Origin of the sequence: Amycolatopsis sp. NPDC051372 (assembly GCF_040682095.1) — a bacterium.
In the GTDB taxonomy this organism is placed as follows: Bacteria; Actinomycetota; Actinomycetes; order Mycobacteriales; family Pseudonocardiaceae; genus Amycolatopsis.
In genome coordinates this window covers 167,265-260,518 of record NZ_JBFBAF010000010.1, presented here as the reverse complement: position 1 = coordinate 260,518, position 93,254 = coordinate 167,265, and the positions used below count along the sequence as shown (strand labels likewise).

Annotated in this window: 80 protein-coding genes, 4 pseudogenes and 1 riboswitch (1 of these 85 only partly in view); of the genes and pseudogenes, 31 read left to right on the top strand and 53 right to left on the bottom strand. The window is 69.7% G+C overall.

Going from position 1 to position 93,254, the window contains the following annotated elements; genetic code table 11:
• Positions 1–132: 132 nt before the first annotated feature.
• Complete coding sequence (locus tag AB0M56_RS18095; RefSeq protein WP_364177051.1) at positions 133–1,191, bottom strand: transposase; 1,059 nt, start codon at positions 1,189–1,191, stop codon at positions 133–135.
• A 273-nt stretch (positions 1,192–1,464) separates the two neighbouring features.
• On the opposite strand from AB0M56_RS18095, the pseudogene AB0M56_RS18090 reads away from it, so the two are divergent.
• Positions 1,465–1,842 (top strand): annotated as a pseudogene (locus AB0M56_RS18090) (hypothetical protein); the annotation flags it as partial.
• A complete protein-coding gene (locus tag AB0M56_RS18085) occupies positions 1,832–4,015 on the top strand; it encodes an FtsK/SpoIIIE domain-containing protein (protein ID WP_364177049.1) in 2,184 nt (727 codons plus the stop codon). The pseudogene AB0M56_RS18090 and the gene AB0M56_RS18085, both read left to right, overlap by 11 nt.
• A gap of 237 nt (positions 4,016–4,252) precedes the next feature.
• On the opposite strand, the gene AB0M56_RS18080 is transcribed toward AB0M56_RS18085, so the two are convergent.
• Complete coding sequence (locus tag AB0M56_RS18080) at positions 4,253–5,407, bottom strand: hypothetical protein (protein ID WP_364177047.1); 1,155 nt, start codon at positions 5,405–5,407, stop codon at positions 4,253–4,255.
• Positions 5,404–7,149 (bottom strand): translation initiation factor IF-2 N-terminal domain-containing protein, encoded by a 1,746-nt coding sequence (locus tag AB0M56_RS18075; RefSeq protein WP_364177045.1) that lies wholly within the window; start codon positions 7,147–7,149, stop codon positions 5,404–5,406. The genes AB0M56_RS18080 and AB0M56_RS18075 overlap by 4 nt, the downstream gene beginning before the upstream one ends.
• 491 nt (positions 7,150–7,640) lie before the next feature.
• Between AB0M56_RS18075 and AB0M56_RS18070 the strand changes: the two genes are divergently transcribed.
• Positions 7,641–8,228, top strand: coding sequence for a hypothetical protein (locus AB0M56_RS18070; protein WP_364177042.1), 588 nt, complete (start codon positions 7,641–7,643; stop codon positions 8,226–8,228).
• A gap of 26 nt (positions 8,229–8,254) precedes the next feature.
• On the opposite strand, the gene AB0M56_RS18065 is transcribed toward AB0M56_RS18070, so the two are convergent.
• The 4 genes from AB0M56_RS18065 to AB0M56_RS18050 form a co-directional block, all read right to left on the bottom strand.
• Positions 8,255–9,781, bottom strand: a complete 1,527-nt coding sequence (locus AB0M56_RS18065) for a recombinase family protein (RefSeq protein ID WP_364177039.1) — start codon at positions 9,779–9,781, stop codon at positions 8,255–8,257.
• 83 nt (positions 9,782–9,864) lie between these two features.
• Positions 9,865–10,635 (bottom strand): SDR family oxidoreductase, encoded by a 771-nt coding sequence (locus AB0M56_RS18060; RefSeq protein WP_364177036.1) that lies wholly within the window; start codon positions 10,633–10,635, stop codon positions 9,865–9,867.
• A complete protein-coding gene (locus AB0M56_RS18055) occupies positions 10,632–11,384 on the bottom strand; it encodes an SDR family oxidoreductase (protein WP_364177033.1) in 753 nt (250 codons plus the stop codon). Before AB0M56_RS18055 ends, AB0M56_RS18060 begins: the two co-directional genes overlap by 4 nt.
• A gap of 87 nt (positions 11,385–11,471) precedes the next feature.
• Positions 11,472–12,014, bottom strand: coding sequence for a TetR/AcrR family transcriptional regulator (locus AB0M56_RS18050; RefSeq protein WP_364177030.1), 543 nt, complete (start codon positions 12,012–12,014; stop codon positions 11,472–11,474).
• 77 nt (positions 12,015–12,091) lie between these two features.
• Here AB0M56_RS18050 and AB0M56_RS18045 point away from each other — a divergent pair, with 77 nt between their 5' ends.
• The 4 genes from AB0M56_RS18045 to AB0M56_RS18030 all read left to right on the top strand — a co-directional run bounded on the left by AB0M56_RS18045 (position 12,092) and on the right by AB0M56_RS18030 (position 13,982).
• A complete protein-coding gene (locus tag AB0M56_RS18045; RefSeq protein ID WP_364177027.1) occupies positions 12,092–12,577 on the top strand; it encodes an NAD(P)-binding domain-containing protein in 486 nt (161 codons plus the stop codon).
• Positions 12,578–12,670: 93 nt separating this feature from the next.
• Positions 12,671–12,859, top strand: coding sequence for a hypothetical protein (locus tag AB0M56_RS18040; RefSeq protein WP_364177025.1), 189 nt, complete (start codon positions 12,671–12,673; stop codon positions 12,857–12,859).
• 38 nt (positions 12,860–12,897) lie between these two features.
• Complete coding sequence (locus AB0M56_RS18035) at positions 12,898–13,365, top strand: nuclear transport factor 2 family protein (protein WP_364177023.1); 468 nt, start codon at positions 12,898–12,900, stop codon at positions 13,363–13,365.
• Complete coding sequence (locus tag AB0M56_RS18030) at positions 13,362–13,982, top strand: helix-turn-helix domain-containing protein (protein ID WP_364177021.1); 621 nt, start codon at positions 13,362–13,364, stop codon at positions 13,980–13,982. Before AB0M56_RS18035 ends, AB0M56_RS18030 begins: the two co-directional genes overlap by 4 nt.
• A gap of 4 nt (positions 13,983–13,986) precedes the next feature.
• On the opposite strand, the gene AB0M56_RS18025 is transcribed toward AB0M56_RS18030, so the two are convergent.
• From AB0M56_RS18025 to AB0M56_RS17985, 9 genes are all read right to left on the bottom strand, one after another.
• Complete coding sequence (locus tag AB0M56_RS18025) at positions 13,987–14,439, bottom strand: universal stress protein (protein WP_364177018.1); 453 nt, start codon at positions 14,437–14,439, stop codon at positions 13,987–13,989.
• 20 nt (positions 14,440–14,459) lie between these two features.
• Positions 14,460–14,636, bottom strand: a complete 177-nt coding sequence (locus tag AB0M56_RS18020; protein WP_364177015.1) for a hypothetical protein — start codon at positions 14,634–14,636, stop codon at positions 14,460–14,462.
• 212 nt (positions 14,637–14,848) lie between these two features.
• Entirely contained in the window at positions 14,849–15,262 is a 414-nt protein-coding gene (locus AB0M56_RS18015; protein ID WP_220238802.1) for a DUF126 domain-containing protein, read from the bottom strand.
• Positions 15,259–16,563, bottom strand: a complete 1,305-nt coding sequence (locus tag AB0M56_RS18010) for an aconitase X catalytic domain-containing protein (RefSeq protein ID WP_364177012.1) — start codon at positions 16,561–16,563, stop codon at positions 15,259–15,261. The genes AB0M56_RS18015 and AB0M56_RS18010 overlap by 4 nt, the downstream gene beginning before the upstream one ends.
• A gap of 3 nt (positions 16,564–16,566) precedes the next feature.
• The gene (locus tag AB0M56_RS18005) at positions 16,567–17,856 is read right to left on the bottom strand and encodes an FAD-dependent oxidoreductase (RefSeq protein ID WP_364177009.1); all 1,290 of its coding nucleotides are present in this window, start codon (positions 17,854–17,856) and stop codon (positions 16,567–16,569) included.
• A gap of 9 nt (positions 17,857–17,865) precedes the next feature.
• On the bottom strand, positions 17,866–19,485 hold the full coding sequence (locus AB0M56_RS18000) for a dihydroxy-acid dehydratase (protein WP_364177006.1): 1,620 nt from the start codon (positions 19,483–19,485) through the stop codon (positions 17,866–17,868).
• Positions 19,486–19,583: 98 nt separating this feature from the next.
• On the bottom strand, positions 19,584–20,939 hold the full coding sequence (locus AB0M56_RS17995) for an MFS transporter (protein WP_364177003.1): 1,356 nt from the start codon (positions 20,937–20,939) through the stop codon (positions 19,584–19,586).
• A gap of 138 nt (positions 20,940–21,077) precedes the next feature.
• A complete protein-coding gene (locus AB0M56_RS17990; protein ID WP_364177000.1) occupies positions 21,078–22,016 on the bottom strand; it encodes a LysR family transcriptional regulator in 939 nt (312 codons plus the stop codon).
• 94 nt (positions 22,017–22,110) lie between these two features.
• Entirely contained in the window at positions 22,111–22,554 is a 444-nt protein-coding gene (locus tag AB0M56_RS17985) for a YdeI/OmpD-associated family protein (RefSeq protein ID WP_364176998.1), read from the bottom strand.
• A 150-nt stretch (positions 22,555–22,704) separates the two neighbouring features.
• On the opposite strand from AB0M56_RS17985, the gene AB0M56_RS17980 reads away from it, so the two are divergent.
• Complete coding sequence (locus AB0M56_RS17980) at positions 22,705–23,319, top strand: TetR/AcrR family transcriptional regulator (protein WP_364176996.1); 615 nt, start codon at positions 22,705–22,707, stop codon at positions 23,317–23,319.
• A 13-nt stretch (positions 23,320–23,332) separates the two neighbouring features.
• On the opposite strand, the gene AB0M56_RS17975 is transcribed toward AB0M56_RS17980, so the two are convergent.
• On the bottom strand, positions 23,333–24,295 hold the full coding sequence (locus tag AB0M56_RS17975; protein ID WP_364176993.1) for a YafY family protein: 963 nt from the start codon (positions 24,293–24,295) through the stop codon (positions 23,333–23,335).
• A 90-nt stretch (positions 24,296–24,385) separates the two neighbouring features.
• Between AB0M56_RS17975 and AB0M56_RS17970 the strand changes: the two genes are divergently transcribed.
• Positions 24,386–24,847, top strand: coding sequence for a nucleoside deaminase (locus AB0M56_RS17970; RefSeq protein WP_220238773.1), 462 nt, complete (start codon positions 24,386–24,388; stop codon positions 24,845–24,847).
• A gap of 1 nt (position 24,848) precedes the next feature.
• On the opposite strand, the gene AB0M56_RS17965 is transcribed toward AB0M56_RS17970, so the two are convergent.
• Positions 24,849–26,036 carry a GGDEF domain-containing protein gene (locus AB0M56_RS17965; protein ID WP_364176990.1) on the bottom strand — a complete coding sequence of 396 codons (1,188 nt, stop codon included), beginning with the start codon at positions 26,034–26,036 and terminating at the stop codon, positions 24,849–24,851.
• A gap of 273 nt (positions 26,037–26,309) precedes the next feature.
• Here AB0M56_RS17965 and AB0M56_RS17960 point away from each other — a divergent pair, with 273 nt between their 5' ends.
• The 4 genes from AB0M56_RS17960 to AB0M56_RS17945 all read left to right on the top strand — a co-directional run bounded on the left by AB0M56_RS17960 (position 26,310) and on the right by AB0M56_RS17945 (position 30,497).
• Complete coding sequence (locus AB0M56_RS17960) at positions 26,310–26,711, top strand: hypothetical protein (protein ID WP_364176988.1); 402 nt, start codon at positions 26,310–26,312, stop codon at positions 26,709–26,711.
• A 209-nt stretch (positions 26,712–26,920) separates the two neighbouring features.
• Positions 26,921–28,258: a histidine-type phosphatase gene (locus AB0M56_RS17955; RefSeq protein ID WP_364176985.1), complete on the top strand. Its 1,338-nt coding sequence runs from the start codon at positions 26,921–26,923 to the stop codon at positions 28,256–28,258.
• A gap of 301 nt (positions 28,259–28,559) precedes the next feature.
• Positions 28,560–29,519 (top strand): chitinase, encoded by a 960-nt coding sequence (locus AB0M56_RS17950; protein WP_364176982.1) that lies wholly within the window; start codon positions 28,560–28,562, stop codon positions 29,517–29,519.
• A 93-nt stretch (positions 29,520–29,612) separates the two neighbouring features.
• Entirely contained in the window at positions 29,613–30,497 is an 885-nt protein-coding gene (locus tag AB0M56_RS17945) for a winged helix DNA-binding protein (protein WP_364176980.1), read from the top strand.
• A 401-nt stretch (positions 30,498–30,898) separates the two neighbouring features.
• Here AB0M56_RS17945 and AB0M56_RS17940 read toward each other — a convergent pair whose 3' ends face one another.
• The 3 genes from AB0M56_RS17940 to AB0M56_RS17930 all read right to left on the bottom strand — a co-directional run bounded on the left by AB0M56_RS17940 (position 30,899) and on the right by AB0M56_RS17930 (position 32,880).
• Positions 30,899–31,165, bottom strand: coding sequence for a hypothetical protein (locus tag AB0M56_RS17940; protein WP_364176977.1), 267 nt, complete (start codon positions 31,163–31,165; stop codon positions 30,899–30,901).
• A 173-nt stretch (positions 31,166–31,338) separates the two neighbouring features.
• On the bottom strand, positions 31,339–32,082 hold the full coding sequence (locus tag AB0M56_RS17935; protein WP_364176974.1) for an SDR family oxidoreductase: 744 nt from the start codon (positions 32,080–32,082) through the stop codon (positions 31,339–31,341).
• Between the two features lie 30 nt (positions 32,083–32,112).
• A complete protein-coding gene (locus AB0M56_RS17930; RefSeq protein ID WP_364176971.1) occupies positions 32,113–32,880 on the bottom strand; it encodes an oxidoreductase in 768 nt (255 codons plus the stop codon).
• 108 nt (positions 32,881–32,988) lie between these two features.
• Here AB0M56_RS17930 and AB0M56_RS17925 point away from each other — a divergent pair, with 108 nt between their 5' ends.
• On the top strand, positions 32,989–33,888 hold the full coding sequence (locus AB0M56_RS17925) for a LysR family transcriptional regulator (RefSeq protein ID WP_364176968.1): 900 nt from the start codon (positions 32,989–32,991) through the stop codon (positions 33,886–33,888).
• On the opposite strand, the gene AB0M56_RS17920 is transcribed toward AB0M56_RS17925, so the two are convergent.
• Genes AB0M56_RS17920 through AB0M56_RS17885 form a run of 8 tightly spaced genes read right to left on the bottom strand, consistent with a single transcriptional unit; the run spans position 33,889 to position 43,744 of the window.
• Complete coding sequence (locus tag AB0M56_RS17920; RefSeq protein WP_364176966.1) at positions 33,889–34,491, bottom strand: TetR/AcrR family transcriptional regulator; 603 nt, start codon at positions 34,489–34,491, stop codon at positions 33,889–33,891.
• Positions 34,491–35,294, bottom strand: coding sequence for an NAD(P)-dependent oxidoreductase (locus AB0M56_RS17915; protein WP_364177089.1), 804 nt, complete (start codon positions 35,292–35,294; stop codon positions 34,491–34,493). Before AB0M56_RS17915 ends, AB0M56_RS17920 begins: the two co-directional genes overlap by 1 nt.
• Before the next feature lie 53 nt (positions 35,295–35,347).
• Positions 35,348–36,514 (bottom strand): acyl-CoA dehydrogenase family protein, encoded by a 1,167-nt coding sequence (locus AB0M56_RS17910; RefSeq protein ID WP_364176963.1) that lies wholly within the window; start codon positions 36,512–36,514, stop codon positions 35,348–35,350.
• Positions 36,511–38,493, bottom strand: a complete 1,983-nt coding sequence (locus AB0M56_RS17905; protein WP_364176960.1) for a biotin carboxylase N-terminal domain-containing protein — start codon at positions 38,491–38,493, stop codon at positions 36,511–36,513. The genes AB0M56_RS17910 and AB0M56_RS17905 overlap by 4 nt, the downstream gene beginning before the upstream one ends.
• Before the next feature lie 10 nt (positions 38,494–38,503).
• Positions 38,504–40,105, bottom strand: a complete 1,602-nt coding sequence (locus AB0M56_RS17900; protein WP_364176957.1) for a carboxyl transferase domain-containing protein — start codon at positions 40,103–40,105, stop codon at positions 38,504–38,506.
• Entirely contained in the window at positions 40,102–41,295 is a 1,194-nt protein-coding gene (locus AB0M56_RS17895; RefSeq protein WP_364176954.1) for an acyl-CoA dehydrogenase family protein, read from the bottom strand. Before AB0M56_RS17895 ends, AB0M56_RS17900 begins: the two co-directional genes overlap by 4 nt.
• Positions 41,250–42,956: an acyclic terpene utilization AtuA family protein gene (locus AB0M56_RS17890; RefSeq protein WP_364176951.1), complete on the bottom strand. Its 1,707-nt coding sequence runs from the start codon at positions 42,954–42,956 to the stop codon at positions 41,250–41,252. The genes AB0M56_RS17895 and AB0M56_RS17890 overlap by 46 nt, the downstream gene beginning before the upstream one ends.
• Positions 42,953–43,744, bottom strand: coding sequence for a TIGR03084 family metal-binding protein (locus AB0M56_RS17885; RefSeq protein ID WP_364176948.1), 792 nt, complete (start codon positions 43,742–43,744; stop codon positions 42,953–42,955). Before AB0M56_RS17885 ends, AB0M56_RS17890 begins: the two co-directional genes overlap by 4 nt.
• Before the next feature lie 163 nt (positions 43,745–43,907).
• On the opposite strand from AB0M56_RS17885, the gene AB0M56_RS17880 reads away from it, so the two are divergent.
• The 8 genes and pseudogenes from AB0M56_RS17880 to AB0M56_RS17845 all read left to right on the top strand — a co-directional run bounded on the left by AB0M56_RS17880 (position 43,908) and on the right by AB0M56_RS17845 (position 56,576).
• Positions 43,908–44,747 carry an enoyl-CoA hydratase-related protein gene (locus AB0M56_RS17880; protein ID WP_364176945.1) on the top strand — a complete coding sequence of 280 codons (840 nt, stop codon included), beginning with the start codon at positions 43,908–43,910 and terminating at the stop codon, positions 44,745–44,747.
• Positions 44,744–45,343, top strand: coding sequence for an acetoacetate decarboxylase family protein (locus AB0M56_RS17875; RefSeq protein WP_364176942.1), 600 nt, complete (start codon positions 44,744–44,746; stop codon positions 45,341–45,343). Before AB0M56_RS17880 ends, AB0M56_RS17875 begins: the two co-directional genes overlap by 4 nt.
• Positions 45,344–45,586: 243 nt before the next feature.
• On the top strand, positions 45,587–48,568 hold the full coding sequence (locus tag AB0M56_RS17870; RefSeq protein ID WP_364176939.1) for a ribonucleoside-diphosphate reductase subunit alpha: 2,982 nt from the start codon (positions 45,587–45,589) through the stop codon (positions 48,566–48,568).
• A gap of 70 nt (positions 48,569–48,638) precedes the next feature.
• Positions 48,639–49,712 carry a ribonucleotide-diphosphate reductase subunit beta gene (locus AB0M56_RS17865; protein ID WP_364176937.1) on the top strand — a complete coding sequence of 358 codons (1,074 nt, stop codon included), beginning with the start codon at positions 48,639–48,641 and terminating at the stop codon, positions 49,710–49,712.
• Positions 49,713–49,800: 88 nt separating this feature from the next.
• Positions 49,801–50,016, top strand: a riboswitch (cobalamin riboswitch).
• 94 nt (positions 50,017–50,110) lie between these two features.
• Positions 50,111–52,367, top strand: a pseudogene (metE, locus tag AB0M56_RS17860) (5-methyltetrahydropteroyltriglutamate--homocysteine S-methyltransferase).
• Positions 52,368–52,526: 159 nt separating this feature from the next.
• Positions 52,527–54,017, top strand: a complete 1,491-nt coding sequence (locus AB0M56_RS17855) for a cytochrome P450 (protein WP_364176934.1) — start codon at positions 52,527–52,529, stop codon at positions 54,015–54,017.
• Between the two features lie 167 nt (positions 54,018–54,184).
• Positions 54,185–56,041: a diguanylate cyclase gene (locus AB0M56_RS17850; protein ID WP_364176931.1), complete on the top strand. Its 1,857-nt coding sequence runs from the start codon at positions 54,185–54,187 to the stop codon at positions 56,039–56,041.
• A 73-nt stretch (positions 56,042–56,114) separates the two neighbouring features.
• The gene (locus AB0M56_RS17845; RefSeq protein ID WP_364176928.1) at positions 56,115–56,576 is read left to right on the top strand and encodes a peroxiredoxin; all 462 of its coding nucleotides are present in this window, start codon (positions 56,115–56,117) and stop codon (positions 56,574–56,576) included.
• 29 nt (positions 56,577–56,605) lie between these two features.
• Here AB0M56_RS17845 and AB0M56_RS17840 read toward each other — a convergent pair whose 3' ends face one another.
• From AB0M56_RS17840 to AB0M56_RS17825, 4 genes are all read right to left on the bottom strand, one after another.
• Positions 56,606–57,130: a GNAT family N-acetyltransferase gene (locus tag AB0M56_RS17840; RefSeq protein ID WP_364176926.1), complete on the bottom strand. Its 525-nt coding sequence runs from the start codon at positions 57,128–57,130 to the stop codon at positions 56,606–56,608.
• Between the two features lie 98 nt (positions 57,131–57,228).
• On the bottom strand, positions 57,229–58,431 hold the full coding sequence (locus AB0M56_RS17835; protein ID WP_364176924.1) for an LCP family protein: 1,203 nt from the start codon (positions 58,429–58,431) through the stop codon (positions 57,229–57,231).
• Between the two features lie 116 nt (positions 58,432–58,547).
• Positions 58,548–59,807: a cyclopropane-fatty-acyl-phospholipid synthase family protein gene (locus tag AB0M56_RS17830; RefSeq protein ID WP_364176922.1), complete on the bottom strand. Its 1,260-nt coding sequence runs from the start codon at positions 59,805–59,807 to the stop codon at positions 58,548–58,550.
• A gap of 90 nt (positions 59,808–59,897) precedes the next feature.
• Positions 59,898–60,590 carry an alpha/beta fold hydrolase gene (locus AB0M56_RS17825; RefSeq protein WP_364176919.1) on the bottom strand — a complete coding sequence of 231 codons (693 nt, stop codon included), beginning with the start codon at positions 60,588–60,590 and terminating at the stop codon, positions 59,898–59,900.
• 111 nt (positions 60,591–60,701) lie between these two features.
• Here AB0M56_RS17825 and AB0M56_RS17820 point away from each other — a divergent pair, with 111 nt between their 5' ends.
• Both AB0M56_RS17820 and AB0M56_RS17815 read left to right on the top strand, forming a co-directional pair.
• Positions 60,702–61,430, top strand: a complete 729-nt coding sequence (locus AB0M56_RS17820; RefSeq protein ID WP_364176916.1) for an SIS domain-containing protein — start codon at positions 60,702–60,704, stop codon at positions 61,428–61,430.
• A gap of 123 nt (positions 61,431–61,553) precedes the next feature.
• Positions 61,554–62,717 carry a serine hydrolase domain-containing protein gene (locus AB0M56_RS17815; protein WP_364176913.1) on the top strand — a complete coding sequence of 388 codons (1,164 nt, stop codon included), beginning with the start codon at positions 61,554–61,556 and terminating at the stop codon, positions 62,715–62,717.
• A gap of 52 nt (positions 62,718–62,769) precedes the next feature.
• On the opposite strand, the gene AB0M56_RS17810 is transcribed toward AB0M56_RS17815, so the two are convergent.
• Together AB0M56_RS17810 and AB0M56_RS17805 are read right to left on the bottom strand one after the other, a co-directional pair.
• The gene (locus AB0M56_RS17810; RefSeq protein WP_364176910.1) at positions 62,770–64,635 is read right to left on the bottom strand and encodes an ABC transporter ATP-binding protein; all 1,866 of its coding nucleotides are present in this window, start codon (positions 64,633–64,635) and stop codon (positions 62,770–62,772) included.
• Between the two features lie 115 nt (positions 64,636–64,750).
• The gene (locus AB0M56_RS17805) at positions 64,751–65,191 is read right to left on the bottom strand and encodes a MarR family transcriptional regulator (protein WP_364176907.1); all 441 of its coding nucleotides are present in this window, start codon (positions 65,189–65,191) and stop codon (positions 64,751–64,753) included.
• A 72-nt stretch (positions 65,192–65,263) separates the two neighbouring features.
• Between AB0M56_RS17805 and AB0M56_RS17800 the strand changes: the two genes are divergently transcribed.
• Both AB0M56_RS17800 and AB0M56_RS17795 read left to right on the top strand, forming a co-directional pair.
• A complete protein-coding gene (locus tag AB0M56_RS17800; RefSeq protein WP_364176904.1) occupies positions 65,264–66,136 on the top strand; it encodes an LLM class flavin-dependent oxidoreductase in 873 nt (290 codons plus the stop codon).
• Positions 66,137–66,207: 71 nt separating this feature from the next.
• A complete protein-coding gene (locus AB0M56_RS17795) occupies positions 66,208–67,524 on the top strand; it encodes a glycosyltransferase 87 family protein (RefSeq protein ID WP_364177086.1) in 1,317 nt (438 codons plus the stop codon).
• On the opposite strand, the gene AB0M56_RS17790 is transcribed toward AB0M56_RS17795, so the two are convergent.
• From AB0M56_RS17790 to AB0M56_RS17780, 3 genes are all read right to left on the bottom strand, one after another.
• Positions 67,511–67,720 (bottom strand): helix-turn-helix domain-containing protein, encoded by a 210-nt coding sequence (locus AB0M56_RS17790; protein WP_003071237.1) that lies wholly within the window; start codon positions 67,718–67,720, stop codon positions 67,511–67,513. The genes AB0M56_RS17795 and AB0M56_RS17790 overlap by 14 nt on opposite strands.
• A gap of 178 nt (positions 67,721–67,898) precedes the next feature.
• Complete coding sequence (locus AB0M56_RS17785) at positions 67,899–69,527, bottom strand: ABC-F family ATP-binding cassette domain-containing protein (protein WP_364176901.1); 1,629 nt, start codon at positions 69,525–69,527, stop codon at positions 67,899–67,901.
• Between the two features lie 282 nt (positions 69,528–69,809).
• Positions 69,810–70,232: a carboxymuconolactone decarboxylase family protein gene (locus tag AB0M56_RS17780; protein ID WP_364176899.1), complete on the bottom strand. Its 423-nt coding sequence runs from the start codon at positions 70,230–70,232 to the stop codon at positions 69,810–69,812.
• Between the two features lie 102 nt (positions 70,233–70,334).
• Between AB0M56_RS17780 and AB0M56_RS17775 the strand changes: the two genes are divergently transcribed.
• Positions 70,335–70,925 carry an ABATE domain-containing protein gene (locus AB0M56_RS17775; protein ID WP_364176896.1) on the top strand — a complete coding sequence of 197 codons (591 nt, stop codon included), beginning with the start codon at positions 70,335–70,337 and terminating at the stop codon, positions 70,923–70,925.
• Between the two features lie 78 nt (positions 70,926–71,003).
• Here the strand turns inward: AB0M56_RS17775 and AB0M56_RS17770 are convergent, their stop codons facing one another.
• Positions 71,004–73,859 carry a S8 family serine peptidase gene (locus AB0M56_RS17770; RefSeq protein WP_364177083.1) on the bottom strand — a complete coding sequence of 952 codons (2,856 nt, stop codon included), beginning with the start codon at positions 73,857–73,859 and terminating at the stop codon, positions 71,004–71,006.
• A 303-nt stretch (positions 73,860–74,162) separates the two neighbouring features.
• Positions 74,163–75,725: a dGTP triphosphohydrolase gene (gene dgt / locus AB0M56_RS17765; RefSeq protein WP_364176893.1), complete on the bottom strand. Its 1,563-nt coding sequence runs from the start codon at positions 75,723–75,725 to the stop codon at positions 74,163–74,165.
• Positions 75,726–75,785: 60 nt separating this feature from the next.
• On the opposite strand from dgt, the gene AB0M56_RS17760 reads away from it, so the two are divergent.
• Positions 75,786–76,937, top strand: coding sequence for a lycopene cyclase family protein (locus AB0M56_RS17760; protein ID WP_364176890.1), 1,152 nt, complete (start codon positions 75,786–75,788; stop codon positions 76,935–76,937).
• Between the two features lie 374 nt (positions 76,938–77,311).
• Positions 77,312–78,991: a GGDEF domain-containing protein gene (locus AB0M56_RS17755; RefSeq protein ID WP_360591957.1), complete on the top strand. Its 1,680-nt coding sequence runs from the start codon at positions 77,312–77,314 to the stop codon at positions 78,989–78,991.
• Between the two features lie 486 nt (positions 78,992–79,477).
• On the opposite strand, the gene AB0M56_RS17750 is transcribed toward AB0M56_RS17755, so the two are convergent.
• The 3 genes and pseudogenes from AB0M56_RS17750 to AB0M56_RS17740 form a co-directional block, all read right to left on the bottom strand.
• Positions 79,478–80,131, bottom strand: coding sequence for a response regulator transcription factor (locus tag AB0M56_RS17750; RefSeq protein ID WP_364177080.1), 654 nt, complete (start codon positions 80,129–80,131; stop codon positions 79,478–79,480).
• Positions 80,128–81,341, bottom strand: a pseudogene (locus AB0M56_RS17745) (histidine kinase). The gene AB0M56_RS17750 and the pseudogene AB0M56_RS17745 overlap by 4 nt, the downstream one beginning before the upstream one ends.
• A 371-nt stretch (positions 81,342–81,712) precedes the next feature.
• Positions 81,713–82,264, bottom strand: a complete 552-nt coding sequence (locus tag AB0M56_RS17740; protein WP_364176887.1) for a snapalysin family zinc-dependent metalloprotease — start codon at positions 82,262–82,264, stop codon at positions 81,713–81,715.
• 222 nt (positions 82,265–82,486) lie between these two features.
• Between AB0M56_RS17740 and AB0M56_RS17735 the strand changes: the two are divergent.
• Positions 82,487–84,296: pseudogene (locus AB0M56_RS17735) on the top strand (AarF/ABC1/UbiB kinase family protein).
• On the opposite strand, the gene lepB (AB0M56_RS17730) reads toward AB0M56_RS17735, so the two are convergent.
• From lepB (AB0M56_RS17730) to AB0M56_RS17715, 4 genes are all read right to left on the bottom strand, one after another.
• A complete protein-coding gene (gene lepB / locus AB0M56_RS17730; RefSeq protein ID WP_364176884.1) occupies positions 84,220–85,008 on the bottom strand; it encodes a signal peptidase I in 789 nt (262 codons plus the stop codon). The pseudogene AB0M56_RS17735 and the gene lepB (AB0M56_RS17730) sit on opposite strands and share 77 nt — an antisense overlap.
• A 73-nt stretch (positions 85,009–85,081) precedes the next feature.
• Positions 85,082–85,870, bottom strand: coding sequence for a signal peptidase I (lepB, locus tag AB0M56_RS17725; RefSeq protein ID WP_364176882.1), 789 nt, complete (start codon positions 85,868–85,870; stop codon positions 85,082–85,084).
• A 29-nt stretch (positions 85,871–85,899) separates the two neighbouring features.
• Positions 85,900–86,235, bottom strand: coding sequence for a YnfA family protein (locus AB0M56_RS17720; protein ID WP_364176879.1), 336 nt, complete (start codon positions 86,233–86,235; stop codon positions 85,900–85,902).
• Positions 86,232–86,642 (bottom strand): hypothetical protein, encoded by a 411-nt coding sequence (locus AB0M56_RS17715; RefSeq protein WP_364176877.1) that lies wholly within the window; start codon positions 86,640–86,642, stop codon positions 86,232–86,234. Before AB0M56_RS17715 ends, AB0M56_RS17720 begins: the two co-directional genes overlap by 4 nt.
• A gap of 59 nt (positions 86,643–86,701) precedes the next feature.
• Between AB0M56_RS17715 and AB0M56_RS17710 the strand changes: the two genes are divergently transcribed.
• A complete protein-coding gene (locus tag AB0M56_RS17710) occupies positions 86,702–88,243 on the top strand; it encodes an SMI1/KNR4 family protein (protein ID WP_364176874.1) in 1,542 nt (513 codons plus the stop codon).
• A gap of 73 nt (positions 88,244–88,316) precedes the next feature.
• On the opposite strand, the gene AB0M56_RS17705 is transcribed toward AB0M56_RS17710, so the two are convergent.
• The 6 genes in view from AB0M56_RS17705 to sufB are tightly spaced (at most 50 nt apart) and all read right to left on the bottom strand, a layout consistent with a single transcriptional unit that may run on beyond the window.
• Positions 88,317–88,727 carry a metal-sulfur cluster assembly factor gene (locus tag AB0M56_RS17705; protein ID WP_220238731.1) on the bottom strand — a complete coding sequence of 137 codons (411 nt, stop codon included), beginning with the start codon at positions 88,725–88,727 and terminating at the stop codon, positions 88,317–88,319.
• Positions 88,724–89,173, bottom strand: a complete 450-nt coding sequence (sufU, locus tag AB0M56_RS17700; RefSeq protein WP_364176871.1) for a Fe-S cluster assembly sulfur transfer protein SufU — start codon at positions 89,171–89,173, stop codon at positions 88,724–88,726. The genes AB0M56_RS17705 and sufU overlap by 4 nt, the downstream gene beginning before the upstream one ends.
• Entirely contained in the window at positions 89,170–90,486 is a 1,317-nt protein-coding gene (locus AB0M56_RS17695) for a cysteine desulfurase (protein WP_364176868.1), read from the bottom strand. The genes sufU and AB0M56_RS17695 overlap by 4 nt, the downstream gene beginning before the upstream one ends.
• Before the next feature lie 50 nt (positions 90,487–90,536).
• A complete protein-coding gene (gene sufC / locus AB0M56_RS17690; RefSeq protein ID WP_364176865.1) occupies positions 90,537–91,307 on the bottom strand; it encodes a Fe-S cluster assembly ATPase SufC in 771 nt (256 codons plus the stop codon).
• 32 nt (positions 91,308–91,339) lie between these two features.
• A complete protein-coding gene (gene sufD, locus AB0M56_RS17685; RefSeq protein WP_364176863.1) occupies positions 91,340–92,512 on the bottom strand; it encodes a Fe-S cluster assembly protein SufD in 1,173 nt (390 codons plus the stop codon).
• A gap of 2 nt (positions 92,513–92,514) precedes the next feature.
• On the bottom strand, positions 92,515–93,254 hold the 3' portion of the coding sequence (sufB, locus tag AB0M56_RS17680) for a Fe-S cluster assembly protein SufB (RefSeq protein WP_364047737.1). It continues 709 nt past the right edge of the window; 740 of the gene's 1,449 nt are visible here — the last part of the coding sequence; its start codon lies beyond the right edge, outside the window; the stop codon is at positions 92,515–92,517.

Here is a 93,254-nt window from a genome sequence, read left to right as displayed (position 1 = left end):
AGGCACGCCCGAAAACGGCCAAGTTGTCAACGAGTCATCCCGCACCGCCGGACCATCCTGACAGCGACCACCAGGCCGCCCGCGCAGTCTCACAGTTTGTCAAGGCGTTCGTGTGCTGGTGGTGTGGGTGGTTCAGGCGAGTGTGGGTGTGGTGTTGAGCGTGCGGAAGAGTTCGCGGGCGACGTAGCGCTTGAGCATGCGTCGGATTTCGCGGTCGCTGTTGCCCTGGGCGCGGCGTCGAGCGATGTAGTCGTGGGTTCGGGTGCAGGCGCGCCAGCGAGTGAGAACGATCGCGTGCAGGGCGCAGTTGAGTGCTCGATCGCCGCCGCGGTTGAGGCGATGCCGGGCGGTGCGTCCGCTGCTGGCCTCCAGTGGGCTGGCGCCGGCGAGGGCGGCGAACGCGGCCTCGTTGCGGCAGCGTCCTCGATGCGACCAGGACACGATGGCCTGGGCCGCGGTGACGGGGCCGACGCCGAGCTTGGCGACCAGCGCGGGGGCCATCTCGGTGACGATGGTGGTCAGCTCCCTGGTGTTCGCGGCCAGGTCGGCGGTGGTGTCGTGGATGCGGGTGGCCAGGCGTGCAGCCTCGCTCCGGCGGACGGTCTGCTCACGGGTCTCGCCGGGAGCAGGGGCACGGTTGATGATCGCGTCGAGGTGCTTGCCGGCGAATTGTTTGGGCCGGTTGAGGGCGCGGTCGGTGTCGTCGCCGGTGATCAGCAGAGCGCGGAGTTGATTGATGCTCCGTCGGCGGGTGTCGGCCAGCCCCTGGCGGGCGGTGAGCAGGATGCGCAGCGCTTCGCGGTCCCCGTCGGCGCGCGGGGTGGGCAGCTTGTGCGTGTCCAGGCGCAGAGCGTGGATCGCGGCCAGGTGCGCGTCGATCGCGTCGGACTTGCCCCGGCGCCGCTCACGGCCGCGGGGTTGCTCGATCTCCAGCACCAGGACACCAGCGGCGTTCAGGGCGCGGGCAAGGCCGACACCGTAGCTGCGGCTGCCCTCGACCGCGGCGGCGATCCGGGGACCGGGCGCGTTCTGCTTGATCCAGGCCAAGGCCTGGGCAGCGCCTGCCTCGGTGTTGGCCACGGTCAACGTCGAAAGAGTCACCCCGGTCGCCGTGGTGATCTCCAGCGTGTGGGTATCGCGGTGGGTGTCCGCGCCCACCACCGTGTCCATCACATCGGCCAGCTTCGTCATCGAACAGTCGGCTCCCTTCCACAACGGTCGGACTCGGGAAAGGCGCCGGCCTGGGTAACGACCACCGAGCGGCACTTCTGTGAGGAGTCACGCGGCCACAGCCGCGGACAAGCTTCTGATCAAGCCAACAGGTGGCACAGGACAGCGCCGGTGAGCGGGAGGACATGTCATGACCAAGACACGCGTCCTGCCGGACGCGGTCACAACACATGCGAGTCACTCCTGAACACCGGCACCGATCCTGCTAGCGGACCAGACCGGAACCGCCTAACGACACACTCACAGAACACCTGGTCGTCGTGGGCAGCTGAGTCTCCGGCAGGGGTTGTGCTGCACTCGGTGCCGCCGCTGGTCGTCTTCGTGGCCGCCGAGGCGGTGACCGACCTGCGCGACAAGCTCACCGACGCCGTGCACGTCGCGTTCACGGAAACCATGAACCAGGCGAGTGTTCATGAACCAGGCGCCGTCCACCGTGAGCAGCCAGTCAAACGAAGGTTGTTCGCAGAGTATCTCGCTGACGCTCGGGAAGCCCGGACACCCGACGTCATCGTGACCCCGGCGTGGGTCCGTGAAGTCACCGGCTGCTCGCGCGGTCTGTCCTCCCGACTCGCGGCCGCCCTCGTCTCCGAGGAGGTCCGCCATGAACAGTGAACCCAACCCGGAGTTGAACGACGCCGCCGCGCTGACCCGGACGGGCTCGCGGGAGGTCGAGCACATCGGACCGGTGCTCGACGGTGAACTGATCGATGACACGTTGCCGCAGCCGCGCCACCGGACCATGCGCCGCCGGTTCGCGCGGTGGTGGCAGCACTCGCCCCGCGTGCCGCTGTGGCTCAAGAGCCGGCCGCAAGCGATTCAGGCAGCCAAGGACGCGGTGGTTCGGGTGCTCAGGTCGCCGTGGCGGTTCCTCGGTGCCGTGGTCCGCGGTGCCGTGGTCGGTGCTCGGTGGTGGCGCAGTTGGGTCAAGGTGCGGGACTACCGCACGGCGGCTGAGGAGTCGGACAAGCTCGCCGACAAGTTCACGGAGATCCGTGAACTCACCCTGTTTCGCTGGAAGGTCACGGGCGCAGTGGTGGCCGTGGTGGCGCTAGCGGTCTCGGTGGTGGATCTTCTGTACGGAAGCGAGCCGCTGTGGATCGCAGGCGGCACCGTGTCTGTTGCGCTCGCGATTCTGGGCCGGCGGAAGGACGGTAGCCCTGGCCGGAAACCGGCTCTCGCAGGGCCGCGCACGCTTACCTGGACGATGGACCCGCAAGTCCTGGTAGACGCGTTCCGGGACGCAAAGCTGATCGGCAAGGACGAAACGCTCCGCCTGGTGGAGCGGGCGACGCACGTCGGTAACGGATGGGCCATCACGGTCGACTTGCCTGCCACTCGCAAAGCGGCCGACGTCGTGAAGAACAGGGACGCGCTCGCCTCAGCCCTCGCTGTGGATGAGGTTCAGCTCATCGTGGAACGCGTCCGTGGCAACGGCGGGCACGCCGGGCGGGTATCAATGTGGGTCGCCGATCAGGACCCGTACGCCCGGCCACCGCTGCGGACACCGCTGCTCGGCGTGTCGACGTGGGACGCGTGGCGCCCGATTCCGTTCGGCCGGGACGCACGAGACCGGCGGATTGACCTTCCATTGGTGTGGACGTCTCTGTTGGTCGGGGCGATTCCCCGGCAAGGCAAGACGTTCGCCGCTCGGCTCGCGGCCGCCGGCCTCATCTTGGATGCGTGGGTGCGGCTGTACGTCGCGGACTTCAAAGCGGGCAAGGACTGGGACGCTGCCGCGCAAGTGGCACACCGGTTCATGTCCGGCGACGAACCCGAACACGTCCTGACGCTCGTCGATTGGCTGGTTGAACTGGTCGCCGAGGTCCAGGGACGGTTCCGGCGAATGCGGGATCTCGACGACCTGACGTGCCCGGAGTCGAAGGTGACGCCGGAGATGTCCCGCGACACCGCGTTGAACATGCCGATCACGGCGATCTTTATCGATGAGGTCCAAGTGCCATTGGAGGACCGGACACCCGTAGAGGTGCAGGGAAAGAAGCTCACAGCGGGCGAGTACATCGGCGAGTTGCTGACCTGGTTGGCCAAGAAGGGACCGGCAGCCGGGATCGTGCTGGTACTGGCCACGCAGCGGCCGGACTCGAAGACGATCCCGTCCGGGCTGCGGGCCGTCCTCGGTTCACGGTTCGCGCTGCGGGTCATGGACTGGCGCGACTCCAACATTGTGCTCGGCGAACAGATGAACACGCGAGGATTCGACTCCAGCCGGCTACTGCCGTCGCACAAGGGCGTCGGCATCCTGCGCCCAGACGGCGACACCGCTGCCGGAGCCGACGTGCTCGCAATGACCGTCCGGACCTACTACATGCCGAACGAGGATTGGCAGACCATCTGTCAACAGGGTCGGGCGCTGCGCGAGTCGGCCGGGACGCTGAGCGGCCACGCCGCCGGGCAGGACACCACACCGACGCTCGACCGTGCAGCCGTCGCACGGGCTCTCGCCACGAGCGTTCCCGCGCCACAACGGGATGAGCTGGACACTCTGCGTGACCCGCTCGCGCTGGTGGTCGATTATCTCGGCGACGACATCGACGAACGGGAGTTCATTCCCAGCGCTGAACTTGTCGACGCGCTTGACCTCGAGCCGACCGTGTTCGGGCGGCAGATGGGCGAGCTGGGATGTCGTCCGACCCGCGACTACGTCCCGGCGGGGAACGGCCAGACCAGGCGCGTGCGCGGTTACCTCACCGCTGACATCCACGCTGCTGTCGACCGCGCCCTTTCGGGAGCATCCACAGACGGTGAGGCGGGTGTGAATGGCGGCTAACCGGGCGACGGACGCGACCGGACACCCAACAGCTGAACCTGCAAAGGAAGTCTGTGCCGAACTCGCCGAATCAATCGACGCGGAAGGACTGGCGTACTGGCAACGAACGTGCGCCGCCTGGCCACCGATGACGGCGGAGGAGATCGAAATCCTTGCCATTGTGCTTCGCAGGATCGACCAGCGCACCCACCCATGATGAGACGATGAGGGGGGCTGCCATGCCCATGGCAGCCCCCCTCATCCGAAGTGTCGCCGCACCAGCGCAAACCACATTTCGACTATTTCCTTATCACCCTTGCGAACCAAACGCATATGCGAGACGCGATTTCTAATTGGAACTAGCGCTTCCCGAAATTTTCCCCAGGCAATCTTGTCGAAGTGTAGACCATCGAAGTCTTTTGAATTTGCAACTTCCATCAATTCACCAAGAGACAGCCATTCGGATGGGTCGCGCAATTCTGCGATTGTACGAGCGGAAACATTCACATCTGCACGCGCATGCTCCAACACTTTGGCCGCGAGATCACCGTGGAGAACTTGAGACCGCCACCGGTTGCCATATTTCGATATCGCTGCCTCCCGGAGGCAGCGTCGGATCGTTCGCTCAATCGACCAAAGGCGCTCAGATATTGCACTAAAATCCGACTGTGGCTCCGTTATGTCAGACAAGACGTCTGACAACGCCTCCTTGAACTCACTGATGCGGTTGGGTACAGCAAACTGTCGGACGCCATCGCCGTCCAGGGCAACCAGCCCAGCGCCTTGGAGGGCGTCAATCTCTCGAACGTCTAGCCGTTCGAGAAACTTCACACCGGGGGGCGCCTCAAAGATGGCACTATCGAGTGCCGCCAAAACAGCTAGACCCAACTCAGTCAAGGCCACGCGGAACAATTCAACAAAATCCTGACGGCCCACGATTCCACATGACGGCAGATTGAGCCCCGGAGACCCACTCATTTCCTTGTTCCACTCTGAACTCTCCAGTAATGGTAGGAAATAAACGGAAGCGTCTTCTATTACTGAGCTTCCAGGGACATTTCCGAACCCAACTCTTGGAGTCCTCGACAGTAGACACACGTTTACGTCGGAGTCAAGTACGCGGTCTACTTCTTGTCGGAGCTTGCCTAAGGTCATGGAGGACTGGTCTTGATCTTGCGCGAGCAGCTCCACACTATCCAGAACCAAGGTCCCAGATTCGATGGACTGAATATCTATGCGTTCGTACAAAAACTGCCGAACGTCCAGACGTACTGCTGACAAACTCTCGACGATTGCATCGCGAAGGACATCATGGATGATGCCGCATTGCACAAACACGAGCTTGTGGCGCCTCAGTCTCTTGCGCAGCTGCTCCGCGCGGGACCGAGCAGCCGTGTTCACAAGTTCGTTCACAGTAGCTCCAGGACGGGCGTAAGCTCGTACTTGTAATCGATCTTATTTATCAACCCGAGGCTTATCAGATGCCCAAGCGCTTGCGGTTCGTCGTTGGCAATGTCCGAGAAGACATCTGGGTCTTCGCGTAGAATCTGAATAAGATAGGCTTCGTCGGGATAGTAACGCTTTATATGATCCAACATTTCGCGCATATTTCCGGCAGCAAAACCGCGCCACTCCTCAATGGAGCGAAGAACATCTGGCCTAGTAAGTCGTCGATGAAACACGTCGACTGGGAGCTTCTTCACTACACTCGATGCGAGGTGGCGATAAAGGAAAGCGTGACCACCAGAAGCGTCGTAGAGCGCTTCCAAAGCGGCTTCGTCTATCGAAATTCCCATTTTGCTGCCCACGGACTTGGCCAAGTCGTCAGCTTCATGTCGATCAAAGGGAGCCAGAAAGTTCGATTTCGCCCAGGAAAATAAGGGATTTGGTCGACCATACAGTCGACCACTCTCTACTATGGCACTGGTCAAGCCGGAAAGTAAGAAGGTGAAGTTCTCGTTCTCTTGCACGAGGCTTCGCAAGGCGCCCAATAGCTGGGCCACCGAGGACATGTTCCCTTCGGCGATGTCAATCCTATCGGAAGGCGTAAGGTATTCAATCTCATCAAGCATAATTACCAGGAAGATCCCAGCGGAATCAAGCCTCCTCAGAACTTTCTGAAGCGCCCTCTTGAACTCAGAAACTGAGGTAGAATTTGCGATTCGAGTCAATTCTATGGCGCTTTGCTCGCGGATCTTCAACTCGGCGGAGATGTCATCAATTAAGTCTCGGAGCAAATCGGGAACAGGGTCGTCCGGCGGAGAAGGGAGGTGTTCGAGATCTCGAAGAACAAAGATTCGATTATCCGAAGAAAGGTTCTCAATCAATTCGGATAAAACGCTAGTCTTGCCAGCCTTGCGCAACCCGAATATACCGCTAACACGCTTCCGTTCGATGTCGTCTCGAAGGCTCTGCAAGAGTCGCTTGCGACCAAAGAAGCGATCCCCTCGGACTGGCGTTGTTTCGTAGAAAAGATCGCGCGCGAATATGAAGTCTCGCAAAAGCGAGACCAGTGCAATAGAGTTTTCTTCGGGATCCAAGTCGAGAGGGATAGCCAAGAAATCTCCGGCAGTCCAATCCTCAAGTTTGACGCGCATCCTCTCATCTGAACTCCAAAAGAATAGTATGTCTGGGCTAACTTCTCGACGAATGCGGCGAAGTGCATCTTTGGCGGCGCGAAAAGTTCGATTTTGGAAATCTCTGTGCGGCGAATAGAAGAACATGACTTCACGAGTCAACCCGAACGCGGACTCTATTGCGCCACTGAATCGAACGAGTGCCACCCAGCACTCCTCGAAGCCGGATATTCGACAGGGCGAGGCATAAAAGAATGACGAACCAACCGCGCGGAGAAGCCTGTCGTGTTCCGCTGCTACAGGAAATACCTGTTTGAGTTCTTCAATCTTCCTCAAGACCTCGGGATTCGTTGGAGGGCGAATCTCTCCCGCCATCCAACTCGATTGACGTGCGGTCGCAGCGCCCACCCGCAAGGCCTCGTCTGAGTAACCAAATGAGTCCCTCAGGCGTCGCGCCGCCGCTGGATCGACTGTGCTTGATGCACTCCGCGTATAAACACCCAGGTCAGCCAACCGCGCTAGCACGGTCTGGGCACTCACGCCAAGTTCCTTGGCGAGCTCGTGAACACGGGCCTTCAACCGAGCTCCTTCCGTTACAGTCAGATCAACTGACCATGTCGGTCGACCGAGCGAGTTCGTTACACGTGTCGCGACGGCCACGACAGTCGATGCAGGACAGGCTGCCTGTGCTGTGCAGTGTTACACCTCCTGCGACTGAACCAGCCATGGGTAGGCACACGGTCTGCAGGTCGCTCGGGGTGAGCGAGGGGCCCAACCTGAAGGCCGGCTCGCTACCCTGAGCAGCCATCAGTCAGACGTGCAGCGTCCGGGCCCGCGCTTGGCGGAGCACGTTGGTAGCCCGCGCCGAAGCACACTTGATCATTCGATCTTCGCCATCGGAGAGGCACAAGCGTCCGGTTAGCCCGTAAGTCCATCGGACATACGCAGCATTCACGCTGCGGGAGGCTCTCACGCAGACGAGCTCTCTCCGCTGCCTTGCTGGAAGATTGACACGCAGGTCACGGTGCAGTGGGACCGGCTATGGCGCCTTCATCTTGTATTCTAAATGTATGACTTGGTGGGCAGCACTTCTGGGTTTTCTTGGAGCCGTAGCTGGAAGCTGGGGCGGGCAAATAATCGCGTCACGGCGGCAGCGAAAGACAGAGGATGCGCGGTGGGACCGCGAGCGTCTCGCAGACAAGATCGACAAGGACCATCAATTCGCGAAACTTCTATACGACCGCAAGGAAGCTTTCTATCTAGACTTGCTTCCTTATCTCTATGAATGGGCCGCAGAGATTGATCCGATGTTGGACTACTGGGGCAATGACCGAGCTGAACCTCCAGAGAATATTGATTCAATTAAGAAATTTCCGGTGGAGGTGGGCAGGTATCAGGTTCGTTGCTACTTGCACACGGAGGGAAAAGTGGAGGACAAAATAACTGACGTCCTAACTGATTTTATACAGACCTCAGGAGACCTAGATAATCGTCAGCTCGTCCGACAGCGATTCACATTATACGACGGCCCGGAAGGTGTTCGAAGGAAGCTCTACGATGGAATTGCCGACGTCATTGATCTCGCACAAAAAGACCTTCGACGAGGTGCATTGATTAACGAAAATCAGGAATATGGTCATGATGGTTATGTGGCTTGACTTCGTGGATGCCTTGGCTGTGGCCCCTAACCCTGCAGCTCGACGGGTCGAAGTCGTTTCCGATCGAACGTCCGCGCACCGGCTCGTGTGGCCGGGTCCAGGTAGAGCAGGGTCTTCCCCAGCGCGGACAGCAACATGGTGCGACGCTCGCTGACATCCCCGCTGTCCCACTGCTTGGCAACCTCGGCCGGGTCCTGAGCTTTCACCGGACCGTCAGGGTTCCCGCCGGACAACTCGTCACGCTCGGCTCGCAGCTTCGCCAGACGTGCACTGATCGGCTTGTTGCCACGGTCGAACGCCTCGACGTCGATCTCCAGCAACCCGAATCGCTCGGACAATGCGGTCTGGACGTCCTCGCACTTGGTGATCTCCTCGTGCAACTCGGCCAGCCGATTTGCCACCCGTGCACGCGCTGCCGCTACCGCCGATGCGTGACGCGAGTCGGACTGACGCGCGATCACCAACAACCGCAACTCGTAATCAACCGCGCGCCGGTCGCCGTACACCTTGCCGCACCCGCGCCGCTGCTTGTTGCAGAAGTACACCGCACGTCGCTCCCCGGTGTCCTTATGCACCGTGTTCTTGCGGCTCGCCGACAGCTTGACGCCACAGTCGGGCGCTCCACACCGCAGGATGCCCGTGCCGACGTAGCTTTCACCGACGGTCCGGCCGCGCCGCCGGGCCGCGAACGTCGCCCGCAACCGTGCGAACTTCTCCGGGTTGACAATCGGCTCGCCTTCGATCCGCCCCACCAGCTTGCCGTCATGCTCGATCAACCCGGCATTGGTCGGACGCTGGAGAACTGACTTCACCGTCACAGCGATCCACTCGCGGCCCGCTGCGGTCCGGATACCTTGCTTGTTCCACTCGGCTGCGATCGTGCCCTGACCGATGCCCGCCAAGTGAGCGTCGGTCGCTTCGCGCAGCGCGGTCCGCTCCTGTTCGACGAGATCCGCAGACGCGTCCGGCCGGTCCTTGTCCGTCTCATCGGGTCCCGGCATCCACGTCATGTCCTTGCCCGGCCAGCCGAACCGGCGGGGACCCCCGAGGTGGCCCACGCCCTGCTCGCGCTTGGTAGTGAACCTGCGCTTGATGCGGCGTGACGTGTCGTCCGACGACCGCGCCGCGTGAGCGACCTCGATCCGCAGAATGAACCGGTCGTCAGGATCGGCCAAGTCCCGTTCGCCGTGCGCGGAGTAGACCTTGAACCCTCGCTCACCGAGTTCGATCAGCTTTTCCAAGTCACGCGGCTGCCGGAACAGCCGGTCGGTGTGCCAGACAACGATCCCGTCCGATTCGCCCGACTCGACCCTCTCCAGCAGCCGCTGCCACCCGGGACGACGGACGCTGCGCTTCCACGCCGAGAGGCCGTCCTTCAACTCCTCGCCCAGCGTTGCGCCTACCCGGTCGATCACCTTGCGGTTGTCGGCCCACTGCGTTTCGATCTTCTCCAGTTCGCCGGTCTCGGGTACCCGCGACAATCGCCCGTACGAGTCCAGCACGACCGGCCGGTCACCGCTCTGACCTGCACTGACATCCCGTGTTGCGTTCATGCCATCCAGGCTATGTCAGCAAATGAGACATCGCCAACGCCACATTGGGTGCGTTCAACGCAACCAACGCCGCATTGGGTGGCTCAGTCCTCCGGCAGCGCCTCGATCTTGCGCTGCAGCTTGTTCATGCCGCCGAGCCAGCGGTCGGTCTGCGTGGCGCGCAGCGCGTAGTACTCGGCGACCTCGGGGTGCGGCAGCACGAGGAACCGGCCCTCGTCGATGGCGGTGAACAACGCGTCGGCCACCTGCTCGGGGCCGATCGCCGACGCGCCCATCAGCAGCTGGCCGCGCGGGCCGCTGCTCTCCAGCATCGCCGTGCGCACGCCCTGCGGGCAGATGGCCTGCACGGTGATGCCACGGTGGCGGTAGGTCGCCGAAAGCCACTCGGCGAAGGCCAGCGCGCCGTGCTTCGTCACCGAGTACGGCGCGGAGCCCAGCGTCGTGAGCAGGCCCGCGGCCGACGCGGTGGCGATGAAGTGGCCCTTGCCGCGTTCGAGCCACGCGGGCAGCAGCTGCTTGGCCGCGCGGACGTGGGCCATCACGTTGACGTCCCAGGTGCGGGCCCAGTCGTCCTCGGTGGCCTGCTCGTCGCCGAAGGGCGCGACGCCCGCGTTGGCGCAGAAGACGTCGATCTCGCCCAGCGTCTCGCGGGCGGCCGCAAGGAGCTTCGCGACGCCGTCTTCGCTGGCGACGTCGCCGGTGAACGAGGTGCCACCGACCTCGGCGGCCACCTCCGCCGCGGCTTCGCCGTTGACGTCGGCCACGACCACGCGCGCACCGTCGGCCGCGAAGCGCCGCGCCAGCGCCCGGCCGATCCCGCCGCCGCCACCCGTGATGACGACCCCGGCGCTCACAGGCCACCGCCCAGGGTCACGCCGCCGTCGAGGACCACGGTCTGGCCGGTCATCCAGCCCGCGTCCTCGGAGAGCAGGAACACCACCGCGCCCGCGATGTCCTCGGGCATACCGAGGCGCTTCATCGGGTAGGCCGCCGCGACTTCCTCCTCCTTGCCCTCGTACAGGGCGGTCGCGAACTTGGTCTTGACCACGGCCGGGGCCACCGCGTTCACGCGGATCTTCGGCCCGAGCTCGGCGCCGAGCTCCTGCGTGAGGCGGATCAGCGCGGCCTTGCTCACGCCGTACATGCCGATGCCGGGCGACGCGCGCAGGCCGGCGATCGAGGCGACGTTGACGACCGAGCCGCCGTGCTCGCCCATCCACGCATCGCGGGCGCGCTTGGTCCAGGCGATCGGCGCCAGCACGTTCACGGCGAAGATCTTCGCCGCGGCGGCCGGGTCGATGTCGAGCGTGGGCCCGTAGACCGGGTTGATGCCGGTGTTGTTCACGAGCATGTCGAGCCTGCCGAACCGCTCGATCGTCTTGGCGACCGCCTCGTCCTGGTGCCCGGTGTCGTCGGCCTTGCCGGGCACGGCGATCGCGAAGTCCTCGCCCCCGAGCTCGGCGACGGCCTCGGCCAGCGGCTCGGGCTTCCGCGCGGTGATGCACACCTTCGCGCCCCGCTCGACCAGGCCCTTCGCGATGGCGAGGCCGATCCCGCGGCTGGCGCCGGTCACGATCGCCACGCGGTCCTTGAACGAGTTCACAGCACTGGTCTCCTGTTCTGCAGCGGACGGCAGACTAAGCGGTCGCTCATGGAGAGTACCGAACGATCCAGGGTTGTCACCCGGCCATCAGGAGGCACGCAGGCCCGCGAAGACGAAGTCGACGTAGCGCTGCCCCACGTCCGGCTCGACGGCCGCCAGCGGCGCCGCGGCGTGGTGGGCGCCGCACGTCAGCTGCACGACGTCGAGCCCGCGGACGTCCGCGCGGATCACGCCCGCGTCCCGTGCGGGCGCAACGACGCGCTCGGCCACGGCGGCGAGCCGGTCGACCTGCGCCCGCACCTGTGGACGGTGGTCGGCGCCGACGCGGTCGAGGGCGTCGAAGAGCACGCGGTTGCCCGCGAGCAGCGCAGCGGTGAGCTGCATGAATTCCCGCAGTGCGTCCTCGTGGCCCACCAAGTGCTCAGCCTTGGCCACGAGCTCGTCGACGGCGTCGCCGACGATGGCCGCGAGCAGGTCGTCCTTGGTCGGGAAGTGCCGGAACACCGTGCCCTTGCCGATGCCGGCACGCGCGGCGATTTCGGCGACCGTCGCGTCGGCGCCGCTGCGCGCGAACACCTCCGCCGCCGCCGCGACAAGGGCCTTGCGCGTGCGCACCGCATCCGCGCGCATCCGATTACCACCTCTCGACTCACGCCCAGTAGCAAACCTGACCAACCGGTCAGGTCAAGGACAGCAAGTGGAGACCCGTGCACACTCTCGGTTTCATCGGCAGCGGCCTGGTCGGCGGCACTCTCGCCCGCCTGGCGACCACCGCCGGCCTCGACGTCGTCCTCGGCAACTCACGCGGCCCCGAATTCCTCGCCGGCCTCGTCGCGGAGCTCGGCGACCACGCTCGCGCGGCGACCGCGGAGGACGTGGCCCGAGAGGCCGAACTGGTCGTGGTTTCCGTGCCGCTCACGGCGTTCCCGCACCTGCCGACCGCCGCGCTGGCCGGCCGGACCGTGATCGACACCACGAACTACTACCCCGAACGCGACGGGCGCCTCCCGGAACTGGACTTCGACGAGCTCACCTCAAGCGAACTGCTGCAGCGGATCCTGCCGCGCTCAACGGTGGTGAAGGCGTTCAACAACCTCTTCCACCACCACCTCGCCACTCTCGCCCGCCCGTCGGCCTCCCTGGACCGGTCCGCGCTGCCCATCGCGGGCGAGGATGAACCTGCCAAGGGGTAGGTCGCCGGCCTGGCGGACACCCTCGGCTACGACGCCGCGGACACCGGCACCCTGGCCACGAGCTGGCGCAATGAACCAAACACGCCGGTTTACGTGTGGCCCTACGCCGGCCGGATCCCGGCCGATCTGGCGGCCGCGGACCTCATGGCGTGGCTGGAGAAGTCGGACGGCATGCCGGTCTCACGATCCCAGGTGGCCAGTCTCGTCGCCGAGGCCGTGCGCGGCCCGCCGTCGGCGCGTACTAAGCGGAAACGCGTCTCCGGTTGTGCTACGTTGGCCTAAGCGGAAAATGTTATCCGCATAGCTCACGAGGAGTACGCATGAACGCGGTCGACATCGCCGAGGCCATCCAAGTCGTGACCCGCGGCTTCACCACCGCCGACGAGAAGGACTGGGACGCCTACGAAGCACTGCGGGCGCCGGTCGTGACGCAGGATTTCGGCGGGGTGGACAACTCCGGCAGCAGTTCGCTCACAGCTCACGAAGCGCGCGTGAAAGCCGAGCGCAAGATCGGTCCCGTCGCCCTCACGCAGCACCAGCTGTCGAGTTTCGTGGTGGACGTCGAGGGCGACGAAGCCACCGTCCGGTTCTACGAGGAGGCGCTGCACGTCCACCCCGCCCTCGGCGCGGACCCGGCCGTGAACACGTGGGTGGTGTTCGGGAAGGGCACGCAGAAACTGACCCGCACCCGCGCGGGCTGGAAGATCAGCCACGCGGCACTCGTGCCGACGCACTCCACCGGCAACCCGACGTTCCTCGCCGACGTCGCGGCGGCCCTCTCGGCGTGAGCAGGCCGTTGCGCGCGGACGCCGCCGCCAACCTGGAGAAGATCCTCGACGCCGCGGAGGCCGTGTTCGACGAGCACGGCCCGGCGGTGAGCATCGAGCTCGTCGCGAAACGGGCCGGCGTCGGCCTCGGCACCGTCTACCGGCGGTTCGCGGACAAGCAGGCACTGCTGTCCGCCCTCGTCGAACGCCTGCTGGTGCAGGCGGTCGAGGTGGCCGACCGCCACGCCGGCACTCCGGACGGCCTCGTCACGTACCTCTTCGAAGTCGGCGCCCTGCTGGCCCGGCACTCGGGCAGCGTCGCTCGCATGTGGAGTGACGAGCAGGTCGCCGACCTGGTGGAACGCTCGCGCACCACCCAGGCGGCGCTGGTCGCGCAGGCCCGGCAGCACGGCGTTGTGCGCTCGGACCTCACGCCGGAGGACGTCGCCGTCGCGCTGTGGTCGCTCGGCGGCGTCCTCGACATCACGCGAGGGACCACAGTGGACGCCTGGCGCCGCCACCTGGAGCTCGTCGTCGCGGGCTGGACCAACACCGCGGCACACCTCGGCCACCCGCCGCTTACGGACGCGCAGATGCGTGAAGTCATCCGGCACAGCCCGTCGGCGGCGCAGCGCTGACGGGTCATTCAGGCAGCGGCGTGTCCCCGTGGATGATCAGGACCGGGCACTTCGCGTGGGCCGCGCAGACCGCGCTCACGGACCCCAGCAGCAGGCCGGTGAACCCGCCGCGGCCGCGGCTGCCGACCACGAGCATGCGAGCGCCCTCGCTCTGCTCGAGGAGGGACTTCGCCGCTCCGCCCTCGACGACGCGTTCCGTGACGGGCACGGCCGGGGTATCGCCGAGGACCTTGCGGACCGTGGTGGCCAGGATCTGCTGGGTGTCGGCCTCCGGGTTCCAGCCTTCGGCGCCCACCAGGGCGACCTCGCCACCCGGGAGCACCGGCGACCACGACATCACGGCACGCAGCTCGGATCCGGTCTGGCGGGCGAAGAACTCGGCCCAGCGCAGCGCGTGCTCGGAGGCCTCAGAACCGTCGACGCCGACAACGACGAACGAGGGGGCAGGAGCAGACATGGAGCGTCCTTTCAGGAGGGTCAGCGGGTGCGGGGGTTCGTGGCGACCACGGTGATCGTCGCCGCGAAGCACGCGATCGCCATGAACAGGAAACCCCGGTGGTACCCCACCAGACTGCCGGACGGCGCGCTCGCGAGAACGGTGACAAGGATCGCAACGACCGCCGCGCTGCCGACCTGGCGCGCCTTGGTGAGCACCCCGGACCCTGTGGTCGCGCGGTAAGCCGGCAGCGTGCCCGCCGCGCGAACAGCGGCGCCTGCACCAGGCCCGCGCCGGCGCCGGCCACGATGAGGCCGGGCAGGGAGCCGTCGACGTAGTTCGGCTCGGGCTCGGCGAACAAGCGGTCAGGCCACGGGGGCGACGGCAACCCGCCGGACCGAGGTCATCGGCCCTGGGCCGACCTCACCGCTCAGCGCGGGAGCACCCGCACCAGCCCGCGATCGGCGTCGACCTCCACGAGGTCGCCGGTGGTGATGCGGGCGACCGGGTCGTCGTCGAGGTCGGTGATCGCCGGGACCCGGGTCACGATCGCGCCCAGCGCGGCCTTCGTCGTGAGGCGGGTGAAGACCATCGCGAGCGGCGCGGTGCCCAGCAGCCGGGTGGACTGGAAGAAGCCCGACCACCCCGAGGAACCCTTGGCGCCCGGGAACACCAGGACCTTCCCGGTGAAGCAGACGCCGAACAGCTCGTGCCGGCGTTCGATGATCGTGCCCGTCGCCGGGTCGATGCCGCCCCAGCCCGAGATCGTCTCGCGGGAGACCAGTGCCTCGCCGACGACCCGGCCGGGAACGATGCCCCGGCCGCGCAGCTGCACGCCGGTCATCGGAGAGCCTTCCCGGCGGGGGCGAGCGAGCCGCGCCACCGGCCGGTGACAGCGGCGTCGACGCATTCCTCGAGCGTGCCGAACCACGCCTCGATCCCGAGGATCGCGGGCAGGTAGTGGGCCTGCTTCGCGGAGTCGGTCGCGAACACCTTCGTGCCTTCGGGAGCGACGCGCGACATCGCCGGACAGGAGTCGGTGAGGATCCGCCCGCCGGCGCGCCGGATGGTTTCGGTCCAACCGTTGCGATCGGCGACCGTCCGCAGCGCGCGGGGGGTCATCAGCCACAGTTCGCAGCCGGCCGAGATCGTGCGGCCCTCGAGCGCGCGGGCGACCCGGCCGACCTGCTCCAGCGAAGCGTGCGGACAGCCCAGCAGCACGAAATCGACGTCCTCGCTGTCCCCGATCGAGTTGAGCGACTCATAGACGGCACGACGCTCGGCTTCGCCGTACCGGATCGACGCGGGGATCGAGCGGCCTCCGAAGGCGGCCTCGAGCGTCGGCGCGTCGGGCGTCCGGCCCGGCAGGTGGTACATCTCCACGCCGCCGGACGACCCGGCGGCGGCGCCGAAGTGCTTGAGGTCCGCCAGATCCGGGCTGCCCAGCTCGCCGACGACGACCGGCCGCTCCTCCTGGACGACGTCGCCGGCGAAGTAGCCGAGCATCCCCCAGTCCTGAAATCCGTTGAGGGCCAGCGTCGTCTCGATGAGGTGCGTGCCGTAGCGGTTTTCCCGGTGGTGGTTGCCCCAGCACGGGATCCGCCCGGTCAGGCTCGCGGCGCCGGTCGAGGCACCACCCTCGCAGTTGGTGCGCGCGCCCAGGACGGAGTTGGCGTAGACGACCGCCGACGACTCCATCCAGGCGACGTGCTCGCCGTAGGTCGGGATGTTGCCGACCTGGTAGGGCGTGCAGGTGGCGAGGACGTTGACACCGCGGCTGCTGGCGAACGACTCGGCCTCGGCCTGCAGGTCGATCTTGTGCTCGGGGTACGGCATGATGCCGCGCGCGTCTTCGCCGAACCCGTGCTGCAGCTGGCAGGTCGGGACCCGCATCGGCGGGATTTCTAGGTCGTCGTCGCAGTCGAGGCTGATCACCGAGAACGCCTTGGCCCAGCCACCCTCGGCGACCAGCTTTTCCTTGGCCGGCGAAGGTTGTGTGGTCGTGCCCGCGACGTTGCGGGTCTCGCACAGCCGCTCGGCGCCCAGCGCGTCGGCGTAGCGGATCAGCAGATCCATCGCCGCCGCGACCGCGCCGCCTTCCACGCCGTCGCGCATGCCCTTCTCTTCGTCCGTGAGCCCCACCATCGTTCAGCCCTCCACGTTGTCGCGGATGCGGTCACGCAACACGGTCAGATCGACGTCGTGGACATCGCCGCCCAGCGTCAGGTCCAGCGCGTGCGCGGCGGCGCTGCCCATCGCCGAGCACGGGCCCATCACCCGCACGCTCGACAGAGCCGCCGCGTCGCCGTCGACGCACCGCCCGGCCGCGACCAGGTTCCGGGCTTGCGGTGAGGTCAGACTTCGCAGCGGGACGTAGTGCACGTGATCCGGCCCGAAGGTCTCCCACGCGTAGCCCGACGCCCGGTCGTGCAGCTCCACCGGCCACGCCGTCCGCGCCACCGCGTCCTCGAAACCGGTGCCGCGGCGGACCTCGTCGAGGGTGAGCTGGTGATCGGCGGCCAGCCACCGCGTCTGCCGGCGCCCGGGAAAACCGTAGGCCAGCACGGAAGCGTCCTTGAAGGCCGCGGGGAACTCGGTGCGCAGGAACTCGACCACCCGGTCGGCCTGCGCCCGCCCCCGCAACTGCGCCTCGGTCGCCTCGACCGCGGTCAGGGGCGCCTCCACGTGGGTCATGTTCATCACGGCGGTGTTTCGTCCCGGGAAGAAGAAGGCGAGCCCGTCGCGCCGGAGGAGGCCGTACTCGTCGGCCTTCTCGTCGATGCGGGCCACCAGCTCGGCCGGGTCGGGTTTGGCCGACTCGACCAGGCCGGTGAGCCGGATCTGCTGCGAGCCCCACACCGTCCGCTCCGGCACCCGGCACGGCAGCCCGGCTTCCCACGCCAGCGCGGCGTCGCCGGTCGCGTCCACGAATCCCTTGGCGCGCACCGAAACCGGACCGTAGCGGGTCGCGAAGTCGACCTGCTCGATCACCCCGCCCGCCATGGCGACCCCGTTGATCGACGCGCCCAGCACAACCCTGATCCCGAGCTCGGAAACGAGGTTCTCGAACCACCGGCCCAACGCGACCTCGTCGTAGGGGACGGTCTGGGTGTGGGTGCGGTTGAACGCGATGTCCCCGGAACGTTCCAGCGCCGGGAACATCTCGTCGAAGATCCCGTGCGTGAGCTGGTGGTATTCGGGAGCGTTTCCGTAGATCCCGCAGAACAGCCCGATCATGGAGTTCACGCACTGTCCACCCAGGACAGGAAGCGCGTCGGCGAGCACGACGTCGCGGCCGCGTCGTTTCGCGTCGATCGCCGCGGTCAGTCCGGCGATTCCCGCACCCACGACGAGGATATCGGCTTCGAGCGATTCCACGGAGCGGTCAGCGGGCCGGGTGACGGTGTTCACCCGTAGATCGGTCAGCGCGTGAGGCAACAAAACTCCTTAGGACGAAGAAGAACGGCGCAGGGTCGCGCCCCGGTCGAGCGGTTCCACGGCGTCGGCGTACACACCGAGCCACGAACCCGGGCGAGCCGGCCAGGTCTGCGGCGGCCGCGTGCGGGGGTAGTCCGCGAGCCGGTGCTCGAGCTCGGCCGGTGCCACGAGCAGGTCGGCGGTGCGCGCCGGGACGTCGATCGCGATCTCGTCCCCGGTGCGCACCACACCGAGCGGGCCGGGGACGCCGCCTTCGGGGGTGACCTCCCCGACGACGATGCCCTTGTTCACGAGACCGGAGAGCTGCCCGTCGGTGACGAAGGCGACCTGCTCGCTCAGCCCGGCGCCGTTGAGCGCGAAGACCACAGCCGATGCCATGCCCATCCCCGGGGTTCCGGTGACGCCGAGCCCGCGGAGCACGAGTACCTCGCCGGGCCGCACCTCACCGCGCTCGATCGCCGCGGTGGCCTCGGGCGCCGACTCGTAAACCCGTGCCGGGCCACGGAAAGCGCGCGCTCGCGTCTCGGTGACCGACAGCTTCACGATCGCGCTACCGGGGCACAGGCTGCCCCGCATCAGCACGATCGTCGACTCCGGCCGGATCGGTTCGGCTCTGATCACGGCGGCGTCCACCGTCACACCGGCGAGGTTCTCGGCCATCGTCCAGCCGCTCATCGTCGCGACCGAGCCGTCGACGACGTCGCCGAGCTGGGCCAGCACGGCGCGAGCACCACCGGCGTCGTCGAACTCCTCGATCGACGACGGCCCGTTGGGGCGCACCGCCGTGAGCGGGCCGACGTGGCGGCCGAGCTCCTCGAACAGGCCGTGCACGTCGAGGTCGCCGGGGAGCTCGGCGGCGATCGCCTCGAGGTGCTTGACCGCGTTGATCGACCCACTGACGGCGATGACCGCGGCCACCGCGTTGCGGACCGCACCCGGCGTCATCACCGTGCTGGGCCGCCGGTCGGCCTCGACCGCGGCCAGAATCGCGGCGCCCGAAGCCCGGACCGCCGCCCACATGGTGTCGCTGTTGGCGCGGGTCGGCGCTGTGCCGGGCAGTGCCATGCCGAGAGCCTCGGCGACGACGTGCATCGTGTTGGCCGTGCCCATGCCCGTGCAGACACCGGGGCCGGTGATCGCCCGGTCCGACATGGCACAGAGGTCGTCGAAGCTGATCGCGCCCGACGCCAGCTTGCCGGCGTCGACGAACACGTCCTCGATGTCCACGCGGCGGCCGTCGTCGAGGGCTCCGCAGCTCTGGTAGCCGCACGCGATGACCAGCGTCGGCACGTCGGTGCGCGCTGCCGCCATCAGCTGGCCCGGTGTCGTCTTGTCGCACGAGGCCAGGCAGACCATCCCGTCGAGCTGCGCCCCGTCGACGACGGCTTCGATGTCGTAGGACACCAGGTCCCGGCCCGACAGGACGTAGCCACCACCACGGCCGGCGGCCATGATGAAGTCGGTCGGAGCCACGGTCCGGATCTCGAAAGCCAGCCCGCCGGCGGCGTCTATCGACTCCTTCACCGCGGTGGCGATCGGGTCGAGGTGGGCGAAACACGGCGCGAGCCCGGACGAGGAGTTGACCACGGCGATCTTGGGGCGCCGGATCTGCTCGTCGGTGTAGCCCATCGATTTCCACTGCGTCCGGGTCGTCGCCCACCGGGGCGAGCCGACCGGGTGGTTGCTGCGTGTGCTGATCGTGGCTCCTCGTTCTTGTCGGGGCGGGATCATTCGGCCGTCTGCGTGGCCCGGCCCGATTCGACCGGCTCGCCGAGCAGCACCGTGCCCTTGGTCTCCGGGCCGATCCACGCGCCGATGAAGAACAGCACGCCGCCCAGGACGATCAGCACCACCGCGGTGTACTCGTACGGCAGTACGGCCTGCAGCACGGTGATCCAGACGCTGTAGAGCGCGGGCAGGATGAGGCTGAGGGTGTAGACCGTGCCATAACCCGAGGAGCGGACACCGGCGCCGAAGCGCTCGTTGAGGTAGACGACCAGGCAGCCGAGCGGGGCGTTGGGCAGTACGAAGGCGACGAACGCGAGGATGCCGATCGGCAGGAACCCCGCCCCGGACCGCGCGACCAGCACGAGGAATACGTAGGCGAGGCTCGCCCCGACGGTGATGGCGACAGCGCAGCCGAGCAGCAGTTTCCGGCGGCCGATCCGCTGGCCCAGGACCCCGGCGAGGATCATGCCGATGATCGTCGCGACGTTGGCGATGATCTCCAGCGTGCTCACGTTGGACGGGTTCTGGTGCAGGACGCCGACCAGGAGCCCGGGCATGAACGAGAGCACGATCTGGGCGGCGAACCACATACCGGTCATCAGGAGGAAAACCTGACCGAAACCACGGATGTTGCGTCGGCTGAACAGCTCGAAAATCGGCGCGCGATTTCCCTTTCGCGATTTCTTGAGCGCCTCGAGGTCGACCTCTTTGACGCGCGAATAGTAGGCGACGTACGCGATTCCGAGCAGAAACCCGAAGAAGAAAGGAATGCGCCAGCCCCAGGATTGCAGGTCCGGACCGGAAAACCGTTCCAGCACCACGAGCTGGATGATGCTGATGAGCGTGATCGCCGCGGGAGCACCGGCCGCCATCACGCCGCCGACCAGCCCACGCCGGCGCATCGGCGAGCGTTCGATGGCCAGCGGGACCGGCCCCGCATAGCCGCCACCCAGGAACACGCCACCGATCAGGCGAAGCAGGATCAAGCCGACGATCGAGCCGTAGCCCCAGGTCGCGTAACCCGGCATGAGGCCGATGAGCAGGGTGACGATCGTGAACCCGACGCCGGTGATCAGGGTGACGCGGCGGCGCCCGATCTTGTCCGCCAGGTTGCCGAAGATCGGGCCGCCGATCGGCCGTCCGAGCAAGGTGACGACGAAGATGACGGTCACCAGGGTGACCTTCGTCGTGGCCGGCATGGAGGGCGGTTCGAAGTAGTCCATCACCGCCGGCAGCACGAGTGCGGGCAGATAGATGTCGAAGCTGTCGACGAACAAGGAGAGGATGCCACCGACGATCGATCGTCGTGCTTCCGGAGTCAGTCGCTCGTCTGTCGTGGATACGGTCGTCGACATCCAGGGAGTTCCTTCCGATCACGAATACCGCTCCGCTGCGATATATCGCTGACACCGAGGGAGTCTAAGAATCCTCGCCGAAGCCCGGAAGTCAGAAATCCTGATCCCGATAATCAGCCTGGGTTATGGTTGGCGCCCTCAGCCCAGCCGCTCGCCGATGCCGCGCAGCGCCTCGCGCAGCCAGGCGTGCGCGGGATCGAGGTCGAGGTCGTCGTGCCACCACAGCGTCTCGACGATCCCCTCCGGCTCGCCGGGGCACTCGAGGACCGAGATGTCGGACCGCTTGGCGAACTCGACGGCCAGCCGGCGTTGCACCAGCGCGATCCGGTGGGTTCCGACCACGAGCGCGGGCACGGCCTGGTAGCTCTCCACGCTCATCGCGACCCGCGGCGCGAGCCCCAGCGCGGCGAGCCGGCGCGACACCGGCGGCAGCGGCACCCCCGGCTCACGGTGATACGGCACCACCCAGTCGAGCCGCTGCAGGTCGGCCAGGGTGAGCCCGCCGGCGCCGAGCTCGTGCCCGGCCCACACGACGCAGACCCACTCGTCGCGGAACAGCTCGGCCGAGCGCAGCCGGGGCAGTTCTTCCAGCTCGATCGGCGGTGCGACCACCCCGTCGACGAACCGGACGACCCGCGGCAGATCCGCGCTCAGCGATTCGCGCACGAGCCGGATCCGCAGCCGCGCGCGCGGCGCCTCCCGCTCGAACAACTCGGCCAGCGGCTGCCCGATCACCGACAGCGTGTAATCGGCCATCAGCAGCGTGAACTCCCGCACCGACGTGCCGGGCGCGAAGCTCGACCCGGTGGCGAACAGCTGCTCGGCCGCCGCGCACACGTCCTCGACCTGGCGGCCGAGCTGGCGAGCCAGCGGGGTCAGGACGTAGCCACGGCCCTCGCGGACCAGCAGCTCGTCGTCGAAGTGCCGCCGCAGCCGCGCCAGCGCCGCGCTCAACGCCGGCTGGCTGACGCCGACCCGCTCCGCCGCGCGGGTCACGTTTCGCTCGCGCAGCAGCTCCCGGAGAACGACGAGCAGGTTGAGATCGAGCCCGGCCAGCTGCGTCGTGCGGCGGCTCATCCGGCTCCACCCGCTCTGCTTCCGGCCATTCCGGTCACCTTACGGCGCTGCGCGCAGCCGCGACGGGCGTGTGAGCGCCGGCACCGCCCGGTGGTCAGCCGGCAAGCTCGGCGACGATCTTGGCGAGGCGGCGCTCCCGCGTTTCCGGCCGTTTGGCCGACGCCACTGCTTCGGCTCGCTCTCGTTGCGCGGTATAGGAAAGCCGGTCGAACGCGGCGCGGGCGCCGGGGTGCGCGCCGAGTGCGGCGGCAAGGTCGTCCGGCACTTCGACGGTCCGTTCCGCGGTGTCGAGCTCCACCGTGACCTCGACCTCGTCGCCCGCGGCGACGCCGGCTGCCTCCCGGTTGACCGCGCTCAGCGGCAGCATGAACGTGCCCCCGTAGACCACGATCGTGCTGCGGTAGGTGTGCGCGCCGAGGGTGACCAGGACTTTCGGCCGCTTGCCCGAGCCCAGCGCCGTGACCACCTCGGCCGGCACGGCGAACCCGGTCGCCGTCTTCTCGCCGAGCTCGATCAGGGTGACGAACGTTGCGCTCACGGCTCCCCCAGCGGCGACGACGGTGCGCCCGAGCCTACCCCGCGGCGGCTCGTCCGAGCCGACACCGGAGCCGGGCGATGAGCAACCGCTTAGACTGGGCGGACGGTTCACGCCCGCCGGGCGCGTCAGCAGATCTGGGAGGATCGCCGGATGACGACTTCACTCTCGGCCGAGCTGTGGCCCGACGTGCAGCCCGAGACCGCGCGCCGGCTGATGCTGGCCGGTGTGGAGTCCTTCGCGAAGCGCGGGTACCACGCCACGACCACGCGGGACATCGCCAGCGCCGCGGGGATGAGCCCCGCCGCGTTGTACGTGCACTTCCCGTCGAAGGCGGCGCTGCTGTTCGAGATCAGCCGCAGCGGCCACGAGCAGACGCTGGCGCTGGTGGAGAACGCGCTGGAGAAGGCCCAGGACCCCGTCGAGCGCATCCGGCTCGTGGTCGAGGACTTCGTGGCCTGGCACGCGCGGCGCCACACGGTGGCGCGGGTGGTGCAGTACGAGCTCAACGCGCTGCCGGAGAAGGAGTTCGAGGTCGTCACGGAGCTGCGGCGGCGCATCGAGCGCATCGTGCGCGACGTGATCGCCGCGGGCGCCGAGTCCGGCGCGTTCTCTGTGACCGATTCGCACACGGCGGCCCGCGCGGTGCTGTCGCTGGGTGTCGACGTGGCCCGCTGGTACAGCGAGCGCACGCGCCAGACGCCGGCCGCGCTGGGCAAGGAGTACAGCGAGCTGGTGCTGCGGATGCTCGGCACGCGCACAGCCTGACCCCTCGACCGGCTCAGCTGCGCGCCGCCGCCGAGGCGAAGCGTTCCGCGATGCGCGCCAGCCGGTCGAGCAGGCCGGGCGGCGCGTCTTCCACGACGAAGTCGTAGTCCCACTGCGCGAGGTAGAACGGCGCCGCGGCGAGGTCGGCCGCGCCGGTGCGCAGCCGGCACGTGTGCTCGTCCACGGGCTCGACGGTGCCGGCGGTCGGCGGCACACGGGCGGCGAGCACCTCCGCCGGCACCGACACGAGCAGGGACATCTGGTGTGCGTAGGGCGCCGAAGAGATCGCCTGCGACACGTACGCGGCGAGGTCTTCCGCAGGCGGTTCGCGCGGCGTGAAGCGGAAGCCGGGCGCCGGCACGCCTTCGATGCGGTCGACGCGGAACGTGCGCCAGCCGTCGCGGCCCAGATCGTAGGCGACGAGGTACCAGCGACGGCCCGTGTGGACCAGGCGCAGGGGCTCGACGTCGCGTTCGGTGACCTGGCCGGTGTGGTTGGCGTAGGTGAAGCGCACCCGCTCGTGGTCGCGGCAGGCCGACGCGATCACGGTGAGCACCTCGGCGTCGACGACCGGTCCCCCGCCACCGAGCTGCAGCATCGCCGAGCCCATGGCGCTCACGCGGTGGCGCAGCCGCGCGGGCAGCACCTGTTCGAGCTTGGCCAGTGCCCGCACCGACGTCTCCTCGATGCCCGACACCGTGCCGTTCGCCGCCGTCCGCAGCCCGACCGCGACGGCCACGGCCTCGTCGTCGTCCAGCAGCAACGGCGGCAGCGCGGCGCCGGCCCCCAGCCGGTAGCCACCCGCGACCCCCGGCGTCGCGTGTACCGGGTAACCGAGGCCACGCAGGCGCTCGACGTCGCGGCGGACCGTGCGCACGTCGACGCCGAGCCGGTCGGCCAGGTCCGGCCCCGGCCAGTCGCGGCGGGCCTGCAGCAGGGACAACAGGCGCAGCAGCCGCTCCGAGGTTCCGTACATGCGGGCCACTCTGCCAGACCTCGCGGACAGGATCGGTCCTCGATGGCCGTGGACTTGCCTTCCGGGAGCGGGGCCGGTGAAGTGTGGGCCATGCAGATCGATCCGCACGCGTTGCTCGCCGTCGCCCGCGAGGAGGCCGAGCTCGGGAAGGCCGAGGGCGGCGTGCCGATCGGCGCGGCCCTCTTCGACCACTCCGGCAAGCTCCTCGGCCGCGGCCACAACCGCCGGGTGCAGGACGGCGACCCGTCGCTGCACGCGGAGACCACGGCGTTTCGCAACGCCGGGCGCCGCCCCCACTACCGCGACACGATCATGGTCACCACGCTCTCGCCGTGCTGGTACTGCAGCGGCCTCGTGCGCCAGTTCGGCATCCCGCGGGTGATCATCGGCGAAGCCAAGACCTTCTCCGGCGGCCACGACTGGCTCGCCGAGCACGGCGTGCGCATCGACGTCCTCGACGACCCCGCGTGCACGGCGCTGATGGAGGAGTTCATCGAGACTCGGCCGCAGCTGTGGTTCGAGGACATCGGCGTCCCGTCCACTTCGGACTGACCTACTGCGCTGACGAACCACCGGCACACACGGTCCGGTTGCGACCGCCGGCTTTCGCGCGCCGCACGGCTTTCACCGCGGCCGCGAAGACCGCGTCCGCTGTGTCGCCGTCAGTGGGACGGGAAGCGACGCCGACGGACACCGTCGCCCACGCGAACTGCGGGCTGCCGTAGGGCGCCTTCAACGCGACGGCCGTCGAGGCGACGCGCAAGCGGATGCGTTCGGCGATGGCGAGCGCGTCGAATGGCTTGGTGCCGGGGAGGAACACGGCGAACTCGCCACCACCGGAGCGCCCGACGAGGTCGGCGGAGCGGACTTCGTCCCGCAACGCATCGGCGATGGCCCGCAACACGGCATCGCCGACGCGGCGGCCGTGGCGGGCGTTGACGTCGCCGAACCGGTCGAGGTCAAGCACCAGCACGGAGTACGCCGGGGCCGGCTGCACACGGGCGGCGTCCCACCAGGCGGACGCCGTGAGGGCGCCGGTGCCCGCGTCCGCCGTCGGCTCGGCGCGCGGGGTGGCGCCGACGCCGCCGCGGTACAGCACCACGAGCGCCGCGGCGAGCAACGGCACGACGAGCGGCGAATCCACCACGGCCCAGGCGAGTGCGATACCCAACGCGACCATCGCGACGTCGAACAGCAGCCCCGCCACACCCTGCCGGTAGCCGCGCACAACCCCGGTGAGCGCCGCGTCGACGAGCGTGAACACGACTGCCGCGACCACGAGCAGTCCCATCAGGCGGACGTCGCCCAGCGAACTCGGCGGGACGGGCACTGTCACGGCGAGGAACCGGCCCGCGAGCAGCACGGCCAGCGCCGTCGCGGCCACCTCGAACACCTGCCGGTACGGCGCGCGCCGCCGCACGCGCAGCCACCGGTGCGCGCCTGAGACCACCGCGAGCACCACGGCGGGCACCGGCGGCAGCACCACCGCGCCGGCGAACACCCACGGCGTGCCGAAACCCGGGCCCAGCAACGTTTCCCCGCGTCCGCGTTCGGCCGAGCGGCTCAGCTCCGCGCTCACCAGCAGCCCCGCGACCAGCACGGCGAACCGCGCGGAACCCGTGAGCGGCACGGGAACCAGCACCGCCACGGCGATGGTCGCGGCCAGCGCCAGCGCGTCCACGCACACCACGAACGCCGCCAGCACGCGGGTACGCACGCGCCACAGCTTCCAGTCCGCCACGGCGACAGGAAACCGGCGCCGGCGACCCCCTCCGGCAGTCGCCGGATCCCCCACCATTTCGGCAAAATAGCGGGTTCACGAGGTTTTCGGCACCTGCTTAAGTGTGGCCGGGGTTTCTCGAGGCCGGTCTTTCGGATCCGTGGCGGTGCGCGGATGGGTCCGGACCGCGGTGAGAGTGATCGCCGGAGGGGCGTGGTTAGGGATCCGGCGGCACGGAAAGCCGTCCGAACGAAGCCGATCACGGTTGCGGACCGACGAGAAGAGGAGCTTCAGATGAAGACCATTCGCCGTATCGTCGCCGCCAGTGCGATCGCTTTGCCGCTGACGCTCGGGGCCGCCGGGATCGCCTCGGCCGACACGTACACGAACACGAACGTGGCTGCCGGGCCCGACGGCGTGAGCACCAGTTCCACGCACGCGAGCACGGGCGAACAGAGCGGGGAAAGCGCTTCCTACCACCAGCAGAACAGCAACGCCGGCCCCGATGGCGTGAGCAATGACCACACCACGGCCGGCACCGACGGAAACGGCGGCGCGAGCTTCGACCAGGGCCAGAGCTGGGCCGGGCCGGACGGCGCGCAGTCGAGCCACACCGGCTCGAACACCGACGCGAACACCGACTCGGGCTCGGGTCACGGCGTCCTGACCGGGATCGTGGGCAGCCTGCGTCTGTAGACCCTCGCGAAAAGTGGTGGCCGGCTGTGTGCCGCAGCCGGCCACCACTGTGCTGTCGGGAGGCGGCAGACAGGGCCGTCCGACCACCGTGTTCCCGCTCACCGGAACCCCGGGAATTCACCGGCGCGATACCCGCTGTCCCGAACCGCGTCACGACCGACGTGTCTACTGAGCCGTCCTTTCACCAGACCAGACAGCGGGGTAGCTCGATGAGACGTGTTGTGGCCGGAATCGGCGGGGCCGCATTGGCGCTGTCGGGGCTGTTCGCCCTGCCGGCGCAGGCGCACGAGGGGAACGCGACGCAGGACGCGTTCACCACCAAGACCGCCTACGAGCCGCAGGGCAACCTGTACTCCTACGAGCGGCTCCCTTCGTCGTTCCGCCCGGTGTTCACCGAGAACGTCTCGCGCCACGGCGCGCGCACCCTTTCCGACAGCGACGACGGCGACGCCTTGCTGGCGCTGTGGAACACCGCGAAGTCCGAAGGCGCGTTGACCGGCGTCGGCAAGCAGCTCGGCCCGGACGTGCAGGCGCTGCTCGCGGTCAACGCCCGCGACGGCTACGGCCTGCTCACGCAGGAAGGCCGCGACGAGATGCGCACCACCGCGCAGCGCATGGTGCGACGGCTGCCGTCGCTCTTCGCCGACGCGGCAACGGGAACGACGCCGAAGATCGACGTCGTCGCGTCGAGCCAGCAGCGCACGGTGGACAGCGCCAACGAGTTCGTCGCCGGACTGAAGGCGGCGAAGCCGGGGCTGGCGACCACGGCCACCCGCACCGACGACGCCCTGCTGTACTTCCACAAGTCGAACGTCGAGTACAACGACTACGTCGACAACGACCCGCGCGTCGCCGCCGCCGAGAAGGCCGCCACGGACCAGCCGCGCACGCACGCCGTGGCGCGTTCGGTGCTGCAGCGCAGCTTCTCGAAGAAGTTCGTGGACGAGGTCGCGGCCGGGAAGCACGCTGAGTTCAAGGACGAGGTCGCCGCGGCCGACGCGGTGTACGCGATGGATCAGGTCACGGTGGACCTCGCGGGCGAGGGCCACTGGCACTTCGACCGCTACATCACGCTCGACGAGGCCTCGTGGTTCGGCTACCTCGACGACGTGACTTCGTTCTACGAGAACGGTCCCGCGTTCTCCGGCAGCGACATCACGTACAAGATGGCCGGCGGCCTGCTCGGCGACATGTTCGCCCAGCTCGACGCCAAGCGCGCCGGCACCACCTCGCGCGACGCCGAGCTGCGCTTCACCCACGCCGAGGAGATCTTCCCCCTCGCGTCGTTGCTCGGCCTGCCCGGCAGCACGAAGCAGCAGCCTGAGAGCCAGCTGTTCACCTACGCGAACAACCCGTTCCGCGGCGCGCAGGTGGCGCCGATGGCGGCGAACATCCAGTGGGACCTCTACACCGACGGTCACACCTACCTCGTGCGCATGCTCTACAACGAGAAGCAGACCGCGTTCAAGGCGAGCTGCGCGCCGGTGCACCGCGGCAGCTACTTCTATCGGCTCGACGAGCTCGAGCGTTGCTACGCCCAGTCCTGACCCGTCTCCTCAGACCCACCGAGCGAGCCCGTGGCGACCTCTCGCCGCGGGCTCGCTCGCGTTTCCGGGCACGACGAAGGCGCCCTTGTCGCGTCCATGATCACCGGTCGATTTCGTTGCTGCCACCGACTTTCGGCGGTTTTTTTCTTCCTGTTCTCGGACCTTGACACTTCCTAATGGTCTAGTCCATTGTGACGGAGCACATCCCACCGCGTGCTCCTTCGAGTTGATACCGCCGCATCAAGCATCGGAGGTGCTCCACACAAGCGCGCTCACGCGTGCGTCCCACGTTGGAGGACCAATGAAACCCCTGCGCCGTCTGGCCACCGTCGCGCTCGCCGCGGGCGCCGCGCTGGCCACCACCCTCGGCCTCGCCCCGTCGGCGCTGGCCGCGCCGGACCCTGTGCTCGCTTCGCCGTACCTGTACCAATGGGGCGGGCAGACCGACCCCGCCGCGGCCATGTCGGCCACCGGCGTGAAGGCGTTCACCCTGGCCTTCATGTTGTCCGACGGCGGCTGCAACCCGAAGTGGGACGGCAACCGCGACCTGAACGGTTCGGACGCCGCCCTGATCCAGAAGATCCGCTCGGCCGGCGGCGACGTGATCCCGTCGTTCGGCGGCTGGTCCGGCACCAAGCTCGGCTCACAGTGCGGGTCGCCGGAAGACCTGGCCGGCGCGTACCAGAAGGTGATCGACGCCTACCAGCTCAAGGCGATCGACCTCGACATCGAGAACACCGACGAGTTCGAGAACGCGACGGTACAGGACCGCATCCTGAACGCCGTGAAGATCACCAAGCAGAAGAACCCGGGCGTGCGCGTCGTCATCACGATGGGCACGAGCCCGCAGGGCCCGACCGAGTGGGGCAGCCGCCTCATCACGCAGGCCAAGGCGATCGGCGCGAACGTCGACGTCTGGTCGGTCATGCCCTTCGACTTCTCCGACGGCGGCGACATGGCCGCGATGACGAAGTCGGCCGTCGACGGCTTGAAGGACCAGCTGAAGTCCGGGTTCGGCTGGAGCGACGACGAGGCCTACCGGCACAGCGGCCTGTCGTCGATGAACGGCAAGACCGACAACGCCGGCGAGAACGTGTCCATCGCGAACTTCACCTCGATCCGCGACTACGCCTCGAGCCACCACCTCGGCCGCTTCACGTTCTGGGCCACCAACCGCGACTGCAGCGGCGGCGGCGAGTGCAGCGGCATCGACCAGGAGAAGTACGCGTTCACGAAGATCGTGGCCGGGTACCAGGGCTGAGCTGCCTGAAGACGGGGATCCCTTGGTTTCGGGATCCCCGTCTTTTCCCGCCGATAGTAGCCATGGATATAGTATCCATGTACATTATCTTTCGTGCGCCTCGAGAACCCGACCACCGGTCACCTCGTGTGGCGGTTGTCCATGAAGTGGCGGGCGGCCGTCGACCGGACCGTGAAGCCGCTCGGCCTGACCCACGCCCAGTACTCGCTGCTGGCGACGCTCACCGGCCTCGTGGTGCGCGGGGTCCGGCCGAGCCAGCGCGAGCTGGCCGACCACACGGGACTCGAGGCGCTGCACGTGTCGAAGCTGGCGCGGGCGCTCGAACAGGCCGGCCTCGTCACCCGTCCCTCGGACCCGGACGACCCGCGCGCGGTGCGGCTCGACCTCACCGCCCGGGGCCACGAGGTGATCACCGAGGCGATCGCCCTCGTGCGCGACCTGCACGAGGAGCTCACGGCGAACCTCGGCGGCTCCCGCACCCCGCGGACCCGCCGGTTCCGCGACACCCTGCAGACGCTGCTGGGTGAGGACCCCACCGGAAGCGAGAAGACCATGACCACAGCCCGTGCCGTCGGCGGCCGCGACCTGAACCTGGCCGCCGCCGCGTCTCGTTCCCTGCTCACCACGTTGCTGGACCGCGAAGGTCTGGACTTCACCGAATATGTGGTCCTGCGGACCGTGGCCAATGGCGCCCAGCCCGCCGAGACCTTGGTGGAGACCACCGCGGCGACGGCCGTCGCGCCCGCCGAGGTGGTGCGCTCGGTGGTGGACCGGCTCGTGTCGGCGGGTCGGATGACCAGCGGGGACGTCGTCGACGTCACCCCGGCAACGCGCGACCTGGTCGAACGCCTGACGGCGGACTCGACCGCCGCCGGCGACCGGCTGTTCGCGGGCATCGCCCCCGAAGACCTGGAGGCGGCGAAACGCGTCCTCGACACCGTGACAGCGCGAGCGGGCGAGATCCGCTCACAGCTCTGACGGCGGAGTCCTACTGCGGGCGGGTTGGTCCGACCTCATCGGCCGAGGGCAGGGGCCTGGACCACCAGCGCGCGGCGTGAAACCGTTTCGCGAGGCAAACCCGCGCGTAGCCGAGGCGGCAGCGCGGCCGGGCGGCGTGGTTCGACCTCGCCAGCCGCGGGCACGACCGGACCGGCGATGTGCGCCCCCGGAACCGGGGCAAGAATCAGCTGGTCGCGAGCGAAATCCCCGAGCAACTGCGGCTGGCGGCGTGGTGGTTGAACCGCACCGTGCGGGGGGTCACGACCGGACGACTCACACTCAAAGTCCGGGCCCAGTCCAGGGACACCGACACTCGAGCCGAAGGTCCACCCGAACGGGCGAGCGAAACCTTCACCCGTTCGCGACACCGCGTGGCCGCCTCAGGCGGCGACGGTGATCTCCAGCGCGGCGTGCCCGGCCTCGGTCAGCTCGGCGGCCACGCGGCCCGCGGCGTCCTGCACGGCGGGGCGGATGTAGCCGCCGTGGGCGAGGTTGTGGGCGGTCATCTGGTCGCAGCAAGCGAAACCGTCGATGAAGAGGTCGGGCTCGCTGCTCGTGGTCATCTCCGCGCGGTGGGCGGCGACCGCCCTGAGCATCGCCATCGCGCGGTGCGTCAGCTCGACTGCCGCGCCTTCTGAACCGGACACCGGTACCGACCTTCTTCCTGGTGGAGCCACTTACTCGGAGTCATCGTCCGTTGGGCCGAATGTGTTAACAACCACATCTTATTAGGCCGAAGTTGTGACGTTCACCAGGCCTCGGCGGTTCCGGACAGTCGCGGCTCCTCCCGGGTCGGCACCGATGTGCGGCCAGTGCGAGCTCAGAGTTGGGTGACACCTCTGTCCACGGCGAACTCGGCCCCGGTGGTGTACGTCGCGTCGAAGGCGAGGAACGCGGCCGCCCCGGCGACCTCGGCGGGCGTGCCGAACCGCTGCATGGGGTTGTCCGCGATCCGCTCCGCCTTGTACCGCTCGGCCGCTTCCGCGGTCATCACCTTCTCCAGCGCCCCCGTGTCGATGGGGCCGGGGCTGACCGCGTTGACCCGGATGCCCCGCGGGAGAAGTTCGCGCGCGAGGCTGCGGGCCAGCGAACGCAGCGCCGCCTTGCCGGCCGCGTACACACTGGTGTCCGGCAGTCCCGCGACGTTCGCGACCGAGGTCGTGAGGACCACGCCGGCGCCCTCACTCAGCAGCGGAGCAAGCTTCTGCACGGTGAAGAACGCGCCTTTCACGTTGATCGCGAACAACTCGTCGTAAACCTCCTCGGTGATTGACTCGAATGGCGTGGTCGCCGCGATGCCGGCGTTGACGAACAAGGCCTCCACCGTGCCGAGCTCGCGCTTCACACGGTCGGCCAGGGCGTCCAGATCGGACAGTGCCGCCACACTTCCCTTTGCGGTCAGCGCGTTTTCGCCGAGCCGTGCGCCCGCCGCGTCGAGCGTGGCCTGCGAGCGGCCGGTGATCAGCACGCGGGCGCCCTCGTCCGCGAGCAGCTTCGCCGTGGCGAAGCCCAAACCGCTGCCGCCACCCGTGATCACCACGTTCTTGTCGCGGTACTTGCCCACTCTTTCGTTCCTCTCGTAATTCGGGCAGCGTCAGCCGCGCGGGAACTCGCCGCCGTCGACGAAGAGGGTGCTGCCGGTCAGCCAGCTCGCCTGGTCGGACACGAGGAACAGCACGGCGCCGGCGATGTCCTCCGGTTCACCGTCGCGACCGAGCGGGGTCGGGTTGTCCGGACCCGGCCCGGCGTCCAGACGGGCCCACTGCTCCCGCGTCGCTTCACCGCCGGGGGTGGCGACCCGGCCTGGGGAGACCGCGTTGACCCGGATCCCGGACGGCGCCAGCTCCGCGGCGAGCCCCCGGCTGTAGTTCTCCAGCGCCGCCTTCGCCGCCGTGTAGTGCAGGAACGGCGGTGCCGACGTGGGGACCGCGGCGGAACTGATGTGCACGATCGTCCCCGTGCGCCGCTCCCGCATCCCCGGCGCCAGCAGCGCATCCAGCCGCACCGCCGCGAGGAGGTTCAGGTCCAGGGCGTCGAGCCACTCCGCCTGGGGAATGGCCAGCGCGCTCGGGTGCGGGCGCGCACCGCCCGCGTTGTGGACCACCACGTCCACCCCGCCGAACAGCTCCTGGGCGGCCGCGGCGAGCGTCTGCGCCCCGGCCTGCGTCCGCACGTCGGCCTCCACGAAGGCGGCCCCGTGCGGAACCGTGCTCGTCGCCGACCTGGCGGTGGTGAGCACTTCGGCGCCCGCGGCCAGGAGCCGGCGCACCACAGCCGCACCGATGCCCCGCGAGCCACCCGTGACCAGAGCGCGCTTTCCCTTGAGCTCCAGCGCACTCGTGGCGTTTTCGATCATCGTCATGCCCCCGACTCTTCGGCAGTCCGGAAGCGCTGTCCAAGACCTGGTCGGCACCCCGTGATCCCGAAACGGCATGACGGCAGGCGGCGATCACTCGGTACTGTTGATCGGGTGAACGATCTCGGGACCGACCTCGAGCTCCGCCTGGTGCGGTACTTCACGGTCGTGGCGGAGCACCGGAACTTCGGCCGGGCGGCGGCCGAGCTGCACCTGGCGCAGCCGGCGCTGAGCCGCCAGATCCAGCGTCTGGAGAACCGGCTCGGAGTGCGCCTGCTCCACCGCACTCCGCAGGGCAGCCACCTCACCGAGGCCGGCGAGGCGTTCCTCCCGCAGGCGCGGGCGCTCCTGCAGTCCGCTCGGCAGGCGGTGCTCACCGCCCGCGCCCACGCGCCGGCCGGCAAGGTCCTCATCGGGTACGTCGAAGACCTGGTCATCACGCCGGCCGTCCGGGACCTGCGCCGCCGCCACCCCGGCGCCGAGATCGGCACCCGCCACCTCGAGTGCTTCGACGAGCGGGCGTTCGCCGAAGGCCAGGTGGACGTGCTCGTCGTGCGCGACCCGCGGTTCGCCCCGGCCGGCACGGTCCGGACGACCGTGCTCTACGAGGAGCCGCGGATGCTCGTGGTGCCTGCCGGCCACCACCTGGCCGGCCGCGCGTCGGTGACCCCGGACGACTTCGCCCCCGGCGAGTCCCTCGTCTGCCCGCACGGCGGCACCCGCGCGATCTACCCGGCGACCGGCTATCGCCCGAGTGACCCCGGCCCGATCTCGGCCGGGCCGGTCACCGAGAGCTTCGAGGACCGGCTCGAGCTCGTCGCGGGCGGCCAGGCGATCGCGGTCCTGCCGGTCGGCGACCGGCGCAGCTCACTGCGCACCGACCTGGCCACGGTTCCCGTGCGGGGCGTGCCCACCAGCAAGGTCGTGGTCGCCACCCGCGCCGGCGATCCGAACCCGCTGGTCGCCGAGTTCGTCCACGCCGCCCGCGCCCACCTCACCGCCGGCGCCGCGTGATCAGCTCGCCGGCCCGGTGAGCCGCGTCTCCAGAGTGTGGGCCCACTCGCGCACGATTTGGCGCCGGCGGCGGGTGTCGTCGGTCAGCAGGTTGGCGAGGCCGAGGCCGCGGGCCAGGTCCAGGGTGGCCTGGACCAGCTCGCGGACCCCGGGCTTCGCCTCGTCGACGCCCAGCAGCTCCACGGTCACGCGGTGCGCCTCGCGGCCGACGCGGGCTTCGAGCGGCACGAGGGTGCCGCGCAACTGCTCGTCGGTGGACGCCACGGACCACAGCTGCAGCGCGGCGCGGAACAGCGGCCCGGTGTAGAGGTTCAGCACCATCTCCACCACGCGCTCGATCCGCGACGGCCCCGTGGGCAGCCCGTCGGCCTTCGTCCGCAGCTCGGTGATCTGCGACTCGCCGAGCAGCTCCACGGCCGCCGCGACGAGGTCCTCGCGCGTCGGGAAGTGGTGCTGCGCGGCGCCGCGCGACACGCCGGCGCGTTCCGCGATCACGGCCACCGTGACTCCGTGCCAGCCCCGCTCGCCGATGCAGTCCATCGCGGCCTCGATCAGCCGCCGGCGAGTGGTGCGGCTGCGCTCCTGCTGCGGTTCCCGGAGCATCAGGCCGGATCGACCCAAAAGTCGAGCTGCAGGTCCGCTTCCGACGAGCCGATCCGGTACTTCGAGAGGTCGGTGACGCCCTCGGCCGCGAGCACCTCGTCATCGAGGAAGAAGTTGCCGGTCGTCGAGCGGCTCGGCCGGGTCAGGATCGCGTACGCGGCGTCGGCCATGATCTCCGGCGTGCGGCTGCGGTCGGCCAGCCCGGCGCCCACGACGTTGCGGATCGCCGCGGTGTCGATCGTGGTGCGCGGCCACAGCGAGTTCGCCGCGATGCCGTCCTTCTTCAGCTCCGCCGCGAGCCCGACAGTCACGAGGCTCATCGAGTACTTCGCGATGCTGTACGCGAGGTGCCCGGCCGTGAACCATTTCTCGTCGAGGCTGATCGGCGGCGACAGCGTGAGCACGTGCGGGTTGGCCGACTTGCGCAGGTGCGGGATGGCCAGTTTGGACAGCAGGAAAGTGCCGCGCGCGTTGATGTCCTGCATCAGGTCGTAGCGCTTCATGCTCACCTGCTCGGTGGGCGTGAGGTCGATCGCGCTCGCGTTGTTCACCACGATGTCGATGCCGCCGAACTGCTCGACGGTCTTCGCCACCGCGGCTGCCACGCCCTCGTCGTCGCGGACGTCGCCGAGGATGGGCAGCGCCTGGCCGCCGGCCTTCTCGATGGCCTCGGCCGCGGTGTAGATCGTGCCGGGCAGCTTCGGGTGCGGTTCGGCGGTCTTGGCCAGCAGCGCCACGTTCGCGCCGTCGGCGGCCGCGCGCAGGGCGATCGCCTCGCCGATGCCGCGGCTGCCGCCGGACATGATGATCGTGCGGCCGGCCAGAGACTTCTCAGTCTTCTCAGACACACTCACTCCTAATAGGACTTCGGCAGCCCGAGGGTGTGCTGCCCGACGAAGTTGAGCACCATCTCGCGGCTCACCGGCGCGATCCGCCCGAGCCGCACCGCGGTCACGAGCGTGCCGAGGCCGTACTCGGTCGCGAGCCCGTTGCCGCCGTGGGTCTGCACGGCCTGGTCCACGGCGTGGATCGCGGCCTCCGCGGCGGCGTACTTGGCCATGTTGGCCGACTCGCCCGACGCGAAGTCGTCGCCGGAGTCGTAGAGGGAAGCCGCCTTCTGCGTCATCAGCTTCGCCAGCTCCAGCTCGATCTTGATCTGTGCCAGCGGGTGCGCCAGCCCCTGGTGCGAGCCGATCGGCGCGCCCCACACCTGGCGCTCATTGGCGTACGCCACGGCCTTGCCCAGCGCGTAGCGCGCGGTGCCGAGCGAGAACGACGCGCCCATGATGCGTTCGGGGTTCAGGCCCGCGAACAGCTGCGCGATCGCCGCGTCCTCCTCGCCCACCAGCGCTTCGCCCGGCAGGTGGACGTCGTCGAGGAACAGGCCGAACTGCTTCTCCGGGGAGACCAGGTCCATCTCGATCTGCTTGAACTCGAAGCCCGGCGTGTCGGTGGGCACGATGTAGAGCGCGGGCTTGAGGCGGCCCGTCTTCGCGTCCTCCGTGCGCCCGACCACGAGCACCGCGTCGGCCTCGTCGACGCCGGAGATGAACACCTTCCGTCCACTCAGGACCCAGTCACTGCCGTCGCGGCGCGCGGTGGTGGTGATCTTGTGCGAGTTGGACCCGGCGTCGGGCTCGGTGATGGCGAAGACCATCTTCTTGCTGCCGTCGGAAAGCCCCGGCAGCCACTGCTTCTTCTGCTCGTCCGTGCCGAAGCGCGAGATCACCGTGCCGCAGATCGCCGGCGAGACGACCATGAGCAGCAACGGCGAACCGGCCGCCGCGAACTCCTCCAGCACCGCGGCGAGGTCGGCGATGCCCGCTCCCCCGCCGCCGTACTCCTCGGGCAGATTCACGCCGAGGTACCCGAGCCGGCCGGCCTCGTCCCACAGCTCGACGGTCTTCTCGCCCGAGCGGGCTTTCTTCGAGTAGTACTCGTGCCCGTACTTGCGCGCCAGTTCCGAGGCCGCCTTGCGCAGCGCCACGCGCTCCTCGGGCTCGACGAAGTTCATCGCGTTCATGCTCGTTCTCCCACCACAGCTTCTCCCGCCCCGGCTTCTCCGACGACAGCCAGAATCGTGCCGACCTCGACCTGCAACCCGACCTCCACCGGCAGCTCGGTGACCACGCCGTCCGCGGGGGCCGCGATCCGGTGTTCCATCTTCATCGCCTCCAGCCACAGCAGCGGTTCCCCCGCCGTCACGGCGTCGCCCACGCCCACCGCGAGCCGCACGATCGTGCCCGGCATCGGCGCGACGAGCGAGCCCGCCGCCAGCGCCGCCGACGGGTCCGCGAACCGCGGCTCCGCCGTGAACGCCACCGAGCCGAGCGCGGAGTCGACAAAGGACTTTTCGCCGTACCGCGCGACGGTGAACGTGCGTCGCACACCCGCCACGTCGAGCACCACCCGGCCCGGCTCCGCCGAGACCAGCCGCACGTCGTCGTATCCCTCGGCCCGCAGGCCGTTCCGGGTGAGCGAGTACCGGACCTCGTGGGTCGTGTCCCCGCGCGTGAAAACCTTGCGCTGCCCGACCGAACGCACGTTGCGCCAGCCGCTGGGCAGACGGCCCAGAGTGGTCGCGGCCGCGCGGTTGCCCGCGGCGTCGGCGAGCGCGGCGGCGAGTGCGGACAGCTTCTCCGAGTCACCGTTGACCAACGGCTTCGCGAGCGTGTCGAGGCCGTGGCGGTCGAAGAACGCCGTGTCGGTCTCGCCCGCGAGAAACGCGTCGTGGCGCAGGATGTTCACGAGCAGGTCGCGATTGGTGACCACGCCGTGGATCTTCGCCCCGGCCAGCGCGGTGGCGAGCCGGCGAGCGGCCTCGTCGCGCGTCGGCGCCCACGTGATGACCTTGGCGAGCATCGGGTCGTAGCGCACGCCGACGACGGACCCGCTCTCCACGCCGGAGTCGAGCCGCAGCCCCGCGCCGTGCGTGAACTCGCGGTCGACGCCAGGCACCTCGAAGGTGTGCAGCGTGCCGCTCTGCGGCTGCCAGCCGGCAGCCGGGTCTTCGGCGTAGAGGCGGACCTCGATCGAATGTCCCTGCGGCGCAGGCGGTTCCGGCGGCAGCTTCGCGCCTTGGGCGACGGAAAGCTGCAGCGCCACGAGGTCGAGGCCGGTGACGTTCTCGGTCACCGGGTGCTCCACCTGCAGGCGGGTGTTCATCTCCAGGAAGTAGAACCGCCCGTCCGGCCCGGCGAGGAACTCCACCGTGCCCGCGCCGACGTAGTCGATGGCCTGGGCGGCCTTGCGCGCCGCATCGAACAGCTCCGCGCGCATGGCGTCGTCGACGAACGGCGACGGCGCTTCCTCCACCACTTTCTGGTGCCGGCGCTGGATCGAGCACTCGCGCTCCCCCACCGCCCACACCGTGCCGTGGCTGTCGGCGAGCACCTGCACCTCGATGTGGCGGCCCGTCTCGAGGTAACGCTCGCAGAACACCGTCGGGTCTCCGAACGCGGAACCGGCCTCGGCCCGGGCGCTCTCGACAGCCTCGGCGAGCTCACTCAGCTCCCGGACCACCCGCATACCGCGACCGCCGCCACCGGCGGAAGCCTTGACCAGCAACGGCAGATCGGCGTCGCTGACTTGACCGGGGTCCAGTTCGGACAGCACCGGCACGCCGGCGGCGGCCATGATCCGCTTCGACTCCACTTTGGAGCCCATCGTCTCGATCGCGGCGGGCGGCGGGCCGACCCACGTGAGCCCGGCGTCGAGTACGGCCCGCGCGAACGCGGCATTCTCCGACAAGAACCCGTAGCCCGGGTGCACGGCGTCGGCGCCCGCGTCGGCCGCGGCCTTCACGATCAGCTCCGCACGCAGGTACGTCTCTCCCGGCGCGTCTCCCGGCAGCCGGACCGCGACGTCGGCCTCGCGCGTGTGCGGGGCCGCGGCGTCGGCGTCGGAGAACACAGCCGTCGTGCCGATACCGGCGTCGCGGCAGCTGCGGAACACACGGCGGGCGATCTCGCCGCGGTTGGCGACCAGCAGGTTGTGGATCACGACTGCACCCCTACATCCGGAAGACGCCGAAGCCACCCTCGGCGCCCTTCACTGGTCCATTGTGGATCGCCGACAGGCTCAAGCCGAGCACCGTGCGGGTGTCGCGGGGGTCGATGATGCCGTCGTCGTAGAGCATGCCCGAGAGGAACATCGGCATCGACTCGGCCTCGATCTGGTTCTCGACCATGGCGCGCATCGCCGCGTCGTTCTCCTCGCTGTACTCCTGTCCCCGGCTCGCCGCCGCGGCCCGCGCCACAATGGACAGCACGCCGGCCAGCTGCGCCGGGCCCATCACGGCCGACTTCGCACTCGGCCACGCGAACAGGAACCGCGGGTCGTAGGCGCGCCCGCACATGCCGTAGTGCCCGGCACCGTAGGACGATCCCATGAGGACGGACAGGTGCGGCACCTTCGAGTTCGACACGGCGTTGATCATCATCGCGCCGTGCTTGATGATGCCGCCCTGCTCGTACTCCTTGCCGACCATGTAGCCGGTAGTGTTGTGCAGGAAGACCAGCGGGGTGTCGATCTGGTTGGCCAGCTGGATGAACTGCGCGGCCTTCTGCGACTCCTCGCTGAACAGCACGCCCTGTGCGTTGGCGAGGATGCCGACGGGGTAACCGTGGATGTTCGCCCACCCGGTGGTCAGGCTCGACCCGTAGAGCGGCTTGAACTCGTCGAAGTCCGACCCGTCGACCACGCGGGCGATCACCTCGCGCGGGTCGAACGGCACCTTGAGGTCACTCGGCACGATGCCGAGCAGGTCCTCGGGATCGAACAGCGGCTCGGCGTACCCGGTCCGAGGCGCCGGCCCCTTTTTGTGCCAGTTGAGCCGCTTGATGATACTGCGGCCCAGCCGGATCGCGTCCTGCTCGTCGGCCGCGAGGTAGTCGGCCAGGCCCGACGTGCGGGCGTGCATTTCGGCGCCGCCCAGCGACTCGTCGTCGGACTCCTCGCCGGTAGCCATCTTCACCAGCGGCGGCCCGCCGAGGAACACCTTCGCGCGTTCCTTGACCATCACGACGTAGTCGGACATGCCCGGCAGGTACGCGCCGCCGGCGGTCGAGTTGCCGAAGACCAGCGCGACGGTGGGTACCTTCGCGGCCGAAGACCGCGTGAGGTCGCGGAAGATCCGCCCGCCGGGGATGAAGATCTCCTTCTGCGTCGGCAGGTCCGCGCCGCCGGACTCGACGAGGTTGATCACCGGCAGCCGGTTCTGCGCCGCGATGTCGGCCGCGCGGAAGCTCTTCTTGGTCGTCCACGGGTTGCTCGCGCCGCCCTTGACCGTCGGGTCGCTCGCGGAGATCAGGCACTCCACGCCCTCGACCACGCCGATGCCGGTGATCACACTCGCGCCCACGCGGTAGTCCGAGCCCCACGCGGCCAGCGGCGAGAGCTCCAGGAACGGCGAGTCCTCGTCGATCAGCAGCTCGATGCGTTCGCGCGCCAGGAGCTTGCCGCGCTTGCGGTGGCGCTCCACGTACTTCTCGCCACCGCCGGCCACGGCCTTGGCGTGCTCGGCGTCGATCTCGGCGAGCTTCTCGAGCATGGACTCGCGGTTCGCGGCGAACTCGCCGGCCCGTGTGTCCACGACAGACCTCAGTGCGGTCATGCGGTGTATCCCAATCGCTTCGCGGCCAGGCCGGTGAGGATCTCGGTGGAACCGCCGCCGATGCCGAGGATGCGGACGTCGCGGTAGTGCCGCTCCACTTCGGACTCGCGCATGTACCCGAGCCCGCCGTGCAGCTGCACCGCCTCGTTCACCACCCATTCGGCGGCTTCGACGGCGGTGTTCTTGGCGAAACAGGCTTCGGCGATCACTTCTTCGCCGGAGACGTGGCGCACGGCGGTCTGGCGCGTGTACGTGCGCGCGACGTCGGTCTTGCGCGCCATCTCGGTGAGCTTGTGCTGCACGACCTGGCGCGAGATGAGCGGCCGGCCGAACGTCTCCCGCAGCCGGCACCAGTCGAGCGTGAGGTCGAGCGCGCGCTGCGCGTGGGCGTAGGCCTGCACGGCGAGCGAAAGCCGCTCGGTCACGAACTGGGTGGCCACCTGCGCGAAGCCGCTGTTCGCGCCGCCCACGAGGTTCTCCACCGGCACCCGGACGTCCGCGTAGGACAGTTCGGCGGTGTCGGACGCGGCCCAGCCCATCTTCTCCAGCTTGCGCGACACCGTGAACCCGGGCGTGCCCCGTTCGACCACCAGCAGCGAGATGCCGTGCGCGCCCTCCCCACCCGTGCGGACGACCGTGGTCACGAAGTCGGCGCGGCAGCCTGAGGTGATGAACGTCTTGGCCCCGTTGACCACGTACTCGTCACCCTCGCGCACGGCGGTGGTGCGGATGCCGGCGACGTCGGACCCGCCGTCGGGCTCGGTGACGGCCAGCGAGCCGATCTTCGTGCCCGCGAGCGTCGGGCGCACCCAGCGTTCGACCTGCACCGGGTCCCCGGCCTCGGCGATGTGCGGCACGGCGATGCCGCACGTGAACAGCGACGCGAACAGGCCGCCGGAGCCGCCCGCGTAATGCATCTCCTCGGCGACCACGAGTGCGTCGAGGTAGTTGCCGTCGCCGCCGCCCACGGACTCGGGGAACGCGACGCCGAGCAGCCCGAGGTCCCCGGCCTTGCGGTGCAGCTCGCGCGGCAGCTCGCCCGCGCGTTCCCAGTCGTCTAGGTGCGGCAGCACGTCCTTCTCGACGAACCGCCGTACGGTCGCGCGCAGCTCCTTGCGCTCCGGCGTGGCGAACGGGTTCACGGTCACAGCAGCGCCTCCGGCACGTCGATCTCGCGCGCCCGCAGCCATTCGCCGAACGCTTTGGCCTGCGGGTCGAACCGCGCCTGCGAGGCCACGCCCTCGCCGAGGATGTCCTCGACCACGAAGTTCATCGCCCACAGGTTCGGCAGCAGGTGCCGGGTCACCGGCAGCTGGGCCGTCTCGGGCAGCAGGAGGCGGAACTCGGCGACGGTGAGCCGGTGCACGAGCCAGCGCCACGCTTCTTCCGAGCGCACCCAGACGCCGAGGTTGGCACTGCCGCCCTTGTCACCACTGCGCGCGCCGATCACGCGGCCGAGCGGGACGCGGCGGACCGGCCCGTCCGGCAACGGCTCGGGCAGCGCGGGTTCGTCCACTTCGGTCAGTGCGAGAGTCTTGGCGGACGGTGCTATGTCGACACGTCGACCATCAGTGAGCACCGCGATGTGCGGTACCTCGGCAGCGTCCACGAAGGCCGCCGAGTAGACGCCGTAGGGCGACGCGTCCGAAGGCGGAGCGGTCACGTGGAAGCCGGGGTAGCTCGCGAGCGCCAGCTCCACCGCCGCGCCGCTGAACGCGCGGCCGGCGATCTTCGGGTCCGCGTCCTTCACCGTGACGTGCAGCAGCGCGCTGGCTTGTTCCTCGGTGTCGGCGTCGCGGTGGTCCGTGCGCGCGAGCGTCCAGCGGACCTCGGCGGGCGGCTTGCGTTCGAGCGCCGTCTCCAGCTGCTCGCGCACGAGCGCGGCCTTCGCCTCGATGTCGAGGCCGGTGAGCACGAACGTGGTCTCGTTGCGGAACCCGCCGAGCCGGTTCAACGCGACCTTGAGCGTGGGCGGCGGGGCCTCGCCGGTCACGCCGCTGATGCGCACGCGGTCGGGGCCGTCCTCGGCGAGGGTCAGCGTGTCGAAGCGTGTGGTGACGTCGGGGTTCGCGTAGCGGGCGCCGGTGATCTCGTACAGCAGCTGCGCGGTGACCGTGCCCGTGTTCACGACCCCGCCGGTGCCGGGGTGTTTCGTGATGACGCTGGACCCGTCGGCGTGGATCTCGGCGATCGGGAACCCCGGCACGCCGATCGGCTGCTCGCGGAAGAACGCGTAGTTGCCGCCGGTCGCCTGCGCGCCGCACTCGATCACGTGCCCCGCGGCGACGGCGCCAGCCAGCGCGTCGTGGTCCTCGCGCGTCCAGCCGAAGTGCGCGGCGGCGGGCCCGACGATCACCGAAGCGTCGGTGACCCGGCCGGTCACGACCACGTCGGCGCCGGCGTTCAGGCACTCGACGATGCCCCACGCACCGAGATAGGCGTTGGCGGTCAACGGTTCCTTGAAGCCCAGTTCGTCGGCGCGCCCGATCAGGTCGTCACCCTCGACGTGCGCGATCCGCACGTCGACACCGAGCTTCGCGGCCAGCTCACGCAACGCCGTCGCCAGGCCCGCGGGGTTGAGGCCGCCCGCGTTGGCGACGATCTTCACGCCTTTTTCCTTGGCCAGCGCCAGATTCTCCTCCATCTGGCGCAAGAAAGTCTTGGCGTAGCCCCGTTCGGGGTCCTTCATCCGGTCGCGCCCGAGGATGAGCATGGTCAGCTCGGCGAGATAGTCGCCGGTGAGCACGTCGAGCGGGCCGCCGGTCAGCATCTCGCGTACGGCGGAGAACCGGTCGCCGTAGAAGCCCGACGCGTTCCCGATCCGGATCGGTGCCCGGTTCACGCGGCTCATGCGAACTGCCCCGGCTTCCGGCCGCCACCGGGTGGACCGGCGAACGCCTGCGCGATGGTGAGCCATTCTTCGACGTCGGCGCCGGTCGCGACCAGGTCCGTGTCCGCGAGGTGGCGCCGCTGCGTGATGACCAGGCAGAAGTCCACGGCGCTGCCGGTGAGCCGCTGCTCGGCGTCCTCGGGCCCGAACGCCCACGTCGTGCCGTCCGGCGAGGCCAGCTCCACGCGGAACTCCACGGGAGGCGGCGCCAGGGAGTTGAGCTTGAAGGCGAAGTCCCGCGTGCGCGTGCCGAAGCGCGCGATGTGCCACAGCCGGCCGGTCGGCTCGCGGGCCAGCCCCAGCGCGTCGAACACGTCCTGGCCGTGGGCCCAAGTCTCCATCATCCGAGCGGTGGCCATGGACGCGGCGCTCATCGGCGGGCCGTACCACGGCAACTTCTGTCCGGCCGGCACGGCGGCGAGCGCTTCGGACAGCGCCGCCCGCCCGGCGCGCCATTGCGCGAGCAGCTCCTCCGGCGGCGTGGCGGCGCCTTCCTCGGCGGCGAGGTCGACGTAGTTCTCCCCCACGCTCAGCAGGTGCTCGACCTCGGCTTGCCACTCCTCGGGCCGGGCCGCGGCGATCAGCGCCTTCGAGTCCGTCCAGGCCAGGTGCGCGATCTGGTGCGCGACGGTCCACCCTTCCGCCGGCGTCGGCCTGACCCACCCCTCGGGCGGCAGCCCGGCCACCACGTCGTCGATCGCCTGCGATTCGGCCGCCAGATCCCCGAGGATCACGCCGAGATCAGCCATCCTGCGCCTCCATGCGTCCTCTTGTAAGCACTACGCGCTCAGGCCCACCCTCGCACCCCGACCGAGGAAAAATCAAGCGCGCCTGATTGTTTCCTGCCCGATCGAGCGCGGAGCCACTATTGACGCATTGCCAGTAGAACACCGTTGTCCTACCGTTCCAGCCATGAGCTCCTACGCGGACATCACCTACGAGGTCGCCGAGCGGATCGCGACGGTCAAGCTGAACCGGCCCCAGGCGCGCAACGGCTACACCGTGCGGATGGCCGACGAGCTGAGTGACGCCATGGACCGCGCCGACCGCGACGAGGACGTGCGCGTGGTCGTGCTCACCAGTACCGGCAAGGACTTCTCCGTGGGGGCCGACCTCTCGTCCGGCGGGTTCGACTTCGAACTCGGCGAGGGCCCTCCCGACGGCTGGCAGGAGCCGGCGGGCCGCTGCTCCAAGCGGATCTTCACGATGAACAAGCCCGTGATCGCCGCCCTGCGCGGCGCGGCGGTGGGCGGCGGGATCACGATCACGCTCTCCTGCGACTACCGATTGGCCGCCGACGACTCGAAGTTCGGCTTCGTGTTCACCCGCCGCGGGATCTACCCCGAAGGCGGGTCCGCGTGGTTCCTCCCCCGGCTCGTCGGCATGGGCACGGCCGTGGACTGGATGGTGAGCGGACGCGTCTTCGGCGCCGAAGAGGCGTTGCGGAAGGGGCTGGTGCACAGCGTCCACCCGCCGGAGGCCGTGCTGGACAAGGCTTACGAGCTCGCGCGCGACCTCGTGGCCGGTACCGCGCCCGTGTCGGTCGCCGTCACGCGCCAGCTGCTGTACCGGATGGCGTCGGCCCCGTCGCCGTTCGAGGTGCACGAGGTCGACTCGAAGCTGATCGGCGGATTGGCGACCAATCCGGACGCGGTCGAAGGCGTGTTGTCGTTCCTGCAGAAACGCCCACCGGAGTTCAAGCTCCGCGTCGACCACGACCTGCCGGACCACCTGCCCTGGATCGAGGAATGACCACCTACCCGCCCGAACCGTGGCACCTCGCGGGCCAGGCGCAGCTGTCCGTGTGGCTGCTCCCGGCCGGCAAACTGCCGGAACTGCCCGAAGGCGTCGAACCCGTCACCACCGGCGGCCAAGCAGCGGTGTTCACCGCGTGGATCGGCTACCGCGCGCCCGGACAGCTGAGCTACCACGAGCTGCTCGCCGCTGTTGCCGTGCGCGGCGGCCTCACCGCGTCGATCACCGACATCTGGGTCGACAGCGAGGCCTCGCTCGCGGGCGGACGCGAGCTGTGGGGCATCCCGAAGGACCTCGCGACACTCGAGTTCAGCGGCGACCGTGAGTTCACCGCGGCCACCGGCGACGACTGGATCGCCACCGCCGCGTTCTCCCGCCGCGCCGGGCTGCCGGCCGCGCTGCCCGCGCGGTTCGAGATCGCGCAGACGCTCGGCGGGCGGCTCAAGCGCAGCCTGGTCACGTCGCGTGCGAAGCCGCACGCGGCCGCCGCCGACTGGTCCGTGAACCCCACCGGACCGCTCGGCTTCCTGGCCGGACGTCGCCCGATCGTGAGCGCGAGCCTGCGCGACTTCACCCTCCTCTTCGGCGGCTGAACCGCCCCGACCAGCCGCTCTGAGTGATCGACTAACCCGCGAGGGTGAGCCCGCGACACGCCACCCCTTGGGGCACGTGCGAGCCCGAACCCCTAGATGTAGTCTCTGTGGACCGGCAGCCCCCAGCGACGGGGAGACCGCTCAGGAAGGGCAGCCGGGCCGATTTGAGAAACAGCAGCGCACGGCCTTGTGAGGCCGTGCGCCGATGAAGCGCGCCCATTTTCGACTTCGTTGGAGACCCGCATGTCAGTGGAAACCGGTCAGCGTCCGCCCTCGTCGGCGGACTCGGCTCCGAGCGCGGTCCGCGTGATCCGGCGCGACGGCAGTGTGTCGCCGTTCGACGCCGGCAAGATCAGCGTGGCCCTCACCAAGGCCTTCCTCGCCGTGGAGGGCGGCGACGCGGCCGCTTCCTCGCGCGTGCACCACGTCGTCGCCGAGCTGACCGAGCAGGTCGAGGCTTCCCTGCTGCGCCACGCCGGCCCCGAGCCCGCCCTGCACATCGAGCAGATCCAGGACCTCGTCGAGCTCGCCCTGATGCGCGGTGAGCACCACAAGGTCGCCCGCGCTTACGTGCTCTACCGCGAGGAGCGGTCGAAGGCCCGCGATGCCGCCACGCCGGCGCCCGCCGAGGCCGCGATCAGCGTCAAGGGCACCGACGGCTCGCTGCGGCCGCTCGACTGGGCCCGCGTGTCCCACGTGGTGGGCGAGGCCGTGGCCGGGCTCGAGGACGTGTCCGCCGAGCCGGTGCTGGCCGAGGCCAAGCGCAACCTCTACGACGGCATCAGCGCCGACGAGCTCGCGCTCGCGCAGATCATGGCCGCCCGCGTGCTCGTCGAGCAGGAGCCGAACTACTCGTACGTGAGTGCGCGGCTCCTGCTGGACAAGCTGCGCGGAGAGGCCCTGAGCTACCTCGCCGGCCGCGCGCGCCTGGCCAGCCAGGACGAGATGACCGCCGAGTACCCCGCGTACTTCCGCGCCTACCTGCGCCGCGCGGTCGAGCTGGAGCTCGTCGACGGCGAGCTGCTCACGTTCGACCTCGACAAGATCACCGCGGCCATCCACGCCGAGCGTGACCTGGACTTCGGGTTCCTGGGCCTGCAGACGCTGTACGACCGGTACTTCCAGCACCACAACGGCACGCGCTTCGAGCTGCCGCAGGCGTTCTTCATGCGCGTGGCCATGGGCCTGGCCATCCGCGAGGACGACCGCGAAGCCCGCGCGATCGAGTTCTACGAGCTGCTCTCCACGTTCCACTTCATGGCCTCGACGCCGACGCTGTTCAACTCGGGCACCACGCGCGCCCAGCTCTCGTCGTGCTTCCTGACCACTGTGGACGACGACCTGGACTCGATCTTCCAGGCGTACAAGAACAACGCGCTGCTGGCCAAGTACTCGGGCGGCCTCGGCAACGACTGGACCCCGGTGCGCGGCCTCGGCGCCCACATCAAGGGCACCAACGGCCAGTCGCAAGGTGTCGTGCCGTTCCTCAAGATCGCCAACGACACCGCCGTCGCCGTGAACCAGGGCGGCAAGCGCAAGGGCGCGGCGTGCGCGTACCTCGAGACGTGGCACGTGGACATCGAGGAATTCCTCGACCTGCGCAAGAACACCGGTGACGACCGCCGCCGCACGCACGACATGAACACGGCCAACTGGGTGCCGGACGAGTTCCTGCGCCGCGTGGAGGCCGACGCGCAGTGGACCCTGTTCTCCCCCAACGAGACGCCGGACCTGCACGACCTCTACGGCAACGCGTTCGCCGAGCGCTACCGCGAGTACGAGGCCGCCGCCGACCGCGGCGAGATCAAGGTCTTCCGCCGCCTGCGCGCCGTCGACCTGTGGCGCCGCATGCTGACGATGCTGTTCGAGACCGGCCACCCGTGGATCACGTTCAAGGACCCGTGCAACCTGCGCTCGCCGCAGCAGCACGTCGGCGTGGTGCACTCCTCGAACCTGTGCACCGAGATCACGCTGAACACCAACATCGACGAGGTCGCGGTCTGCAACCTCGGCTCGGTGAACCTGCTCAAGCACGTGACGCCCGCGGGCCTCGACACGAAGCGCCTCGAGAAGACCGTGCGCACCGCCGTGCGCATGCTCGACAACGTGATTGACATCAACTTCTACACGATCCCGGAGGCGCGCCGCTCCAACCTGCGCCACCGCCCGGTGGGCCTGGGCATCATGGGCTACCAGGACGCGCTGTTCGAGATCGGCGTTCCGTTCGCTTCGCAGGAGGCGGTGAAGTTCGCCGACCTGAGCATGGAGCACGTGTCCTACTACGCGATCTCCGCGTCGACCGACCTCGCCGAGGAGCGCGGCCAGTATCAGACGTTCGAGGGTTCGCTGTGGAGCCGCGGCATCCTGCCGATCGACTCGATGCAGCTGCTGATCGACGCGCGCCAGGGCGACGCCCTCGCCGTCGACACCTCCACGACGCTGGACTGGGCGCCGCTGCGCGAGCGAGTGAAGACCGTCGGCATGCGCAACTCCAACGTGATGGCGATCGCGCCGACCGCGACGATCTCCAACATCTCCGGCGTCGGCCAGTCGATCGAGCCGCTGTTCCAGAACCTGTACGTGAAGTCGAACATGTCGGGCGACTTCACCGTGGTGAACCCGCACCTGGTCAAGAGCCTCAAGGCCCGCGGTCTGTGGGACGAGGTCATGGTCAGCGACCTGAAGTACTTCGACGGCAGCCTCGGCCAGATCGACCGCGTGCCGGACGACCTCAAGGCGCTCTACGCCACCGCGTTCGAGATCGAGTCGAAGTGGATCGTGGACGCGGGCTCGGTCCGGCAGAAGTGGATCGACCAGGCGCAGTCGCTGAACCTCTACATCGCGGCGCCGAGCGGGCGCAAGCTCGACGAGCTGTACCGCTACGCGTGGCACAAGGGCCTCAAGACCACGTACTACCTGCGCGCGCAGTCGGCGACGCACGTGGAGAAGAGCACCCTGCGCGGCACCGACGGCAAGCTGAACGCGGTCTCGGCCGCCCCGGCCGCCGCCGCTGCTCCGGCCTCGACGCCGGTCCCGGCGACTGCGCCCGTGCCGTCGCCCTCGGCCGCTGTCCCGGCGAGCCCCGCCGCGGCCGTGCCCGCCGCGGTCCCGGCCGCCAAGCCCGCCGAGCCGAAGGAAATGCCGAAGGTCGACGACATCGACTTCGTCGCCACCGAAGGCGCCGCCTGCCGCATCGACGACCCCGACTGCGAAGCCTGCCAGTGACCTCCTCGCCGGCGGTGCGACCGGCGCGAACCGGCCGCACCGCCGGCGAGCCTTTTCTTGGAGCCTCTTGATGACCAACGTGGAGACCACGGACGCCACCGGCCTCGGCGAGATCGAGGTCGGCGCCGCCCGGATCAACGTCGACGACAAGCGCATGATCAACGCGCGCGCAGACGTGAACCAGCTGCTGCCCATGAAGTACCGCTGGGCGTGGGACAAGTACCTCGCCGCATGCAACAACCACTGGATGCCGACCGAGGTCGCCATGCAGGCCGACATCGCGCTGTGGAAGTCGCCTGACGGCCTGACCGAGGACGAGCGCCAGATGCTCAAGCGCAACCTCGGCTTCTTCGCCACCGCGGAGTCGTTGGTGGCCAACAACATCGTGCTCGCCGTGTACCGCCAGATCACCAACCCCGAGTGCCGTCAGTACCTGCTGCGCCAGGCGTTCGAGGAAGCCGTGCACACGCACACCTTCCAGTACATCTGCGAAAGCCTCGGCCTGGTCGAGGGCGAGCTGTTCAACATGTACCGCGAGGTGCCGTCCATCTCCGAGAAGGACGCGTGGGCGCTCAAGTACACGCAGAACCTCGAGAACCCGGACTTCGAGACCGGCACGCCGGAGGCCGACCAGGCGTTCCTGCGCGACCTCGTGGCGTTCTACGTGATCTTCGAGGGCATGTGGTTCTACACCGGCTTCGCGCAGATCCTCTCGCTCGGGCGCCGCAACAAGATGGTCGGCATCGCCGAGCAGTACCAGTACATCCTGCGTGACGAGTCGATCCACCTGAACTTCGGCATCGACTGCATCAACCAGATCAAGATCGAGAACCCGCACCTGTGGACCGAAGAGTTCCAGGCGGAGATCCGGCAGATGCTGCAGGACGCGTGCGAGCTGGAAGTCCGCTACGCGCGCGACACCATGCCGCGCGGCATGCTGGGCCTCTCGGCGCAGCTATGCGAGCAGTACATGCACTTCATCACCGACCGGCGCGCCCAGCAGATCGGCCTCGCGCCGATCTTCGGGGAGACGGAGAACCCGTTCCCGTGGATGTCGGAGGCGATGGACCTGAAGAAGGAGAAGAACTTCTTCGAGACCCGCGTGATCGAGTACCAGTCGGGCGGCGCGCTGGACTGGGATTGATCACAGCGGACTGATCCCGGACTCTGGGACCGGGGCGCGGCTTGTGCCGCCCGCAACCCCGACCCGCTAGGCTCGGCCACGCCACAGGTTCGCCAGGGCGTGGCCGGGCTTTTTTCGGTCGTGCCGGTGAGGCAACAGGGAATCCGGTGTGAATCCGGGACTGCCCCGCAGCGGTGAGTGGGAACGAAAGCCGTCACCACGATTTCGTGGTCAAGCACTGGGCGCGAGCCTGGGAAGCGACGGCGAGTAGGCGCGAGGTCGACGCCCACGAGTCCGAAGACCTGCCCGTGGCACGTGCGCCGACGGCGTGCGTGAGTCCGGGCCCCGTGGGACACGGCCTGACCGAACGCGGCTCTCGCGTGTCCGGGCTCGTTGGCGAGCTCGCGAGGAGAGAGCCTGTGACCACCATCGGCACCACCATCCTGGGATACCCGCGCATCGGCCCGGCCCGGGAGCTCAAGCGCGCCCTGGAGCGCTGTTGGGCGGGCACCACCGGCGAAGCGGAGTTGCTCGCCACCGGCCGCGAACTGCGCGCACGGACCTGGTCGCGACTGCGCGACGCCGGGCTGGAGTCGATCCCGTCCGGCACGTTCTCGCACTACGACCACGTGCTCGACACCGCCGAGCTGTTCGGCGCGCTGCCGGAGCGCTTCACGCGCCTCGGCCTCTCATCGCTGGACACGTACTTCGCCGCCGCGCACGGCGTACAGGACGAGCCGGCGCTCGAAATGACGAAGTGGTTCGACACCAACTACCACTACCTCGTGCCCGAACTGGGCCCCGGCTCGCGCTTCACGCTGTCGTGCACGAAGCCCCTCGACGAGGTGCGCGAGGCCCGGGAGCTGGGGATCGAGACGCGGCCGGTACTCGTCGGGCCGGTCACGTTCCTGCTGCTCAGCAAGGCGACACAACCGGATTTCGCACCGTTGGAGCTGCTCGACGAGCTACTGCCCGCATACGCGGAGCTGCTCGCCGCGCTGAAGGCCGAGGGCGTCGAGTGGGTGCAGCTCGACGAGCCGGCGTTCGCCGGTGACCGCACCACGAAGGAGCTCAACGCGCTGACCCGCGCGTACCACGTGCTGGCCAAGGCCGAGGACCGGCCGAAGCTGCTCGTCGCCGGGTATTTCGGCGGGCTCGGCCGCGGGCTGGGCGTGCTGGCCCGCTCCCCCGTTGAGGCGCTGGCCGTGGACCTCGTCACCGACGAGTCCTTTGTGGACGCTGTGGCCGCGGAAGGCGCGTTGCGCGACAAGGAGGTGCTCGCCGGCGTCGTCGACGGGCGCAACGTGTGGCGCACCGACCCGGACCGGGCGCTGGAACGCGCCGCGCGGCTGGCCGGCACCGCGCGGCACGTGAGCGTCTCGACGTCGTGCTCGCTGCTGCACGTGCCCTACGACGTCGAGGCCGAGACCCTCGATTCACGACTCGGGAGCTGGCTCGCGTTCGCCGACCAGAAGGTCGCGGAGGTCGTGCTGCTCGGGCGGGCGCTGCGCGGCGAGCCGGTGGACCTGTCGGCGGCGCGGGCGGCCGTCACTGACCGCGCGACAAACCCGGCGGACGCGGCCGTGGGCAAGCGGCTGACGGCGCTGAAGCGCGAGGACGCCGTGCGGGAGCCGTACGAGCAACGGGCGGCCGTGCAACAGGAATCCCTCGGCCTGCCGCCACTGCCGACCACCACGATCGGCTCGTTCCCGCAGACCACCGACGTCCGCAAGGCGCGCGCCGCCCACCGTGCAGGCACGCTCGACGAAGCCGCGTACGTGGCCCAGATGCACGCCGAGATCGACCGCGTGGTGCGGCTACAGGAGGAGCTGGGCCTCGACGTGCTGGTGCACGGCGAGCCCGAGCGCAACGACATGGTGCAGTACTTCGCCGAGCAGCTCGCCGGGTTCGCCTCGACCGAGCACGGCTGGGTGCAGTCCTACGGCTCGCGCTGCGTCCGCCCGCCGATCCTCTACGGCGACGTCTCGCGCCCGCGGCCGATGACCGTGCCGTGGGCGCGGTACGCGCAAAGCCGCACGGACAAGCCGATCAAGGGCATGCTCACCGGCCCGGTCACGATCCTCGCGTGGTCGTTCGTGCGCGACGACCAGCCGCTCGCGGACACCGCCCTCCAGGTCGCGTTCGCGATCCGCGACGAGGTGGCCGACCTCGAAACCGCGGGCGTGCGCGTGATCCAGGTCGACGAGCCGGCCGTGCGCGAGCTGCTGCCGCTGCGCGCGGCCGGGCGCGAGTCCTACTTCGACTGGGCGGTGCGGGCGTTCCGCGTCGCGACGGCCGGAGCCGCCGAGGGCACCCAGATCCACACGCACATGTGTTATTTCGGAGTTCGGCGAGGTGCTCTCGGCGATCGACGGCCTCGACGCCGACGTGACCAGCATCGAAGCCGCGCGCTCGAAGATGGAGGTGCTCGCCGACCTGTCGGCCGGCGGGTTCGCGCGCGGCGTCGGCCCCGGCGTCTACGCCATCCACTCGCCCCGCGTGCCGGGCGTCGAGGAGGTCGCGGACCTGCTGCGCACGGCGGTCGCCGCCATGCCGGCGCACCGGCTGTGGGTGAACCCCGACTGCGGCCTCAAGACGCGCCGCTACGCCGAGGTGGAGCCCGCGTTGCGCCACCTCGTCGCGGCGGCCCGCCAGGTCCGCGCCGAGCAGGACTGAACAACCCGTAGATCCGGTGCCGGGCGGCGCGAACCACCGCCCGGCACCGATCTACGTCAAGGATCACCCGGATGGAGCCGGCCGAAGGTATTGTCATTCGGTCAACAGCGCGGCACGGTGGAGGTCGGACCGGGGTTCCGCCAGCGAAGGCAGGTCGCCATGACGAGCGCAGTCGGCAAAGTCGGCAAGGTCGGCAAGGTCGCCGAGAGCCTGCGTGAGCGCGTGCCCACGCTCACGTCCATGCCGCTGCCCCGCACCGTCGACCAGCGCTGGCAAGCGGCCACCTACCCAGTGCGCGAACTCGCGGCGCCACCCGCGGGTAGCGGCCTGAAGCCGGTGCTCGGCGACGACGGCCCGCCGGTCGTGGGCCACGCGCTGGAGATGATGCGCTTCGGCCTGGACTTCAGCTTCAGCCGCTACGAGAAGTACGGTCCCGTCTCGTGGATGGGTGGCTTCGGCCGCCGGATCGTCTCGCTGTCCGGCCCCGAGGCCACGCAGATCGCCCTGGTGAACAAGGACAAGGCGTTCTCGCAGGAGGGCTGGAAGTTCTTCATCGAGAAGTTCTTCGACCGCGGCCTCATGCTGCTCGACTTCGGCGAGCACCACCTGCACCGGCGGATCATGCAGAGCGCGTTCACGCGCGAGCGGCTCGTCGGCTACGTCGGGCAGATGGGCCCGGCCCTGCGCGCCGGCGTCGAGGCGTGGCCCGGCGGCACGCGGCCGCGGCTGTACTGGGCGCTCAAGCAGCTCACCCTCGACGTGGCGACGCGCGTGTTCATGGACATGCACTCGCCCGGCGACGCGATGCGGATCAACCGCGCGTTCGTGAACACCGTGCGCGCGGGCACGGCGCTGGTGCGCTACCCCGTGCCCGGCGGCCGCTGGTCCGCCGGCCTGCGCGGCCGGCGGCTGCTGGAGCGCTACTTCGGCGAGACCCTGCCGGAAAAGCGCCGCGCGGGCGGCGACGACCTGTTCGCCGCGCTCTGCACCGCCACCACCGAGGACGGCGACCGGTTCACCGACGCGGACATCGTGAACCACATGATCTTCCTGATGATGGCGGCGCACGACACCACGACCATCACCAGCAGCGCCATGGCCTACTACCTGGCCAAGCACCCGGAGTGGCAGGAACGCGCCCGCGCGGAGTCGCTCGCGCTCGGCGACGACGTGCCGGACATCGAGGCGCTGGAAAGCCTGGAAACGCTCGACCTCGTGATGAAGGAATCACTGCGACTGCGGGCCCCGGTGCCGTCGATGGCCCGCAAGACCACCAAGGACACGGAGGTGCTCGGTCACTTCATCCCCGAAGGCACGCTCGTCGGCGTCTCGCCGACGCTGAACCACTTCACCCCCGACTGCTGGACCGACCCGATGCGCTTCGACCCCGAGCGGTTCGCCGAGCCGCGGCGCGAGGACAAGTCGCACCGGTTCGCGTGGATGCCGTTCGGCGGCGGCGCGCACAAGTGCATCGGGCTGCACTTCGGCAGCCTCGAGGTCAAGGCGCTGATGCACGAGATGCTGCGGACTTTCCGCTGGTCCGTGCCCCAGGACTACACCGCACGCTGGGACTACGTGTCATTGCCGGTCCCCGCCGACGGACTGCCGGTGCGCCTCGAATGGAAAAACACGTTCGAGCACTCAAGGTGACATCACGTCACCATTTGTGTATGGGTCGTCACTCGTTCAGCCGGTAGACACCCCGTTTCGCGCATGATGCCGTGGCATCACTCACGGCCAACTCATACCTAGTGTGGGTCCCTGAACCTTCACACCGGGTCTGAGCTGGCTTTTGTCCGCGCATGAAGAGGTGGAGTGTGCCTGAGCCTGGTGCCGCGCCAGGGTTGGTCGATGTCGCGCGCAAGTTCGCGACGACGCTGACCGACACGAAAGGAGTAACGCTTCCGCCCGCGGAATTGGAGCGTCTCCTGCTCTCCTTCGCCCAGGAGGTCGCGGAGTTCGCGACCCCCGCGTACGAAGCCGCCGTCCTGCGCTTCACCACGCTCTTCTCCACCGCCCCGATCGGGATCGCGCTCGCCGACCCCTCCGGCGTGATCATGGAGGTCAACCTCGCGCTGGCCAAGCTGCTCGGCTCGACCCAGGATCGGCTCAGGGGCAGGCACCTCGCAGACCTGGCCGCCACCGAGCACGGCGCCACGCGGATCCGCGCCGGCCTCGAACGCCTCATCACCACCGACATCGGCAAGGTCACCGAGCGCGGCATCCGCCTCGACCACAGCGAGGACGGCGGCCTCACCACCAACGTCACGCTCGCGTGGCTGCCCGGCGACCGGCCCGACACCCACTTCCCGGTGCTGATGGCGGCCGACGCCGACGACCTGCACCTGCTCGGCGAACGCCTGATGCACCAGAACGTGCACGACCCGCTCACCGGTCTGCCGAACTCGCAGGCGTTCACCACCCGCGTCGAGGCCGCGCTCACCGCGCCCCGCACCGAGCAGATCGCGCTGGTGTACCTCGACCTCGACGGCTTCAAGGTGATCAACGACGGCCTCGGCGCGGGTGTCGGCGACGAGGTGCTGAAAGAGGTCGCGAGCAAGCTGTCGGCGGTCTTCACCGGGCACCACGACGGGTACGTCGCCCGCCTGTCCGGCGACGGGTTCGCCGTGCTGCTGCGCGGCGAGGACCTCACACGGCAGCACGTGGTGAACCTCGTGGACCGCGCGCTGGAGGACCTCAACGAGCCGGTCTACCTGGGTGGCCACGGGATCGGGGTGAGCGCGAGCGTCGGCATCGTCGTGGGCGCGTGCCGCGACGGCGGGCACATCGAGCTGCGCCGGGCCGCGGAACTCGCGCTGCACCGGGCGAAGGAACACGGCAAGGCGAAGTGGATGCTGTTCGACCCGGACGAGGACGCACGCGACCGCAGTCGCTACCAGCTCGGCGCAGTGATCGCGGGCGCGCTGGAGAACGGTGAGTTTTCCCTGATCTACCAGCCCACCGTGAAACTCGCGAAGCCCGACGAGATCGCGGCCGTGAACGCCGGCCTGCGGTGGAACCACCCGGAGAAGGGCGAGCTCGACTCCGAGGACTTCTACCCGCTGGCGCAGTCCACCGGCATGACGGTGCCGCTCGGCAAGTGGCTGCTCGCCGAGTCGCTGGCGGCCACGGCGCGCTGGCGCGAGCGGTTCGGCGACGCCGCGCCCGACGTCTGCATCCGGCTGCCGAAGCGCCTCGCCGGTGACGACGAGCTCGTGATGCTGGTCAAGGAGCAGCTCGACCGCCACGACCTGCCGGCCCGTGCGCTGCGCCTGTGCACCGACCGCGAGTCGATGTTCGACGACAACGGCGAGGTGCACGACTCGTTCACCGTGCTCGCCGACCTCGGCGCCCAGCTCGTGCTCACGATCTCCGGCTCAGCGGACCTCGAGCTCATCCCCCGCCACAGCCTGCCCATTCGGCACGTCATCCTCAGCGGCCCGGTCGTCGACGCGCTCGCCGACGGCGCCGCGGAGGCCGACATGCGCCACCTTCGTCAGCTGGTCGAGCGCGGCAAGGAGCTCAACCTGCGCATCGGCGCCGAAGGGGTACGAAGCGCAGAGCACGCGGCGCGGCTGCGCCAGCTCGGCGTGCTCGCCGCGCGTGGTTCGTTCGTCGCCGACTCGGCCACGGGCGACGAAGTGGACGAGATGATCGAGCGCCACGCGGGCTGACCCGTCCACCTGCGGCGCGGCCGGCGAACACCGAGGAGGATCATCTCCCGCGGACCCGACCGAAAGGACCCCGATGGACACCGGCGACCTCGCGCCCGACTTCACCCTCTCCGACGACCAGGGCGACGACCGCACATTGTCGGACTTTCTGACGTCCGGCCCCGTCGTGCTGTTTTTCTACCCCGCCGCCATGACGAGCGGCTGCACCGCCGAGAGCTGCCACTTCCGCGACCTGGCCGCAGAGTTCGCCGAGGTGGGCGCCCAGCGCGTGGGCATCAGCCCGGACGCCGTGGCCAAGCAGCGGGAATTCTCCGCCGCCAACGGGTTCGACTACCCGCTTTTGTCCGATGTGGACGGTGTGGTGGCGAAGCAGTTCGGCGCGTGGCGCAAGTTCATCCCGCTGCACACCAAGCGCACCACGTTCGTCATCGACACCGACCGGCGCGTGCTCGACGTGATCAAGAGCGAGCTGAACTTCACCGCCCACGCGGACCGCGCGTTGAAGGTGCTGCGCGAGCGCAAAAACGTCTCCTGAGACTTTCCTTGCCCGGCAAGGATTCCCGGTCAGCCCGGCCGCTGGATGCGCCACACGAAGTCGTTGCCCGAGCACCCCGGGGCCAGCGCGTCGGAGGCGGCTTCCTTGTGGTGCAAGGTGAAACCCAGCCGGGCCGGGATCGCGCCGCTCTTCGTGTTCAGCTCGTCGTGGAGGATGTCAACGTGGGGCGCGCCCAGGCGCCAGGCCTCGGCGACGAGCAGGGCGGTCGCGCGCGTGGCGAAGCCGCGGCCAGTGCACGGCTTCGCCAGCCAGTAGCCGATCTCGCGGCCGTCGTCGCGGCGCATCAGGCCGCAGCCGCCGGCCAGCGTGCCGTCGGCGGTGTGGATGCCGTACTCCCGCGCCTCACCCGACTCCCAGCGTTCGGCCGTGCCGGTGAGGAACTCCGTGCCTTCGGCCGGACCGTAGCCGTCGGTGGCCCAGACGAGCCACGCGCCGATGTGCTCGCGGGACGCCGAGACCGTGTCCACGAGCACGTCGAGGTCTTCGGAGCGCCAGCGGTTGAGGGTGACCACGCCGTCGGTGAGGGTGTCCATGTCCTCATGGTGGCACCGCAACAGCATTGCGACATCAAAATAACGCTGGGGCCCGCCGTTTTCCGGCGGGCCCCAGCGGTCGATGCTGCTGAGCGGTGCTAGTTGACGACGGCGGTGGGCGGCACCGGGGTGTCGTTCTTCAGCGCGTCGAACAGCAGCGCCGACTTCGTCTTGTCCCAGTGCTCGGCCGAGCCGTCGGTGACCGGCACCGTGCCGGTGAGCACGCCGTCGGACGAGATGCCGCGCATCGCGATCGCCAGGCCGGCCAGGTTGTGCACGTGATCACCCGAGTCCATCGTCAGCGCGTCGGGCGCCGAGGACAGCAGCGGGAAGAAGTCGAACGGGTTCAGCAAGGTCCCCGGGCTCGCGATCTGGCTCACGAGAGCGCCGATGAACTTGCGCTGGTTGGCCACGCGGTCGAGGTCCGAGCGCGGGGTCGCGCTGCTGTGGCGCATGCGGACGAACCCGAGCGACTCGCGCCCGTCCAGCGTCTGGCAGCCGGCCTTGATGTCGATGTTGGTGAACGTGTCGTGCATTTCCTTGTCCACGCACATGTCGACCCCGCCGATCGCGTCGACGATGTTCGCGAACCCGCCGAAGCCGATCTCCGCGTAGTGGTCCATGCGCAGGCCGGTGGCGCCTTCCACGGTCTTCACCAGCAGCGCGGGGCCGCCGAGCGAGAACGCGGCGTTGATCTTGTTCGTGCCGTGGCCCGGGATCTTCACCTGCGAGTCGCGCGGCAGGCTCAGCAACGTCGGCTTTGTGTCGTTGTCCGGGATGTGCGCGATCATGATCGTGTCGGTGCGCTGCCCGCCGCCGGCCGCCGCGACGTCACCGGTCGCCAGGCGTTCCTCGTCCGCGGCCGAGAGCCCGTCGCGGCTGTCGGAGCCCACGATCAGCCAGTTGGTTCCCGACGCGGCAGCGGGACGGCCGTCGTAGTCGGCCAGTGCGTCGACCCGGTTGATGGAGAACTCCAGGTACGCCCAGATCCCGCCCAGGAACACGACGAAGAGCAGCACCAAGGTCATCAGGACCTTGCCGAAGCTCCACCGGCGACGCCGGCGCGGAGCCGGTCCGGGTGGCGGGGCCTGCCGGGGCGGGGCATGCCGGGGCGGTGCTGGCGGCGGGGGCACGGGAGCCTCGCCGCGCGAGCCCATCGGTCTGGTTCGCGCGTCGTACGGGCTGCTGCTCGTGCCCGGCAGCGGCATCATCTGTGCCCGCTGATGCTGCCGCGGGCGTGCGGCGGGCTGCGGTGGCCGGGGCGGCACCCGCCGCCTGCCGTCGTCGCCTCCGTACGTCATTGGCTTTCACCCAATCCCCGAATCCGGCAAAACTCGTGCGGCCCAGTGAACCGCACGTCCTCCAACAAAGGACGTGCGGCACCTGGTGCAGGTTCATCCGGCGAGGAACGGCCTGCTCAGCGGGGGTCGGCGAACCCGAACTGGTGTACCTTGATGTGCCCCGAACGGAACCCGGCCTCCGAATAGGCGAGGTAGAACTCCCACATCCGGTGGAACACGTCGTCGAAGCCGAAGCCGCGGATGTCGTCCCAGCGCTGGTGGAACCGCTCGCCCCAAAGCTTGAGCGTGCGCGCGTAGTCCTGGCCGAACTCGCGCATCCCGGCCAGCTTCAGGCGGGTGTTGTCGCGCATGCCGTCCTCGATCGCCTGCACCGACGGGATGATGCCGCCCGGAAAGATGTACTTGTGGATCCAGCTGTACGACCTGGCCGCAGCCAGCATCCGGTCGTGGTCCATCGTGATGGCCTGCAGGCCGAAGCGCCCGCCCGGGCGCAGCCGCTTGCCGATCGTGGCGAAGAACGTGGGCCAGTAGGACTGCCCGACGGCCTCGATCATCTCCACGCTCACCACGGCGTCGTACTGGCCCGTGGCGTTGCGGTAGTCGCACAGCTGCACGTCGATGCGGTCGGAAAGGCCCGCCTCGGCGATCCGCGCGTCGGCCAGCACCTTCTGCTCCTGCGAGATGGTCAGCGACGTCACCTTCGCGCCGCGAGAGGCCGCGCGGATCGACAGCTCGCCCCAGCCGGTGCCGATCTCCAGCACCTCGCTGCCCTCGCGCACGCCCGCGTAGTCCAGCACGCTGTCGAGCTTGCGGTGCTGGGCCTGCGTCAGGCTGTCGCCCGGGCCGAACAGCGCCGAGGAGTACATCATCGACTCGTCGAGGAACGCGCTGAACAGGTCGTTGGACAGGTCGTAGTGCCGGTGGATGTTCGACCGCGACCCCTCGATCGTGTTCTCCTCGTGCGCCGGCTGCACGCGCTCGGCGAAGCGTCGGAACCGCTGCAGGAACGGCGGCACGACCGTGGCCAGCTTCTCGGCGAACGGCGTCAGCACTCCCGCGAGGTCCTCGGCGGTCCAGTCCCCCACCATGTACGACTCGCCGAAGCCGATCTTCGCGTCGGCGCCGAGGCGGTGGAAGAACGCCGAGGGCCGCAGGATCCGCATCTCCGGCGCCTCCGGGCCACCGGCACCCAGGACGGTGCCGTCGGGGAACGTGACCCGCAGGTCGAGGTTCTTCACGGCGCGGCGGAAGAGCGCCTCCGCGGCCCGCGCGCGCAGCGGCGAGTGCGGCGGCGTGGCCAGTCCCGGCCACCGGGTTTCGTCGGGCGCCGGTTGCGAGGCGGGCCCCGCCGCTCGGTCAACACTTGAGGTGGACAAGACACTCCCTCCGGAATGGGCCCATCGGCCCACATCTGATGGTATTCCCGGCACACGCGACCTGCGCTGTGCGGTTGTCGCCGGATCCGGTCACACGGGGATGCGCAGCCGCTCGTCCGCGGGCCGGGTCCATGCCTGCCGGAGAGTTTCGTCGGTCTCGCCCGCGTCGATCGCTTCCAGTGTGAAAGCACACATCAGCCTGGTCCAGACCGCCGGGCGCTTGATCATCGCGTGACCCTCGCCGGTGACGTCGAAGCGGACGAGGCGCTTGGCGAGCTCCCGCGCGCGCTCGGCGAAGGCGTGCGAATCACGCGGTGAGGTGATCCGGTCGCGTGTGCCGTGCAGCATGACCACGGAGCGGCCCGCGACGGCGTCCACGGGCTCGCCGGGCGGCGTCCACGGCGCGAGGGCGCACACGCCCACCACGGCGGGGTCGCCGGCCACGCGCAGCACCACGCGCCCGCCCATCGAGTGCCCGATGAGCACGACGGGCAGGCCCGGGTGTTCGGCGCGGACGCGCTCCAGCGCCCAGCGGGCGTCGGCCACCGGGTCTTCCGCGGGCGCGTTCCAGCCGTAGCGGCGGTTGCGCACCAGGCGCACCTCCAGGCCCGCCGCGCGACCCGCGCGGTGCAGGGCGCGGGCGAGCGGCACCATGCGCAGGTACGCCAGCCGCCACGGCCCCACGGCCGCGATGCCGTGCTCGGCGCCGCCGTGCAGCACCAGCGCCACCGCCCTCGTCCGCCCGTGCGCGCGCCGTACCGAAACGACGGGTACTCCGTCCACGTGCCGCCTCCCAGTCACCGGTACGCCCGGATGATCAGCTCTCACGCTAATCCACCACGAAGCGTGTCCAAGCGATACATTCGGCGCCCGAACCCGCGACGAAGGGCAGGTGTGGTGAGCGCCACGGAAATCTGGAAGAGCACCTCGGAAAAGCTCGCGGCCGCGCAGCAGGCCAACGCCGAAGCGCTGACGGCGGCGGCCGACCTCGTCCTCGGGGTCATCCGGTCCGACGCCCTCGTGTTCACCGCCGGTGCCGGGCACTCGCTCGCCGCGGTCGCCGAGACGTTCTACCGCGCGGGCGGTCTCGCCTGCGTCTACCCGCTGTACCACCCGGAGCTGCTGCCCCTGCACGGCGCGCAGCACAGCACGAAGACCGAGCGACGCAGCGGGCTCGCCGAAGAGGTGCTGGCCGAGCGCGCGCCGGGTCCCGACGACGTGCTCGTGGTGTTCTCGACGTCCGGGGTGAACCCGTACCCGGTGGAACTGGCCGCCGGTGCCCGCCGCCGCGGCGCGTCGGTGATCGCCGTGACGTCGCGCGCGTGCGTGGCAGCGGCGCCGCGCCGCTCGGCGACGACGCTGGTCGAGGAGGGCACCGTCGTGCTCGACTCGCTCGTGATCCCCGGCGACGCGAGCCACCCGGCCGGCGCGCCGCGCACCGCACCACTGTCCACTGTGGTCAACGCGTTCCTGTGGAACCTGATCCTGGCGGAGGTCTACGACCGCGGCACGGCCGAGGGCATCGACGTCCCGCTGTGGCGAAGCTCCAATGTGGAGGGTGGCGACGAGGCCAACACGGCCCTGCTCGCCAAGTACGGCCCCCGCGTGCCGGCCCTGCGGTAGCCGTCGGCCAACCAGCGGCACTTCCGGCGAAAAAGGACCGGGCCCGGCAGGTCTTGACGGGCCCGGTCCGCCCTTCTAACTTCGGCGTACCGACCAGTCGGTGTCGAGTGGAGGCGGGCCAGCATGGACGATGAGACGGCCGTGCCCCTGCACGGCACCTGCGCGCCCGGGTTCGAGGCGGTGCAGGACGCGTTCGTCGAGAACATCTCCGAGCGCGACGAGCTGGGCGCGGCCTTCGCGGTCACGCTGCGCGGCGAGGTCGTGGTCGATCTCTGGGCCGGCTGGGCGGATCCCGGCCGCACCACGCCGTGGCGGCCGGACACGCTGACCAACGTCTGGTCCACCACCAAGGGCATGGCGGCGATCTGCGCGCACCAGCTCGCCGACGCCGGCGAGCTGGACCTCGACGCCCCCGTGGCGTGCTACTGGCCCGAGTTCGCCGCGGCGGGCAAGCAGGACATCCCGGTGCGCTGGCTGCTCTCGCACCGCTCCGGCGTCGTCGGCATCGACCTGGCGCGCCCGGTGAAGGTCGAGGAGCTCTACGACTGGGACCACATCACGGGGCTGCTGGCCGCGCAGGAACCGCTGTTCCCGCCTGGCTCCGCGAGCGGCTACCACGCGCTGTCCTACGGTTTCCTCGTCGGCGAGGTCGTGCGCCGCGTGGCCGGGCAGGGCATCGACGCGTTCTTCGCCGAGCACGTCGCCGGTCCGTTGGAGGCGGATTTCTCCCTCGGCGTCGGGGAAGCCGACCTCGGGCGGTGCTCGACGCTCGTGGAGCCGGTACTCACGCCGGAGATGACCACGGCGCTCACCGAGGCGTTCGCGAACGCCGGCCCGGTCGCGCTCGCCGCCATGGCGAACCCGCGCGTGGAAGGACACCACGCCAACGAACCCGCGTGGCGGCGCGCCGTGATGCCCGCCCTCAACGGCCACGGCACGGCGAAGGCCCTCGCGATCATCTACGGCGCACTGGCCGACGGCTCCGAACGCCTGATCTCGGCCGGCGCGCTCGCCCGGGCCCGCGAAGGCCAGGGCGCCTCGGTCGACGTGGTCGCCGGCGTGCCCAACGAGTGGGCGCTGGGTTTCTACCTCGGCAGCGACGCGCGCGGCTTCGGCCCCAACCCGGCCGCGTTCGGCCACGACGGTCTCGGCGGCTCGTCCGGTGGCGCCGACCCGGAGGCCGGCGTGGGCTTCGGTTACGTGATGAACCGCATGGGCCCGTTGCTGCGTGACGACCCGCGCAAGATGGCGCTCGTCAACGCGACCTTCGCCTGCCTCGGACGCTGAGCGGAGACGCCAAGGGCGCCTCGAGTATTCTCGAGGCGCCCTTGGCGTCGCGTCACGCGGCGGTCGGCTCCTCGTCGAACTGCGTGTGGTGCAGCTCGGCGTAGCGGCCGCCGAGGGCGAGCAGCTCTTCATGTGTGCCGCGTTCGACGATCCGGCCGTCCTCGACGACCAGGATCAGGTCCGCGGCACGGACGGTCGAGAGCCGGTGCGCGATCACGAGCGCCGTGCGGCCTTCGAGCGCACCCGTGAGAGCCTCGCCGACCGCGGCCTCCGATTCGGAGTCCAGGTGCGCCGTGGCCTCGTCCAGCACCACGACCTTCGGCTGCGCCAGCAGGAGCCGCGCGATGGTGAGCCGCTGGCGCTCACCGCCGGAGAGGCGGTAGCCGCGTTCGCCGACGGTCGTGTCGAGGCCGTCGGGCAGCGAGCGCACCAGGTGACTCAGGCGGGCCTGTTCCAGCGCGGCCCAGATCTCGTCGTCGGTCACGCCCGGGCGGGCATAGGCCAGGTTGGCGCGGATGGTGTCGTGGAACAGGTGCCCGTCCTGCGTCACCACGCCCACGGTGGCGCGCAGCGTCGCGAAGTCCAGGTCGCGGACGTCCACATCGGACAACCGGACCGCGCCGCCGTCCACGTCGTAGAGGCGCGGCAGCAGTGAGGCGATGGTCGACTTGCCGGCACCCGACGAGCCGACCAAGGCCACCATCTGGCCCGGTTCGGCGCGGAAGCTGATTCCGTGCAGCACCTCTTCGCCCCCGCGGCTGTCCAAAGTGGCCACGTCTTCCAGTGACGCCAGCGAGAACCGGTCGGCCGCCGGGTACCCGAAGCGCACGTCCTCGAACTCCACGGCCACGCCGCCCGCGGGCAGCGCCTTCGGCTTCACCGGTTCCTTGATCATGGGGTCGAGGTCGAGCACCTCGAAGACGCGCTCGAACGACACCAGCGCGGTCATCACGTCGACGCGGACGTTGGCCAACGCCGTGAGCGGCGCGTAGAGGCGGGTCAGCAGCAGCGCCAGTGCCACCACGGTGCCGGGCGCGATCTGGCCGGTGAAGGCGAGGTAGCCGCCGAGGCCGTAGACCAGCGCCTGCGCGAGCGCCGACACGAGCGTGAGGCTGGTCATGAACCAGCGGGTGAGCATCGCGGTGCGCACGCCGATGTCGCGCACGCGCCCGGCGCGGTCGCCGAACTCGCCGACTTCCTGACGCGGCCGGCCGAACAGCTTCACGAGCGTGGCGCCCGGCGCCGAGAACCGCTCGGTCATCTGTGTGGTCATGCCGGCGTTGAGCTGCGCCGACTCGCGCTGCAGCCCGGCCATCCGGCGGCCCAGCCGGCGCGCCGGGAGCACGAAGATCGGCAGCAGCACCAGCGCGAAGACCGTCACCTGCCACGACAGCGTCACCATCACCGCGAGCGAGAGCACGAGCTGGATCACGTTGGTGACCAGGCCCGACAGCGTTGCGGTGAACGTGCGCTGCGCGCCGATCACGTCGTTGTTGAGCCGGCTCACCAGCGCGCCGGTGCGGGTGCGCGTGAAGAACGCGATGGGCAGCTTCTGCACGTGCGCGAACACGGCGACGCGCAGGTCGAGGATGATCCCCTCGCCGATGCGCGCCGACTGCCACCGCTCCGCCAGCCCCAGCCCGGCGTCGAGGATGGCGAGCACCGCGATCACCACGGCGAGCCAGATGATCAGCGGCAGGTCCTGGTGACCGACGATCGCGTCGACGACCTTACCCGCCAGCACGGGCGTGGTCACCGCGAGCACGGCGGAAACCACCGTCAGGACCAGGAAGACCAGCAGCCGCATCCAGTGTGGTCGGGCGAAGCGCGCGACCCTTTTCACGGTGCCGCGCGTGAGCGCCCTCGGCGTGTCGGCCCCGCGCATCACGGAGCCGAGCAACGCCCACGAGTTGTCCATGTGGAGCCTTTCCCCCGATCGACAAAACTTCTATATTACTTGAGCTTTTTCCCAGAGATGCCCCGCACAACGCCAGTTCGTCCCGAGTTCTTCCCGGTGCCGTCCACCCGAGCGTTCACCGGCGGTGAACAACCGCCCACAGCGCCTCGCGCAGCGCGTCGGCCTCACGCCCGTCGAGCGGGACCAGCAGCCGCCGTTCGGCCTCCTCCGACGCCTCGGTGGCCGCCTTCAGCACGCGCAGCCCCTCCTCCGTCGGCGTCACGATCCGGCGGCGGCGATCGGCGGGATCGACGTGGCGCCGCACGAGCACCTTGTCTTCCAGCTCGTCAACGAGCTGGACCATGGTCGTCCGGTCCACGCCAAGCCGCGCGGCCGCCTCCTGCTGCGCCTGCGGCTCGCCGTCGGCCAGCAGCGCGAGCACGGCGACCTGCCGCCCGGTCACCCCGTGGGGCGCGAGCAACGGCTCCTGCAGCTCGGCCAGCCGCAGCTGCGCGTGCTTGAGCAGATAACCGAGCCGGCGGGTCACGACGGCCGGGGTTTCGGGAGCACTCGACATGAACCGCATCTTAGCTCTACCCTGATCATCAGTAGTGCTGATGATTTCTCTATCTGACGATCAGGAGCCCCCATGGTGACCTTCGGACTGAAACCCGCCCAGCAGTTCACGGACGTCGCGACGCTGCGCGAGATCTGGGCGATCGCCGACGACGCGCGGTTCGACGGCCTCTGGACCTTCGACCACTTCGCGCCCATGGGCCCCGTCCGAACCGGCGCCGTGTTCGAAGCCTGGACCCTGCTCGCCGCCATGGCCGAGGCCACGCACCACGTCCGGATCGGCTGCCTGGTTTCGGGCAACACCAACCGGCACCCGGCCGTGCTGGCCAAGATGGCCGCGACGATCGACCACCTCTGCGGCGGTCGGCTCGACGTGGGCCTCGGCGCGGGTGGCGACGAGCTCGCCGACACGATGCTCGGCATGCCGACCCCGCCGGCGCGCGAACGCGTCGAGCGGCTCGCCGAGGCGTGCACCGTCCTCGACCTGCTGTGGACGCGCCCGGTCGCCGACTTCAGCGGTGCCCACTACCGGCTGACGGGCGCGACGAGCGACCCGAAACCCGTGCAGGCACCGAAGCCGCCGCTGTGGCTCGGCAGCAACGGCGAGCGCCGCGGCCTGCGGATCGTCGCCGAGCACGCCGACGTGTGGCTCAACGCGAGCCTGCCGGGCACCCCCGTCGAGGAGCTCACGCGGCTGTCGGGCGTGCTCGACCGGCACTGCGCGGCGGTCGGTCGCGACCCGGCGACGGTGCGCCGGGCCGTGCAGTTCCGGCTCTCGGCCGAGGACGAGGACACCCTGCGCGAGACGCGGACCTTCCTCGACGCCGGGTTCACCGACCTCATCCTCATGCTCCCGTCCGCCGGCGACACCGTGGGCCGGGCGAAGCAGGCGGCCGCGCTGCTCCCGCGGCTGCGAGAACTGGGCCGAACGGGCGAGCACGGGTGATCCGGACGCCCTCGGTAGCCTGACGTGACGGGGACGGCCAGGTTCGTGAGGGGGAAGCGGTGCACCTGCTGATGGCTCCGGCCCGGGCAGCCGCGGACCGGGCGGCCCGGGTGCTCACCTGGGACCTCGTGTTCTACCTGGGTTGCTTCGCCTTCGCGTTGATCAGCGCGATCGTGTCCGAGTTCTACGGCTACCGCGTCTGGGGCAACTTCGCGACGGCCGCGTACGGCTTCGCCGCGGCCCACAGCGGCTGGCTGCTCGTGTCGGCCCGGCTCGGGCGCACGCCCCGCGGCCCGCTCGGCTCGCGGTGGTGCTCGATCGCGGTGATCGGGTTGTTGGCGATGATCGTCCCGCTCGCGGTGCTCGTTATTCGCCGACTGACCGGAGTCGACTGGCTCGTCACGCCGGACTCGTGGGCCGCGCAGCCCGAAGTGTGGGTGATCGAGCGCAGCGCGAGCCTGTTGCTTCAGCACGGCACGCCCTATGTCGACGTGACCGCTCTCGGGCGCGCGCCCGAGGTGAACGACTACACGCCCTACGGGCCCGTGATGACGGTGTTCGGCCTTCCGCGCGCGTTGTTCGGGGGAACACCGTTCACCAATGCGCTCACCGATGCCCGGTGGATGTTCGCACTTTGTGCGTCTCTCTGTGTGATCGCCTCACTACGAATGCTGAAATGGCCGCGAATTCCGGTTCTTTCGGCACAATTGGCAATCGCGTGCCCACTCACCGCATTGACATGGGCCGTCGCCGGTCCCGATCTCGCCATTGTGGGACTGCTCGTGCTCGCGTGCGCACTCGCTGCAACCGGGCGCCCGGGGTGGTCGGGATTCGTGCTGGCACTCGTGATCAGCGCGAAGCTCATCGTCGCGCCGGCCGCGGCCGTACTCGCGGTCTTCGTGTTCTGCCGTACGCACAACGGAAATTCACGCGACCGCAGGGCGCTCGCGTGGTTCGTGACCACTTTGGTCAGTGCGACCGTGGTCCTGCACCTGCCGGTGTACCTGGTCGCCCCGGACGCGTTCGTGGAGCACGTGATCCGGTTTCCGCTCGGGATGGGCGTGGTGCGCTCCCCCGCGGCGAGCCCGCTTCCGGGCCACCTGATCGCGGAAACCGGCTCAGCGGGCCGCGTGATCTCACTCGTCCTGGTGGCGGCCGCAGCGGTGGCGATGCTGGTGTGGCTGGTGCGCCGTCCCCCCGCGACGGGATCCGCCGCGCTCTTGCGGATCGCCGTCGGGCTCGGCGCGTTGGTCCTGCTCACCCCGGCAACCCGCTACGGCTACCTGGTTTATCCGTTGGTGCTGCTCGGAGGAGTGCTGACGTTCCGAGCGGCCGAACAGGGACTGCGCCCCCCGCGCAGTCGGCCTGGTACTGCTACTTCTTCTTGACCCGCGTGGCCCCGCCGCGCCCCCGCAGCTGGACCCCGGACTCAGAGAGAACACGGTGCACGAACCCGTAGGAACGTCCCGTGGACTCAGCAAGGGCCCGGATGCTCGAGCCCTTCTCGTATTTCTTCTTCAGGTCAGCGGCCAGCTTGTCGCGCGTGTTGCCGGTGATCCGCGCGCCTTTCTTGAGATCAGCCACGTCGATCGCCTTCCCGCCGAGTGGAGTTCTGGGCCATTTGCGGCCCCTGCCGGGGCAATGATCGAACACGAAGCCCAGGAATGCCAGACGACAGACGTAAAACGAGCGAAATTGCGATCACATTGGGCCATTCAAGTGCTTCACGAGGCGTGACAAGCACCCAAATGGCCGTATCTGATCACGCTAGCTGGACAAGTTCCAGATAATCCGGGGACCAATGATCCTCGGTCCCGTCGGGCAGCAGGATCACTCGCTCGGGCTCCAGCGCCTCGACCGCGCCCGGGTCGTGCGTCACCAGTACCACGGCGCCCGCGAAGCTGCGCAGGGCGTCCAGGACCTGCGCACGGCTGGCCGGATCGAGGTTGTTGGTCGGTTCGTCCAGGAGCAGCACGTTCGCGGCACTGGAGACGAGCCCGGCCAGCGCCAGACGGGTCTTCTCGCCGCCGGAAAGCGTGCCGGCGGGCTGGTCGAGTTGTTCACCCGTGAACAGGAACGAACCCAGCAGGTTCCGCAACTCCTGCGCCCCTGTGTCCGGCGCGAGATGTCGGATGTTTTCCCACACGCTCGCATCGTGGTCGAGAGTTTCGTGTTCCTGTGCGTAATAGCCCAAACGCAATCCGTGACCCGGCTCGACGGAACCCGTATCCGGAGTTTCCATTCCGCCGAGCAGCCGGAGCAATGTCGTCTTTCCGGCACCGTTCAAACCGAGTACGACGACCTTCGAGCCGCGGTCGATCGCCAGATCGACTCCGGTGAAAATCTCGAGCGAGCCGTAGGACTTCGACAGGCCGTCGGCCGTGAGCGGCGTGCGCCCGCACGGGGCGGGCTCCGGGAACTTGATCCGCGCGACCTTGTCGGCCTGACGCGTGTCGTCGAGCTGCGAGAGCATCTGCTCCGCGCGGCGCGCCATGTTCTTGGCCGCCACGGCCTTCGTCGCCTTGGCCCCGAGCTTCGCGGCCTGCTGCTGCAATGCCGACGCCTTCTTCTCGGCGTTGGCGCGTTCACGGCGGCGGCGCTTCTCGTCGGTGGCGCGCGCGTCGAGGTAGCGCTGCCAGCTCATGTTGTAGAGGTCGATCTCGCCGCGCGTGGCGTCGAGGAACCAGACCTTGTTCACGACGTCGGCGAGCAGCTCCACGTCGTGGCTGATCACGACGAGACCGCCGTCGTGCTGCTTGAGGAAGCCGCGCAGCCACGTGATCGAGTCGGCGTCGAGGTGGTTGGTCGGCTCGTCGAGCAGCAGGATCGTCTCGGACTTGCCACCCGCACCGGCCTCGGCGGCCGCGAACAGGATGCGCGCCAGCTCCACCCGCCGGCGCTGACCACCGGAGAGCGTGTTGAGCGTCTGCGCGAGCACGCGGTCGGCGAGACCGAGGTTCGAGCAGATGCGCGCGGCCTCGCTCTCGGCGGCGTACCCGCCCAGGGAGGCGAACCGCTCTTCGAGGCGGCTGTAGCGGTTGATGGCCCTGTCGCGCTGGTTGTCGTCGACGAGCTCGGACATCGCGGTCTGCGCCTTTTCCATGTCGCGCAGCAGCGTGTCGAGGCCGCGCGCGGACAGCACGCGGTCCTTCGCCGTCACGGACAGGTCGCCCTCGCGCGGGTCCTGCGGCAGGTAGCCGAGCTCGCCGCTGCGGCGGACTTCGCCCGCGTGCGGTTCGCCCTCGCCCGCGATGACCTTCAGCGACGTGGTCTTGCCGGCGCCGTTGCGGCCGACGAGTCCGATGCGGTCGCCGGGCTGGATGCGGAGGGTGGCGCCGTTCAGCAGGATGCGCGAGCCGGCACGCAGCTCGAGGCCAGTGGCCGTGATCAAGGGAACTCCCGGATTCGGGGGTGAACGTGGACAGCGACAGGCACCGGCATCGCTCGCTGTCCTCGCTCTTGCGAAGATCGGTCACGAGCGCCCGGTGCGGCAGCTACTCCGTGAGGATTTCCCGTTCCACGGCACCCAGTGTACGGGGTGGCGCCGAACGGTTTTCCGCCGCGTGGCGGGTCTCACGCTTCCCCGGAACCGCGTCCGTGAAGATCGCCCGTTCGGCCGTGTCCGTCGAGCGCCACCGCGTCCACTTCGGACAGTCACGGCACGAGGGTCTGCTCATCGACGCTCGTCTTGATGAGCAGGCCACGCGACGATCAGTTCCCCGAAAGGATCAGAGCGAGACCACCGGCCAGTCGTTCTCGACGCCCGCGAGAGCTCGAGCAGGGCCTGGACGTGCGCCTCGTCGGACTCGGCCTTGCGCGCCGCCGCCGGCTCGCCGGCCGGGACGTGGGCGATGTTCTCGCCGATGAAGGTGTGGACCGACAGGCAGTACTCGCAGCCGTTGAGCTGAGCGGTGGCGATCGCCGGCCGCTCGCGGACCCCGGCGTTCAGCGCGCCGCCGGCCGCCGCTCCGCTCAGCGCCAAGTAGGCCTTCAGGAGAGCCGGGCTGTTCGCCATCACCTTCGTCATGTTGGGCACCAGCCCGAGCGCCTTGTTCACCTCGGCGAGCAGCTCCTTCGCGACGCCCGTCGTGGTCATGCGAACTGTCTTTCTCACGGGTAGACCTGAAAGCTTCCGTGAGAAGTAGAAGCAGGTCGTTCTAACGCATGAAACCTCATCGACCCGTGATAAGGTGTCCACATGGGAGAAGCGGAGCGGACCTGGGTACTGCCGGACGAGCCCGTGTCCGTTCGCCTCATGGCCACCATCCGGGCCGACACCCACGGCGTCCACGACGACCTGACCTCGGCCGGCGACGTGGACGAATGGCTGCACGCGGTCGGCTTCGGGAGGGCGGGCCCCGGCGCGACGTCGGCGGACCTCGCCTCGGCGCGACGGCTCCGCGCGGCCGTCCGCCACCTGGCTGCGATGGTGACGAAGGACGAGCGTCCGCTGGCGCAGTACGGAAGCCCGGACGCGGATTCCGCGCTGCGCGACCTGAACGAGGTCGTCACCCACCGGCCCACTCCCCGCCTCGAACTGACCGGCGGCACGCTGCGGGAAGGCCTGTCCTACGCGAGCTCGCCGGTCGCGGCCGGACTGGCGGACATCGCGCAGCAGTCAATCGCCCTGCTGGGCGGCCCAGGGGCAGCGAACTTGCGAGCGTGTCGGGCGCCGGGCTGCGTGCTCTTCTTCGTGAAGACCCACCCGCGCCGCGAATGGTGTTCCATCGCGTGCGGCAACCGCGCCCGGGCCGCGCGGCACTACGAGAAGGTGCGGTCGCCGCGGTAGTCCGCCCCCGGCACCGCCGTACGGACAACAGAACAGGGCCGCCGCGAGAATCGCGACGGCCCCGTACTCACCTGAGGATCAAGCGATCGCGGGATGCACCGGACCGGTGTCCACCGTCTTGTGCACGACCGCGGCGGCGCCCGGCGGCGAAGCCTGGGCGTAGCCGTTGACGTGCAGCGAGACGCTGCGGATCGAGCCCGTGTCACCGCCGGCGACGTCGACCGCCTTGAACGTCCACGTGCCGTCGGCCGAGGTCCCGGCGAGCGGGGTCTGCGGCTCGATCGGCAGGTACGTGCCCGTGAACGGTGCGAACTGCGACCCGACCGTGCTCAGCAGCGCCGAGGCGCTGTCGTCGAACACGACCTGGCACAGGTTGTTGCCACCGCTGCCGGCCCGCTGGAACAGCGTCGCCGACGCGCCCGAGGGCGAGGTCAGCGTGCCGACCAGGTCCGCGACGTAGGTGTGGTCCAGGCCGACCGTGGTCGAGCCCTCGTCGGCGGTGCAGCTGGACCCGTCGATCGAGACCGAGACCTTCGACGCGGCCCCGACGCCGCTCACCACCAGCGGCACCGAGGCGCCGAGCTGCGAGTTGTCCGGGATCGCGACCGGCGCACCGGTGTAGGAGAAGGTCTGCACCACCGGCGACGGCGTGCCCACCGGCAGGGCGAACGTGCTGGTCACCGGCGAGAACGAACCGGCGAACGTCACCTTGGCGCTCAGCACCACCGGCACGCCGAGGCCCTGGGTGGCCGGGACCGTCACGGTGAAGTCGTTGACGCCGGTCTGGCCCGGGCTGATCGTGCCGTACGACTTGGCGCGCGGCGCGATCGTGACGCCGGGCGTGGTCGTGGTGAGCACCACGCTCGTGGACGACGCGACCCCGTCGCCGGTGTTGGTCACCGGCAGCGTCACCTTCGCGGTGTCACCGGGGTCGAGGGTGCTGCCGCCGTCGGGCCCGGTGACGGTGGGCTGCTTGGCCTGCGCGTAGGGCTGGGGGCTGGCGCCGGTGTAGGCGAGCACCTTGTCGGCGAGGACCACGCCCGCGCCGGTGAGGTTGTCGCTGCCGGGCACCTCGATGTCCACGGCCGTCGCGAGGAACGCGTCGCGAACGTCCGAACCGGACAGACCGGGATTGCCCGAGAGCACGAGGCTCGCGATGGCGGCGGCGTGCGGCGCGGCGGCCGAGGTGCCGAAGAACGGGTCGAAGCCGCCCACCGAGGTGCGCACGCCGTCCGCCGCGGTGATCTCCGGCTTGTCGCGCACTTCGCCACCGGTCGAGGAGAAGTTGCCCGGCGTGATGGGCGTGCCGTCGGCCTCGTAGAACACCCGGCGCGGGCCGTCGGAGCTGAACCGCTCGGCCTTGCTGGCCGAAGAGAACGCGCCCGGGAACGGACCGGTCGGGTTGGCCGGGTCACCCGGCTCGAGCAGCCGGCCGAACGCGGCGGCCGCGGGTGCCGCGGCGACGGAGAACGCGTCGCGCGCCGAGGAGTGCCCGACCGTGACGCCCGGGGTGCTGTAGGCCTTGAGGCCGTCGGCCGAGTCACGGAAGCGGCTGCCGAACGCGGTCAGCGAGAGGTAGCGGCCCTCACCGGAGAACTTGACCATCGCGAGCCGCAGACCGGTGCCGCCGAAGAGCGGGGTGGCGAGCTGCTCGTACGGGTCCTGGGTGCCGTCCTGCACGTCCTGGCTGAACGCGACGACATTGCCCGCCGCGTCGAGCAGGTAGAGGTCGTAGTCGTCGCCCGCAGCACCGAGCGGGTCGGACCAATGCAGCGTCACGGGGATGTTTCCCGACGACGCGTCGGAGATCGGCTCGAAGATCTGGTTGCCCGCCGCGCCCGCGAAGTTGTGCGCGGTGCCGGCGAACTTGCCGACCGACTTGCCGGAGTCGGCGAAGTCGCCTTCCCAGTGGGCGGCGGTACCGTCGGCGACGTTGCCCTCGTTGCCCGCGGAGGAGAAGTAGAGCGCGCCGTCGGCGGTCACGTCGTTCACGGCCTGGGCGATGATCCAGTCCTGGAACGGGGATTCCTTGAAGTAGATGACGTCGTCGACGATCACGTCGCAGTGCGACTCGAAGCGCAGCTTGCGGATGTTGTCGGCGAAGCTCGCGTCGGAGGCGAACGCGGAGGCGAAACCGAGGGCCGCGTTGGGCGCGAGGTCGTGGATGATCTCGAGCATCGCGGTGCCCTCGTCGCCGTCGCCGGCCTGGCCGGGCACGACGTCGACGGCCGGCAGCTCCCCCTTGGCCTGCGAGACCTTGAGCGAGTCGACACCGTCGGACAGCGCGCACGCCTTCACGCCGGTGCCCGTGACGCCGTACTGCTGGCGGGCGAGGTCGGCGTTGTGCGCACGGTCGCCCTCACTGGTGATGGTGGCCGCGGCGGCACGCCGGTTCTTGGCCGCGAGGGCCTGGTTCAGCGCGGCGTCGAGCCGGGCGGCCTTCTGCTGCTTGGTTTCGACGGGCGCCGTTTTCCCTTGGCCCGCCTTGGTTTCCAGCTCACGAGCGGTGATCGCCTGGTCCGCGGTCTCGACCCGCTTCACGTCGGCGCGCGCGGCGATCGCCGGCAGCGCGGCGAGCGGCACCTCGGCGCGGATGCTCGCGGCCTTGTCCGACACCGTGCGCACGGCGGCGCCGGCCTTGCGCAGGTCGTTCACCAGCGCGTCGGACACCTTGGTGGCACGGATGTCCACGACCGCGGTGCTCGCCGTACCCGCCCCCAGCGCGGGTACGGCCGAGGCACTCAGCTTTCGGGAACGCAGCTTCTGCGTGACGAGCAGGCGGCTGTCCAGTTTGGACTCCGCCTTGGTCTGCCCGGTCTTGATCGACTGCAGTGCCGCGATCTGCCGGGCGGAGTTGTCGGAGAAGGAGTCCGGTGTGGACGCCGTGGCGGCACCCGCGACCGGAGGGGTGACGATGCCCAGCGCGGCGATCAGCGCCGCGGCGCCGGCGGCCAGGACGGTCGTCCGGCTCGTGGCTCTGGTTCTGGCTCTAGCTCTGGCTCCGGTGGGTCTCTTCGAACGGCTTCGACGCACGTGCGCCTCCGTATCTCGCACCGCGTGCCCCGACTCACGCTGGCCAACGCCGGTGATCACCGGCTGGATCCAGCTAAGTACCGTGGGTAAATCGGAAAAAGAAGCCGTTAGAGTGACGTATGGCCGTGATTTTCCCATACCCACCGGAGGTCGTAGGCCATTCAGCGGCAGCGGTGGTCCAGACCGCGGTCTCGGAGCACAGCCTCAGAGCACGAACGAGTCCGACCACGGCTGCGCGGCGCGCCCGGACAGCGCGTCGAGCAGCGTCACGGCCTGCTTGTCGGTGAGCGAAGCCACGAAGTCGACCACCGCGCGCCCGCGCGCGAGGCCGCGCACCGCGTCGGTGCCCTCCACTCGTTCGCCGGTCGCGCCCACGAGCACCTCCGGCATGGTCTGGACCAGTCCGGCGTACTCGTCCTGCGCGAGCTCCACGAGGTCGTGCAGCCGGCGGGGCAGCCGGTCGATCTCGTCGCGGTCGAGCAGCCACGCGTCGAGCGCGTCGACGAGCGTGGTCACGAGGCTGGCCTGCCCGCGCTGGTGCAGCGCGAGGTCCGGGCGCAGCAGCACGAACCGGCGGTGCACGAACTTGAGCACCTGCACCTCGTGCCACTGCGCGGTGCGCAGCGAGACGTGCCCGGAGCGAGTGGAGGGCGAGGACAGCACGAAGACGCCGTCGACGAGCCGGGAGATCCAGCCGGCCGAGAACGCCGCCGTGGCCTGCTCGGCCTCGATCGACCCGTCGAACCCGTTCTCCAGCAGCCCGTCGACGAGCTCTCGCTGCACGCGCCGGACCGCGGCGGCGAACGCGTCGTCGTCGGCGATCCAGCCGTCCTTGAGGTGCATGCGCCGGCGCAGCTGTTCGAGCGAACGGCCCGGGCGGCGCAGCTCCGCGGCGACCTGCTCGTCGTCGAGCGAGGCCAGCTGCAGCGCCCGGTCGAGCCACTCCCCCAGCTCCGCGGCGACCGGGGCGTGCTGCAGCACACCGATGCGGTGGAAGTCCTGCAGGTCGTGGATCGCGTAGGCGATGTCGTCGGCGGTGTCCATCACCGACGCCTCCACCGTCTGCTGCCAGGACTCGATGCGCCCGGTGAACGGGCCACGCGCCTGCGTGAAGTCGTCGAGTTCGGTGGCGTAGGCGGAAAACTTGCTCGCGCCGGTGCCGGGCGAGCTGTCGGGCTCGGCCGCGCCGCGGGGAGGCGTGCGCATCGACGTCGGGTGTGGCTCGGGGTAGTGCAGCCGCGCCCACGGGTACTTCAGCACCGCGGCGCGCACGGCCGCGGTGAGGTCGAGGCCGATCGCCGACGGACCGCGCACGTCGGTGGTGGTGAGGATGCGGAACGTCTGTGCGTTGCCCTCGAAGCCGTCGGCCAGGCCGAAGCGGTGGCGGGCGATGCGGTCGAGGGTCTGCTCGCCGAGGTGGCCGAACGGCGGGTGCCCGAGGTCGTGGGCGAGCGCGGCGGCCTCGCAGACGTCGGGGTCGCAGCCGCCGAGCTTCGCGGCCAGCTCGGCCGACTCGCTGGCGGCGGTGATCCGCTCGGCGATCGCGCGGGCGACCTGTGCGACCTTGAGGCTGTGGGTGAGCCGGTTGTGCAGCAGCCCGGCGCCGCCGGCGCTGACCACCTGCGTGACCCCGCCCAGGCGCGCGAAGAACGGTGAAGCGGCGATGCGGTCGCGATCGATGCGAAACGGGCTGGTGGCGAGGTCCGTGAACCCGCCCACGGAGCTCGACGGGTCCCTTCGCGCGGCTCTCGGGTCGGTCTCGGCCATGCGCTCCACCGTATCTGTCCGGCCCCCGGCGGACTCGCCGGATACGGCAGGATCGGACGGGTGAGCGACGTGCTGATCGCAGGCGGCGGGCCTGCCGGGTGGGCGCTGGCGCGCGCCTGCGCCCGGCGCGGGCTCGCGACCACGCTCGTCGACGCCGCGCCGCAGGCAGCGTGGCGCGCCACCTACGGCGCGTGGGCCGACGAGCTGCCCGGGCTGCCGGGCGAGGTGATCGCGTCGGCACCCGGCTCGACGGTCGCGTTCGGCACGCGCGAGCACCGGCTCGACCGCGGCTACCTCGTGCTCGACAACGCCGGTCTGCGGTCGTGGCTCACGGCCGCGCCGGTGACGGTGGTGGCCGGGCGGGTCGCGCACGCCGAGCACGGGCACCACGGCTCGACGGTGGTTCTCGCCGACGACCGCCGGCTCGCCACGGCGGTGGTCGTGGACGCGTCGGGGCGGAACCGGGTGCTGTCCGGCGGCCCGCCTGGTGGGCACCGCGCCGAGCAGACCGCGTACGGGCTCGTCCTGCCGGCCGCCGACGCCGAGCGGCTGGTGCCCGGCGCTTCGGACACGGCCGTGTTCATGGATTGGCGCGACGGCGCGCCGAGCTTCCGCTACCTGCTCCCGCTGGGCGACGGGTCGGTGCTCGTCGAAGAAACGTCACTCGCGCACCGGCCGGGTGTGCCGGTGGACGAGCTCGCCACGCGGCTGCGGACCCGGCTCGCGGGCGCGGGATTGCGGCCGCACGGCCGCGAGGAACGGGTGCGGATCGTGCTCGACGTACCGCTGCCGGGGCGCGGCGCGGTGGTCCCGTTCGGGGTCGCCGCCGGGCTCGTGCACCCCGCCACCGGCTACAGCATCGCGACGGCGCTGCGGCTGGCTCCGCGCGTGGCCGCGGCGCTGGCGAGTGCGTTCGAGGCCGGGCCACGGGCAGCCCGGCACGCGGCCCGCCGGACACTGTGGACGACCGAGGCGCGGGCCGTGCATTCCCTGCGGCAGTACGGATTGCGCGCTTTGCGCCGGATGTCGCCCGCCGAGCTCGCCGAGTTCTTCGACCTCTTCTTCGCGCTGCCGACTCCGGTGCAGCAGGCCTACACGTCGGGCCGGGAAGACCTGACGGGCACGGTGGCGGCGATGACCCGGCTGTTCCGCGCGGCGCCGCCGAGGCTGCGGGCGAGGCTCGCGGGCCGCCGGCCGAATACGATTCGGTAACGGCGTCGAAATCGGCGGCCGAATGCGCCGGCGCTCAGCCGGGAGCGGTACCACGTGCGGAACCGGCGGGCCGAACGGGGGACGGTCCGCGAATTCCGTATCCGAAACTTCTTCGGGTCGAACGATCAAGCTCCAGGTGGACGGACCCGCTGGTCACTGCCGCGATCCGGGCCACCACGGACGGTGTGCGAGTCCGTGTGAGTGCATGGTGAAGACGGGAATTTTCACACTTCCGAACGGCCCACGGAAATCCATCCCGAACGGGTGATCGCTACCGATTTCGTTACTCCGATTCAGGTAACTCAGGTTCCGGCGCGGTGAACATCTGCTGACAACGGTTTCGTTTCCGCGCGAGAGGATGCGACGATCTCCGGGTGACGACGCCCCGTGCGGTCCGGTTCGCCTTCCAGCCGATGTACAGCCTGCACACCGGTGGCGTTGTCGCGTACGAAGCGCTCGCCCGCCCCGGCAAGGGCACGGCCCACGAACTGCTCGCCGAAGCGCGCCGCGCCGGCCGCCTGGCCGAGGTCGACCTTGGCCTCGCCGCGGCCGCGGTGCGCCAGGAGGCCGAGCGGCCGAGCGCCCTGCCCCTGCACCTGAACATCTCCGCCCGCACGCTCGCGTCGGGCCCCGCCGCGTTCGATGAGCTGATCGCCGAACTCGGTGCCGCCGGCCGCCGCACGCGTGACGTGGTCCTGGAGATCGGCCCGCCGTTCACGCACCTGCCCGGAGACCGGCTTCTGGGCGGTATGCGGGCTTTGTCGGAGCTGGGCTTCCGGCTGGCGCTCGACGGCCTCGGTCGCGGCGATCTCCCGCTCGCGTTGCTGGCCCAAGCGCCCGTGGACTTGGTGAAGCTCGACCGCAGTGTGCTGCGCGGCCTGCCGGACGAGCCGGCGGCGGTGGCCGTGGTCGAGTCGCTGCTGCACTTCACGACGCGCACCGGCATCCGGCTCGTCGCGACCGGCATCGAGACCGGTCCGCAGCTGGACGCGGCACAGAACCTCGGCGTGCGCATCGCGCAGGGCAACCTCCTGGCGCCGCCGGCCGCGCACCGCAGCGCGCCGTCGGCCGGCGCCGTGGTGCCCGACGACCGCCGCTCACCCGCGCCGCCCACCGCTCCCCGCGTCGGCGACTTCCTGCGTCCCGCCACCACGCTGCCGTCCGACGCGACCTGCGACGCCGTGCGCGAGGTCCTCGCCGCGGCCGACGCCCCGACCGGCGTGATCGGCGTCGACGAGCACAACCGTCCACAGTGGTCGGTTGACCGCACGCGGTTCCTGGTCGCCGTGACCGGCCCGTACGGCCACGCCCTGCATGCCAAGCGCCCGGCCGAGCGGCTGGCCGACAAGCCGCACACCATCGACGCCACGGCGAGCGCGCTGGAGTTCCTCGAGCTGGTCACCGACGCCGACTGGGGTCGCACCGGCGACGACGTGGTCGTGGTCGACAACGCCGGCCGGACCCTCGGTGTGGTCCTGGTGACCGAGGTGGTCCGCGGCGTGGCCGAGGCGAAGGTCGAGGAGGCCGTGACCCTGAGCCCGCTGACGCGGCTGCCGGGCAGCGAGGCCGTGGCGCGCGACGTCGAACGCCGCATCTCCACGGGCGAGCAGTTCGTGGCGGCGTGGCTCGACGTGGACTCCTTCAAGTCCGTGAACGACAACGCCGGCTTCGCCGCGGGCGACGACCTCATCCGCGCCCTCGGCGAAACCCTCACGGGCCTCTCGCGGCGCCTCCCGCGCATGCGCGTCAGCCACGTCGGCGGCGACGACTTCCTCATCGTCTGTGACGTCGACGAGATCGGCACGGTCGCCGCCGCCCTCCTCGACACGCACTGGTCCGCCGAGGGCATGCCGGTCACCGTGTCGCTGGCCACCCTCGTTTGCGGCAGCGGCTCCATCCCTTCCTACCGCGACGCCTCCCGCCTGCTCGCCCCGCTCAAGAAGCGAGCCAAAGCGGTCCCCGGCTCGAGCTGGGTCCTGAGCCGCCCGGGCTCCGACCGCGTCGAAGTGCTCCGCGGCATCGGCCGCGACGTGGCGGTCAGCCGCTCGGCTTGACGAAGCGAGCAACCTGGCCAGGGCTTCGTCGGCGCACAGGTGCGTTAGGTCAGGGCTTCGGGGCGACGAAGCCGAACTCGTCAGTCCGGGTCCCCCGCATCCGGCCACGACCGGCGCAGGGCCGAGCCGAAGAGCCGCAGCGTGGCGTCGCCGGCTGCCCGCTTGTTGTGCCAAACTCCGACGCCCGCCGCCAAACTCCGAGCCTCGCGGAATCCGGCAGCCGCGAGTTCCGGCTCGGCCTCCGCCGCGGGAGCCACACGAGGCACGTGGAAGCGCGGCTGGACGGTCAGGTCTCCGGGGGACGAAACCGGACTCGTAGGTCCGGCGCGCATCCCGCCTACTTCCGGCGCAGGTCGGGCCGCAGCCCGGCGTCGCCAGGTGCTCGCTTGTCGTGCCGGGAGCCCCGGCGCCCGGCCTCGAATTCCGAGCCGCGGCTGTCAGGCGAACCGTCGCAGGAGCGCGGCCGGTTGGGTCCGCGCGGCCGGATCAGGGTTTCGGTGTCACGAAGCCCGACTCGTAAGCCCGGATCACCGCCTGGGTGCGGTCGCGCGCGCCCAGTTTGGAGAGGATGTTGCCGACGTGGGTTTTGACCGTTTGGAGGCCCAGGTAGAGGTCCGTGGCGATTTCCGTGTTGGACAGGCCGGCGGCCATGAGGCGCAGGACTTCGCGCTCGCGGTCGGTGAGGGCGGCGGAGGTGAGGCCGTCGCGGGCCGGGCCGCGGGGGTGGGCGGCGGCGAGGCGGCGGATGGCGGCCGGGAACAGCAGTGACTCACCGGTGGCCACGGTGCGGATGCCCGCGACGATCTCCTCCGGGCGGGCGCGCTTGAGCAGGAAGCCGCTGGCGCCGGCGAGCAGGGCGTCGTAGACGTAGTCGTCGTTTTCGAAGGTGGTCACCACGATCACCTTCGGCGGTTCGTCCACAGTGGACATCAGGTGCTGCGTCGCGCGGATCCCGTCGACGGCGGGCATGCGCACGTCCATCAGCACCACGTCGGGACGCAGGCGCGCGACCAGGCCCGGCACTTCGGCGCCGTCGGCGGCCTCGCCGGCCACCGTCAGGTCCGGCTCCGCATCGACGATCGCGCGCAGGCCGGCGCGGATGAGCTGTTCGTCGTCGACCAGCAGCACGGTCACGTTCATCGGTTCCCCCACGGCACCGTCACCACGACCTCCCACCGGTCCCCCGCCGGTCCGGCCACCAGCTTGCCACCCAGCAGCTCCGCACGCTCGGCCATGCCCCGCAGGCCCCGCCCACCGCGGGCCCGCGACGGCCGCGCCGCGCCCAGCGGGTTTGCCACCGTCGCGCACAGCTGCCCCGCCGACACCACCACGGCGACGCTCACCGGCGCATTGCCCGCGTAGCGCACCGCGTTGGTCAGGCACTCCTGCAGGATCCGGTACACCTCACGCGACACGACCGCGGGCACCGCACCCAGCGAACCCTGCACGTCGGCGTGCACCTCCGCGCCCGCCAGCCGAGTCGCCTCGACGAGCGCCGGCAGCTCCGTCAAACCCGGCTGCGGGTTGCGCGACGAAGCCCCATCGCGCAACAACCCGAGTACGTGATCGAGGTCGGCCAGCGCCGTGCGCGCGGATTCCTCGATGGCGGTGAGCGCCTGCTCGGTGAACCCCGGATCGGTCCGCAGCGTCCGGCGCGCCGCCCCCGCCTGCACCGTCACCACCGACAACGCGTGCCCCACCGAATCGTGCAGCTCGCGCGCGAGCCGCGTGCGCTCGGCCAGCTGTTCGGTCCGCCGCTCCAGCTGCGCGATTCGCTCGGCCGCCGACATCCCCAGCAACGCCCCCGCCGCCCGCCGCAGCAGCCCGCCGACGCCCCACACCGCGTAGACCAGCACCACGAACGCGGCCGCGAACGCCACCGGCAGCCACGCCGACCCCCACCCCCGGTCCACCGCGACGACCTCGGTGCCGTTGTCCACCAGCTTCCCTGTGAACACCGCACTCACCGAGAACCCGAACCCCACCGGCACCGCGAGCGACACGGTGCTCACCACCGCCCCGACCGCCACGTGCAGTACGAACATCACGCTGTACCGCGCCCGCCCCCGCACGGTGGCCGGCTGCCCCGCCGCAGCCTCGCGCAGCAGCTCCCGCACCGCGGCCGCCTCCAGCACCCGCACCGCCGGCAGGAACGACGTCGCCCCAGCACCACCACCGTCACCACGACCGCGAGCGCCGACGCCCACCCCAGCGACGTCACGAACGGCACCAGCGAAGGCACCGCCACCGCCGCGAACAACAGGTACGGCACGCTGATCGCCCCGCCCAGGATCAGGTAGACCCATCGGCGATAGGTCACCCCGCTCACCACCGGCCGGAGAACTCGCACCCCCGGATCCTCCCAGCCACCCCGCCCTGCCGCCTCCCTCCACAGCGGGAACAACTCACCCGGCAACGCGACAACAGGCAATTCAGCGAGCCCGAACCCCACACCAAAACCGCCACCCGGCACCCGGCACCCGGCACCCGGCACCACAACAGCAGCGCTACTCCCCCCGGTCAAACCGCAGCCGATCTACCCACCCCGCAGGAACGCCCAGCCCCTCCCCCGCCCCGATCCGAAGCCAAAACACGGTTCAGGGCCATTTTGTCAAGGTAATCTTTCCAGCCTTGACAAAATGGCCCTGAACCGTAGTCACAATTAAACTTCGGGGTGGATTCCCGCACCCACCACCCAATCCTCAACAGAACCTGAATCGCTCAATAAACCCCAGCCGTAACCCGAGTCCCCAAGACCTTCACACCCCCGAACCCGTTCCGCCACAACTGCTGCACCTTCGCCGCCTCCTGCGCACTCGGCTTGGCGTTCGTGCACGAAGTCCCCGGCCCATGCCCCGACATCAATTCCGAACAAGGCCCGTCGTAATCATCCGGCAACCCGAGATTGTGCCCCAATTCGTGCGCCGCAATCCTCGTCGGATCAAACCCTTCCGCTACCTGAGACGTATCCAAATAAACGTCCCCGTTCCCATGGCCATCAGTCTGCGTATACGACCCGCCACTGTGGATCTCGTGGAACACCACCGTCGCCCCGGACGAGCGCTTCACCAGCTTCACATCGGTCACCACGGCGTTCCAGTTCGCCGCGCCCTGGTCGATCTGAGCCACGTAGTCCGGTGCCCCACTCGACGTGTAGTACACGGTCGTCGCCGCGGCGGCCTCCGCGCCCGGCCCCGCGACCAGCCCGACACCCAGCGGCGCCGCCACCGCCACCGCGATCGCCGCGATGCTCCCGAACCCGCGTGCCCTCATTCGCGTCTCCTTCACCGAAATGTCCGCTCCGGTCACCGGAAATCCGGCAACCGCGGTTCGACCCACGACGTTAGGAGTTAACCAATCCCCGTGGCCACGTCCGAAAGTAGGTGACCCGGCACTGTCCGTCAGCACGGTCCCCCGCGGGAGTGAGCGCGGTCCCGCCACGGCTGGAACCGCCCGGCCGCGAACCCTGGTGTGCTCGGCAACCATGGAAACCTGCTGGTCGGCCTCTTCGCCTACGTCCTCGTGCTGTGGCCGCTCGTCGCCGCGTCGCGGCGGGTGCTCGGCGTGCGCGTCGGGTACGTCCGGGCGCTGTGCGCGGCGGTGTTCGGCTGCGTCGTCGGCGGCCTAGTTGTCCGGACCTTCCCCCTCGCGGTGCTCACCAGCGCCGGCGCGGCGGCCGGGCTGCTCATCCCGCTGGCCGGGTGCGCGCTGGCCGCGACGCTGCTGTTCCTGTTCGTCGCGGAGCTCGCCGCGCCGTCGGGGGCCGGGCTCGGGCTGTTCGGGCAGCTGCGTTCGGTGCGCGCCCGCGTGGCGCGGGCCCGGCACTACTCGCGGATCGTGTGCATCGCGATCGGCCACGGCCTCGGCGGGTACCTCGCGGGACGCCGCGAACCCGGCCTCCCCGCCTTCGTCGACGAGCTCGGCCGGCTCCAGGACCGCGTGGCGCCCGCACCCGCCGAAGCCGTGTTCGCCCTGCTGCGCGAGGAACTCGGCGCCGATCCGGAGGACGTGTTCGCCGAGTTCGACTCGGAACCGCTCGCGGCGGCGTCGATCGCACAGGTCTACGGCGCGCGGCTGCGCTCCGGCGCCGAGGTCGTGGTCAAGGTCCAGCGGCCGGGCATCCGCGCGCAGGCCGAACGCGACGTCGACATCGTCCGCCGCCTCGCCGCGCTCCTCGACGAACGGGCCGGCTGGGCCCGGGCGCTCGGCGTGACCGACCTGGCCGACGGCTTCGCCGACGCGCTGGCCGAGGAGCTGGATTTCCGCGTGGAGGCGGCCAACGTCGAAGCCGTGGCGGCCCGGGCCGTGGCCGGGGTGGACACTCCCGACCGTCCACAAAGCACTGTCCACCGAGCGCGTACTCGTGATGGGCCGCCTCGACGGCAAACCCCTCTCCACCGCGGCGCCGGGCGACCGTGAGGAGCTCGCGCGGGCTTTCCTGCGCTGCCTGCTCGACCAGGTGCTCATCGGCGGCGTCTTCCACGCCGACCCGCACCCCGGCAACGTCCTCCTGCTCGACGACGGCACCCTCGGCCTGCTCGACTTCGGCTCCGTCGGCCGCCTCGACGCGGGCCTGCGCGCCGGCCTGCAGAACCTGCTGCTCGCCCTCGACCGCGGCGACCCGGCGGGGCTGCGCGACGGGCTGCTGGAGATCGTCGACCGCCCCGACGAGATCGACGAGCAACGCCTGGAACGCGCGCTCGGCGCGTTGCTCGTGCGCCACTTCGGCCCGGGCCGGGCGCCAGGGTTCGACCTGTTCACCGACCTGTTCCGCGTGGTCGCCGACTTCCGCCTCGCCGTGCCGCCGCCCATCGCCGCCGTCTTCCGCGCGCTCGCGACGGCCGAAGGCACCCTGGCCACGCTCGCACCCGGCTTCGACGTGGTCAGCGAATCACGCGCGTTCGCCGGCGAGCAGATCGGCGCCCGCCTGCGGCCCGAGACCATGCGCGACGAGGTACTGGCCCTGCTGCCGGTGCTGCGCCGGCTTCCCCGCCGCGTCGATCGGATCGGCGCGGCCCTGGAGGGGGGCCGGCTTTCGGTCAACGTGCGACTGTTCTCCGACGAACGCGACCGCGATCTCGTGACCGGCCTCGTGCACGAAGTGCTGCTGGCGTTCATCGGCATCGCGACCGGTCTGATGGCCGTGCTGCTGCTCGGCAGCGCGAGCGGCCCGCGGCTGCTGCCGGACCTGACGCTCAACCAGGTCTTCGGCTACAACCTGCTGGTCGTCAGCGCATTGGTGGGCCTTCGGCTGCTCTTCGTCGTCTTCCGCCGGAGCGCGCGACGGTCACGATCAAACCGATGAACCCGAGCAGGAACAGCGCGGCACCTCCGGCCGCCAGGTACCGGTCGGTGGTGAGACCGGTGTCCGCGGTGGCCGCTCCGGGCAGGCCGGCGTCGGTGAAGGCCGTGGTGGGCTTGAGGGTCACGGAGGAAAAGATCGTCCCCTTTGCGACGACCACACCGTCCACCTTGGACAGCGGGACGGAGCCGGCGCCGGGGTCGTAGACGTACTCGCGGGAATCGTCGGTGATGTCGCGCCTGTCGTTCGCGACGAAAACCGAACCCGGTGGCACCTGCGTCGCGAACTCGTAGGCGCCGGCCGAAAGTGACACCGCCGGATCGAGGTAGGGCTCGGTGACGGTCTTGCCGTTCACCTGCAGCCGGTTGTCGGGCCCGCAGCAGACCACCCGGTCGCCCCCGACCGCGATCACGCGCTTGATGTAGTAGTAGCCGGGCGGCATGTCGGGGAACGCGTCGGCCTGGAACGAAACCAGGTCGCCCCGGTGGATCTCGTGGCTCCCGGCCCAATGCAGAACCACGGGGTCGCCGGCCGCGATCGTGGCTTCCATGGAGCGGCCGCCGATGCGCGATGTGCTGTAGCCGCCGAGCACGTTCAACACCCCGGTTACCACGAGCGCGGCGCCGGCCACGACGAACACCACAAAAAGCGCCAGAAACGGCGAAAACCGGCGCGTGCGAGGCGGCGCCGCCGGGGGCGCCGGGAAGTCTGTCACGCACCTCTATCGGACCGGCCCGGCCGGCGTTACCCGCCGCCCGACCAGGTCTTCGGCGGCAACCTGCTCGTGATCAGTGCGCTGGTGGGACTGCGGCTGCTTTTCGTCGCCTTCCCGCGGACCGCACGGCGATCACAATCGCGCCGATGAACCCGAGCAGGAACACCACGGCACCACCGGCCGCGAGGTAGCGGTCCTTGCTCAGGTCGGTGTCCTCGGTGGACGCTCCCGGCAGGCCCGCGTCGGTGAACGCCGTGGTGGGCTTGAAGCTCTCCGAGGCGAAGATGCTGCCCTTCGCGACGACCACACCGTCCACCTTGGACAGGGGGACGGCACCCGCACCGGGTGCGCTGACGTAGATGCGCGAGTCGTTGGAGTTGTCGCGCGTATCGCCGGCTACGAAGATCGTGCCCGGCGGCACCTGCGCGCTGAAGGGCATCGCCGCCGCAGCGGGTGACACCTTCGGGTCGAGGTAGGGCTCGGTGACCGACTTGCCGTTGACCTCGATCCGGTGGCCGGGGTCGCAGCAGACCACCCGATCGCCACCGACCGCGATCACGCGCTTGAGGAGCCGACCGCGTTCCATGTCAGGCAATGCATCGGCCTGGAACACGACCAGGTCGCCGCGGTGGATCTCTCGGCCCTCGCCCCAGTTGTAGACGACGGTGGTGCCCGGCGGGATCGTGCCGGCCATCGAGCCACCCGGCACGGTCACCATGCTGTAGCCGAGCACCTTCACGACACCGGTCGCCGCGGCCACGGCTCCGACGACGGCGAGCACGAGGAAGATTGCCAGCAGCGCTGAGAACCGCCGCTTGACCTGCACCGGAGCGGGCGGCGGCGGAAAGTCGGGTTCGGTCACGTTGATCTATCGTGGGCGTTGCGCGAGCGTTACCCGGTTCGCGGCGCGTACATGATCACCGCGACGCCCACGAGGCACAGCAGGGCGCCGATCACGTCGAACCGGTCGGGCCGGTAGCCGTCGGCCACCACGCCCCAGGCGAGCGAGCCGGCCACGAAAACCCCGCCGTACGCGGCGAGGATGCGGCCGAAGTGGGCGTCGGGCTGCAGCGTGGCGACGAATCCGTAGAGCCCGAGCGCCACGATGCCCCCGCCGATCCACGCCCAGCCGCGGTGCTCTCGCACGCCCTGCCAGATGAGCCACGCGCCGCCGATCTCCAGCACCGCGGCCGCGACGAACAACGCGACCGACTTGAGGACCGTCATCGGCCGAAGGGGTTACCGAGGGTCCCCGTGTCGAAGGTGACCATCGTCGATGTCCACAGTGGATTGACCGCGAACGCGACCGCCCCGCCGAGCGCGACCACGCACGTGAGCCCGCCCAGCAGCACGCCCGCGCGAGCCACGTCGCCTCCGTGTTCGCGACCACCGCCGGTCAGGCCCAGCACGATCGCCAGCACCCCGGCCAGCAGCCCGACGAAGAACAGCGCCCCCAGCACGAGTAGAAACACCTGCCCCACGATCGGGTACACCGGCCCCGCCTCCATCCTGGGCCGCACCAGCAACCACGCGATCCACGTCGCCACGACCAACATGAAGCCCACAGCCGCGATCGCCACCGCCGCGACGGCCAGGCCACGCCGGGGTCTCTCCTCGTTGTCCGGTTCGGTCATGCCCCAGTCATAGCACCCGGGCCCGGTTTTCGTCGGACCTTCGCGCTAGCTTCACCGCCATGGATCTTGACGACGTCGCCCACAGACTGGCGACCGCGCTGCACGAAGCCGTCGGCGCCGAAGAAGCCGTGCTGCGAGTGCGCGTATCCGGCGGCGCACTGGTCCTCGACGCCTGGGCTCCGGCCCGCCACCGGGTCGATTGCGGCGCCGCTGGCATGCGCGCCCTCTACGACGCCCGGCCCGGCACGTACGAAGTGCGGCTGCGCGCTGACGGCAGTTACACGTTCGAGGCCGGCGGTGCGCTCTGGCCGGTCGCCGACGGCTGGCTTCTGTTCGACGAGGACTTCCGCTACCCAGGACACCCGTTGCCCGGTATGCCGAGGCCGGCAGCCGCGGCCCCCACCGGCGCGCCCACGAATCCAGCTGTGCTCGCCGAGCTCACGGCGCTGTGCGAGGAGTTCGCCGGGCACTACACGCGAATCAAGGGTCAGGCACCGCCCTGGCCGGCCGGACGGACCGAGGCGGAGATCTCGGCTGTCGAAGAGCGCATCGGTGCCCGGCTGCCGGAAGACCTGCGCGCGCTCTACCTCGTGGCCGACGGGGATCCCGAGGAGACCGGACTGCTGGGGCCGTACTCGGCCAATCCGCTGGACCAGGTGGTCGGCGACCACACAGGCGGCCCGCCGGGCGCGTACGGCTGGGAAGACAGCGTGTCCGACACCGGCGTCGTATTCGAGCCCCCGCCGTTCGGGCTCGTGAAACGCCTGTCTCGCAACGACTGGTGGATCCCGTTCGGCAGCGACCGCGCGTTGAACTTCCTGTGCGCCGACCTCGACCCCGCCCCGGGCGGACGCGCCGGCCAGGTTCTGGAGTACGGACGGGATGTCGAGGGGCTACGCTACGTCGCGCCGTCCGTCACGGCGATGATCCGTGAGGTCGTCGAGGCGCTGCGTGCCGGCAAGCACAAGAAGGGCGGCGGCAGCGCTTTCCTGCGGACCGAAGTTGCGCTGCGGGACAACAAGTTCCGCAGCCACAGCGGGGTGGTGACCGGCTCGGCGTCGGCTGTGCACGAGATCGCCGACCGGCAGCTGATGCAGCACCTGTGCCTCAACGACGCCGGCACCGTGAACCTCGGCGTGATCGAGGACTTCCCCGCGCTGCGGGAGCTGGAGGTCAATCGCGCCACGCGGATCATCGGCGGCCTCGATCACCTGCCGGCGATCGAGGCGCTGAGGGTGCGCGCGGGTGAAGTCGACCTCCGCGCATTCGCCGGCCATTCGCTGTGGAGTCTCGAGCTCGCCGGGCTCACGCGGCCCGTGGCGGTGCAGGAGCTCGCCGCTTTGCCGAACCTCACTCGGCTCGCCGTCGCCGAGGCCGAGGTACTGGAGCTGGAACGGATCGCGGAGCTGCCGAACCTGCGTGTGCTCAGCCTGTCTCGCGCCCAGGTCGGTCACCTGCTCGCGGCCGGCGCCCCATTCCCCCGCTTAGCAGCTCTCCAGGTCCCGCGCCGGACACCGGTGGCTGCGGCTGCTGGGCTCTGGAGCCGGTTCTCGCCTGAGCGCGAAGCTCCCTGGTACACCGAATTGACCGGCGCTGTGTAGGACGTTATACGGCCCGCGAAACAGAACAGGCCACCCCGCCAGAAGCGGAATGGCCTGTTCCTTCGAAAAAAGCTCAGACGGTGAACCCGAGCGCACGCAGCTGCTCGCGGCCGTCGTCGGTGATTTTTTCCGGGCCCCACGGCGGCATCCAGACCCAATTGATCCGGAAGTCGCTCACGAGGCCGCCGGAGGTCAGCGCCGCGGAGGTCTGGTCTTCGATCACGTCGGTCAGCGGGCACGCCGCCGACGTGAGCGTCATGTCCAGCGTGGCCGAGTTGTCCTTCTCCACGCGGATGTCGTACACCAGGCCGAGGTCGACGACGTTGATCCCGAGCTCGGGGTCCACGACGTCGCGCATCGCCTCTTCGATGTCCTCGATCTTGGCGACGTCGGCGGGCACCGACGACGCCGTCTGCTCCGGCAGGTCCGCGGCGGTGCGCCCTTCGCGAGGGTCGGCCTCCGGGGCCACGGTCTCTTCGCTCATGCCTTCTCAGCTCCTGTGGTGGTGCGGGCCACGGCGTCCTTGAACGCCATCCAACCGAGGAGGGCGCACTTCACGCGCGCCGGGTACTTGGCGACGCCGGCGAACGCGATGCCGTCCTCCAGCACGTCCTCGTCGGGCTCGACCTTGCCCTTGCCCTGCATCAGTTCCACGAAGGCGTCCATGGTGGTGAACGCCTCCTCCACGGTGTGGCCGGTGACGAGGTCGGTCAGCACCGACGTGGAGGCCTGGCTGATCGAGCAGCCCTGCCCCTCGTACGACACCTGCTCGACCTTGCCGTCCGCGAGCTTCACGCGCAGCGTCACCTCGTCGCCGCAGGTCGGGTTGACCTGGAACGACTCGGCGTCGTACGGATCGCTCAAGCCACGTCCGTGCGGGTTCTTGTAGTGGTCCAGGATGATCTCCTGGTACATGCTCTCGAGGTTCACTTCGCGACCCCGAAGAACTTCTGCGCCTCGCGGATACCGTCGACGAGAGCGTCCACTTCGGACAGTGTGTTGTAGAGGTAGAACGTGGCGCGCACGGTGGCCTGCGCCGAGCACGCCCGGTGCAGCGGCCACGCGCAGTGGTGGCCCACGCGCACGGCGATGCCCAGGCTGTCGAGCACCTGGCCGGCGTCGTGCGGGTGCACGCCGTCGATCACGAACGACACCGCGCCGCCGCGGTCTGCCATGTCGGTCGGCCCGATGATGCGGACGCCGTCGATGGCGCTGATCCCGGCGAGCGCGTGCTCGGTGAGCAGGTGCTCGTGGGCCGCGATGCGCTCCATGCCGATCGCCGAGAGGTAGTCGACGGCCGCGCCGAGGCCGATGGCCTGCGACGTCATCGGCACGCCGGCCTCGAACCGCTGCGGCGGCGGGGCGAACGTGGAGCCCTCCATGCGGACCAGCTCGATCATCGACCCGCCCGTGAGGAACGGCGGCATCGCTTCGAGCAGCTCGCTGCGCCCGTAGAGCACGCCGATGCCGGACGGTGCCAGCATCTTGTGCCCGGAGAACGCCGCGAAGTCCACGCCGAGTGCCCCGAAGTCCACGGCCCCCTGGCCGTACACCCCGTGGGGCACCGACTGGCACGCGTCGAGCACGGTCAGCGCGCCGACCGACTTGGCCTTGGCCACGAGCACGTCGACCGGGTTGATCGTGCCGAGCACGTTGGACTGGTGCGCGAAGGCGACCAGCTTGGTGCGCGGCGTGATCAGCTCGTCGATCTCCGACAGGTCGAGCCGGCCTTCGGGCGTCACCTTGAACCACTTCAGCGTGGCCCCGGTGCGCTGGCAGAGCTGCTGCCAGGGCACGAGGTTCGCGTGGTGCTCCATCTCGGTGATCACGATCTCGTCGCCGGGCCCGACCTTGAACCGCTCTGACTCCGGGCCGGCCGTGCTCGCGTTGCTCATCGCGTACGCCACGAGGTTGATGCCCTCGGTCGCGTTCTTGGTGAACACGAGCTCCTCCGGGGAGGCACCGACGAACTCGGCGATCCGCGCGCGGGCGGACTCGTAGGCGTCGGTGGCCTCCTCGGCGAGCTGGTGCGCACCGCGGTGCACGGCGGCGTTGGAGGTCTCGAGGAACGCGCGCTCGGCGTCGAGGACCTGCGTCGGCCGCTGCGAGGTCGCGCCGGAGTCCAGGTACACCAAGGGTTTCCCGTCGCGCACGGTGCGGGACAGGATCGGGAAGTCGGCACGCAGTGCCGCCACGTCAAGGGGAACAGAGTTGGTCGGGCTGTTCGAAGCCGTGGTGGTCATCGAGCCAACTCCTCTCGGTGTAGTCGGGAACTTCGTGATGCGGCGAAAACTCAGAGCGCGGCCGGCTCGGCCTTGCCCACGTACTTCACGTAGCCGTTCTCCTCCAGCTCGTCGGCGAGCTCCTTGCCACCGGACTCGACGATGCGCCCGTCGGCGAAGACGTGCACGAAGTCCGGGGTGATGTGCCGGAGGATGCGGGTGTAGTGCGTGATCAGTATGACGCCGACCTCGCTCGAAGCCTTGTACTGGTTGACACCCTCGGAAACCACGCGCAGCGCGTCGACGTCGAGCCCGGAGTCGGTCTCGTCGAGGATGGCGATCTTCGGCTTGAGCAACGCCAGTTGCAGGATCTCGTGGCGCTTCTTCTCGCCGCCGGAGAAGCCCTCGTTCACGGAGCGCTCGGCGAACTCCTGCGAGATCTCGAGCTTGCCCATCTCCTCCTTGACCTCCTTGACCCAGTGGCGCAGCTTGGGGGCCTCGCCACGGACCGCGGTGGCCGCGGTGCGGAGGAAGTTGGACATCGAGACGCCGGGCACCTCGACGGGGTACTGCATGGCCAGGAACAGGCCGGCGCGGGCGCGCTCGTCCACGGTCATCTCGAGCACGTTCTCGCCGTCCAGCAGCACCTCGCCGGAGGTCACCTGGTACTTCGGGTGACCGGCGATCGCATAGGACAGCGTGGACTTGCCGGAGCCGTTGGGGCCCATGATCGCGTGGGTCTCGCCCGACTTGATCGTCAGGTTCACGCCCTTGAGGATCTCCTTGGCGCCTTCGTCGGTGTTGACCGAGGCGTGCAGGTCCTTGATTTCCAGGGTAGCCATTCTTCGTTTCCTAAAGTCTGCGGTGGACGGGGTCAGGCGCCAACGGCTTCGAGCTCAGCCTCGATCGCGGCTTCGAGGCGCTCGCGCACCTCGGGCACGTCGATCTTCACCAGGATCTCGTGGAAGAACCCGCGCACGACCAGCCGCCGCGCCGCTTCCTCCGCGATTCCGCGCGACTGGAGGTAGAACAACTGCTCGTCGTCGAACCTTCCCGTCGCGCTCGCGTGGCCGGCGCCTTCGATCTCGCCGGTCTCGATCTCCAGGTTCGGCACGGAGTCCGCGCGCGCCCCGGGTGTGAGCACCAGGTTGCGGTTGAACTCGTAGGTGTCGGTGGCCTCGGCCTCGGCCCGGATCAGCACGTCGCCGATCCACACCGTGTGCGCGCCCTCGCCCTGCAGCGCGCCCTTGTAGCCCACTCGCGACTTGCAGTTCGGCACCGCGTGGTCGACGAAGAGGCGGTGCTCCTGGTGCTGGCCGCCGTCCGCGAAATAGACGCCGAGCATGTCGACGTCGCCACCCTTGTCGGTGAAGGTCGCCGTCGGCGAGACGCGGACCAGGTCACCACCCAGGGTGATCACGGTGTGCCGCAGCGCGGCGTCGCGGCCCAGCTTGAGGTGCTGCTCGGAGACGTGCACCGCATCGTCGGCCCAGTCCTGGACGCTGACCACGGTGACCTTGGCGCTGTCGCCGATGACGAACTCGACGTTGTCGGCGTAAGTGCCGGAGCCGACGTGGTCGAGCACGACGACGGCTTCGGCGAACGCCTCGGCGCGGACCTGCAGGTGCCCGTAAGCGACCAAACCCTCACCCGGGCCGTGGATGCGCAGCACCGACGGCTTCGACGCCTTCGTCTCCTTGGGCACCGTCACGACGGTTGCCTTCTGGAACGAGGAGTACGCCTGGGCGGCGATCCGGTCGCTCGGCACACCGGCCTGGCCCAGCCGCGAGTCGTCTCGGCCGACGGTCTCGATCGTCAACTCGGGCGCGGCGTCGGCTTCGAGCGTGATCTCGCCGGAGGCGACGACCGTGCCGTCGTGGAGGCCGCGCAGACGCTTCATCGGGGTGAAGCGCCAGTTCTCCTCACGTCCGCCCGGGACCTCGAAGGCCTCGACGTCGTAGGAGGTGAACCGCTCGGCGCGGGAGGCCGCCGGAATGACGGCGCCCTCCCGCAGCGACTCGGCAACGTTGTTCTCGGTAACCGACATGACTAGCCGACGGACCCTTCCATCTGGAGCTCGATCAGGCGGTTCAGCTCGAGCGCGTACTCCATCGGCAGCTCACGCGCGATGGGCTCCACGAACCCGCGCACGATCATCGCCATCGCCTCGGCCTCGTCGAGACCGCGCGACATCAGGTAGAACAGCTGCTCTTCGCTGACCTTGGACACCGTGGCCTCGTGGCCCATGGACACCTCGTCGTTGCGGATGTCCACGTACGGGTAGGTGTCCGAGCGCGAGATCGTGTCGACCAGCAGTGCGTCGCAGACCACGCTGGAGCGCGAGTGGTGCGCCCGCTTCGCGACGCGGACCAGGCCGCGGTAGGAGGTACGGCCGCCGCCGCGCGCCACCGACTTCGACACGATGGTCGAGGAGGTGTGCGGCGCGAGGTGCTCCATCTTGGCGCCCGCGTCCTGGTGCTGGCCCTCGCCCGCGAATGCGACCGAGAGGACCTCGCCCTTGGCGTGCTCGCCCATGAGGAAGACCGACGGGTACTTCATGGTGACCTTGGAACCGATGTTGCCGTCGATCCATTCCATGGTCGCGCCCTCTTCACACTTGGCGCGCTTGGTGACCAGGTTGTAGACGTTGTTCGACCAGTTCTGGATCGTCGTGTAGCGGCAGCGGCCGCCCTTCTTCACGATGATCTCCACGACCGCCGAGTGCAGCGAGTCGGACTGGTAGATCGGCGCGGTGCAACCCTCGACGTAGTGCACGTAGGCGTCTTCGT

Coding starts and splice junctions, on each gene's coding strand:
- AB0M56_RS18095 (WP_364177051.1), bottom strand. CDS start 1,191: ATGACGAAGCTGGCCGATGTGATGGACACGGTGGTGGGCGCGGACACC.
- AB0M56_RS18085 (WP_364177049.1), top strand. CDS start 1,832: ATGAACAGTGAACCCAACCCGGAGTTGAACGACGCCGCCGCGCTGACC.
- AB0M56_RS18070 (WP_364177042.1), top strand. CDS start 7,641: ATGACTTGGTGGGCAGCACTTCTGGGTTTTCTTGGAGCCGTAGCTGGA.
- AB0M56_RS18065 (WP_364177039.1), bottom strand. CDS start 9,781: ATGAACGCAACACGGGATGTCAGTGCAGGTCAGAGCGGTGACCGGCCG.
- AB0M56_RS18050 (WP_364177030.1), bottom strand. CDS start 12,014: ATGCGCGCGGATGCGGTGCGCACGCGCAAGGCCCTTGTCGCGGCGGCG.
- AB0M56_RS18035 (WP_364177023.1), top strand. CDS start 12,898: ATGAACGCGGTCGACATCGCCGAGGCCATCCAAGTCGTGACCCGCGGC.
- AB0M56_RS18025 (WP_364177018.1), bottom strand. CDS start 14,439: ATGTCTGCTCCTGCCCCCTCGTTCGTCGTTGTCGGCGTCGACGGTTCT.
- AB0M56_RS18015 (WP_220238802.1), bottom strand. CDS start 15,262: ATGACCGGCGTGCAGCTGCGCGGCCGGGGCATCGTTCCCGGCCGGGTC.
- AB0M56_RS18010 (WP_364177012.1), bottom strand. CDS start 16,563: ATGGTGGGGCTCACGGACGAAGAGAAGGGCATGCGCGACGGCGTGGAA.
- AB0M56_RS18000 (WP_364177006.1), bottom strand. CDS start 19,485: ATGGGCTACACCGACGAGCAGATCCGGCGCCCCAAGATCGCCGTGGTC.
- AB0M56_RS17995 (WP_364177003.1), bottom strand. CDS start 20,939: ATGTCGACGACCGTATCCACGACAGACGAGCGACTGACTCCGGAAGCA.
- AB0M56_RS17990 (WP_364177000.1), bottom strand. CDS start 22,016: ATGAGCCGCCGCACGACGCAGCTGGCCGGGCTCGATCTCAACCTGCTC.
- AB0M56_RS17980 (WP_364176996.1), top strand. CDS start 22,705: ATGACGACTTCACTCTCGGCCGAGCTGTGGCCCGACGTGCAGCCCGAG.
- AB0M56_RS17975 (WP_364176993.1), bottom strand. CDS start 24,295: ATGTACGGAACCTCGGAGCGGCTGCTGCGCCTGTTGTCCCTGCTGCAG.
- AB0M56_RS17970 (WP_220238773.1), top strand. CDS start 24,386: ATGCAGATCGATCCGCACGCGTTGCTCGCCGTCGCCCGCGAGGAGGCC.
- AB0M56_RS17960 (WP_364176988.1), top strand. CDS start 26,310: ATGAAGACCATTCGCCGTATCGTCGCCGCCAGTGCGATCGCTTTGCCG.
- AB0M56_RS17955 (WP_364176985.1), top strand. CDS start 26,921: ATGAGACGTGTTGTGGCCGGAATCGGCGGGGCCGCATTGGCGCTGTCG.
- AB0M56_RS17950 (WP_364176982.1), top strand. CDS start 28,560: ATGAAACCCCTGCGCCGTCTGGCCACCGTCGCGCTCGCCGCGGGCGCC.
- AB0M56_RS17930 (WP_364176971.1), bottom strand. CDS start 32,880: ATGACGATGATCGAAAACGCCACGAGTGCGCTGGAGCTCAAGGGAAAG.
- AB0M56_RS17920 (WP_364176966.1), bottom strand. CDS start 34,491: ATGCTCCGGGAACCGCAGCAGGAGCGCAGCCGCACCACTCGCCGGCGG.
- AB0M56_RS17915 (WP_364177089.1), bottom strand. CDS start 35,294: ATGTCCGGCGGCAGCCGCGGCATCGGCGAGGCGATCGCCCTGCGCGCG.
- AB0M56_RS17910 (WP_364176963.1), bottom strand. CDS start 36,514: ATGAACGCGATGAACTTCGTCGAGCCCGAGGAGCGCGTGGCGCTGCGC.
- AB0M56_RS17900 (WP_364176957.1), bottom strand. CDS start 40,105: ATGACCGCACTGAGGTCTGTCGTGGACACACGGGCCGGCGAGTTCGCC.
- AB0M56_RS17895 (WP_364176954.1), bottom strand. CDS start 41,295: ATGGCTGCGGGCGCGCGAGATCGACGTGCCGGAGGCGCTGCTGTGACC.
- AB0M56_RS17890 (WP_364176951.1), bottom strand. CDS start 42,956: ATGAGCCGCGTGAACCGGGCACCGATCCGGATCGGGAACGCGTCGGGC.
- AB0M56_RS17885 (WP_364176948.1), bottom strand. CDS start 43,744: ATGGCTGATCTCGGCGTGATCCTCGGGGATCTGGCGGCCGAATCGCAG.
- AB0M56_RS17880 (WP_364176945.1), top strand. CDS start 43,908: ATGAGCTCCTACGCGGACATCACCTACGAGGTCGCCGAGCGGATCGCG.
- AB0M56_RS17875 (WP_364176942.1), top strand. CDS start 44,744: ATGACCACCTACCCGCCCGAACCGTGGCACCTCGCGGGCCAGGCGCAG.
- AB0M56_RS17870 (WP_364176939.1), top strand. CDS start 45,587: ATGTCAGTGGAAACCGGTCAGCGTCCGCCCTCGTCGGCGGACTCGGCT.
- AB0M56_RS17865 (WP_364176937.1), top strand. CDS start 48,639: ATGACCAACGTGGAGACCACGGACGCCACCGGCCTCGGCGAGATCGAG.
- AB0M56_RS17855 (WP_364176934.1), top strand. CDS start 52,527: ATGACGAGCGCAGTCGGCAAAGTCGGCAAGGTCGGCAAGGTCGCCGAG.
- AB0M56_RS17845 (WP_364176928.1), top strand. CDS start 56,115: ATGGACACCGGCGACCTCGCGCCCGACTTCACCCTCTCCGACGACCAG.
- AB0M56_RS17840 (WP_364176926.1), bottom strand. CDS start 57,130: ATGGACACCCTCACCGACGGCGTGGTCACCCTCAACCGCTGGCGCTCC.
- AB0M56_RS17835 (WP_364176924.1), bottom strand. CDS start 58,431: ATGACGTACGGAGGCGACGACGGCAGGCGGCGGGTGCCGCCCCGGCCA.
- AB0M56_RS17815 (WP_364176913.1), top strand. CDS start 61,554: ATGGACGATGAGACGGCCGTGCCCCTGCACGGCACCTGCGCGCCCGGG.
- AB0M56_RS17810 (WP_364176910.1), bottom strand. CDS start 64,635: ATGGACAACTCGTGGGCGTTGCTCGGCTCCGTGATGCGCGGGGCCGAC.
- AB0M56_RS17805 (WP_364176907.1), bottom strand. CDS start 65,191: ATGTCGAGTGCTCCCGAAACCCCGGCCGTCGTGACCCGCCGGCTCGGT.
- AB0M56_RS17800 (WP_364176904.1), top strand. CDS start 65,264: ATGGTGACCTTCGGACTGAAACCCGCCCAGCAGTTCACGGACGTCGCG.
- AB0M56_RS17795 (WP_364177086.1), top strand. CDS start 66,208: ATGGCTCCGGCCCGGGCAGCCGCGGACCGGGCGGCCCGGGTGCTCACC.
- AB0M56_RS17780 (WP_364176899.1), bottom strand. CDS start 70,232: ATGACCACGACGGGCGTCGCGAAGGAGCTGCTCGCCGAGGTGAACAAG.
- AB0M56_RS17775 (WP_364176896.1), top strand. CDS start 70,335: ATGGGAGAAGCGGAGCGGACCTGGGTACTGCCGGACGAGCCCGTGTCC.
- dgt (WP_364176893.1), bottom strand. CDS start 75,725: ATGGCCGAGACCGACCCGAGAGCCGCGCGAAGGGACCCGTCGAGCTCC.
- AB0M56_RS17750 (WP_364177080.1), bottom strand. CDS start 80,131: ATGAACGTGACCGTGCTGCTGGTCGACGACGAACAGCTCATCCGCGCC.
- AB0M56_RS17740 (WP_364176887.1), bottom strand. CDS start 82,264: ATGAGGGCACGCGGGTTCGGGAGCATCGCGGCGATCGCGGTGGCGGTG.
- AB0M56_RS17720 (WP_364176879.1), bottom strand. CDS start 86,235: ATGACGGTCCTCAAGTCGGTCGCGTTGTTCGTCGCGGCCGCGGTGCTG.
- AB0M56_RS17715 (WP_364176877.1), bottom strand. CDS start 86,642: ATGACCGAACCGGACAACGAGGAGAGACCCCGGCGTGGCCTGGCCGTC.
- AB0M56_RS17710 (WP_364176874.1), top strand. CDS start 86,702: ATGGATCTTGACGACGTCGCCCACAGACTGGCGACCGCGCTGCACGAA.
- AB0M56_RS17705 (WP_220238731.1), bottom strand. CDS start 88,727: ATGAGCGAAGAGACCGTGGCCCCGGAGGCCGACCCTCGCGAAGGGCGC.
- AB0M56_RS17695 (WP_364176868.1), bottom strand. CDS start 90,486: ATGACCACCACGGCTTCGAACAGCCCGACCAACTCTGTTCCCCTTGAC.
- sufC (WP_364176865.1), bottom strand. CDS start 91,307: ATGGCTACCCTGGAAATCAAGGACCTGCACGCCTCGGTCAACACCGAC.
- sufD (WP_364176863.1), bottom strand. CDS start 92,512: ATGTCGGTTACCGAGAACAACGTTGCCGAGTCGCTGCGGGAGGGCGCC.